Source organism: Mycolicibacterium septicum DSM 44393 (assembly GCF_000455325.1).
Classification (GTDB): Bacteria; Actinomycetota; Actinomycetes; order Mycobacteriales; family Mycobacteriaceae; genus Mycobacterium; species Mycobacterium septicum.
This window is the reverse complement of record NZ_HG322951.1, coordinates 3,826,493-3,913,423: the sequence shown is the minus strand read 5'-3', so window position 1 is coordinate 3,913,423 and position 86,931 is coordinate 3,826,493. Positions and strand designations below refer to the sequence as shown.

The window sequence follows — 86,931 nt, the reverse complement described above, 5'->3', positions numbered from 1 at the left end:
CATCGAGCCCGAGGAAGCCCGGGTGCTGCTGTTCGACGGTGGAGAGCGGGTTTTGAAGGCCTTCTGCCCGGAACTGGGGGAGAAGGCGACGCGGTCCCTGCAGCGGCTGGGCGTCGAGCTGCACATGGGTGTCCACGTGACCGATGTCGGGCGGGACGGGGTGACCGTCAGCCCGAAGGCCGGCGGTCCCGACGAGCAGTATGTGGCACGAACCGTGCTGTGGACAGCCGGAGTGGAGGCCGTTCCCTTTGCCCGTCACGTCGCCACGGTGCTGGGCGCGGAATCCGACCGCAGCGGGAGAATCGCTGTCGGGCCTGATCTTTCGGTCGCCGGGCATCCGGAGATTTTCGTGATCGGAGACCTGGCCGGCCGCGAGAACCTGCCCGGGGTGGCCGAGAACGCGATGCAGGGCGGGCTCCACGTCGCCTCGTGTATCCGTCGGGAACTCGCAGGCAAGCCCAGACGGCCGTTCCGCTACCGGGACCTCGGTTCAGCGGCGTACATCGCTCGGGGACAGGCACTTCTGCAAGTCGGCCCGGTCAAGGTCGCCGGTGTTCTCGGATGGCTGGCGTGGGGTTTCCTGCACATCGCGTTTCTGACCGGCATCCGTAACCGGGTCAGCACCGTGAGTACCTGGCTGGCCACCATCGCGCGGGCCCGCCGCGCACACCGGGCATTCATGCTCGGAGCGACCGGTCTTCCCGAGCAGCGCTACACGTGGACCACCTGGGACGCGCTCACTCCTCCGCCGCCCGAGGTGCCACCGGACGGTGACGACCGCCCGCACAGCCCGTAGCGTGCGGCGCCACAGCGCGTTTCGAGTAGTCGGCTACGCGTGTCCACGGCCGCCGTGCGCGGTTACGTTCCGATCATCCGAAGTTGGCGCAAAGCCACCGAGATGAGAGGAGCGCTGTCATGCCTCCATATCCGACAGTCACATTGAAGAACGGCAGCCAGGGCCAGAACGTTGCCACGCTGCAGGCGCTGCTGAACCTGGACTACCCGGCCTATTCACACCTGCAGGTCGACGGCGAGTTCGGCGCGCAGACCGAAGCTGTCATCCGGGAATTCCAGAAGCGGGCCGGGCTGTTCGTCAACGGCGTCGCGGGCGCTGAGACGTTGGCCAAGCTCGACGAGCTCACCACCCAGGGCGCCGGCCCGGTGGGCGAGGAGATGAAGGAATGCAACGGCGGCATCTGGGCCAGCCAGAGCACCTCGTGTCCGTTCGCCCAGAATGTCCGCCAGGAGTACTTCAGGGTTCCCGGGGATTCAGTGCAGATCAACGTGTTCAGTCCGGTGACGCATCAGACGTACACCATGGCGTGTGTCCGAGAGGGTGACTGGGTGACCTGCCGCGGCGGCAACAACGCGGTCGTCCAGTTCTCGTTCCACTGACGGCGCTACCCGCCGCGGGCCGGCCTGTCCTGGAGGTCGGGGGCGGCCGCCGCCAGCAGGGCCTGCCGGTCGCCGGTGAGCGGCGGGTAGATCCGTTCGGTATTGATGGTCTTCTTGGTGGCCTTGGCGACTGCGCCGGTCGCCACGACGTCGCGATCCCAGCCCTCGGTGTAGACCGCACCGGCGGGGCCCAGATCGAGAACGGTGACATACCAGGGGATTCGCAACGCGCGCATGGGCCGGCCGAGGAGGTCGCCGATCACGTTGTACCCGGCGTAGCGGCCCATCGGTCTGCCGTGCTGACACGACATCACCGACAGGTGGCCATCGTCCACCCGCGCGGCGGCCACGTCGCCGGCGGCGAACACCGCGGGCACATGCTCGACGCGCAGGTAGTCGTCGACCGGCAGCCGGCCGAACCGGTCCGGCGTGACCGGCAGCTGCGCTGTCAGTGGGTTGGCTCGCATTCCCGCGCACCACACCACGGTTGCGGTGGGCACCGTTGCACCGGAAGACAACGTCATCGCGCCGATGTCGACGGCCGTCACGCTGACACCGGTCATCACCTCAACCCCGTTGTCGGACAGCGCTTTTTCGATGACCGGGCGCGCCGAGGCGCCCATGTCCGAGCCGACATGGGAGTTGTGGTCGACGAGCCGGACCTTGGGCACCCGGGAGTTCTCGAAGATCGCCGCGAGCCTCGTGGGCAGTTCGCAGGCCGTCTCGATTCCGGTGAGCCCCGCACCGACCACAACGACCGTATCCGCGCCCGATGTCCGGGGATTGACGGCCAGCGTCTCGAGGTGGGCGGCGAGGCGTCCGGCGCCGTCGAACGTGTCGACGTCGAAACCGAACTCGGCCAGTCCGGGGACATGCGGTCGCGCGACTCGGCTGCCTGCGGCCAGTACCAGCCGGTCATAGTCGATGATCAACGTTTGCCCGTTGCGCTGTGCCGTCACATTCCGGGCGTCGACATCGACCGCGGTGACTTCGCCGGCGATGTGTTCGACACCGACGGGATCCAGTAGCTTCCCCAACGGGATTCGGCAGTCGGTGAGATCGGTCTCGTAGTTACGGACGCGGATGTCGTGAAAGGGACGCTCGCTGACCACCGTGATCTTCACGCCGTCGGCCACCGTTCCGAGTTCGTCGACGCGTCTGGCGGCACCGAGGGCGGCCCACAACCCGGCGAAACCCGATCCGACGATCAGCACGTGGCTCACGGTGTCAGCGTGCCACGCCACAAAAAATCACGGCCGGCAAAACGCTCGTTCGCCGGCGGGTATGACCGGCGGCGCACCAACACGATGGTTGCGACGGCGGCGACGATGAAAAGCGTCGGGTTGGTGGAGACCACCAGCAGCTTGTCCGGCTTGGACATCGTCGCGATGGCGGCGTCGAGCGCCTCGACATAGCTGGTGTAGCCGGCGCTGAGCTGGTGCGAGGTCCGGTAGAGCCAGGCGGCGAACCACATGAACACCGCCAGGTAGACAGCCAGCGCACCGGCCGCCCAGACGGCGCGGGTCGGGCCGGTGGAGCGCACCGCCCGATCGACGATGATGGCCAGCAGCGGAACGGTCCACACCCAGTGATGCCCCCAGGCAAGCGGCGGCACCGTGCACGACAGCAATCCGACGAGCGTGATCGCCAGCAGGGCGTGCCCGGACTGCTGTGCCCGTTGTGCCGCAACGTACCCCAGTACCGCCGCGGCGCCGATGGCGACCATCCACCACAGCGTCGGCATCGGTGCGGGCGCCGCCAGGATGGCCAGGATTCCGCCGATCGAGAAGTTCCCGGGATGGGTGAGCGGGCCGATGCGATCGGTCTGGAACACCGCGTGCAGCCAGTAGGCCGTGGAATCGGTCGGCAGGACACACCAGGTGATCGCGACCGTCGCCAGCGCAGCTCCCAGCGCGGTGAATGCCGCACGCCACTGCCGGGTGAGGAACAGGTAGGGCACGAACACGACGGCGGTCAGTTTGACGCCGGCGGCGATGCCGACCGACCATCCGCGCAGACGGGCCGATGGCGGCCGGGTGAGATCCCAGACGATCAACGCCATCAGGACGAGATTGACCTGGCCTTGCCAGAGCGTGCCCCGCACTGCCTCGATGTCGACCGCGACGAGACTGAGCGCGAGGGTGAGCAACAAGAGCCGGGGGTCGGCCCGGTAGCCCAGGACTGTGGCGCATCGCCAGATCGTGAGGGCCAGCGCCGTGAATGAGACCGCCATCCAGATCACTTGGGCTGCAGTGAAACCCATGAGAGACAGGGGGATGAAGGTGACAGCGGCGAACGGCGGGTAGGTGAACCAGCCCCCTCCGGGCAACTCCGCGGCGTAGAGCGGTTGACCGTCGAGCAGTTGTTGCCCGCCGTGGCGATAGACGTCGAGGTCGCCGCCGTTGGTGAGCAGCCCCATGTGTGAGCCTGCGGTGAACGGTTCCAGCAGTTGGTGAATGACCAGCAGCGCTACGGCCGCCAGCCAGGAGATCGCCACCGCGTTCGTCGAAACTGCGTGGACCCGGTTCGGTGCTGTCATGACGCAAGCCCCTCCCGTGCGCACCAGCCGACCCCTGGCTGTGAACGAAGCTCGTTCGGGCGCAACAACCAACGAATATATGAAGCACTTGTTACAGTCAAGCGTGCCTCGCGAGATCGACCGGGTGAAGCGTGACCAGCTGCTGGCGGGCGCAGCGTCGGTGTTCGCCCGCGCGGGTGTGGTCGACACATCGCTGCGTACGTTGGCCACCGAACTGGGGACCAGTGCCCGGATGCTGGTCTACTACTTCGGCACCAAAGATCAGCTGATGCTGGAAGTGCTGAACCGGCAACAACGCCAGGCGATTCCGGAGACCGACGACGTGGAGTTACCGGTGTCGGTGGCCGCACATCGGCAATGGTGTTTCGACGATTGGCATGCCTGCACCCGCGGTGAGCGGAGCGAGAGCCTACGGGTGGTCTTGCAGGTGTTCGGTGCCGCGTGCAGCCGTGACAGTCCGTACCGCGAGTACACCTGGGACACGCTGTCGCTGCTGACCCGCAACTCGAAGGCCCGATTGACCGCACTCGGGATGTCGGACCACGTCGCCGAGACGCGCTCACGCATCGCCCTCGCGGCATTCCAGGGCTTCATCATCGAGTTCTTCACGGCCGAGGACGCCGCCTATGTGGATGACACATTCAGCCGTTTCATCGACGAATTCCTGCTTGCGCCGTTCTGATCGAGAGGCGCTCCGGGGCCTGATTCACCGCGCGAGCCCAGCGCGCCCCCGGTGGGATGTGCGACGATGCTCGGACCGCCCGGTACTCACACTGTCTCCCGAGCAGGCGTTTCAGCGGGCGTAACAGAGAGGACCGCCGGACAGATGACCGATGCGCGCCGCGCCACGCTCCCCGTCAAAGGGGCGAAGCTCGCGATTGCAGGCTTGACCGTCGTCGGTGCCGTGTTCGCCGCCGCTGGTCAGGCGGCTGCGGACCCCGTCGTGCCGGACCCGGCACCAGCACCATCGGATCCAGCGCTGGCCGCCCCGCCGCCGCCCGCCCCGGTCGGTCCGCCGCAGGTACCCGAGATCGCCAACCCCGTGTACGGCTCCGGCCAGTACGGCTCCGGCCCGGTCGGCACGCTCAGGGATCTCTGGCATCAGGCCCGCGACCCGGGCGGCTTCCAGACCGGCGGGGGAGCGCCCGAGGGTGTCGCACCGCCTCCCGGCGCAGGTCCGGCTCCGCCGCTGCCGCCCGGCTACAAGTCGATCAATGCCCCCGGTTCGGAGACTCCGGTCACGGCACCGGCACCCGGTAGCGGTCCTGTCGGCCCGGCGCTGCCACCTGGCTACTATTCGCTGAACGGCCCGCCGCCACCCGGATACGAGTACAACTCACCTGGTCAGCGCCCTCCGGCGCCGCCGGAGGCTCCTACTCCGTAACCGCGCGTCCCAACACGTGGCGCAGCGCCTGATCCAGGTCCGGATGGCGGAAGTGGTGATCAGCCGCGGCGAGAACCGCGGGAACGGCCCGCTGGCTGGCGCAGGCCAGTTCGCGGGCACCTTGATCGCCGAGCAGTACCCGAGGCCCCAGTGCGGGCACCGGTAGAACGGTCGGGCGGTGCAGGACGCGGCCCAGCGTGTCGGTGTATTCAGCATTGCGCACCGGCTCCGGGGCCACCGCGTTGACCGGGCCGGACAGTCGCTCGTCCCACAACGCGCGGTGGTAGATGTCGACCAGGTCGTCGATGCCGATCCAGGGCAACCACTGTTGTCCGTCGCCGATCCGGCCGCCGAGCCCAGCGGCGAACAGCGGGCGCAACAGTCGAAGCGTGCCGCCGCTCGGGGATTGCACGATCCCGGTACGGATCCGGACCACGCGCGCCCCGGATTGTTCCGCCGGGGCCAGCGCGTCCTCCCAGTCGGCCACGACATCGGCGAGGAACCCATCGCCGCGCTCACTGGCCTCGGTCAGGACCTCGTCGGCGCGGTCGTACCCGTAGAAGCCGACCGCTGACGCGCTGACGAGCACCTGCGGCCCGCGATCGGTGGCGGCGATCAGTTCGGCGAGCCGGCGGGTCGGCTCGATGCGGCTGTCGCGAATCGCCCGGCGGTGCCCATCGGTGAACCGGCCGGCGATCGTTGCCCCCGCCAGATGGACGACGACGTCGACCCCGGTGAACAGTTCCGGGTGGGGATCGTCCGGGTTCCATTGCCGCTCATCAGGTTTGGTTGCCGCATGGCGGACCAGCCGGATGACCCGGTGGCCACCGGTGCTCAGAAACGCGGTCAATGCCGACCCGACCAGACCGGACGCGCCGCTGACTGCGACGGTCAGCGGCGCCAGTCCGTGTGAGCGCGCCTCTTGGTGGGACGCGAGGTCGTCGGCGAGTTGGCGATGCCGGTAGGCGAACATCGGACGTAGGAAATGGCCGGGCACCGGCGTCTCGACGCGGTCGGTCATCCGGGTGTGGGTGGCGTCGACGGCTTCGAAATCGTGAATGTGCTTCCAGCGCACCGCTAATGCCGCGGGTAGCGAGGCCGGCCCACCGCGGGCGATCTGGTCGACGAAGCGTCGTGGTGGGTCGTATGCGTCGGCCTGGTGTTGCGCCACCCACCGCAGGCCGCCGGGCAGTGCGAGTTCGGCGCGGCCGTCGCGCAGCGAGGCGGCCTCGGATTTGAGCTGCATCGCCTGCCACGGTGGTGACAGCCTGGCGAACGCACCCGGTCGGCCGTGCCAGGCGAAGACCTCTTCCTGCGGGGCGTCGATGATGCTGGAGTACACCAATCCCATCGGCCGACGTTACCCGCAGGATCCGCGTCGGGGGGCGGCTCGGCGGCCGCAGCTACGCCGAGGCCCGCCTCGCCCGCAGGCCCGCGTAGGCGAACAACAGTCCGGTACCGATCTCGGAAAGGGCCGTCACCCAGGAGAACCAGGTGACGTTGATGCGCGGACCGCTGAGATAACTGTCCTGGAATCCCGGCCAGAAATTCGGCAGCAGATGTGCATAGCTGAACAGCACCGCGCTGCCGATACCGGTGAAGATCGCGACGTCGGGCGCCCTGGGATGGCCGCGCACGGCCATCGTGACCGCGATGATGACGACCACACCCTGGATCATGCCGCCCGCCATGACGAACATCGGTGACGCCGACATTCCCCGGAGTAGGTGGTCGAGCACGTGCAATCCCCAGCCGGCCAGGAATGTCCATGCCGTCAGACGCAGAAAGCGTTGTGTCTGAACGATTGTCGGTGTCGCCATGGGACCCCCATTCGAACTACTACAAGCGATAGTAGAACGATGGGGCATCGGTGGCAATAGTCGCGACCGTGGTCGGTCTTCGACTTCTGATCGGGCCCCCAGGATATCGTCGCTCCAACTGTAGCCAGCTCTGTAATAGAGTCCGTATTTGCCCGAAGTGCCGGACGAGAGGTGTATCTGTGGAGCGCACTGCGATGACGCCATACTTTGTGGCCAGTGACGGCGGGTTCGTGCCGAACGAGATCGCGCACGGGGGCTGGGGCCCCACCCTGGGCGGTCAGGTGGTCGGTGGCCTGCTGGCGCGTGCCGTCGAAGTACACGTCACCGACGAGGGTCTGCAACCGGCGCGGTTCACCGTGGAAATACTGCGCCGGGTCGCCAGCGCACCGGTTCGCGTCTCCGCCTCGGTGGTCCGGTCGGGAGCGCGGATGCAGGCCGTCGATGCGGTCATGACCCAGGACGGCGAGCTGGTGGCCCGCGCCTCGGCGCTGTATCTGCGACGCGGTGCCCAACCCGACGGTGAGTTCTGGACCACCTCGATCGACCTGCCACCGCTACCTGAGGAGCCCGCGGATTTCGACGACACCGTGCCCATGTTCATCCGGCCCTATGGGCCGGATGCGGAATGGACCGGTCCGGGTTTTCCGTGGCAGCAATGCGGTCCGCGTTACGCATGGCTGCGCGAAGTGCGCGATCTGGTTGCCGGTGAAGAACTCTCGCCGTTCGTACGGGCGGCACTGGCCGTCGACGTCACGAGTTCGATGACCAATTTCAGTTCGGCCGGTTTGGCTTTCATCAATGCGGACTACACGCTGGCGCTCAGCCGGCTCCCGGTCGGTCCCTACATCGGCATGGCGGCGGTGACCCACACCAGCGCCGACGGTGTGGCGACCGGCAGTGCGAGCCTGTTTGACACGTCGGGCCCCATCGGCACCGGATTGTCCACCGCCGTGGCCAATTTCAACTTCAGCCCGAAAGGCTCGAGCTAGGCGGGGCGCAGGATGGCGACGAGAAAATCCGAGTCTTCGGTGAAGGGCCGCACATCCCACGTGGACAACAACAGATCCGGGGTGAACCCGGCCGTCGCCGCGTCGTCGAGGAACTGACCGAACTCGTATTCGCGGCCGGCTCCGAATCCGATCACTGCACGACCGTCCTCGGCGAGGTGGGCGCGCAGCCGGGTCAGGACCTGAACTCGGGTGCTCGGGGCGAGGAACGTCATCACGTTGCCTGCCGACACGATGATGTCGAACGCGTCGGCGATGCCCCGGGCCGGCAGGTCGAGCTCGGCGAGGTCGCCGACCAGCCACCGAGGACCGGGATGGTCCTTCTTGGCTGCCTCGATCAATGCCGGGTCGACGTCGACGCCGACCACCTGGTGTCCGGCCCCGGCCAGATATCCGCCCACCCGGCCGGGACCGCAGCCGGCATCCAGGATGCGGGCATTGCGCGATGCCATCGCGTCCACCAGACGAGCCTCACCGGCGAGGTCCTCGCCGGCGCGCGCCATGGCACGAAAGCGTTCGATGTACCAGTTCGAGTGCCCGGGATCGGCCGCGACCTTTTGCATCCAGATGCTCCGCTCGACCATGTGAGCATTGTTGCAAGCGGATGCCGGGCCCGGGCCGGGCGGTGGGGCTCAGCCCTGGGCGTCGAGGATCTTGATCGCGAAGACCAACGAGTCACCCGGCTGGATTCCGGCCGCGGGCTGCCCCTGGGGGTAACCGTCGGCAGAGGTCATCGCCACGGCCACCGTGGACCCGACCTTCTGTCCTGAAATGGCTTTCTGGAAGCCCGGCACCACGCCGTTGAGCGGGAAGTCGACCGGTTCGCCGCGTTCGTAGCTGCTGTCGAACACCGATCCGTCGCGTCCGTTGACACCCATGTAGCAGACCGTGACGTTCGCCGACGGTGAGACGACGGGCCCATCGCCGGCCTTGAGGGTCTGCACCTGGGTCTGGGCCACGCTGAACGGTCCGTCGACCTTCACCACCGGCGCCGCGGTGTCGGTGGAGCCGGTGACCGCAACGCTGCCGGTCGTCCCGGACGCCGTCCATTCGGGGGCGCCCGCGTTCTGGGGCGCCGCGGTCGGGCACGTGCTGGCCTCGGTTGCGGTCTCGGCGATCGAGGGCGTGAGCACCTCGGCGACCGACGGCGTGCTCGGCGAGGACGTGGCAGAGGAGGTGTCCGTGTCGGAGCCGCACGCGGCGAGCGCCATGGTCAACGACGCGGCGCAGGCCACGAGCGCAACAGAGGAAGGCACGCGAAAGGAGTTCATGCCTGGTCACGCTACAGCGGCGCAAGGTGGTGCCCGCCGATAGCCGGGCAATCGCGACCGCTCGTCGGCCGGATCGGTGAATTCCGCCGGAATTGTGAAAATTCAAATATTCATTGAAGGGCTGGGCGGACAGATTCATCGATAGGCGCCGGGCGATGTTTGCCCGTGATAGCGTCGCCGCAGGCAGACCGTTTATCCACACTCGAGGACACGGATTATGGCCAACAATTCCATGGGTGACTTTGTCAGCCAGTTGCGCCCAGCCCTACATCGGCTCCAGGACTGGCCCTATCCCGATCAGATTGACCACACGCTGTTCTCCGCCTTCATGAAGAATCCGCACGACGTCGGCGGCGATCCCGACGCCCCGGCGATCTTCGAGGAAAAGGAAGAAGAGGCGTGGGAACTCAATACCTTCGTCACGTGTGAGGTTCTCGGCTGGCGTGGTATTTGGACGTCCGAAGAACGGCGGCGGCTGGGGAACGTCGATGTGGGGCGCACGATTTACCACGGCTTCCCCTATTACGGCCGGTGGGTGTGGGCCATCGCCCGGGTCCTTGTCGAGAAAGACCACATCACGCTTCGCGAGTTGTTGGAGCGAGTCGACGAGGTGCGCGCCCGCGTGGCCGCCGGTGGCGTGGACGCGCTGTCGGCAACGCCACGCAGCGTCGGTGATCCGACGACGGTCTCCAGGAACCGCCATCACATCGAGGCGCTCGGTAAAGGCGACCCGCAGCGGTTCGACGGCCAGGCCGGGGCCCCTCGGTTCGCCGTTGGTGATCGGGTGCGCGTGCGGGATCTTCCGACGATCTTCTACACCCGCACCCAGGAGTATCTGCGCGGCAAGCCCGCGACGATCGTCGAGGTGTCCTACGAAAGCCTGGTGCCCGAGGACGAGGCGTTCGACCGCGAAGAGCAGAAACCTCAATGGTTCTACATCGTGCGCTTCAACATGACCGACGTGTGGGACCCCTATGCGGGCGCCGAAGGCGACACCCTCCAGGCCGAGATCTCCGAATTGTGGTTGCAGCCGCTGGGTTAGACCGCTCATTCGACAGACGAACAGGAATGCGACATGACGCACGACGACGCCGCACATACGCATGACGACGCATCCGAGCGGCATGCGGCACCGATGGTCGAGGAAGTGACCGATTTCGAGGTCTTGGAGATCGCGCTGCGCGAATTGGCGATTGAGAAAGGTCTGTTCACCGCCGAGGACCATCGGCATTACACCGAATTCGTCGAACAGATCGGACCGGCGCCGGGTTCGCGATTCGTCGCGAAGGCCTGGGTCGATCCGGATTTCAAGCAGCTGGCGCTCCGGGATCCCATCGCCGCCAGCCGGGAAGTGGGAATCGATTGGCTGCACCCGACCGGCTTCGGGACGCCCAGTGACTTCACGGCGCTGGAGGTGCTCGAGAACACCCCGACTCTGCATCACGTGATCGTCTGCACCTTGTGTTCGTGTTATCCGCGGCCGCTTCTCGGCAATTCACCCGAGTGGTATCGGACGCCCAACTATCGGCGCCGCATCGTGCGCTGGCCGCGTCAGGTACTCGGGGAATTCGGTCTTTTCCTGTCCGATGATGTCGAGATCCGTATCGAGGACTCCAATTCCAAACGCCGTTTCATGGTGCTGCCGGTCCGTCCCGCCGGAACCGAGGGCTGGACCGAGGAGCAACTCGCCGAGATCGTCACCCGCGACTGCATGATCGGTGTCGCCTTGCCGAAACCCGGCGTGACGACGAATGCGCAGCGTCCGGTGCATGCGGCGGTCCGGCCGGCCGAAGGATACTGAGGGGCGCCCGATGACAGACGAAGAGGACGTGACGACAGTCAGGGTGCGGACGCTGGAGGAGCTTGTCGGGCGCGGACAGGTATGGCCCCGCATGGCGCAGAAGTATGGCGTTTCCAACCTGGTGCCGCCGTGGAAGTCGAGTCTCGACGGGATGTGCGACGCACTCGATCACGAAGGAGTGACGCTGCCGTTGCTCACTCGCCGAGACGATGAGGACCGTCTGGTCAACGAGGTGTATGTGACACTGCCGTACCCGGAGAACCAGCTTGCCGCACTGACACATTCGCTGGTCGCCAGGAACATCATCGACGAGCAGTCACTGGCCGAACGCATGCGAAAAGTCAGGGCCCGACTCGAGGGGACCTGATCGGCAGCTCAGTGGTCGCTGCCTTCCACCGACCGGGAATTCAGTGCCGCCGGTGTCCATTTCGGCCAGGACGGCGACCCGACGGCGAATCCGCCGGCGATCTGGGCGACGATCCGCGGGCCTCTCGTGGTGCTGTTGTCGTAGAACGTGGCCGAGTCCACCCGCATCGCGGCGATCGCGACGAGGTCCCAAAGTCGTTGGTACCGTTCACGAATCTTGGTCTCGGGAACATGGTGGCCGCCGGCTTGCACCCGGTGGCGCACTCGTAGGACGGCCAGGTCTTCGGGGATCAGGATGCAGTGCAGGATCACGGTGTAGCCGGCGGCGTGCGCTTCGTCGATGAGCTCGAGTTTGGAGGGGTGGGAGAACACGGTCTCGGCGATGAAGGATTCGCCGAGCTCGATGAGCTTGGCCCGGGTTTCGGCGGCGACCAAAGCGGCCTCGTAGGAGTGCGGGGCCGGGTCTTCGGGCCAGCGACGCTTGGCGATTTCGTCGGCGTTGACGAAGGGGCTACCGGGAAGCAGCGGGGACAGGGTGAGCTCGACGAAGGTGGACTTGCCGGCGCCGTTGCATCCGACGACGAGATCGAGACGCTTCACCGCGCGACGGCACGGTCCGTGTCAGTGCAAGCCGCGATCACTGCTGGTGTGCCAGCGCCGCGGTGCTGCCGTCCGGCCGGTACTGCACGATCTCGCCGTTCTCGTCGAGCGCGACGGTGGTGATGCCGCGGGCGGCCAGCGTCTTGCCGTAGTCGGCGCGGGCCAGGCTCTCTTCGATGGAGGCGGCGATCTCGGCGTCGAACACCGCGCCTTCCTCGGCGGTCAACTCCCGAAGCGGAATATCACCTGCCAGGGCGGCTTCCACCTTGCGGCGGGCTGCACTGTGCCGGCTCGACACGGCACGGCCGACGCGGGCCCAGTGGTCGAGCTGCTGCTTGGCTGACCGGCTCTGACGTGCGCCTTCCGCGGCTGCACTGTCGATGAGGTCTGCGGCGAACCGGGTCACCCGATCTGCGGTGTCAGTCATGACGAGCCTCCGTTGTAGCAGTCTGAAACAAGCGTAGCAGAATGCTACATATAAGGGTTGTGACCAGCGTCATGCCGTCGACAGCCGCCTCGCGATCTCGCCGTACCGCTGGAAACGTTCCGGCCCGCCGAGCGCGTTGTAGAGCACGATGCGGGTGGCGACTCCGGCATATTTGGCGGTCAACGCCTCCGCCAGTCCGTCCCAGGTCGATTCGGTGGCGAAGGCGGCGATGTGGTCGTCGGTGATCTGCGCCGTCATCCCCGCGATGTCACCGGCCTTCTGTTTCTCCCGCAGGCGTGCGGTGGTGCCGTCGAAGCCGGCCTCGTCCCAGATGAACGCATAGTTCGGCGTGCTCCCGTAGAAGCTCATGCTGGCCCGAACGAACTCGCGCTCGTTGGCGCGTTCTTCCTCGCTGTCGCCGACGATCGTCATCACGGGGACGATCTTGGCGATGTCGTCGGGGGAGCGGCCCGCCTTGGCCGCACCCGCGGCGATGTTGGGCAGTACGTGGCGGGCGATATAACCCGGCTCGCCGATCGGGTGGATGTGGACACCGTCGGCGACTTCGCCCGCCATGCGCAGCATCCACGGATTCACGGCGGCGACGTCGACCTTGGGATCGGGTGCATCGATCGGCCCCGGGCTCCACTGGGGAGTGATGAAGTCGAGGTCGTAGAAGTCGCCGTGATGATCGAGCTTGCCGGTCCGGAAGGCGGCGAAGCACGCCTTCACGGCCAGCACGTAGTCGCGCAGGCGCGGCCCCGGATGCTCGAAGGGCATGCCATAGCGCCGAACCACATGGGTGCGGACCTGGGTGCCGATGCCGAGCCGGAACCTGCCGCCCGTCGCTTCCTGGAGTTCCCAGGCCGACGCCGCAGTGATGAACGGGCTGCGCGGAAAGGCAACGGCGACACCGGTCGACAGTTCCAGCCCGGGAGCTGCCTGAGACGCGACCGCCGCGTTGAGATATGCCGTGCGGCCCGTTTCGGTGAGCAGGAGCCCGGAGAATCCGGCGGACTGGGTGCGGCGGGCAAGGTCACCGATTTTTGCCAGCGGCTGCGGGACGGTCATCACGTCGACGTACACGTGGGGAGCGTACGTGTCGAACATCCGTAATGCCTTAGAAGTCAACCGTTTCACGCCACCGGGAGCCTAGACTTGGGGGAGATCAGGGCAACCGGACTCGTCGTAAACCAGAGCGTGTTGCAACTGAAGGAGGGGACCCATGGTCAGGATTCACACGGTCGTGGCGGGGGAGACGCTGTCAGCGTTGGCGTTGCGGTTCTACGGGGACGCGGAACTGTACCGGCTGATCGCCGCGGCCAGCGCAATTCCCAATCCGGACGCCGTCAACGTCGGACAGAAGCTGGTCTTTCCCGATTACGCGCGGTACACCGTCGCCCCCGGAGAAACGTTGTCGGCGGTGGCGTCGCGTTTCTACGGGCATGCGGAGTTGTCCAGGTTGATCGCCGCCGCCAACGGGATCGCCGAGGGCGCCGGCCTCAGCCCGGGGCAACGGCTCATCGTCCCGGAACTCAAGAGATACACGGTCGCTCCGGGGGATACGTTGTCGGCGTTGGCATCACGGTTCTACGGTGACGCCTCGTTCTACCCACCGATCGCCGGTGTCAACGGCATACCCGACCCCGGACACATCACCCCGGGACAGGCGCTGGTTATCTTCAGCGGTCGCAGCGACGGGTTCGGCCTGCGGATCGTCGACCGCAACGAGAACGATCCTCGCCTGTGGTACTACCGATTCCAGACCGCTGCCATCGGCTGGAACCCCGGCGTCAACGTTCTGCTTCCCGATGACTATCACACCAGCGGCCGCACCTATCCCGTTCTGTACATGTTCCACGGGGGTGCCGACGATTTCCGTCAGTTCGACTTCCTGGGGATCCGCGACTGGACGGCAGGCAAGCCGATCATCGTGGTGATGCCCGACGGCGGGCACGCCGGTTGGTATTCCAACCCGGTCACCTCATTCGTCGGACCGCGCAACTGGGAGACATTCCACATCGCCCAGTTGCTGCCGTGGATCGAGGCGAATTTCCGGACGTACGCCGAGTACGACGGCCGCGCGGTCGGGGGATTCTCGATGGGCGGTTTCGGCGCGCTGAAGTACACGGCCAAGTACTACGGCCACTTCGCGTCGGTCAGTGCTCACTCCGGTCCGGCGAGCCTGCGCCGCGATTTCGGCCTGGTGGTGCACTGGGCGAACATCACGTCGGCGGTTCTGGATCTGGGCGGCGGAACGGTCTACGGCGCTCCGTTCTGGGACCAGGCCAGGGTCAGTGCGGACAACCCGGTCGAGCGGATCGAGAGCTATCGCAACAAGCGGATCTTCCTTGTCGCCGGCACCAGCCCCGATCCGCTCAACTGGTTCGACAGCGTGAACGAGACGCAGGTGCTGGCCGGCCAGCGCGAGTTCCGCGACCTCCTCGGCCGCGCAGGCATCCCGTTCGAAGCACACGAGGTGCCCGGAGGCCACGTCTTCCGTCCCGACATGTTCCTCCGCGATCTCGACGGGATCATCGCCCGGCTGCGCCCCGCCAACATCGTGAACACCGACCTGTAACAGGAACCTCATCTTTCACAATTGTCACATCTGCACCAGAATTCAATTCTTTCACTGCTATCGCATTGGAAACTGACTTCACAGTAGGCCGCAATTGTCACAGTGGTCGCGAGAAAATTTTAGGAAACCGGGCTCGCGCGTCCAATGGACTGCCTCGCGCCCTGAGTCGATACCTGACCTGCAGTTACAGGGCGTGCAGGAGTGGTCTCATGTTCCTCACCGGCCACAAGAAGCCCATAACTATTAAATAAACTCAAAGAAGATAATTAGACTCTCTAGCACGGCTATTTTACTTTCGCCCCATCGGTAAACTCTGTATCACGATGGGCTGCAAATAGTCTTTCGTCCCGCCATTACCGGCGTGCACAGGCAGTGCCCGCCGCCAGGAAGGGATCGACATGCGCGTGCGCAAGGTCGTCACCGTCTTCGGGTTCATCGGTGCGATCACCCTGGCTCAGAACCTCCTGATGGTTCCGACTGCCGGCGCCGAACCGAACTGGGACGCGATGGCGCAATGCGAGTCAGGCGGCAACTGGGCGGCCGACACCGGCAACGGCTTCTACGGGGGGCTGCAGTTCACTCCCGCCACGTGGGCTTCCCACGGGCACTCGATCGCCGCCATGCGAGCGCGAGGAGCAGATTCGCGTCGCACGCAACGTGATGCAGACCCAAGGCCTCGGCGCCTGGCCCGTCTGCGGAGGCCCGGTCGGCCAGGCCACAGGAACCTGCCGCCAGGTGATGGTGTGGATCCCCCTGAGGAACCTGCCACGGCTGTGCACCTTGGTGCTCAATCCGCTGGGATGATCACACCTTCGCCCCGGAGCTGATCGAGCACGAATGGACGACCAGCCCATATTCACCGCCACCCGCATCGAGGCCGAGAGGTTGCTGCTCAGAAAGGGCCGCGACGACGACGGCGAGGGGCTCATCGAGACGCAGACCGACGAGCGGGTGCGTCGTTTCCTCGGCGGTCCGCGCTCCCAGGCAGAGGTCCGCGCCAGGGTGACCTCCGTGGGCGCGGCAACCTTGTTGGCGGCCGACAGCTGTTACATCGCGGCCGACCGCGAATCCGACGACATGCTCGGCATGGTGACGCTCAGCCGCCGTGATCCGGAATTGCCCGGTCACGTGAATGAAGGCGGCGGCGAGCTCGAGCTCAGCTATGTCTTTCGGGCACATGCATGGGGCAAGGGCTATGCGACCGAGGCCTGTCGCGCGTTACTGCGCTGCGCCGCAGAGCAACTCGCCGACCAACCGGTCGTGATCGTCACCCAGACGGCAAACCTGGCGGCGCTTCGACTGGCCGACCTGCTCGGTTTTGCCCAGCTGGGAACCTTCGAGCAATTCGACGCAGAACAGGTGCTGGCCACGGCACGGCTGGGGACGTTCCTGCCGCAGTAGGGCTTTCACTCTGCTCGTCTCGGCAGGATGTGACGGTACGCACGCGTGACGTAGACCGCACCTTTCCTCCCTCGGCGCGAAAAAGTCTTGGGCGGCGCTGAACTCACTCTCAGCAAACCCTCAGTGCGGGGCTGCACCATCTACGTAGGCGCCGGCGCGGCGCATATGGGTCGGTGTCGCAAGGAAGAAGCAAACGGAATGAATCAGTGGTCGGGGATGCCATCACACAACAGCAACCGTGAGTGGGAGGCGAAACGGGAGGCGGATCAACGGAATCCAAGTCCCTGGAGCCGCAAGGGCTATCAGCAGCCGTACCCGCACTACGGGCTGCACCCCGAGATGACCCAGAAATTCGACGCCCCGCTCGTCGATGCACCGCTGGGACCGGAGGCCGCACAGCCGAAGAAGAAGTCCCGCGTCGGTGTTCTGGTTGCCGGCACGGCCGCGGTGGCCATGGCGACGGGCGCAGTCGCGGCGGTCGCGGTGGTGGATCATCCCGGACAGCCCACGCCCGTCGCCCAGGCGCCCGTCGCTGACCGTGTCGGCAAGCCTTCGCCGATCACCGGATCCGCTCCTGCGCAGCCGAAGGGGTCAGCACCGGCCGGTTCGGTCGAACAGGTCTCGGCCAAGGTGTTGCCCAGCGTGGTGAAGCTGCAGATCGAGACCGGGCAGGGCAGCGAGGAAGGCTCCGGCATCGTCCTCAGCGAAGACGGCCTGATCCTGACCAACAACCATGTCGTCGCCTCCGCCGCCAGAGGCGCCGGAGGTCAGGGGCCGATGGCCGCCGAGGCGTCGCCCGACGGCCAGTACCCCGGTTTCCCGCGGGGCCTGTTTCCCGGTGGCCAGTTCCCGGGTGGCGACCAGTATTCGCCCGACGGACCTTCGACCAACAGCTCCGGCCGGACCAGCGGCACCATGCAGGCGACCGTGACGATGTCCGACGGGCGCACGGTGCCGTTCACCGTCGTCGGCACCGACCCTGACGATGACATCGCGGTGGTCAAGGCGCAGAACGTCTCCGGGCTCACGCCGATCTCGATCGGCTCGTCGAAGGACCTCAAGGTGGGGCAGAACGTCGTTGCGGTCGGCTCACCGCTGGGTCTGCAGGGGACGGTGACCACCGGCATCATCAGCGCGCTGGACCGGCCGGTGGCGACCGGTGACGGGCAGAGCGGTCAGCAGTCGGTGATGAGCGCGATTCAGACCGACGCGGCGATCAACCCGGGCAACTCCGGCGGTGCGCTGGTCGACATGAATGGTGACCTCATCGGGGTGAACTCGGCGATCGCATCGTTGGGCGGCGGCCAGGGTTCGCAGGGTGGCGGGCAGGCCGGGTCGATCGGCCTGGGCTTCGCCATCCCGGTCGACCAGGCCAAACGTATTGCCGACGAACTGGTTTCGACCGGAACGGTCCAGCACGCCTCGCTGGGTGTCCAGCTCTCCGGCAAAGGCAGCCGGGGCGCAGCCGTCGCCGGTGTCGTCGAAGGCGGCCCTGCCGCAGCCGCCGGTCTGCCTGACGGCGCGGTGATCACCAAACTCGACGACCAGGTGATCGACGGTCCAGATGCCCTGGTCGCCGCGGTGCGCTCCAAGGCGCCGGGCGACACCGTGACGCTGACCTACGAGGACCAGTCCGGCGCATCGAGCACCGTGGACGTCACCTTGGGGCAGTTGCAGGCCTGATTACCCGAACATGAGCCCCAGCCCGGCACTTCAGGGCTGGGGCTCATTCGTCGAAAATGGCATGACGGGTGGCCGCCGGATGTGTGACGATTCCCGGATGCCAAGCACGCTCATCGAGGTCAGGCGACGGTACACCGAATCAGAAGAGGTCGCGATCATCGACGCGGTGCACGATGCGCTGGTGGCCGCATTCCAGATACCTCCCGGCGACAAGCATGTCCGGTTGTTATCCCATGAACCACATCGGTTCTCGTATTCGCCGGGCCTGACAAACCCCGAGCTGTACACGCTTGTGACCATCGACTGCTTTGCCGGTCGATCGGTACCGGCCAAACGAAATCTCTACCGGGAGATCGTCACTCGTCTGGAGGATCTCGGCATCCCCTCCGGCCACATCACGATCCTGCTGCGGGAGAGCGCGCTGGAGAACTGGGGCGTTCGTGGCGGGCAGGCCGCCTGCGACATCAACCTGGGTTTCGACGTCAACGTGTAATCGGCTGCGCGCTATCGATCCGAGTTCTCGTCCCGTCCGATACCGGGCAGGAAACGTCCGACGCCGGCACAGTAGTCGCGATACGGCTGACCGTGGGCGCGGAGAAGATAGGGCTCCTCGACGACCCGGACTTGCAGTTCGATCGTGGCCAACAGCACGACGAAGGCCGACAGCGCGACCGGATTGGGCGTCATCAGGGTGATCCCGGCGGCGAACACGAGCATGGCGGTGAAGATCGGGTTGCGCACAGTTCCGAATACACCGGTGCGCACCAGGGTTGTTGTCTCGTCGGGGTCGACGCCGATTCTCCAGGATTCGCCCATATCGAGTTGGGCATAGACGGTGGCGGCGATTCCGGCGACGGCCAGCACTGTCCCGAGCACCTGAATCCACGGAGCCTGCAGGACGGGGAGCGGGGTGAGAACTCCGAGGAGTTGCGCGACCGGAGCGCCCGCGCCCACGATGATCGCCGCGATGAACCCGGCCCCGGCCAACCATTCGAGCGACCCGGGTTGTCCGTGAATGCCCCGGAACCCGGTCGAGCCGGTTTGTCGGTATTGGACCCAACTGCGCCACCCGAACCCCAGCACCGCGAAAATCAGATAGAGAATCAGTGCCGTGACGGCCATGGTCGTCATCTCCTCACTCGGTCAGTCGCCACAGTTCGGGCAGCAGTCATCTCCGGCATCGGTGTCGGGAATGGCTACGTTGCAGCAGGTTTGGCCGCGCCACGCTTCGCGCCCTTCGTGAACGGCGACACCGGCGAGGATGAGTGCGGCGATCGGGTCGGCCCAACTCCAGCCGAACAGGCTGTTGAGGACCAGGCCGGCGAGCACCACGGCGGACAGGTAGGTGCAGAGCAGGGTCTGCTTGGAGTCGGCGACCGCCGATCGAGAGCCCAGCTCACGGCCCGCCCGGCGTTGAGCCCAGGACAGCACCGGCATGACGATCAGGCTGGCCGCGGTCAGTGCGATGCCGATCGCCGAGTGCCGGGCCTCGGCGGCCCCGGTCAATGAGCGAATCGCTTCGACCGTGACGTAGCCGGCCAATGCGAAGAACGACACGGCGATGATCCGTAGTGCGGTCTTTTCTCGGGCTTCGGGGTCAGGGCCCGAAAACTGCCATGCCACCGCAGCAGCCGAGGACACTTCGATCACCGAATCGAGTCCGAAACCGATCAACGCGGTCGAGGACACCCTGGCGCCTTCGCCGATGGCCACAATCGCCTCGATCACGTTGTAGGTGATGGTCGCGGCGACGAACCATCGGATCCGCCGGTGCAGCAACGCCCGTCGCGCCGGGCCGAGGGGAGCGGGTGGTTGATGAAGGTCAGACGCCATCAGCAACACCCGTCGGACGCGGCGTTCGGGCAGTGCTCCGAATCGGCTGCCAGCACCACATGAAGCAGATCGTTCAATGCATGGGCCAGTTTGGGGTCGGCGAGTTCGTAGCGGGTGCGGCGGCCTTCGGGGACAGCCACCACCAGGCCGCAACCACGAAGGCAGGCAAGGTGATTGGACATGCTCTGCCTGGATACTCCCGCCGCTGCAGCCAGGTCGGCCGGATAGGCGGGTGAATCTTTGAGCGCCAGCAGGACCTTGGACCGGGTCGGATCCGACAGGGCATGCCCGAACCGGGCCAATACCGCCACCTGGGTCAGCGTCTCCACGACCTGACTGTACATCGTCGGGTGTATTCAGAAAAGGATGAACCGTCGCCGGACCGTCAGGGAAAGCAGGCGGTCGTCACGGGCCCAGGCCGTTGACCGTCGATGCGTGCCTCATTGATCTGGTGGACGCGAACGCTGACCTCCAACTGGAAGCGGTCGGCGGGGTCCTTGAGCGACAGGCCCGTGAGTTCCTCGATGAGCTTGATCCGGTAGATCAGGGAGTGCCGGTTGAGGTAGAGCGCTCTGGCCGCGGCGCTGATGTTGGTGGCCTCGTTGAGGAGGATCTCCAACGTGTGGACGAGCTGCCCCCGGCGCGTCTTGTCGTACTCGATGAGCGGCTGCAAGGTCTCGAGGATGGTCGCCATGGACTGGGGGTCCTGGCGCAGCACCTCGGCGAACTGACGCGAGCCGGCCGGCCGGCCGGGCAGGCCCGCCGGTACCGATGTCGGCACCGGGACGGACTGTCCGTGGACCGGAGGGAGCAACGCCCAACTCACGAGATTTTCGGGAAGCGCACTCAGCCGCTGAGCGGACGCGACCAACACGGAAACGGTGGACGCCGACGGGGCCGAGGAGAAGTGGCACATCACGAGGTCATCGGTGACCGAAGTGTGCACGGAGACGCCGGCCGAGAGCGCCAACTCGTCGAGGGCTTCGCCGAAGGCCGGGGCAAGGTCGTTCCAGCCGGTGTCGTCATGTTGACGCCGTCCGATGGCCATCTCGACCTGTGCGCCGGGAATCGCGGGACTCAACAGTGGGAGTAGGCGTTTCTGAACATCGGCGAAGGGGATCTCCCATGGCAGAAGGACCACCGGGAACTCATGACGATCGGCGAGCGGAACCAGCGAGTTGAGGAGTTCGCGGACAGTGATCTCGGGGGGAGGGCTCAAGATGAGCCCCGCCGCATGGGAGGACACGAGATAAGCGAGGAACTCCCGGTTGCCGGGCTGCCGGATATCGGCGCCGGTGCACAGCACCAGGTCGCCGGGGCGGATGAAGGACTCCGCAGGCGCGTGGATGATGTCCACCCAGGCGACTTCACGGGTCAGGCCGCGATGACCGGCGACCACAGAACCCCGGTCCAACGGCGCCACGGTCAAGGCCGCCGCCACGCTCAGCGGCGAGTCCTGGGACATGTCGCGCCTTCTCCTGATCTACCGTTGCGGCCCGCTTGTTCGTCGTTCTTGTCGGCGAGACCGCGGCGGCACACCCACACCCCCGAGCTCGACGGTACCAGCAAATCGGGGGCGTTCTCGCAGCACGTGAGGGGCATGCTCGTGGACCGGAGAGTCCACGAGCATGCCCTCATCGATCACACCGAGGTCAGGTCTGCGGTCGAGCGCCGACTCAGCAGCATGCCCCCTCCGAAGAGCACCAGCGGCATCACGCCGAAGATCGCTGCAAGGGTTGAGCTGCCACCGACGATCAGGGTCAGATTCGACACGACCAGCACCAAGGCCCCGAGCAGGGCGAGCGTGGCCGCCGCGCCCAACACCACGTTGCGGGTCGAGTCGCCGCGGCGGCTGAAGAAGATCACCACGGAGATCGTCGTCAGCAACCACAGGATCGCCAGTGCGTAGATACCGAGGCCGCCGAGGGGCCCGAAGATCTGCAGCACCGGGTCCAGCTGGAGCGCGGCGAAGATGCCCATCATCACGAACGAGGCGACGGTGATGGCGAGCGACGCGTTCGACGGCGCACCGTGGCGGCCGTGGACCTCGCCCAGCCGCTTCGAGAAAACGCCGCTCTGTCCCAGCGCGAAGGCGTATCGCGAGGCGATGTTGTGGAAGGCCAGGGCACACGCGAACACGCTGATGAACCAGAAGCCGGTGGTGAGGTCGCGCCCCAGCATGCCGAGGTACTGCTGGGCGGTGTTCACCATGAAGTTGTCGGGATCGGCCTCGGCGGCCGCGATGGCGTCCGGGCCGCCGTTGCCCTCGATCAGGGCCCAGCTGGAGAAGGCGTAGAAGCTCGCCACGATGCCGACAGCCCAGTAGGTCGCCCGCGGAACCGTCCGGTCGGGGTCCTTGGCCTCGTCGCGGAAGACCGCGGTCGCCTCCACTCCGACGAAGCCCCACAACGCGTACAACAGGGCGATTCCGACGCCACCGGCCAGGCCTTGCGGGGTGAAGGAGTCACCGGTGATTCCGTGCTCACCGCCCCGCAGCACGATGACCAGGTCGAGGACGACCAGGATGGCCACCTCGGAGACCAGGAAGATCCCCAGCACCTTGGCGCTGAGATCGATGTCGCGGTAACCCAGCCACGCGACGGCAGCCAGTACCAGCGCGGTCAGCAGCCACCACGGGATCTCGGGCCCGCCGAAGCGCTCGATGAGCCCGGAAAGGATGACGCCGTCGTAGGCTGCCACGCCCAGCAGCGTCGCCATGTATGCCGGCAGGGCGAGCACGGCGGCCCCGGCCCCGGCTGCGCGGCCGAGTGCCATCTGGATGTAGGCGTAGAAGGCACCGGGCTTGGTGACGTATTTCGACATCGCGACGAAGCTGGCCGCGAAGAGCAGGAAGACCGCTCCGGCCACCAGGAAGGCGACCGGGATACCCGTCGTCTTTCCGAGCACCATCGCGATCGGCACGTTGCCGCCGATGGTCGACAGTGGCGCCGCGGCAGCCACCACCATCAGCACGATGGCGGGCACACCGAGGTTCCCGCGCAGTTTGGCGGGGCGGCCGTCGGGTGACGTGTCGCGACTCCTTGTGTTGTCCGCGTCGACAACCTGGGACATGGGCGATCCTCTCTGACCTCTGGCACGGGAGCGGCTGACTCGCTGCTCGTCGAGTTCCGGGGATGAAGTCTGCGAGAAGGACGTGGCGTCGGCCAGTGGTCGGGCGCCTCTTTCCAACACCTTGTTGTAGGCCAGGTCACACCGAGCGACGGAAGTGGCGTCCGCATCAAACAGGTTGTTGGAAGGTCCGTGCGGGTCGTTGTTCCCCCGACACCGTTCCGTCAATGCTGAGCCTCGTCACGCAATAGAGAGGCACGGCGAGCGGCATGCACCTGAACAGCACCGACATCGAGCAGGATCATCGGCTGGGACGCATTCGGCTGTTGGACGAGCAGCGCGTCAACCTCGACGGGTTCGCCGAGCCCGACCCGGACCTGGGGATGATCTCGCACCTTTCGCCCCACGACCCGGCACCGTCCTGGGTCGTGGCCGACGACGGCAGCGTGCTCGAGATGGACTCGACCCCGGTCGCGAGCTTCGACACGATCGACGAGTTCATCGTGCGGTACGCCATCGACCACACCGAGGCGCCCCGGGCGATGGCGATGGACGAGACCGATCTGGCGCGGATGATCGTGGATTCGAGCGTGCCCCGTGAGCAGGTGCTGCGGGTCTGCGCGGGACTGACCCCGGCCAAGATGGCTCGCGTCGTCTCGATGCTGCAACCGGTCGAGATCCAGATGGCGATGATGAAGATGCGTGCGCGCCGGACCCCGGCGAATCAGGCCCACGTCACCAATCGGCTCGACGATCCGTTGCTGATCGCCGCCGATGCGGCTACCGCCGTGGTCTACGGATTCCGGGAACTGGAGGCGACGGTGCCGGTGCTCGACGATGCCCCGGCCGTTGCGGTGGGGCTGCTGATCGGTTCCCAGGTGCCCGCGCCCGGTGCCCTGACCCAGTGCTCTGTCGAGGAGGCACGCGAGCTGGAGCTGGGTGTGCGCGGGCTGGTGTCCTACGCCGAGACGGTGTCGGTGTACGGCACCGAGCAGGTCTTCACCGACGGCGACGACACTCCGTGGTCCAAGGCGTTCCTGACCTCGTCGTACGCCTCGCGCGGCATCAAGATGCGATTGTCCAGTGGGGCCGGCTCCGAGGTGCTGATGGGCCAGGCCGAGCGAAAGTCCATGAACTACTTGGAGTCTCGGTGCGTGGCGCTGGCCAAGGGCATCGGAGCGCAGGGTGTGCAGAACGGCGGTATCGACGGTGCCGGCATCACGGCCTCGGTGCCCGGAGGAGTTCGCGAACTGATCGCCGAGAACCTGATGGTCATGCTGCGCGGGCTGGAGTCGTGCAGCGGTAACGACAGTTTGATGTCCGAGTCGACGATGCGCCGGACCAGCCGGACCCTGCCGGTGCTGCTGTCCGGGTCGGATTTCATCTTCTCCGGATTTGGGTCCGTGTCCGCCTACGACAACATGTTCGGACCTTCGAACTTCAATGCCGACGATCTCGACGACTACCTGGTGTTGCAGCGGGACTGGGGCGTCGACGGGGGATTGCGGTCGGTCGACCCGACGACGCTGGAGGCGATGCGGCGGCTGGCCGCCGAAGCCACCCGGGCGGTTTTCGAGTATCTCGGCCTCGCCGACTTCGACGACGATCACGTGGAAGCCGTTGTGGGAGCGCAAGGTTCCAAGGATCTGCCGCAGACCGACGGCGTCAAGGTGCTCAGCGCGGCCAGGATGATTGACCAGTCGGGGCTCACTGTGCTCGATGTCGTCACCGCGCTCGCCGAGACCGGTTTCACCGACCTCGCCGACCGCGTGCTGGGCATGGCCAAGGCCAGAGTCACCGGCGACTACCTGCAGACTGCCGCCATCTTCGACGAGGAGATGAATGTGCTGTCGGCACTGCAGGACCCGAACGACTACCGCGGACCCGGGACCGGCTATCGGCCGTCACCGGAGCGGCAAGCCCAGATCGACGCGGTACGGCAGGCGAGGTCGGTGGCCGATCTGGTCAAGGAGCAGGCCACCTTCGCGCAGTCGGAGCGGCTGGTCGCGGTCGGCGCGGCCCGGATCGGCGACGACCCCCGGGAGGTCGTCATCGGCGTCTCACCCGCGTTCGGTACCAAGCTGTTTCAGACGCTGTCGGGCCTGACCATCTATGACGCGCTGGAACAGATTCTGGCCGGGCTCGAGGAGGAGCAGTGCGTGCCGCGCCTGGTCCGGATCACCGACAGCATCGACCTGGGAGCCATCGGCAAGTCCGCGGCTCAGTTGTCCGGATCCGGCATCGCGGTCGGGCTCCAGGCCAAGGGCACGACGATCATCCACCGGCGTGACCTCACACCCCTGGCGAACCTCGAATTGCTCAGCGTCGCACCGCTCATCACACCGGAGATGTACCGGCTCATCGGGATCAACGCCGGTCGGCACGCCAAGGGCGCTACACCGGCCCCGATGCGCAACGCCTACACGGAGGAGGCGATCACCGCGAGATACCACACCAGGGTGGTGTCGATGGTCGCCATCGAGCGGGAGCAGTCCGAGCACCGCGACGAGAACCGAAACCCCCACATCGAACTGGAGTTCACGCAATGACCGTCTCCTCACACTCCGGCCGGAGCGTTGCCGAGGTGACCGTCGAGGCTGCCCGCAACGGGGACCTCGCCCTCGACGACATCCGGATCAGCCGAGAGACCCTCCTGGTTCAGGCAGCGACTGCCGAGCGCACCGGGTCGGCACAGCTCGCCATGAATCTGCGGCGAGCGGCCGAGATGACGGCGCTGAGCTCTGACGACATGCTGTCGGCGTACGAGGCCCTTCGACCGGGTCGCTCCACGTTCGCCGAGTTGCAGGATCTTGCACAGAAGTTGGCCGGACAGGAGGCGCACATCTGCGCCGAATTCGTCCGTGAGGCCGCCGAGGTCTACCAACGGCGCGGCCTGCTGCGATGACCATCTGGGCCGGCGTCGACATCGGTAACTCCACCACCGAGGTGGTCCTCTGCGGTGCGGGCGCCGAACTCGACGTATTGGCCAGCGCGCGCACGCCGACGCGCGGCGGCAAGGGGTCGCTGCGGGCGGTCCAGGGCGCCGCACAGCTGGCACGACGCCTGGCCGATGCGCACGGGCTGGCGATCGAGCGGGCGGCATTCGCCCCAACAGGTCCCGTCCGGTCGTCCGTCGAACGGGTCAAGCTGGAGACCCGGCGCACCGGGCGCCTCACCATCGCCACCCGGTCGGCGGCAACCACCGCGGGCGATGCCGTCGGCGTCGGTGTCCCCGTACCGGTCGAGCATCTCGGCCAGGTCGACGGTCGCCCGGTCGTCGCCTGCGCGACCCGGGATTGGGGATACCGCGAGGTGGCCGGCGCGGTGAACGCGGCAGTCGAGGACGGCCGCAACGTCGTCGCGGTGCTGACGGAGAACGACGAGGCGGTGCTCGTATCGAACCGGCTCGGGACCGCCCTGCCGGTGGTTGACGATGTCGATGTGCGGCAGCTGCTTTCGGCGACGCTGATCGCCGTCGAGGTGCGCCAGGGCGTGGCGCCACTGCAGCACCTCACCGACCCGTTCTGGCTGGCCGACGTGTTCAGCTTGCGGGACGAGGAACGGGTTGACGCCCGCGCCGTCGCGGACCGGCTCTTCGACAGCGCATGCGCCGTCGTCTCGCTCGACAGTTCTGCACCGGCACGCGACACGCCGACCCCGCGGACGTCCGACTCCGCCTGCGAAGGCGGTGGACCGACCGGCCTTGTTCATTCGATATATTTGGCCGATATTGCGGCACAAGCAAATTCACGACGGGGATCGGTCGCGGTCGACAGTGTGGTGATGGCCACCATGGGTGGTGCCGAGGCCGCACCGGCCGGGGCCGATGAGCTAGGGGAAGCGCTGGGGGCCGACGTCACCCAGATCGACTCGGAGGCCGCTGCGGCGCGGGTCGGGGCCGTGACCACGCCCGGCGTGACCGACGACGTCGTGGTGGTGGACATCGGCGGTGGCACCGTGGACGTCGTCACGAATGGATCCCGTGTCGTCCTGCCTGGGGCCGGGCAACTGCTCACCACCGCCACCTCCAGCGCCCTCGACATCTCCAGAAGCGCGGCGGAGTACGCGAAACGCGCGGAGGCGGTCACGGCGATCACCGTTCAACTCGTCGAGGATGAGCACGGCCGTCGCCAGTTTCTGGACAAGCCGATCAGCGGCCGGTGCACGGGGTGGCTGCTGACCTCGGCTCCCAGCGGCCTACTGCCGTTCACGTCGCGGATGTCCGGAACGGAATGGCGCAGTTGGCGACTCGCATCGAAAAGGCTGGTCATCGGAGGCAACGTGATGAGGGGACTGGAACAGGTGGCACCCGGCGCCACCGGAGTGCTCCTGGTCGGTGGGGGAGCCAGTGACGACGAACTCGTCCGAGCGGTCAGTGAACAACTCGGCCATCAGGTCAGTGTGGGCCGGGGCAATGTGGGTGGACAGCTGGGTCACCGCTTTGCGGTGGCATACGGGCTCGTCGCCATGGCGACGCGAGGTCGCGCGGATCTGTGATGGGCTCATCGGTGCCCTGGTTCGACCGTTATCCGCGGGCGGGGTGTAGATCTCCGTTCGATTGCGGAAAGTAGGGGCGCAGGGCAGCGGCCAGGAGGCGATCGAGCATCCGGTCCGGCACGAAGCGCACCAACCGGGTTGCCAGTGCGGCGTCACGACCGATGGTGTAGCGGGCGCGCGGCTTTCGGGCCGTGACGATCCTGCCGATCGTCTTGGCCGCGTCGCCCGCGGACAGGCCGGACTCGGCGGAGGCGGCGGCCTGCGCGGTCACGGCGTGCACGAGCCCGAGGTAACGCTCAGAGTGTTCGGGCGTCAGGTCGTAGGTCGTCGTGCCGGCGCGGCCGAGCATTTCGGTCCGCACCGCGCCCGGCTCGACAACGACCACCCGCACGCCGAACGGCGCCATCTCGCGACGTAGGGCATCGCTGACGGCCTCGAGCGCAAACTTGGTACCCGCGTATGGGCCGTAGGTGGCCATGGCGACTCTGCCGCCGACAGAGCTGATGTTGATCACGCGCCCCTTGCTGCGGATCAGAGTGGGAAGAAGCGCCTGGGTGACGGCAACGTGTCCGAACAGATTGACTTCGAACAGTTTTCGCCACTCTTCGATCGCGAAGGCCTCGACTGGGGCGTTGACCCCGACGCCGGCGTTGTTCACCAGCGCCCGCAGCTGTCGGCGCTGCGGGTCCGCGTTCACCCGCAGGGACAGGGCCGCGATGTGGTCCGGGTTGATGATGTCGAGAATCAGCGGTTCGACACCAGGACCTCGGATTGCGTCGCCGTCCCGCTCGCGCCGGACGCCTGCGAGGACATGGAATCCCAGTTGGGCCAGCTCGCGTGCCGTGGCCGCGCCGATGCCAGTGGACGCGCCGGTCACGACGACGAGCCCACCCGATTCAGATGACAATGTCATCCGAATCAATCTACGCACTCAGATGACGCTGTCAACTAGGCTGGTTCGACCATGAGACGCGCCGAATCCGCAGCCGCCACGCGCCGCACCCTCCTCGACGATGCCGCCAAGCTGCTCGACAGCGGTGGGCCTGCCGCTGTCACGCTGCGTGAGGTCGGTGCGCGCGCGGGTGTCAGTCGCGGTGCGCCGTACCGGCATTTCGCGGACAAGGAGAGCCTCCTGACCGCAATCGCCGCCGAGGGCTGGGAACGCATCCGCGAGCGCATGGGTGCCCTGCGGGAGGATCCTGGGCTGGCGCCGGCCGATGCATTGCGTGCGGCGCTGCTCCTGCTCGTCGAAGCCAACCGCCGGCAGCCGTACCTGTATCAGCTGATGTTCACTCCACCGGCCGGGGACCCGGCCGCAGTGGTGCGGGCCGCGCAGCGTAGCTGCGACGAGTTCGTCGCGATTGTCGCCGCCGTTGTGGACGAGGGGAACGCACAGCGCTACGCGGCCATCCTTCTGACCGGCGCCCACGGTGCCGCCGGCCTCGAGACGAGCGGGCTACTCAGGACCGACAAGTGGGACACGTCTGCCGACGAACTCGTCGACGCCCTCCTCGCCACCGTGGCGCAGGCGGATCGCCAGGGCTGATCGCTCTGTGCGCCCGGACATGCCGTGCAGGTGAAAGTCCTAGGCGTGCTTGACCGACTGCTCGTACAGAATCCCGAGCCGATCGATGCGCCACAGCTGGCCGAGGACGATCAGTGCGGCACCCGATATGGTCGGCCACGCTTGGAGCGCGATCAAGCCGTAGACGAGCATGGCGAATCCGGCCAGCGCGTTCAGTGTCCAAATCCGTTGGACGACCCTGAATCCCTGCGGAACTCGACTTCTGTCCTGCATCCACATCCGTTCGCCGTAAATGCCCTTCGAGGACCAGGCCGTCGGCTTGTCGATCGGTGCGAACGCGTGCGGATTCCACCACAGCCACAGTGCGACCACGGCCAGCGGGACAAGCGCCCACCAGCCGATCCATGTGCGGCTCCAGATCGCCAGGATCGCCGGCGGGATGGCCGCGAATCTGGTCCACACGCTCCACGGATTGGCATGGCGCCGCCACGCTTCGTCGCTCATCCCGGCCATGCGGGCGTACCTGTCCAGAAGGCTCATCGAAGCATTCCTCTCGCGAGCGTGCGGATGGTGGCATCGAGTACGGAGTCGTAGCCGGGTTCGAAGCGCTCGCGGTGCATGACCACCAGGCCGATGGTGCGGACGACTTGGAGCAGGATGGCGGGCTCGATGTCGTCGACGAGGACGCCTTCGTTCTGACCCGCCGTCAGATAGTCGAGCAGTGGGGTCACGAGATATGGTGTGACGCGGGCGATCTGCTCGCTGCCGAGACGGTGGGTCACGGCGTCGAGCTCCTCGGGACGCGTGATCAGCCGCCGGTACATGGGATCGTCGGCGAGGGCGTCGGTGATGGCTCGCAGAACCGCAACGAGTCCGTCCTCGCTCAGCGGGGCCTCGAGCGTGGCGGCCACGCGGGCGGCCACACTCGGCGCCCGCTTCAGCATCACCTCGAGGTACAGCGACTCCTTCGAGTCGAAGAAGGCGTAGAAACTGCCCTTGGCGATGCCCACCGCCGCGACGAGCTCGTCGAGCGATGTCTTCTTCAAACCGTGCGCGATGAACCGCTGCTCTCCCGCATCGAGCAGGGCGTCGCCGATTCGTTGTTTCTCGTTCTGTGTGAACGCCGTCGCCATAGCTATGACTCTTTCTAGAATTTGGTCATAGCCTACCGCACGCTTACGACAGAACCTTGGGGCGCAGGGACGTTCACGTGAGGGATCCGGACGGCCATGTGGTTCTGCTCGCGGCAGGCGCCTCTCGAGGGCCGGCAGAACCGGTCTTCGGGGTTGGCCGAGACGGACGCGTTGCGGCTAGATGGCCCCAGGCATGCCGGGCGGGCTCATCGACCCGTCCACATTCGGCACCATTGCCGGAGCCGGTATGCCACCTTCGGCAGCGTTGTCACCGGGTATTCCGTCGTCTGGCACTTGGTCGTACATGCCTCCGAAGCAGTCCGGATTCCACCCCTCCGTCGCGCACGCCGGATCGTCCGGGCTGATGGGGGATTCGGGGGCGGCGGGTGTGCGGGGTGCTGCTGAAGCGACGGACATCATGTTCGCCGGGACCGCGCCCAGCACGAACACTCCCGCGATCGCCGCCACGGCTGCTCTCGTCAGTGCGTTTCGCGCCTCAGAAGCCATCATCCAACTCATCTGCCGCTCCTTCGCCTGGGACTCAAACGGGCCGGCGTGACGTTTGCCGTTGCCGCACCGTCATCGCCATGCTCGCAGCTCTAGACGTGCTGCGGGTGGAAATCCGAACTTCGCTGGCAAAAACGCCAATGCCGCTTGAAGTTTGACGTAGCTGTCAAAATCAAGGCGCGAGTCGGCCGGCGCTCTCCGAAGAGGCGCCGGCCGACCGCTCCAAGCGATCAGTAGTCCCAGGTGGCCGGCACGCAGCGGAAGACGTCACCGGCGGTCGCCACGTGGCAGACGGACGGGAACGGCAGGTGGGTGGCCACCAGCGATTCTCCGGTCGCCGCCAGCTCGCGCAGAAGCTGAACCCGGACGCGGGCAGCCTCCTCCGGATCGTGCTCGAACCCGTTCTGCCACTCGGGATTATCGAACCCGGGTGCGAAGACGGCGTCACCGGCGAACGTGAGCTTGTCGCCGCGGGATTCCAGGCGGACGACGCTGTGCCCGGGGGTGTGACCGCCGGTGCGCGAGATGAGCACGCCCGGTGCCACCTCGTACTCGGTCTCGAACGTCCGCAGTTGGCCCCGGTATTCGTCCAGGAACTGCGTCGCGACCCGGCGGAGCACGTCGGGGATCGGCTGGGGCATGACGGTGTGGGAGAAGTCGGGTGCCTCCCAGAACTCGGCTTCGGCGGTCGCTGCATGGACCTGCAGGTCGGGACGCAGTCGCTCCTTGAGCCCCTTGGTGATCAGCCCGCCGACGTGGTCCATGTGCATGTGGGTGAGGACGACATCGGTCACGGAACCGAGATCGACCCCCGCGGCCTCGAGCCGCTGGACCGTGTTGCCGGCCCGGGGGAAGTCGGGGAACTCGAGCCCCAGCCCGGCGTCGACGAGGATGGTCCGATCGCCGCTACGCACCACCACCACGTTCAGTGGCCAGTCGACCACCTCGGGCGGCAGGAAGTTGTCGCCCAGCCAGCCCGACAGCTCGGCCGGCTCGACGTTGGTGGCCAACGTCGACGCGGTGATCGGCAGGACCCCGTCGCTGATCACCAGCACCTCGATGTCGCCGACGTGGACCGCATAGCGTGACGGCACCAGCTCGTCGACCGGACTTCCGAGGCGTGAAATGTTGTCCAAGCTCATGCGTTCTCCTCCTGGGGGCTGTACCGGAAGACATGGTGAAATGACCTGTCTTTCCCGGGGAACGCCCTCCGGACACGAGATTCATCCGTCGATCGAACGCAACGTGTCGGGCAGCGCCGATATGGTCGACCGATGGCCTCGGTCAAGCAGTTCCAAGTCACTTTCGACTGCGCAGATCCGGAGCGTGTCGCTCGGTTCTGGTGCTCCGTCCTGGGGTACGTCGTCCCTCCGCCACCACCAGGGTTCGACGCATGGGCGGATTTCGATCGAACGCTGCCCCCGGAGCGTCAGGGTTCGATGTATGCCTGCGTGGATCCCTCAGGCATCGGTCCGAGACTGTTCTTCCAACGCGTTCCCGAAGGCAAGGTCGTGAAGAACCGCGTGCATCTCGACGTGCGGGTGGGCGCCGGACTGGTCGGGCCGGAGCGTCTGGAGACGCTCGAGGCCGAGTGCGGGCGGTTGGTCGAGTTGGGAGCGGTGCGCGTGCGACTGCTGGCCGCCGACGGCATCAACGAGTCGTGCATCGTGATGCAGGACATCGAGGGCAACGAGTTCTGTCTCGACTGAGCCTTCAACTCACAGCGGAGCCGATACCGGCGGGAGAGTTTCGACGACAGGCGTGTTCTGCGCCGCGGCCACCCACCATGTCCCGCCGTGCTGAACCAAGACGTACATCGCCATCTCGCTGAAACCACCGTCCAGCGCGCTGCGCCGAATCTGGGCAACCACTACGCCCGGTGCGGGATGGCTCACCTGCGCCGGCTCGAAGCGCGAAGCAGGCACGACCGGGGGACCGCTCATCATCCGACGATGGATCGGGTTGAGATTCGAATAGTCCTTGAGCACCATGCCTTTTGGTGTGCCCCATAGGATGTCGGCTGCGAACATCCCGTCGTATACGTCGGCATCTCCGGTTTCACCACCGCGCTGGAGATGGTCGATCAGTTCCCGCACCGCCTGATCGCCGTCAGCGGTCGGTGCATTCAGGTATGGACGCTGCGTCGTCATGGCTCAACCGTAGAATCCCAAGCGCAGTTGAGGTCAAGGAGTTTCACGGCTGGGCTACCGCGCGGTGGCCTCATCGATCTGTTCGCGCAGGATGTCGCCGTGACCTGCGTGCCGCGCGAATTCCTCGCTCATGGCAAGCAGAGTCCATCGCATGCTGACCCTGCCCTCGCGGGGATTGTCCTTGGTGTCATCGAGGTCGAAACGGGATGCGATCTCGCGTGATCGGCGGCTGGCACGTTCGAACTCGGCGATCACGTCGGCGAGCGACTCGTCGTCGGCGACGGCGAAGGTGCCCTCGTCGCGGTTCGAGTATCCGTCGCATTCAGTTTCGCTGAGTCCCGCCCAGAACCGTTGGAACCAGATCCGTTCCGCGGCGGCCGCATGCTTGATCAACGAGATCGGTGTCGTCAACGACGTAACGAGTCGTCGGCGGGCGTCCGCGTCGGACAGACCGCGTACGGTTCCGATGAGCGCCTCGCGATTGCCGTCGAGCATGTTCTCGATGATCGCTCGCTCTTCTCCATCGGTAATTCGTTTGGTAATCAAGTGAATTCACTCCAATCTGCTACCTGTTGAGTGGTCTGCATCGGTCAGGCTGAACGACACAGGCCGCGGGTGCCGCGATCTGCGTCGGAGAGGGATGAGGTGCCTGCGCCGGGGGACGGCCCAAGGGCGCTCGCCGCGTGGATTGCGGACCGAGCATGGACGATGCGTAAAACATCGATATGGCAGCTTCAGCCTGTCAGGAAGACCTGCCGCCTAGGTCAGTATGTGGGTCCGACGGCCGTCCTGGCAATGTTCCGAGGTGTCGCGGGAAGAACCGCGTGTCGATCCGGCCATCTGTGGGTACCTGGTGATGCCCACCCGGAAAGGCGTGCAACACCTTGTCCTGCGAGGCGAACGCGTCGAACAGCTCGAGACCGAATTCGGGCGGGATTTCCTTGTCGTCCAACGGGAGCAGGTACTCGATCGGGATGGTCACCCGTTCTGCGGCGTCGAGCAGAGTGTCGTGCGCCGACACCCAACCGAACACCGCAGCGGTGATCCGAGGCTCGACCGCGGCCAGCGTTATCCCGACCGCACCAGAGAGTGACGCCCCGGAGTAGCCGATCGGTGCGTGCGCACCGATGTCGGGCAGCGCCTGCAAGGCGTCGATGGCTACCTGCCATTCCGGGACAGCGCGCTCGGCCACCGAGTGGCAGTAATCGGCGAGGATCCGACCGAACGCGGGACTGCCCATGTCGCGCGCCTGGCGAAAATCGGCGATCCGGCGCTGGTCTTGTGGGCTTCGCGGTCGATCACCGTGTCCGGGCAAGTCGATGGAGACGACGTGGAAACCGTCAGCGGTCACCGCGGAATGGGCCCGGGCCACGTGCCGCGGGGCTTTCTTGTCCAAGCCGCCGGGGTGGCCGGCCAGCAGGAGGGGAGCGCCCTGAGAATCGGAGTCCGGTGACCAGAGCACACCGGTGACGCCGTCCAGGGTGAATGTGCGTTCAATGACGCCGTTCGAGATTGTCTGCGAGGTGAAATGCATGGTGTTGCCTCTCGGGATTGCCGTATTTCAGGCACTCCCGGCGACACCTTCGTCGAACCCTCAACCGTGAACACGAGCGGGGAGCACCCACATGGTTACTGCGTACATGGGTCTCACCTCCTCGCGTCATCTCACGGTTCCGCCGAACGGTATCAACGTGAAGGTGGACCCGTCCAACGGTTTTTCTCGTCGCTCGGCGGACCGCCCGCGGTCAGGCCCGCGATTGCGTCAGCGATCGCCTCGGCCATGGCGGGGCTGCCGGTGTGACCCGCGTCCTCGATGACCCTCAGCTTCGCCGCGGGCCAAGCCTGCGCGAGTTCCCACGCCGTGAGCAACGGTCCTGACAGGTCGAGCCGTCCGTGAATCAGCACTCCGGGAATCTCGGCCAGCCGGTGGGCGTCCCGCAACAGTTGTCCGTCGTCGAGCCACGCGTTGTGAGCGAAGTAGTGCGTGCAGATACGGACGAACGCCAACTTCGCCGCGTCCGTCTTGTCGCTGTATTGTCCTGGCTTACCGAGGTTTTCGTGTGCGATCACCGCGTCTTCCCATGCACACCAATCGTGCGCGGCCTGTTCGCGGGTAGCGCCATCAGGGCTTTCCATCAGCCGTCGATACGCCTCGACGAGGTTGCTGCCGCGCGCTTCGGCAGGCACGCCGGAGCGAAAACGTTCCCATTCGGCAGGCAACAGCAGACGCAGCCCGTGGTAGAGCCAGCCGATCTCTTGTGGCCGGCTCATCGTGACTCCGACCAGGATGATGCCGGTAACACGTTCGGGGTGACGCTGAGCGTAGGCAAGGATCAGCGTCGACGCCCAGGACCCGCCGTAGAGCAGCCACTGATCACAGCCCAGATGCTCACGGAGGAGTTCGATATCGGCGAGCAGATGTTCGGTGGTGTTGCACCCCATGTCGGTAGTGGGCTCGGCGGCGCTGGGGATGCTGTCGCCGCATCCTCGCTGGTCGAACGAGATGACGCGAAACTGTTCGGGATCGAATGACTTGTGAGCGTTGCGCGATCGTCCCGACCCCGGCCCACCATGAACGATCAACACCGGGCGACCGTCCGGATTGCCTCTGCTCTGCCAATACATCCGGTTGCCGTCACCGACATCGAGCAGGCCCTCGTCATGGACCGGGGCCTCACGGAACGATTCAGCAGCCACAAGTTGTGACGGTACCGGTGGCGGTGGGTATGAGTCGGGAAGCTGGATGCCCCGGGGTGGGGGTGCCCTCAAATCTGTTGACGCCAAGACGCTTTCAGCTTCGTTGCGCACCTTCGGTGAATCGTGCCAGTTGATCGGCGACGGTGCCCCAACCGTCGGCGAAGCCCAACTCGGCGTGGCGGTTCCTGGCGGCCGGGTCGCCGTGCCGCGCGACGATGCGGTAGTCGGTGCCGTCCGCGTGGTCGGACATGGTGACCTCGGCCGTCATCGTGACGGGAGCGGGGTTCGCGGGGCGCCACCCGCTGTCGACGGCGTTGGTGAACACCAACCGCTCGAACTCGTCCACCAACAGGAAGCACGCATCCAGATGCGGCACGAACGCGAGGCCGTCATCGCTCATCCGCGTCACGAACGCACCTCCTGGGCGGACTTCCAGGCGCTCGACGCGACACCACGTCGGCTCCGGTATCCACCACTGCGCCAGGCTGGTCGGATCGGTCCATGCCTCCCACACGGCCTTGCGGGGCGCGCGAATGATCCGTTCGATGCCGAGGTCGAGATCAGGGTTCATGTCGGGTCCTTCTCCTTGGGGTGGGTGACGAATTGCTCCAGCCGGTCGGTGCGTTCCTCCCAGACGCGTCGCTGCTGGGTCAGCCAGTCTTCGACGACCGTGAGCCGTTCCCGGTTGAGCTTGCAGGTGCGCACGCGGCCGACCTTCGCCGTGTGGATCAGCCCGGTCGACTCGAGCATCCGGACGTGCTTCATGAACGAGGGGAGTGTCATCGTGGCCCCGCGGGCCAGATCGCCGACGCTCGCCGGTCCGCGCCCGAGGTGGCGGATCACCGCCCGTCTGGTCGGATCTGCAAGAGCCAGGAAGACCTCGTCGAGCTCGGCGGAATACTGTGCCACACGGCTAAGTATCCATCGTCACAATACTTAGCGCAAGGGCTAAGTATTGTGAGAGCGCGGCGAAATCTTGGCCGAAACGCGTCCGGATGGACGAGGCGTGGCTGATCCTGATCACAGATGCCCACTGCAGGCCGATCGCACACGTGGGAGAGGCCGATGAACGACGACACCTGCGGCCGCCGGCGGCCGATCGGCGCGACTCGCGTCCTGGCTGTCCTCACCGCGTGCGCTGGGGCGGTCGCGATGGCTCTTGCGCTGACCTCGTGTGGCGCAGGAGATCACGATGGCGAACAGAGTCACGGCACCGCGACAACCTCCGCGGGGATCGCGCCGACACGGATCATCGACGAAATTGCAGTGGACTCCAGTGGTCGGCCCGCCAACGGCTACCGCGAATCACCCGATGCCGTCCCGGACCGTGCGGCCGAGTGCGATGAACCGTCACCTGCGGCCGCCGGCGACAACATTTACGGGTGCGCGCCATCGGCCTATGCCGCTGATGTGTGCTGGCCCGCCGCGGACCTGGATCTGCTCTGCATGAACGATCCCTGGGCGAAGGGTGTGCACCGTATTCACGTTGCCGCTCCGCTGGACCCCGTGACCGCACCCGTTGCGCCCCAACCTGTCGCATTGCTTCTCGATGACGGCACTCACTGCCGGCTCCGAAATGGCGGCTCGTGGGGTGGCCGTGACGACGGCTACGTCGGCGCCTACCGCTGCGACGCCAATCAGGTTGTGCTTGCCCGGCCGGACGCCGAGCCGATCGACCGGTCCACACCGTCGTGGACCGTCGAACTTGGTGATCTGCCGGGATTTGGGCAACCGGCGCAACCGCCCGCCGCCCACCGCGTGGTCACGGCTTGGTTCGCCGGTAACTGACACGTTTCGCCGTGTATCAGCGCCGCGGCCGGCCGATCAGTTCCTCGGCCAGTGTCCGCGCGGCGACGATCGGCTCGGTCGACCGGTCCAGCTTGGAGCCGAGCAGAGCGCCGTCGTAGAGCAACTGGATGCGCCGGGCCAGCACCGCGGGGGAGCTGACACCGGCCCGATCCAGCAGTGCGGCCAACGTATCCCGCAACCACTGGCGGTGTGCCCGTACGGGTTCGAGCTCCACACCGGGATATTCGGTAGCGGCATTGGCGTAGAGGCATCCGCGGTAGTCGCGCCGTGTCGCGGCACCTGAGGCAAGGTCGAAGAAGGTCAGGATGCGATCCACCGGATCATCGATCTCGGCGACCGCGCGCTCCCAGCGGTTGCGATCAGCGTGATCCAAATCGGTGAGGTAGGCGATCACCAAGGCGTCTTTGGAGCCGTAGGTGCTGTAGAGGCTCGCCTTGGCGACCCCGGCCTCGCGCAGGATCTGGTCGATACCGACGGCGCGAATACCCTGGTTGGCGAACAGTTCAGCCGCGGTGGCGAGCAATCGCTGTGCCGGCGGGACGGTGCCCGTCGCGGGCACAGCCGTCGCTGTGGTGCCTGCCTGGAGCGTGCTCATGACGCCAGCCTAACCCGGAAGGCCACATAGACAGACCTGTCTGTCTATGTGAATCTCGTGTCGTTCCACCCCTGCGACACCGAGGACTTTCACCGTGACTCTGTATCTCTACGAACTCACCCCTGATGCCACCGATGACGCCGCGGTGGGGCAGCTGCTCAAGACGCTCGATGCCGAGATCGCCCGCGCTGGCGGGGAATTGATCGAGTCCCAGGTGACCGCGCAGCGCCGGCGGGTGTTCGCCATTGCCGAGTTCGCCACCGACGCGGCCACGCTGGACGCCGCACAGCTGGCCGTCGCCGCGGTCGCGGGTCCGCATCAGGTCCGGCTGGTCGGTGCCGATCTGTCGGCGCTGAAGGCGGCCCGGCCGCAGGCCGGCTATCTGGTCGAGTGGGATCTGCCTGCCGACCTGGACATGGAGTCCTACCTGGCCCGCAAGAAGGCCAATGCTCCCAAGTACGCCGATGTGCCCGAAGTCCAGTTCCTGCGCACCTACGTCCGCGAGGACATGGACAAATGCCTGTGTTTCTACGACGCGCCGGATGAGGCCGCGGTGCGCCGGGCCCGCGATGCGGTGAGCACCCCGATCGACCGTCTGCACGGATTAGACGGACCGCTCCTGTGACGGCCACGCTCGCAGCGTCCGCACTCGACCGGGTGGCGCACTCCGTGGCGGCCCGGGCGTCTGATCTCGACGAACAACGCACCGACGTCCGCATCGATCTGGCCGACCTCGGCCGGGCCGGTCTGCTCGACCTCGAGCTGCGCGACATCGTCCGCGTCGTCGACGAGGTGTCGGTGCACAGCTTGGCCGTCGGCTTCTCCACCTGGGCGCACCACATGACCATTCGGTATCTGCACGCCTCGCCGGAAGGCGAATTCGGCAAGCAGATCGGCGCCCTCGCCGCAGCGGAACGAATCGGCGTCACCGCGATGGCGGCTGGTCTCAAACAGGTGGCCGGCCTCGACCAGGTCCCGGTCACCGGCGCAGCCGATGGTGCCGATCTGGTGATCAGTGGCCCGATTCGTTGGGCCTCCAACGTGTTTCCCGAGGCGCTGATCGTCCTGCCGGTCCGTGTCGGTGAGCGGACCCTGGTCGTCACGGTGGACGCCGGTGCCGACGGTGTGACCGCCAACCCTGCACCATCGCTGACGGCGCTCGGGGCCACGGCCTCCACCTCACTGCAGCTCGATCGTGTTCGGGTTTCGCCGCACCAGGTGGTGGCCCCGAATCTGGACGCGTTCGTCGCCGGAATCCGCCCCGCATTCCTGTTGTTGCAGACCGCATTCTGCGCCGGCGTGACTCGCGCGGCGCTCGCCGCGGCCACCCAGGCACATACGGGCCCGCTGGCCCGATTCGGCGCCGAACTCGACGATGCGGTCACCCGTGCCACCGACGTCCGATCACGGCTGTACCGCTGGGCCGCCGACCCGGATGGCGCGACGGTCGCCCAGCTGATCCGGCTGCGACTGGACGCGGCGGGCCTGGCCGTCGACGTCACCCGCTTGGAGCTCGCACTGACCGGCGGCGCCGGTTACACCCTGGGCAGCGCCACCAACCGGCGGTTCCGCGAGACCGCCTTCCTGCCCGTGCAATCACCCTCGGAAGGACAACTGCGGTGGGAACTCACGCGCTACGAATAACCAACGGCGCCAGATACTTCGGCGAGACACCGGCACTGGCCGATATCGACCTGCAGATCCGCACGAGTGAATTCCTCGCCGTACTGGGCCCGAGCGGCAGCGGGAAATCCACCCTGCTGCGGATCTGCGCCGGACTGGACGCCCTGAGCGCCGGCACCCTCACCTGGTCAGGGGACGGTACCCGGCCGCGCACCGGGGTGGTCTTCCAGCAGCCCCTGCTCATGCCGTGGTTGACCGTCGCCGGGAATGTGGCCTTCGCTCGTCGGTTCGCGGCGCAACGGAGCGGGTTCGACGCCGGCGACGCCGCGAAGCTCATCACCAGGTTCGGGCTGGATCACCTCGCCGCGCGTTATCCCGATGAGTTGTCCGGCGGGCAGGCTCAGCGGGTCGCGATCTTGCGGGCGGTCGCCACCCGGCCACAGCTGCTGCTTCTCGACGAGCCGTTCAGCGCGCTGGACCCGGCCACCCGGACGGATCTGGTCGGGTGGCTGGGCGAGCTGGCCCGCGAACTCGACATCACCGTTGTGCTCGTCACCCACGATGTGGACGAGGCCCTTTCGCTGGCACAGCGCATCGTGCTGCTCGACGGGGGACGCGTTCGCGCAGACTGGACGGTCGGCAGCGACGGAACCCCCACCCGCAGCGAGATTCTCGACCAGTACCGCACCGATACCACGGTGGAGGTTCGGTGACGCGCTTGACCCGGCGCTCCCTGCTGACCGGAGCGGCCGGATTGACCGCGGCCGGAGGTCTCTTCGGCATCGGCGGGCTGGCGCACAGCGCGGTCAGCGGTCCGCCGGGTGCCGAGGGCGCTCTGCGGGTCGGCTATCTGCCCATCACCGATGCCGCACCGCTCCTGATCGCCCACAGCGCCGGGTTGTACCCGGCCGGGGTGGTGAGCTCGGCTCGGCCTGTGCTGTTCCGCAGTTGGGCGGCGCTGGCCGAAGCCTTCATCACGCGCCAGGTCGACATCGTGCACCTGCTGATGCCGATGGCCGTCCAGCTGCGCTACACGCTGGGCGCCGGGGTTCGCGTGTTGGGCTGGAACCACACCAACGGTTCGGCGCTGACGGTGGCACCGCACATCCGCGATCTGAGCGACCTGGCCGGAACTCAGGTGGCCATCCCGTTCTGGTGGTCGATCCACAACATCGTGCTTCAGGAACTGCTCCGGGCGCATGGCCTGCGACCGGTGGTGCGGCGCAGCGCTTCCCGCGCAGATCGGACCGTCGAACTTGTCGTGATGAGCCCGTCGGACATGGTGCCCGCCCTGGCGAACGGCACGCTGGGCGGGTACGTGGTGGCCGACCCGTTCAATGCGGTGGCGCAGATCAAGAAGATCGGCCACATCCACACCTTCCTCGGCGATGTCTGGCGCGACCACGCCTGCTGCGCGCTGGTCACGCGCGACGACGTCATCGCCTCGCGGCCCTGGGCCGTGCAGGCCGTGGCCGATGCGGTGGTGGGTGCGCAGCTGCGGATCGATGCCGACCGGGCCGGCGCGGCAGCCGCGCTGACGGGTGGCAAGTATCTGCCGCAGCCCACGCCGGCGATCACGCTGGCGCTGACCTACCCGAAACCGCCCTATCCGCCCGCGCATCCGGACTGGCAGCCGCAACGTCTGGGTTTCCAGCCCTTTCCGTACGCGAGCTTCACCCGTCGCCTCGCCGAGGCGATGCACGACACCGTTGTCGACGGCGACCGCCGGTTCCTGGACCGGCTCGACCCGGCCTCGGTGCACACCGAACTGGTCGAGGATCGGTTCGTCCGCCGTTCTCTGACCTCTCATGGCGGGCCCAGTGCGTTCGGGCTGACCGCCGACCTCACCCGAACCGAACAGGTGCAACCGTTATGACCATCGTCAGTGCTGACAAAGTCTCTGCATCCGAGGGCATTTCGCGCTGGGGGAGACGCTTCACACCACCGGCCGTCGCCATTCTGGTCACCATCGCGCTGTGGTGGCTGGCGACATCGGTGCTCAGCGGGCCGGAGTCGTTGCTGCGCCAGACCGCGCCGCAGCGGGTGGTGCCGGCCCTGGCGGGTCTCATCGACCGCGGCGTGCTGCTGAGCGATCTCGGTGTCAGCCTGTGGCGGTTGGTGATCGGGTTGGCCGTCGCGGCCGTCATCGGGATACCGCTGGGCCTGTTGGTCGGATTGTCCGGCGTCGCCGAGCGCGCCGGCGGGCCGATCATCGCCTTTCTGCGCATGATCTCGCCGCTGTCCTGGACACCGATTGCGCTGGCACTGTTCGGTATCGGCAATCAGCCGGTGATCTTCCTCATCGCCGTCGCCGCGGTCTGGCCGGTGCTGCTGAACACAGCGGCCGGTGTTCGCTCCGTCGATCCGGGACTGCTCAACGTGGCGCGCTCATTCCACGCCACGCGGCGGGAGTTGTTGATCGCGGTGATCCTGCCCGCGATCCGCACCCACGTGCAGACCGGCATCCGGTTGGCGCTCGGTGTCGCGTGGATCGTGCTCGTGCCCGCCGAGATGCTCGGGGTGCGCTCGGGCCTCGGCTATCAGATTCTCAATGCCCGCGATCAGTTGGCCTACGACCAGGTCGTGGCGGTCATCGTCGTCATCGGCTTGTTGGGGTTCGTGCTCGACACCGCGGCACGCTGGTTGCTGAGCCCGGCGCGTCGCACCTGAGCCGCTTGCGTGCTAGTTCGGCGAACTCGCTCCCGGCCCGTCAGCGTCGACGGTAATCTCCCAGCGTGACGGTTAATCGTCGCAAAATCTTGGGCGGAGCGGGCCTGGCAGGCGCCGCGGCCGCAACCGGTGTGGGCGTTGACCGCCTGATCATCTCGGCCGGCGCCGGCGATGGCCCTGACAAGGAAACCCCAATGTCCGATGACGCTGCGCGCTTTGGTGATCCCCGCCTACCCGCCGAGACGATCACCTCGCAATCACACCTGTTCCATCTCGGCGCTTCGCCCAAGAGCACACATGACGGGGGCTGGTTCCAACAGGCCAACGAGGACAACTTTCCGATCCTCAAAGGTCAGGAGGCCAGCCTCCTGCTGCTCACGTTGCAGCCCGGTGGTATCCGCGAGCCGCACTGGCATCCCAGCGCGTGGGAGCTCAACATCGTCACCAGTTGAGTGGCGACCTGGATCGTCATCGACGGGAACGGCAACTACGAGGCCTTCGACCAACACGTCAATGACATCGTTTTCGCGCCCCAGGGTTCATTTCACTACTTCGAGAACCGCGGCCCCGACGACATGAGCATCATCATCATCCAGAACACCAGCGCGCCCGAAGACAAGGACAACATCGGGATAGGGGAGTCCCTCAGCAGGCTTCCACCGCGGGTGTTGTCCGCGGTATTCGGCGTTCCGGCAGAGACATTCAGTTCGTTCAAGAAGATTGACAACGCCGTCGTCATCCTGCGGTCGCCGTAACGGCCCTCACGGCTGAACACCGCCCACTCGGGTCGATATGGTGGGGCGATGGTCGATGATCGTCCGTGGGAGCCGCCGCTGGCGGGCACTGAGGCAGAGCACCTCATCGGTGCGCTGGAGCGGCTGCGTGTCACCTTCCGATGGAAGGTGGGCGGCCTGGATTCGGCGGGATTGCAGGCGCGAATTGGCGCGTCCTCGCTGACCCTCGGTGGGTTGACCAAGCATCTTGCGCGGGCCGAGGCGGAGCGCTTCGGCCCGGTGCTCGACGGCTCGCCCATCGGTTCACCATGGGATACCGCGGACTGGGATGCCGATCCAGATTGGGACTTCAGTTCGGCCGCCGACGACACCCCGGAGCAGATCTACGCGTTGTGGGATGACACCGTGGCGCGATCCAGAGCCCGGCTCCAAACAGCGCTTGCCGCAGATGGTTTGGGTCAACTCGTGGAATTGGAATGGCCCGATGGTCGGCGAGCCAGCCTGAGGCGCAGCGTCTGCGACATGATCGAGGAATACGGGCGGCACACCGGCCATGCGGATTTGATCCGCGAGAGTGTGGACGGTCTGGTGGGCGAAGATCCGCCCGATGGTTGGCAGCCGGGTTAGTCGCCGGGGGTCGCGCAGCCGTCCAGATCTGTGTCCCGGGGCGGCCAGGTTTCTCCCAGCCGGCGCTCGCATACTGACGGCGTGCCGCCAAACGGTCCGGGGACCATCGAGCCGCCAGTTCCCACACCGATGCCTCCGATACCGGATCCCGATTTCAACCGATTCGGGCATGGGATCTCGCTGCTCGGTGGCTGGCTGCCGCTGAGCGTCGAGATCGCGACGATTGTCGTGCTGGTCGCCGCGATCGGGTGGCGGACGCGGCGTTGGCGGATGCTCTGGATACCCATCTGCGTGGCCGCTGGTGTCGTCGTCGCGCTCGCGGCGCGTGCCTACATGAACTCACAAGGGCTGGCCTCCGATCCGGCACCCATCACGCTGTGGGTGTGGACGGCATTGTTCGCCGGCTCAGTGGCGGTGGCGTTCGGGGGGTTTCGCAGCGCCCGATGGTGGCGGCGGGCTCTTTCCGTATCGGCGATCCCGTTGACGTTGATCTGCACGCTGCTCGTACTCAACGGCTGGGTCGGTTACTACCCGACAGTGCAGCGTGCGTGGGGAGATGTCACGTCAGGGCCGTTGCCGGATGAGACTGATGCGGCCGCACTTGTCGGCATGCGCGGCACCCGGCCCGACACCGGCAAGGTGGTGCCGGTTGACATTCCCTCCGACGCAAGCGGATTCAGACACCGCCGTGAGTATGTCTACCTGCCACCGGCTTGGTTCAGCGGTCCAACCCCGCCGTCGCTGCCGGTTGTCATGATGATCGCCGGAGAGTTCAGCAATCCGACGAACTGGATGCGTACGGGAAATGCGATCGGGGTGATCGACAGCTTCGCCAGAGCACACAGGGGAGCCGCGCCGGTTTTCGTCTTCGTCGACTCCAGCGGCAGCTTCAACAACGACACCGAGTGCGTCAACGGCCCGCGCGGCAAGGCTGCCGACCACCTGACGATGGACGTTCGTCCCTACGTCATCTCGCGCTTCGCCACCTCATCGGACGCTGCGGACTGGGGCGTGGTCGGATGGTCGATGGGCGGCACCTGTGCGATCGACCTGACGGTGATGCACCCCGATATGTTCCGGACGTTCGATGACATAGGAGGTGACCGGGGGCCGAATTCGGGAACCAAAGAGCAGACGATCAGCCGCCTCTATGGCGGCGATGCCAATGCGTGGGCGACATTCGACCCGCGAACCGTCATGGCCAGGCATGGGCCGTACGTCGGAGTGGCAGGGTTTTTCGACGACTCGCAGGAGCCAGCCGACGACAAGACGAAGAATCTGCCGAACCGTCCCGATCAACATCGTGCGCCCGTCGGTTTCGGCGGGCACGACGATGCCGATGAGTTCCGCGAGAAGGGCGCGTTACCCGATCTCTGTGCGGCGGCGGTGGCCGTCGACATCTCCTGCTCGTTGCGGGTGTATCCCGGTTACCACACATGGCAATTCGCGGCTACGGCGTTCGCCAATGCGCTGCCATGGCTGGCCCAACGCGTGCACGTACCTGGTGCTTAGGTGAAGACCGGTCAGTCTGTCCAGACCACCTTGTCGGTACCTCCGGCGTCCCGATACACAACGCTGTCGGGCGCCGTGCCGCCCCGTACGTCGAAGTAGACGCGCCCCGTTGTTTGCATCCCCGGCGCGATCGGCTGGTTGGGCAGGCCGTCAGTCTGGTTTCCCTTCATATTTGCGTAGGTCGAACTGTTGACAGCCCGGGCGTTGAAATCGGCAATGTTGGGCGTGGGGGAGCCGCTCACAGCTCGCGCCGTGACGTCGGAGTACCACACGCCGTCGTTGTGTCCGCTGGGCTGCAAGTTACTCACGGTGTAGTCGATGGCCCCACCGCCGCTGGGGACCTCTGCCGTCTGGCCGAACTGCACAGATTCCGGGTCGGCGAAGGCCGGTGGAGCAGCCAAGGTTCCGGCCGCCGCGATTCCGGCTGCAGCTGCCGCTGTTTTCAATGTGATCTGCGAGAACACGTCAAGCTCCCTTCGTCATGGTCCTGTTGCCCAGGAATGACTACCTTCTGTCTCACTGACGGGTTAGCCATCCTCTCCGATCCCAAACCTCATCGCGCTCCACAAGCGCGGCCCACCATGGCAAAGCCTCCCAGCAACTTTCACTTCGGAAGGAGGTCGACGTCGTCGCAGCGAAGGCGAAGCACCGCAACCTGTGGGGTTACGGTCGCAGGATGTCGTCCGGTGACACGGTTTCGACGAATATGCGGGCTGCCGCAGCGAGTTTCGTGTCCGCGGTGGCCAAGGCGTCCGCTTGAAGTTGGGTAAGTGCGATGTACTCGGCCTGGTAGGTGTCCTGCCAGTTCAGTTTTGCTGCTATCCGCCATGCGTGGTCCTGCAGTGATCGGTCGCCGAGAAGGCGGATCCGCAGCCCGCGGACATCGTCGAGAATCTTCCGGCCGGCCCGTTCGTCGATCTCGCCGCGGTGCACCGATTCGTACACGAGGGCAAGCGCTTGCGAGCGCAACAGCGTGGGAGCCGCCAGGCTGTGCTCCGGTGGAATACTCGCCTCGGCGGTGGCGAGGTCGATGGCCACCCGCGCATCGATGACGAAGATTGTCATGTCGGAACTGTCCCATGACCTCCGTTGTTCCGCCACGAGATTGTCGTCGATTCGCCGACAGCGCAGCCACTTTCGGGCCGGATCGCCACGCGCGTCGGTTGCGCCCCTGCGGACCGTAAGATCGGCTCGTGGGTGAAGTGCTCGACGAGGGACCGTTCTTTCACGGTACGAAGGCGGAGCTGCGGCCCGGGGAGTACCTGACCGCCGGGTTCAACTCGAACTACCGGCCCGAGGTTGTCATGAACCACATCTACTTCACTGCATTGCGCGACGGGGCCGGCTTGGCGGCCGAGGTCGCGGCGCTGGACGGTGCGACGCCGCACGTCTACGAGGTCGTTCCCACCGGGCCGTTCGAGAATGATCCGAACGTCACAGACAAGAAGTTTCCGGGCAACCCCACGCGGTCGTTCCGGAGCGAAGCACCGCTTCGTGTGGTGCGTGAAGTGACCGATTGGACGCGGTTGACGCCGGATTCGCTACAGATGTGGCGAGACCGGCTCACCTCGATCCGCGCCGACGAACGAGGCGAGATCATCAACTGACGACACCACCGGCCGTTATCGGCAAACGGGGCGACGGTCGTCGATCATGCGTGCACACGACGCTTGTCGTCGGTGTCGTACTGGGGTTTTGCAATATCCCGAGTGTTCCAATACAGTCCGTGGCTAACTATCGCACTGCAGTAGTACCAGGCAGAGTGACGTGCACCACATCGCCGCAAATGGGGGAATCTTTGCGGCGGGTGTGATGTGTTGGCCGCGGCCGACTCTTGCGTCGCCGCAGCAATAATCGCAATCGGCAAACTTTTTCTGGTGCGTACCCGGTCGGATCGTCGCTTATCGGCGCGTAGTGACCAGTACGCAGTCCGACCCTGTTTTCGGTGCACAGAGACGGGTTGGAGGGGGGGTGTCCGTGTCCGACATACGGACCCACAAGTTCAAATCCCCCACAGAAGAGAGCAAAAGCATGCCGAAATTCGACAGACCAACAGGTCCGTTCAGAGAACAGAAGCACGTCAAGAAGATCGTCAGTGCTTTTCTCGTAGCGACTGGCCTCGGCGGTGCCACGCTCGTTTCTCCACCGATGCACCGGCATGCGGCTGTTGCAGCTGAGGAGCGCCCGGTGGGCGCCGTCGCCCCCACGCCGGCCGTCGCCGTCGTTCCTCCTCCTGCCCCGGTGGTCGTCACCAAGGACTCCAACGCGCAGGATATCGTCAAGGCCATCCTGAGTCAGGGCCGGGCGGCCAGGCTGAGCGACGACCAGATCAAGACCATCATCGCCACTGCGAAAATCGAGTCCAGCTTCCGCCCGACCGCATCCGGCGGTGTGCAGGCTTATGGCGGCCGGGGGACCGCGGCTGACGAGGTCATCGGCTTGTTCCAGGAGAAAGCCAGTTTCGGTACCGTCGCCGACCGCCAAGACCCCAACAAATCGATTGCCCGGTTCATCGCCCGGTTCAACGAGGCGTACAAGAAGTTCGGCATCACCGGCGATACCGTGCTGGCGGCCACGCTCGCGCAGAACCCGCAACTGCTCAAGTACCACGGCGGGGTCGGAACGCAGTACTACAACACCATCAAGGCCGCGATGACCGCGGCTGCAGACCTGTACAGCCAGGCCGCCGGCGCCACCCTGCAGCCGGTCACCTGACGACCGGACGCTGCCGGCGTCATCACTCGCGTCAATTGCCCTTTCGCCCAGCAGGAATGAGCAGTCCGCACGCATACTCCTGCGGACTCGGCAGAGGAATTCTCCGAGTCACGTGTCACGCAGAGCTCCCCGCGTTAGTCTTTGCCGATGATTGCGGGCGAGAGGGCGCCTGATTTCACTCTGTGTGACCACACCGGTCGGCCTCGGTCACTGTCCGCGCTCCTTTCCGGCGGGCCCGTTGTGCTGTTCTTCTACCCACTGGCGTCCTCACCGATCTGTACAGCCCAGGCCTGTCATTTTCGGGACCTGAGCAACGAGTTCGCCCAGGTCGGCGCCCAACGGGTGGGCATCAGCCTGGACACCGTCGACAAACAGGCCCACTTCGCCCAACAGCGCTCGTTCGACTATCCGCTGCTCTCGGATCCGGACGGCGTTGTGACCGAGCTGTTCGGGATGCGCCGAGGCAGGTTCGCCAAGTTGCGTGGATCCGTCGCGGTGGGTGGGGAGGCCCGGCGTGGCCGGCACGCTCGGCGCCGTGGCCTGCTGGCCCGGCTGCTGCCGGTCAGACGAGCCACCTTCGTCATCGACACCGACCGCACCATTCTCAAGGTCGTCTCCAGCGAGCTGCGCGCATCGGTACACGCCGAACACGCCCTGCGGTTCTTGGAGAAACGAAAGGTGCGGCCTCGTTCACCAGATGTCCGGGAGAAGCGCGCCGGCGCGCCTCAACCGTCGGAGGGGGAGGGCGAACCGACCGACGACTGGTTCAGGGGATCGCCCAGCGTGGACGAGCCGGCCCTGATGCCGCCGAACACACCGATGGCAGGCCGGATCGACTCTGGTGTCGAACTGGCACTCGAGGCTCCGGTGGAAGCGCTCAACGGCACAGGGAAGTCGCCGCGGTGGCCGAAAGATGATGTGCGGGGCCAGATCCTGACGTGGTGCGCGCGCGGTAGCACGGTCGCAGAGATCGCCGCGCGTCTGTCCTTGCCGCTCGGTGCGACGCGATTCCTGGTCGACGACTTGGTGACACAGGGTCACTTGAGGGTGCACGCCTCCCTTGGTGAATCGACCCCAATCGACGAACGACGTGAACTGATCGAGAGGACCCTGCGTGGCCTGCGGGCCCTCTGACCTGGACTTGAGGCCGTCATACCTGGCCCATGAACGCGCGGACTGCCTGCACGGGGATATCGGCTCCGGTCATGGTGATTTCGCCTGTCGCCGAACGCCCTGACAGCCACCGCACCAAGTCCGGGGGAGCGCCGGCGAGAGCAACCTCTGGCCCCGAGTTCGGCCCGACCGACCATTGGTAGCGGTTGTCGCGGGTGCCGACCGTCACCCGGACACCGCCGGGCAGCTTCTTGAGCTGATAGCGCAGTACGAGGGGAATCACTTCGACCAGGGCCGCAGGCACCGTGTGCACTCCGTTGTTGGACCGGATCAGATCGTCGTGATGCGTCCAGTACTCGAACAGGGTCAGTGGCGCCACCAGGGGCCGCAGCAGCAGCCGCGGCACGGGCCGCCGCAGCCGGTTGACCAGTGCGGTAAACCCGTGGCGGCGCTCCAACCGCAGGGCGGTGTCGACCAACACCGGTGGGGCCGGCACCGAAACACCGTTGTGCCACCAGGGTTCGAGCGATGAAGGTCGTCACGCCACCATTGCGCTCCTCACCCACCAGGTGGGCCGCGAGCTCCAGTGCGGTCCACTCACCACACCCGGTGGGAGCCGACGGGCCCACGTTGAGAAGGGATTCCGCGAATGCCGCTCGTTCGGCCTTGACGTCCTCGGCGATCGTCACGTCCATCAGTGTTACCGCCGAGGCGAAGGGGAAAGGAGCTTTCCGTCGATTCGGCCCTCGGCAAACCCCGAGTGCGTCGTTCGTGGCAAAAATTTCGCGATGGTCTCAGTTGAGCAAAGGTCCCGTAGCGCACCTGCGATGCGCGGGCCGATAGCGATTGCTTGGCCTTAGTGTTGGCGGCTGTGGCCGGACTGGGCAAATATGTGAAGCGCTGGAGCACAGCGCTTCACATCACGATGGCGGCATCGATAGTTACCGCCTCCGGACTCGCGGTCACTCCGGTAGCTCAAGCGGCCGCGGCCGCGGCGAGGTTGTCGGTGTCATCGACGTGGCAGACCGGCTTCATCGCCCACTTCACCATCGTCAATGCGAGTTCGGTGCCGATGACGGATTGGCGGCTCGAATTCGACTTGCCGGCGGGCGAATCCATCTCGCACACGTGGAGCAGCACGTTCGCGCAATCCGGCACCCACTATGTAATCGGTCCCGCGAATTGGAATCGCATCATTGCGCCGGGCGGTTCCGCTACCGGCGGTATGCGAGGCGTGCTGAGCGGCTTCTACTCGCCACCGTCGAATTGTGTGCTGAACAGGCAATATCCCTGCACCTAGCGGCGATTGGGGCGACCAAGCTCGAACCGTTCAGGCGCCGGCCGACTGCATCACGCATGGGGCGACCGGGCCATGGATCGCCTGCGCCACTCAATAGGTTCGGTTATAGTCCCGGCCGGGCGAGGGTTCAGCCGTAACTTGACCCACACCACATGAAAGACGTGAGGGGAACCGCATGAGGACGATCGCACGCAACACCGCACTCGCCGGCCTGTCGGCCGTCGCATTTATCGCCGTGGGCTGCAGCAATGGCCAAAGCGTCGAGACGTCGGCGCCGCCTCAGGTCGGGTTGATCGCCACTTCCACGCCTGTAGCCCCGGCTCCGCCTGCCGAAGTGAAGCTCATCGGGGACAGAGACGTCGAGGTGACGCTGACCGGCCCGATCGCTGCCAAATACTCGTCGGCAACCGAGGAGCAGAAGCAGGCTCTCGGAAAGCCCCTGACGGGTGACCGCAACGCGGGAGCACGGGAGAGCGGCGTGGTGTTCCAGCAGTTTCAGGGCGGTGTGATCACCGCCAAGAGCAAGGAGACGGGCACACCTGCATACATCACCCGGGGCAAGATCCGGGAGGCCTGGAATGTGCCGCGCAACCCGGACGGCGTGCCTGCGGTCACCGGCGACAACGGCTCGGTGGGTCCGCTGGGCGCGCCCACCAGTGACGAGACCGCTGACGGGGATCTGCTCGTGGAGACGTTCGAGCACGGCCAGGTCTCGTACAACACGAAGACCGCGCAGGTCGAGGTGACCGTCAACGGCAAGGTCGTGCCGTCCGGGCTGTAATGAGCGGTCTGCTATGGACCTTGCCGTGACTGAGTTCTCTTGCACCGGTGAGAAGTTCGAGGCCGTAGTTGGGTGGGCCCGCCTCGGCGTGACCGGGGAACTGTCGTTCAGCGTGCCAAAATGGTTGGCATGACTCCGGTTCCGGAAGGGGCGAGTGCCTACGACGACTTCGCCGAGGGCTACACGGCCGAAAACGAGACCAGCCTACTCAACGCGTACTACGAGCGACCAGCGATGCTGGATCTCGCTGGGGATGTGACGGGCCGGCGGATCCTCGACGCCGGATGCGGCTCGGGTCCGCTGTTCGCCGCGCTGCGTGATCGCGGCGCCATCATGACCGGCATCGACATCAGTGCCAAGATGCTTGAGCAGGCCCGCAGGCGCCTCGGCGCCGACGCGGATCTACGGGTCGCCGATTTGGCTGACTCCCTGCCGTTTCCGGATCGCTCGTTCGACGACATCGTTGCGTCGCTATCGCTGCACTACCTGAAAGATTGGGGGCCGACGCTGACTGAGATGCGACGAGTACTGGCCCCCGGAGGCCGACTCATCGCGTCGGTCGAGCATCCTTTCGCCAACTTCCTCACGCAGCGGATGGCAGGGGAGGAGACGAACTATTTCAAGACCCGCAACCGAACCGAAGAGTGGACCATGGGCGGGCAGACCGCACAGCTGAGTTTCTGGGACCGGCCGCTGCACGCGATGACCGACGCCTTCACCACGGCAGGCTTTCGAATTGGTGTCATCAGCGAACCGCCGGCTCTTCCTGCCGCCCGCGAGTTGTTTCCCGAGGGATTTGACGAGAGCACCGGCATGCGGTTCTTGTGCTTCTTGTTCTTCGTCCTGCACGCCGACTAACGCCGTGGCCAAGCGGATGGACACTCGTGGGTTGCCACAGTGATCACGATCTGTGCCAAAGGCTTTGGTCAGTGTGCGAACTCAGCAGCCAAGTAGGGGGCGGTGGCACTGTCCGAGCACTCGGCAATCTCCGCAGGGGTGCCCGTGGCGACGATGCGGCCACCTGCCGCCCCGGCGCCGGGTCCCATGTCGATGACGTAATCGGCCTGTGCGACCACTCGCATGTCCAGTTCGGCGGCCACCACGGTGTTGCCGGCGTCCACGAGCCGGTGCAAGTGCGCGAGCAGCCGGTCGGTGTCGGCGGGGTGTAGTCCCGCAGTCGGTTCGTCGAGCAGATAGAGGGTGTCGCCACGGTGAGCACGTTGCAGTTCACCGGCGAGTTTGACGCGCTGTGCCTCGCCGCCGGACAGTTCCGTGGCGGGTTGCCCGAGTTGGAGATAGCCGAGCCCGACATCGCAGAGGGCCTCCAGGGCGCGAAGAATGTCGGCCTCACCGTCGAAGAACTCTCGGGCCGCTGAGGTGCTGAGTTCCAGTACTTCAGCGATGTTGCGCCCACGCCATCGGATGGCGAGAGTCTCGGCGTTGTAGCGGGTTCCGTGGCAGTCCGGGCACGGGCTGTAGACGCTGGGCAGGAACAGCAGCTCGACCATCACCCACCCTTCGCCTTCGCAGGTGGGGCAGCGCCCGCCGGCGACGTTGAAGGAGAACCGCCCGGGTTTGTACCCGCGCTTTTGTGCCTGCGGGGTCTCGGCAAAGCGCCTACGGATATGGTCGAACACCCCGGTGTAGGTGGCGACATTGGATCGTGGGGTGCGGCCGATCGGTTTCTGGTCGATGCACACGACCCTGCGCACGCCGTGGGCGTCGCCGACGACCTCACCCGAGGCGGGAGGCGCGGCCTCGGCGAGTAGGTCGTCGTCACCTGAGTCGTCGAAGCGGACGGGGCGACCCAGGTGGTCACCGACGATTTCGGCGAGCGCATGCGCGACGAGGCTCGACTTCCCCGATCCGGACACTCCGGTCACGGCGGTGAGGCAGCGCAAGGGGACCGACACGGAGATCTCGTGCAGGTTGTTGCGCCGCACACCGGCGAGTTCCAGCCAGTGGTTTCGGTCCCGTGGTGTGCGCGGATCGATCCGCGCACCCGCACTGAAGAGATAACGGCGCGTGACGGATTCAGTGACGTCCGCCAGGCCCGCTGGCGGCCCGCTGTAGAGGATCTGACCGCCATCAACGCCGGCACCCGGTCCGATATCGACCAGCCAGTCCGCGGCGGCGATGACATCGAGCGAGTGCTCGACCACGAAGACGCTGTTCCCGCTGCGCTTCAGCCCCTGCAAAATGTCGCGCAACGCGTCCCGGTCGCGAGGATGCAGACCGGCCGACGGCTCATCCAGGACGTACACGACGCCGAACAACTGTGAGGACAGCTGAGTCGCGAGCCGGACGCGCTGCAACTCGCCGCCTGAGAGCGTCGGCGTGCTGCGGGCGAGGGACAGGTATCCCAGACCCAGGTTGATCAGCGGCAGTAGTCGCTCCTGCAGATCGTCCACCAATCGTTGTGCTGCGGCACGCTTTTCGGCTGACATGTTGGGCGTCTGCCGAACATCCGGTGCGGCGGTATGCGCGGCCCCTCCCGCAGCCATCCGGGCCTCGACGGCCGACTTGCGCGCCTTTTTGTCGAGTACCGCACCGGAAGTGGCCGGCGCCCATTGCGGGCTGAGCACTGTGCCGCACAGCGCTGCGAGTTGGTCCAACGTGAGCCGGGACAGTGCGGCGATGTCCAAACCTTCGAACGTCACCGAAAGCGCCTCGGGTTTCAGGCGCTTTCCGTGGCACGCCGGGCACGGGCCGCTTCCGACGAACTGCGAGACGCGTTTCTTGACGCCGGCGCTCTTGGTGGTGGCGAACGTATCCAGAACGTATCGGCGCGCGCCGATGAAAGTGCCCTGGTAGCTGGGTTCCCAGTCGTCCTTGATGGCGCGGCGGGTTTCCTTCGGGGTCAGGCCCGCGTAGACCGGCACCGTTGGGCGATCTTCGGTGAACAGGATCCACTCGCGGTCTTTGTGCGGCAGCTTTTCCCATGGGGTGTCGACGTCGTATCCGAGCGAAACCAGGATGTCCCGCAGGTTCTGGCCGTACCAGGCGGGAGGCCACGAGGCGATGGCACGCTCACGGATCGTCAATGTCGGGTCCGGCACCATCAGTGCTTCGGTCACTTCGTATACGCGGCCCATGCCATGGCACTTGGGACAGGCGCCCTGAGGCGTGTTGGGGGAGAAGTCTTCTGCGAAGAGCATCGGCTGGTTCGCCGGATAATTGCCCGCCCGTGAGTACAGCATGCGGATGAGGCTGGACAGGGTTGTGACGCTGCCGACCGATGACCGCGTGCTGGTCGCACCGCGCTGCTGTCGAAGTGCGACGGCGGGAGGCATGCCTTCGATCGAGTCGACATCCGGAACGCCCACCTGGTCGATCAGGCGACGGGCATATGGCGCAACGGATTCCAAATACCGACGCTGGGATTCGGCGAACAGTGTCCCGAAGGCCAGGGAGGACTTGCCCGATCCCGACACACCGGTAAATGCGACGAGGGCGTCCCGCGGCACATCCACATCGACGTTCCGCAGATTGTGTTCCCGCGCGCCACGAACCCGAACCCTGTCGTGCGAGCCCATTACTCACGTCCTTCCTGTTCTGACCACCTCCACGTCGACTGCCCATCAGGTTGAGTGACCAGGCGACTGCGGCGGCCAGGGGAGTCGTTGCGCCTTGCTAGGCCGAACTCACGGCCGATTGTGCTCGCCCTATGAGTGCCGCGACTCCTAATCCGGCGAAGAACGCAGCTCCGCCTCCGGTGAGGATGGCGCCAGTGGCCGACAAGGTGCGGGCTCGTACCCCGCGCACGGCGGCGATGACGTCCAGGAGATCGGTGAGCAGTCCTAGCTGTAGCGCGCGCGTCTGTAATCGCGGTGAAGCGGTATCGGTGATCGCGACTGCCAACGTCAGCTCACGTGAGCCGAAAAGTTGAGTGGTGAGGGGCTGATCGCGGCCGGAATTGAGTCCGATGAGCCGACCTGTGGTGTTCGGAGCCAACCAGGCGGCGACACCAGTAGTGAACCGTAGGGCGGCAAATACGCGGATGAGCACGTTGCGATTCATGCTTTCCAACACTTCAGGAAAGCCGGAGACCCTTCAAGGGAAAACGCATACCCATGGCGAAGGCCCAGTTGGAGGAGTTCTCAGAATTCGCCGACTCATCCCAGGATCGCCCGCGCTGCGCGCTCTGCAATCAGCATGACCGGCGCGTTGGTGTTACCGGAAGTGATGGTGGGCATCGCCGAAGCATCGACCACTCGAAGGCCGGCGACACGGTACACGCGACAGTCGGTGTCGAGCACCGTGGCGGCTGACTTCGGGATACCCTGTGCGTCAAAGGATCCCATCGTGCAGGTGCCCACCGGGTGGAAAATGGTCGTACCCAGTTCGCCGGCCGCCTGTTGCAGGTCTTCGTCGCTCACCAGTTGCGGGCCGGGAAGCAATTCTTGCGGTTGGTAGCGGGCCAGCGCCGGCGCCGCCATGATCTGCCGGGTCATCCGGAGTCCGGTCACGGCGGTCTGACGATCGTCGTCAGTCGACAGATAGTTGCAGAGAATCTTCGGGTGGGTCAGCGGGTCTGCATCGGCTATCCGCACGTGGCCACGCGAGCTCGGGCGCAGATTGCAGACCGAGGGAGTGATCGCTGCGAAAGGGTGCAGTGGATCGCCGAACTTGGGCAACGACAAGGGCTGCACATGCCACTCCAGATCGGGACTGGAGAGCGCGGCATCGCTCTTGGCGAAGGCCCCCAGGGTAGAGGGTGGCATGGTCATGGGTCCCGATCGCAGCATCAGGTACTGAAGCCCCATGCCTCCACGGGTGATCCAATTCCGGTACAGGGTGTTCACGGTCGGAGCACCCTTGATCCGGTAGACCGTTCGCAGCTGCAGGTGGTCCTGGAGGTTTTCACCCACCCCAGGCAGGTCGACGGCCACCGGCACCTGATGCTCGGTGAGCAGTTCGGCCGGGCCCAGACCCGAGACCTGCATGAGTTGCGGCGAGCCAATCGATCCAGCGCTCAGGATCACCTCGCGGCGGGCACGGACGTCGACGTTTTGGCCGTCTTTGAGCAGCCGCAGGCCGGTGACGCGGTGCCGAGCCGTGGTCCAGGCACCGCGACGCTGGTCTTCGTGGACCTGATCGTCCATCAGCAGCCGCAAGGCCTGGGTCTGGGTGTAGACGGTGAGATTGGGTCGGTGGGCGATCGGATGCAGGAAAGCATCGGCCATCGACCAGCGCCGGCCGCGCCGTTGGTTGACATGAAAGTACGCACTGCCGGCGTTGTCGCCGCGATTGAATTCCTCGATCGCGGCGATGCCCACCTGGGCAGCGGCGGCCTGCCAGGCATCCAAGATCTTCCAGCGCACCCTCGGCCGTTCGACGCGGATCTCCCCACCGGCGCCGTGCCAATCGTCGGCTCCGCCGAAGTAGTCCTCTAACTCCTTGTAGATCGTCAGTGTTTCGCCTGGAGAGTCCGGGCCACCCCAACGCCATCGGTCGTCACCGGTGGCCTGCGCCCACAGGTCATAGTCGCTTGCCTGTCCGCGCATGTGGATCATGGCGTTGATCGACGAGCAGCCGCCGATCACGCGGCCCCGCGCGTAGTGAATGCTGCGGCCGGCCAGACCCGGATCGGCCTCGGTCGTGAAGCACCAGTCGGTGCGCGGGTTGGCGATTGTGTACAGATAACCCACCGGCACCTTGATCCAGAACCAGTTGTCGTTGCCGCCCGCTTCTATCAAGAGCACACGGTGGGCTGGGTTGGCACTGAGCCGATTGGCGAGCAGGCAGCCCGCACTGCCCGCTCCCACAATGATGAAGTCGAATTCGGCGACGGGGGTCATTTCCGGGATCGTTCCTCCATGGCGTCGGATGCGTGTCCTAGTTTGTCCGATGACCGCCCGGTAAGTGCGCATTCCCGTGCTGGCCCCTGCCGCAACCGCCGAAAACGATGCCCGTGCCGCGATGAGCATCTGCCACAATCTGCAGATGGCCGATCAGTCCACTGTGCGGCTTCGCGCAGCCACCGCCGACGACCACGCCTTCGTCGTCGAGATGGCCCGCCACGCCTGCATTATCGAGGACCGGCCTCTTCCCGACCCAGACGACGATGAAGTGCTCGAGATGCTCCCGCCGCCGGGGGCCATACCGATCATCGCCGAGGATCGGAGCGAGTTGCCCATTGGTGCGGTGTGGACGTACTACAGCAGTCCGCCACTGCGCTCCGGCGCCGATGGCGCGCCGCTGCCGGAACTCTGCATTGGAGTCGCACCCGCACGGCGTGGCGGTGGGGTTGGCGGCTTGCTGCTGGACGCGCTGTTCGCGGACCTTTCACCACACGTCGACATGATGTGCACCAACGTTCACGTCCGCAATCCCGCCAAGCGCCTCTACGAACGCAAGGGATTTCGTGAAGTCGGCCCGGGAAACGGCCCGCTCGGGCTGGCGATGATCAAAGATCTCCGGTGACCACGGCAGTCCTGCGCAAGCCGTTCCGCGCCAACAGAATCCGCTAACGCCGAACGCTCAAGTCTTCGGTTGCGGTCAGCCGTTGTCCCGCCATGTCAGCACCTGCTTGAGAGACGAGAGGTCGTAACCGTTGTCGGAGGTGAGTTCGGTTTGGAACAGCGTGACGCCGGCCTCCCGGAAGGCATCGGCGCTATCGGCGTTCTCCCAGAGCGTGGAGCGCTCGATATCGGCACCGTTGCGGCCGAAGGTTGCGGCCAGCTCGTCGACGAGGTCACTCGACCTGCGGAAAGCGTCGAGGTCTTGGAACGCATGCCAGATGTCGGCATGCCGGGCAACGGCGGGCAGCGAGCGCTTGGGCCCTGTGCCGCCGATGAGGATCGGCAGTTTGCGCACGGGCGGCGGAATCAGCGCGGCGAGCCGGTTCTCGATGCGGATCAGGCTCTCGTCGAACAGATCGAAGCGGGAGCCGAAGGTGCCGAAGTCGTAACCGTAGGTGGTGTAGTCCTTTTCGTACCACCCCGCGCCGAGGCCCAGGATGAGGCGGCCGTCGCTGATGTGGTCGACGGTGCGTGCCATGTCAGCGAGTAGGTCCGCGTTGCGGTAGCCGACGCCGGTGACGAGGAGCCCGATCTCGGCATGTGAGGTGATCTCACCCCACGACGCGAGCGCGGTCCAGCCCTCGAAGTTGGAGACGTCGGGCTGCTCGTCGTTCAGGACGGGCTTGCCGTCGACGATGGCCTCCATCGCCGGGCGGTGGAAGTGGTCGTAGCCGAAGATTACGTCGACGCCGAGGTCGTCGGCGGCCAGGACGGCCTCGCGCCACGTGCGGTAGTCGGGCGTGCCACCGGGCTGGATCTGCACGGCGACGCGGATGGGACGAGTCATGGGTGCTCCTGAGACGGGGAAGGGCGACTCTTGAGCCAAGTTCACTTGGTGCCGGGTTTATTCCGGATCGGCACGCGATGTCGGTAGAGCGCCCTCAATACCAGCGAACCGCGGCCAATGCGCTTACCGTCGACGCTATGCCTGCGGACGCGCCGACCATTCTGGCAACCAGCGGCGGGATAGGTCCGGGACAGCGCACGCGGTTCGAGTTCACGGCCATGACCGACTATGCGGTCGAGCTTTCCGGCGTCACCGGACGGCCTCCGCGGGTGTGCCTGTTGGCGACGGCGATGGGTGACGACAAAGCGGTGCTGCATTACCTCACCGAGGCGGCCCAGGTCCGTGGCTTCGTCCCGTCGCATGTGGCGTTGTTCCCGATGCCCACGGTTGACGATGTCACCGCGCATCTACTGGAGCAGGATGTGGTGTGGGTGTTCGGCGGCAGCGTCGCGGGACTGCTGGCGATGTGGCGGTTGCATGGCGTGGATGAATCGCTGCGGGCGGCGTGGCAGGCCGGTGTGGTGTTGACGGGCGTCTCCGCCGGCTCTATCTGCTGGCATGTCGGCGGCACCACCGATTCGTTCGGCCCGCAACTACGGCCTGTCACCAACGGGCTGCGGTTCCTGCCTTACGCCAACGGCGTGCACTACGACTCCGAGGATCAGCGTCGGCCGCTGCTGCACGAGCTGGTTGGAACCGGGGTCCTCCCATCAGCGTTTGCCTCCGATGACGGCGCCGGCCTTGTTTACCGCGGTACTCAGTACGTGGAAGCCGTCGCCGAAAACGACACAGCAGGAGCATATTTCGTCGAACGACGTGGCACTGCCGAGGTGACAGAGACCGCCCTCGATGTTCGGCGGTTGTAGCGCTGACATCCGACCAGCCCGATCAACTGGCACGCATTGCCGGTGTTGACGGCGGGGGAGCAGTGGCTTCGCGGTGTCACAGCGCGTCGTACACCGCGGCGATGAGCCGATAGGCACGGCGATCGCCGGCCAGCCAGTCGCGGCGCAGATTGGGCACGAAGGCGAAGGCGACCTTGTGTTCGAGATCGGCCAGTCCCACCGAACCACCGGCTCCCGGGTGCCCGAAGACGGTCCGTTGCGCAGGTTCGGGCACCACGAAGTTCTGCGACGGCAGCATGTAGCCGAGCCCAAATGCACTTTCCAGGCGCAGTACCCGGTCACGGCCGCGTACACGTTCAGTGATCGCTTCCCGCAGAGGACCAGGGGCAACCAGGGTTCCGCTGATCAGGTCGCCATAGAATTTGGCCAGATCACGAGCGGTGGTCACGAGGCCGGCCGCGGGCCAGCCGGCCGCCAGTACTTCTGGATCGTTATAGGAAGCAACGGGATTCGACGATGCTCGGATGAACAGCGATTCTGGATCGGACATCGCGGTCACCATCTCGGCGACTGTGTCGTCCGGTATCGGCGGCGCGTTCTCGGCGCTCCACACCCGCTGCTCGGGCGGTGGCGAACTGACCCGGGCGGCCTCGCGCACCGCCTCACCGGAAGCGCCGATGAGCAGCCCATCGCCCAGGTTGCGCCGGGTGAACTCGCCGACCGACATGGCGGTGTGGCGGCGCACGAATTCGCCGGCCAGCCATCCGAAAGTCAAAGCGTGATAACCATGTTCGGTGCCGGGCCGCCAGAGCGGGCTTTGGCTCGCCAACAGGTCGGCCATCGCCGCGGGATCCGCGGCTTGGGCCACCGAAACCTGGCGCTCCAAGACGGGCAACCCGGCTCGGTGGGCCATCAGGTCACTCAGCGTGGTCTCGTGCTTGTCGTGCTGTGCGAATTCCGGCCACCAAGCGCTCACCGGTTCGTCGGCGTCGTGGCCGCATTGCTGGGCGACCATGAGGGCTGCGGTCGCCGTCACACCCTTGGTGCAGGAAAAGGTCGGACAGGCGGTGTCGCGCGTCCATGGACGTCCGGTCCGTCTGTCGGCGATGCCTCCCCACAGATCCACCACCGCACGACCGTCGACGAATACCGCCACCGCGGCACCGAGGTCGTCGCCGTTGGCCAAACCTGCTTCGAAGACGGCTTTCACTTCCGCAAACGCGGGGTCAGCGTGCCCCGCCGCCGGACTGGACATACACCGAATTAGAACACGTTCTAGTATTGGTTGAGTGCGGATCCCGGATCCGCAAAGCATGGATCTGCACAGGGTGAAGGTTTAGCGTTCCTTCGCCCCGATCAGGGCTTCCGAGATCACGCCGGTCGCGTTCTTCAATGCGGGGACGGCCCGAGCGATCAATTCCTCAGTGACATGAGCTGAGGGCCCGGAGATGCCGATTGCCATCGGCGTCGGAGCGCCGGGCACGGCCATCGCGACGGAGCGAACACCGATCTCGAACTCCTCGTTGTCGATCGCATAGCCGTCGACGCGCACGCGTTCGACGTTCGCGAACACCGCGGAAAGGGTCGAGGCACTGTTCTCGGTCGGTGCGGGAAATCCAGACTGCGTCACCAGTTTCAGGATGCGTGCATCATCCAACTCGCCCAAGACCGCCTTGCCCACGCCGGTTGTGTGCAGCCCGACGCGCTTGCCGACCTCACTGTCCGTCCGCATCAGCTTCGGGGGCAGAACCTGTCCGGTGTAGATCACCATGTCACCGTCGAGCACTGCAAGACTTGCCGTCTCCGACAGTTCGTCGACCAACGACTGCAGCACCGGGGCGGCGACGGCGCCCAGCTGGCGGTTCGCAACTTCACCGAGCCGTATCAATCTCGGCCCCAGCGCGTAGCGACGATTGGGCAGTTGCCGCACATAGCCGATTCCGACCAACGTGCGCAGGAGACGGTGGATTGTCGGTGGCGGCAACGGAGACTCTGCCGACAACTCCGTCAGCGAGCACTCTCCTCCGGCGCGTCCGATCAATTCCATCAACTCGAACGCGCGCTCCACCGACTGCACGCCGCCCGACTTCTCCGCCATACAGTTCGCTCCCGGTCGACGATTGTCGTTCCATTCAACATGTGCAAGATATTTTCCGCAATATGGAAAAAGTGTTCGCGCATGATCCGGGCATGATGCGCTGATAACCCTCGCGCTAAAATCCACAATGTGGAATTCTGTTTACACGGAAACTTCCAGACCGGGGAGGGGACACCTGTGACACGACGCCTCGACGATGCGGTGCTGGCCGACGTCGATCGCCGCCTGGAGGCCGCCGACGCACAACTGGTGGACCGATACCCCGGTGACGACGGCCGTCGGCAGCCGATCCACACCGTTTACGTCCCGGGTAACCGGTACTCGGCGGCGATGCCCGCCGACTGGGGCGCCACCGCTCTCGCAGCCGCGAAGGACGCGGGCGGGCTAGACGCGGTGGCTGCACTCGTCGGTGCGAGCAGCGGAACCGACTGTGCGCCCGAGACGCTGGCAGCCCTCGTCGAGAACAAGCTGACCACCGAGCCGATCGAAGACCTCCGCATCGACTTCGAGGACGGCTACGGCACCTTCGACGATGCGACGGAGGATGCCGATGTCGCACGGGCGATCGCCGCGCTGCGGATCGCGCTCGACGCGGGCACCTCGACGCCGTTCGTCGGCACCCGCTTCAAGTGCTTCGAACCCGGCACCCGGGCACGCGGACTGCGCACACTCGACATGTTCGTCAGCGGGCTCGTCGAATCCGGCGGACTCCCGGACGGCCTGACTCTCACCCTCCCCAAGGTGACGTCCGTCGACCAGGTTGAGGCGATGGTCGTCGTCGCGGGCGCCCTCGAGCGTGCGAACGGGCTGCCGGCCGGCCGCATCCGCTTCGAAGTGCAGGTCGAAACGCCCCAAGCGATCCTCGGCGCCGATGGGCGCGCACCCGTTGCCCAGTTCATCCACGCCGGCCAGGGCCGCGTCAGCTCGCTGCACTACGGGACCTACGACTACTCGGCGTCCCTCGGTATCGCCGCCGCCTACCAGTCGATGGAGCATCCGGCGGCAGACCACGCCAAGAACGTCATGCAGCTGGCCGTGGCGGGCACGGGTGTGCACATGTCCGACGGCTCGACCAACATCCTGCCGGTCGGCGACCCCGACAACGTCGCCATGGCCTGGAAGCTGCACGCACGCCTCGTCCGGCGCCACCTGGAACGCGGCATCTACCAGGGCTGGGACATGCATCCCGCCCAACTCGTCACCCGATACCTGGCGACCTACGCGTTCTACCGCGGCGCCTTCGCGCCCGCCGCGAAGCGCCTGCGCAACTACGTCCACCGGCTCGACTCGACCGTCATGGACGAGCCGGCCACCGCCCGCGCACTGGCCAACGTGATCCATCGTGGCAGCGTGTGCGGCGCGCTCACCGTCGACGAGATCGAGACTGCCACCGATCTCTCCATGTCCACCGTGCGCGACATCGCGCTCGGCCGCACAACCAGGAGCACCCAGTGACCACTGCGTCGTACTACACGCCCCGCGGCGGCCTGCCCCCGCAGACCGATCTGCTGACCGACCGTGCCATCGTCACCGAGGCCTACACGGTGATCCCGCGCGGCGTCCTCTCGGACATCGTCACCTCGGTGTTCCCGGAGTGGACCGATACGCGCGCATGGATCATCAACCGGCCGGTCGCCGGTGGTGCGACGACGTATTACCAGGCGATCGTCGAGGTCAAGCCGGGCGGTGGGGCGCAGCGACCCGAGCCGCAGCCCGAGGTGCAGAGCTTCCTGTTCGTCACCTCCGGTGCGCTCACGGTCGACGCGGCAGGTCAGTCGCAGACACTCACCGAGGGCGGCTTCGCCTACCTTCCGGCAGGCACCGACTGGTCGGCCCACAACAACGGCGACGCCGACGCGACGTTCGTCTGGATCCGCAAACGCTATGAGGCCATCGAAGGCCACCCGGTGTCGGTCAAGTTCGGCAACGAGCAGGACATCGCACCCTCAGCCATGCCGGGGACCGACGGCAAATGGCGCACGACACGCATGCTCGACCCGCAGGACCTCGGGTACGACATGCACGTCAACATCGTCACCTTCGAACCCGGCGCGACCATTCCGTTCGCCGAGACCCACGTCATGGAACACGGCCTGCTGATGCTGGAGGGCAAGGCCGTCTATCACCTCAACGGAGACTGGGTGGAGGTTCAGGAAGGCGACTTCCTGTCGCTACGCGCCTTCTGCCCGCAGGCCTGCTACGCCGGCGGGCCGTCCAACTTCCGATACCTGCTGTACAAGGACGTCAACCGCCAGGTCATGCTCTGACATACGACGAGACCGGGCGCCTCGGAAGAGGCGCCCGGTCTCGTCTATTTCGTTGGCCTACAACTGAAAAGGCCAGCCGATGACCTTCTTCTCGCGCGGAGTCGCGTAGGTACGCACCTTCGACGTGGACAGACCCATCCGAACCAGACCTTCGGCGATGGTCACCGCCGAGCGGACTCCGTCGACGATCGGGACGCCCGTCGCGGCCGTCACCTTCTCTTCGAGTTCGGCCATGCCGCCGCAGCCGAGACAGATCACTTCGGCGTGATCGTTCTCGACTGCCTCACGCGCCTGGCGGACGATCGCCTCGACGGCCCGATCCGGATCGGATTCGAGTTCGAGCACACCCAGGCCCGATGCCCGCACCGACGCGCATCGTGCGTCGAGGCCGGCGAGCTTGAGACGGTCTTCGATCAGCGGGACGGTGCGATCGAGCGTGGTGACGACCGAGTACTTGTGTCCGAGGTACATCGCCGTCGACGCGGCCGCCTCGGTGATGTCCACAACGGGGACGTCGAGCAACTCCTGCAAGCCTTCCCGGCCGTGCTCGCCGTAGCCGGCCTGGATCACCGCGTCGAACGGCTCGGGGTAGGACGTGACCGCATCCATGACAGCGATGGCCGCGAGATAGCTCTCGAAGTTTCCTTCACACGAGTCCGCACCGAAACGCGGGGTGATTCCGACGATCTCGGTACCCGGCGACGCGACACCGCGCGCCGACTCGGCGATCGCGTCGGTCATCGACACGGTCGTGTTGACGTTGGCTACCAGGATTCTCATGACGGTCCCTACTAGTGCGTGCTGGCCACGGCGATCGGCTCGCCGGAGACATCGTTGAACGGTCCGCGGCGGTCCGCGACCGCCAGGTACACGATCGCACCGAGTCCGGCGCCGATGAACCAGGAGAACTCCGAGACGACCTGGAACGCCGGAACGAACGCCAGCGCCAGCGCTACGACCGCGGTGATGACGAGGGCGACCACGGCGCGCACGTTGATGCCCTTGGCGTAGTGGTATTCACCCTGGGCGTCGGTCGTGAACAGGGCTAGGACGTTGATGTTGGCACGACGCACCAGCCAGTAGTCGGCCATGATGATGCCGAACAGCGGCCCGAGAATGGCACCCAGGCCACCGAGGAAGTAGTTGATGACGGCGGGGGAGTTGTACAGGTTCCACGGCAGGATCACCAGGCCGATGACGGCCGAGATGAATGCTGCGCGACGGAAGTTCAGGTGCTTTGGGAACAGGTTGTTGAGCGCATAGATCGGTGCGACGAAGTTGGCCATCATGTTCACGGCGACAGTCAGGATCAGCAGGGCGAGTCCCGCGAGCACCAGCAAGAGGGTGTTCGGGATTTCCTTGACGATGTCGGCGGGCGCCTCGATGATGCGTCCGTCGATGCGGAACTGAGCGCCGGCCAGAGTGATGACGATGCTGCCGAACACGAGCATGTTGAGCGGGATGCCCCAGAAGTTGCCTTTCACGATCGCCCGCTTCGACTTCGCGTTCCGGGTGAAGTCGCAGAAGTTGAGGACGAACGTGCCGTAGATCGCGACCCACAAGCTGGCGCCGCCGACGATCTTCAGCCACATGTCGGCGCCGGTCAGCGAGTCGGGCGTCGTCCACGCGATGGCCCAGTCGGCGTTGTTGAGCATCCAGATCGCGAGCGTCACCATCGTGATCAGAATGACCGGACCGGCGAACGCCTCGTACTTGCGGATCATTTCCATGCCGTAGCTGACGATGACCACCTGGATCACCCACAGCGCGACGAATGAGATCCAGCCGAGCGTCGACAACCCCAGGAAGCTGTTCGTGTCGAGAGTTTGGGCCGACGGTGCGAGCGCGATGATCAAGATGCGCAGCACGACGGACGCGAGGTAGGTCTGGATGCCGAACCATGCGATCGCGACCGCGCCGCGAACGATGGCGGGGATCTGCGCGCCGCGGATGCCGAATGCGATGCGGCTCATCACCGGGAACGGGACGCCGGTCTTTTCTCCCATGAACCCGGAAAGGCTGAGCAGTAAGAAGAGGAAGGCGCCGCCGAGTCCGAGCGCCACCAGGATCTGCCACCCACCGAGGCCGAGGGCGAACAGTCCGATGGCGAACGAATAGTTGCCCAGGCTGTGCACGTCGTTGGCCCACAACGTGAAGATGTTGTACGCGCCCCACCGTCGACCTTCGCGCTTGGTGGGCGCGAGATCGGCGTTGTACAGATGCGGACTCACGTCGGCGAGTGGGGTTGCATCGGTACGGTCGGAGTCGCCGATCAGCCCGGTGGACTCTGTGGTCATGGATTCGCCTGTCACGGTCGGAGCGACGACGCTCAACGCCGCCGCAAACATTCCACTCTGTGGAAGTAATATTCCACGGATTCAGTAAGTAAGTCGTATCCGTACACCGGCTGTCAAGCTTTTGGCGCGATTGACTGTGTCGACGCTCACATTTATGGTTGCCCGGACGGTGGAGTGTCATTTCCACGATGAGGAATTATGCTGCTAGCCATGGAGAGCTACCGATGACAGCCGACGCAGGGGAGCGGTCCAACCAACCCGAATTCGACCTGGTGGTCCGTGGCGAGCGCACGCTGACGACCGCGGGGATCGTCGCCCGCGAGATCGGTATCCGCGACGGTCGCGTCGTTGCGATCGAGCCGCTGGGGAGCGGCCTCACCGGCGCGGAGATCGTCGAACTCACCGACGCGCAGGTCATGATTCCCGGCCTGGTCGACACGCACGTGCACGTCAACGAGCCGGGCCGCACCGAGTGGGAGGGGTTCGACTCGGCTACCCGCGCAGCGGCGGCGGGCGGGGTGACCACGCTGATCGACATGCCGCTGAACTCGATTCCGCCGACGGTCAACGTCGAAGCGCTTAACGCCAAGCGCGCGGCCGCATCGGGCAAGACGCACATCGATGTCGGTTTCTGGGGCGGCGCGATCCCCGGCAACACCGACGATCTGCGCGGTCTGCACGACGATGGCGTGTTCGGATTCAAGTGCTTCCTACTGCACTCCGGCGTCGACGAATTCCCGCATCTCGACGCCGACGAGATGGAGAAGGACATGGCCGTGCTGGCCGGCTTCGACTCCATGATGATCGTGCACGCCGAGGACTCCCGCGCTATCGACCACGCCCCGTCGGCAGAGGGGGACCGGTACGAACGCTTCCTCGCGTCGCGGCCGCGCGGCGCCGAGAACGTGGCGATCGCCGAGGTGATCGAGCGCGCTCGGTGGACCGGCGCCCGCGCGCACATTCTGCATCTGTCGTCGTCGGACGCCCTGCCGATGCTCGCGACTGCCAAGCGCGACGGCGTCAGGATCTCGGTCGAGACGTGCCCGCACTACTTGACGCTCCTCGCCGAGGAGATCCCCAATGGCGCAACCGCGTTCAAATGCTGTCCGCCGATCCGTGAGGCGTCGAATCGGGAACTGCTCTGGCAGGGCCTGCTCGACGGCACGATCGACTGCATCGTCTCTGACCACTCACCGTCGACGGTCGACCTGAAGGACCTCGAGAACGGTGACTTCGGCGTTGCATGGGGCGGCGTCGCGTCGCTACAGCTCGGTCTGTCGTTGATCTGGACCGAGGCCAAGCGTCGAGGAATCAAACTGGAGCAGGTGCTCGAGTGGATGGCGGCCAAACCCGCCGCACTCGCCGGCCTGAACAACAAGGGCAAGATCGCACTCGGCTACGACGCTGACTTCGCGATCTTCGAGCCCGAGTCTGCGCAGGTCGTCGACGTGCACAAGCTGCACCACAAGAACCCGATCACCCCGTACGACGGACGTGCACTCGCCGGCGTCGTGACGAGTACCTGGTTGCGCGGCAAGAAGATTGACTTCCAGACCGCACAGGGCCGAATGCTGCGCCGCGGCGGCGTTTAGTGCGAGGCTAGAGAGCGAGGCGGTGGCAGCGCACAGATCGAGCCATCGACCAGCACCTCGGGATCAGACGCTCACTTCAATGGCTCAGGCGTGAAGGTGACATCGACTCCGCCTACGGTCATCGTCACCTGACCCTCGATCATCATCACCTGGGCCGAGACCCGTCGATCGACGGTCTGGGCCAGCTGCTGCACCGGTGCGTGCGGTATCTGCACCACCGATAGGTTCGCCAGCCCCGCCACTTTGGGGCCGACGGTGCGCCACCAGGTGGCCACGCCGGCGGCAAACGGAAACAGCAGCACCTGGTCGGCCTGGCTGGCCGCCTTGCCCAAGACGCGGTCGTCGGGCTGGCCGACGTTGATCCACTCCAAGATCCGGCCGGTGTAGTCGGCGAGCCGCAAGTCCGGTACGCCGGGGGTGGACAGGCCCGCCCCGAACACCAACTCACCGTCGACGTTGCTGAGCCGGTGTGCGCGCAGCCCAAACGCCAACAACCGCACGACCATCCGCTCATCGGTCTCACTGGGATGACGGGCCACGGTCAGCGTGTGATCGGCGTAGTAACCGTGATCGACATCGGAGACGCCAAGTTCGACTTTGAATACTGTTGCAGAAAGGGCCACGTCATAGTGTCCACCCGGGTGGTTTCCCCCGACTAGTCGGGCCGCTTTGAGGCCGCGCTGGCCGTCGGCGCGTAGCACAGCGGGTGCGAGGCGGAGGCGCCGTCGTCGATGTCGTCATCGGCGATGGCTAAGGTCAGTTGATCACGGTGTCGGCGGGCGCAGTGGCAGGACACGAGGCCCCTGCGGCGTGTCTGGCAACAGCGCGAACACGATGGAGGAATTCAGCGAGGTGAGTCAGGCATTGCATAGAGACTCGCAATGGTAGCTGTGTCGGCGCTGGTGCTTTCGGGTAAGGGCGGAACAGCGAAAACGCTATGGCAGATGATGCTGGCGGGGGAGGCCTCGCGGGCCGGGATCTCCGCGTTGTTGGTCGACGCAGACCCAGAGCGAAATCTGTCCAACCACTTCGGAGTGTCGCAGCATTCGACCGGCTTGGGTTCAGTGCTGGAGGATGCCGATATCAGTTTCTGGGGGAATCCCGACAAGGGCGCGAAGCGAATCGATGAGGAGATCATTGAAACCAGATGGCCCGGCATCGATTTGCTGCCCGCAGGTGCTTCGTTAGGCCGTGTTGCCGGCTTCGGCGTACCGGACACCGGATTGTTGCGGGCCATCTTCGACGCTGCCGGCATCTTTGGCCGTTATGACATTGTCTTGATCGACACCGGCGGCCGGACTGGCTCTCTGGAAGCCCTGGCAATGCATCTAGGTGATGTTGCGTACGCGCCGATCGCGCCGACCCTCGATGCGGTACGCAAAGCCCGCGAGGCCCGTGACAGGGTTGAGCGCATCCAACGGACACATCCACTCAGGTGGTGTGGTGTCGTTTTATCCGGTTTCGACAGCAGAAACGGCATCGACCAGTCGATCAAGGAACAGGTACAGACGGAATTCGGCGACGAGGTCCGTGCTGAGCTGCCACGGCGGGCCATCATCAATGAGGCGTTTCAACTCGGAAACCGACTCGGTGATTACTCCGACGCAACCGCGCAGAATCTCGCGCGAATCTTCCGAGATTTCCTGGAACACGACCTGCTGGGGCGAAAACCGAGAAACCGGTAACGGCCGCGAAACATGGTGGGGAACAACGTGATGGGGTTCGTTCTATGCCGTGTGACTCACGCCAAAACGATTGCAACGCCGATGATCGCGATCCACGCTACGCCCAGTACCTGCAACACGCGGTCTTGCAGAACGATGTCTTCGGGCTCGCCGGCAACGCCACCGTCGACGTCAACTGCGTAGCGCAGGACTGCGATGGTGATCGGGACCATCGAGACGGCAAACCATGACCCGGAATGGCCGTCGCGCTCGAATGCCCACAGCCCGTAGCACACGACGACGGCGGTGGCGGACATCGTCCACACAAACCGCAGGTACGTATCGGTATAGCCCTCCAGCGATTTGCGGATCTTCGCACCCGTCCGCTCAGCGAGTTGAAGTTCGGCATAGCGTTTGCCTGCAACCATGAACAGCGATGCGAACGCCATCACCAACAAGAACCACTGCGACAGCGGGATACCCGTCGCCGCACCACCAGCGATCGCTCTCATCAGGTAGGCCGAGGAGACAATGCAGATATCAAGCACGGCTTGATGTTTGAGACCGAAGCAGTAGCCGAGCTGGATCGCCAGATAGACCCCGATCACGAGCGCGAGGGATGGCGCAATCGCCGCCGAGATCGCCAGCGTGGTCACGGCGAGCACGATTGCCAGTGCGTACGCGAGAGCAGGGGAGACCACCCCAGCGGCGATAGGCCGGAAGCGCTTGGTCGGATGCTGGCGGTCGGCCTCCACATCACGGGCGTCATTGACGAGATAGATCGAGGATGCAGCCAAACTGAACGCCACAAACGCGACACCTACTTTGAAGAAGAGATCACCGTAGTCGTAGTGGACATCGCCGCCGAGAGTCGCCAGAGGTGCAGCCACCACCAGGACGTTCTTGATCCACTGCCGAGGTCGCAAGGCTTTGATGATGCCGACGGCCAGGTTGGGGGGCGGCCCGACTTGGGTCGGTGCTTGTTCGGTCACAAGTGGTGATTATTGCTGGGGGCTTCCAGAGCACGTCCTATGACGCGCCCGACGATCGGGCCGCTGCCCGACGGGGAGTCGCCAGTGACGTTGTTTTGCATGTACGACAGTGGCGGGAGTTGGGCGGAGAGGCGATCCTGTCTGTCGATGGAGTCGCGGTCGACCACAGGCGCATGCCAAGACCGACGCCGGGCGATTCGGCATCCCACCTTCAGGGTGCGCCATCTGTGACCGCGCTACGCGGCCTCAGGGGACAGGTGCGCCCCGAAGGTAGTTGATTGCCGCGGCCAGGCGCACGGGATCGTCGCCGAATGCACCTAATCCAGCATTACACGACGGGCACAACAATCCGCGAACTGCGCCGCTGACGTGATCGTGATCGACCGCCAAGGGCACTTTCGCGAGCGGTTTGCCGTCCGTGCGCGGACGACCGCCGACACGTTTCAGATCAATCGCAGTTTCATCTCGTCCGCAGATGGCGCAACGGTATTCCTGCGCCGCCCGAAGAGAATCGTATTCCTCGGGCGTGATCCGATACTTAGCCCACAGATTTGCACGCCGAACCTCTCGGGGGTCTTGCAGAAGCCGCCGGGACCGTTGGTAGCACGCCCCACATAACGGATCGGGCCGTAGCCGCACTATCTGTTTTCGGGGTTTCAATTTGCCGCACCCGTCGAGTGGAGAACAGCGGAGGAACCCTGCATCTGATCTCGCCGTCAACACTGGGTCGGCCATGTATCGACTCTGGCAGGAGGGTCCGACTACTGGTAACCCTCCGTATTCGATTCCGCCGTATTCCTCGCTGAACGACGGTGCGGTGAGATCCCGAGAACAGTCCGGCGGAGGTGATTGAGCGGTCCCGTCGCCACTGCGATGCAACGAAGATGGCATGAATGCCCGACCGGTGTCTCGTTTGCTGGATGCGCAGTTTCCGACCCGGCTATCGAATTCGGCTTGAAAAGTTCTTAGGCACTATTTTTTGGCTTGCTGCATCATGTCGAGCATGTGGTTGCGTCGTTCGTTGGTGAGATAGGCGGCGGCGGAGAACCATCCGCCGTCCACGACGATGTCGGTGCCCGTGATGTAGGAAGATTCGTCGCTGGCAAGAAACAGCGCTGTGTTGGCGATTTCTTCTGGTTCGCCCATGCGGCGCAGCAGCACGGTGTCGTTCATCTGCTGGTCGACCACGGCCTTGAGCGCGGGGTTGGATTGCATGGGGGCTGTCATCTTGGTTTTGATGAATCCGGGTTGTATGACGTTGCAGCGGATGCCCCAGTCTGCGTAGATGTAGGCCGCTGAGCGGGACAGACCTTCCAATGCCCACTTGGATGAGGAGTAGGCAGTGGAGAAGGTTCCTGAAAGTCCGCCGACGGAACCGATATTGACGATCGAGCCGCCACCGGAGTCGCGGATCAGCGGTGCGCAGGTCTTCATGCCGACCATGGTGGCGGTGACGTTGATTTCGAAAACCTTGTTCCAGGCATCGAGGTCGACGTCGGGGAGCATGACGAGATCGTTGCTTCCGACGACATTCATCAGGATGTGCAATCCACCGAACTGATCCTTGGCCTGCTGGACTGCTGCCTCCCACTGTTCGTGCGCGGTAATGTCCAGGGACACAAACGCTGCCTTGCCGCCGGCGTCGGTGATCTCCTGCACGATCGGGTCGGCTAGTTCTTGGTGACGCGCGGCCACCAGAACAGCTGCGCCTTCCTTGGCGAACAGGCGGGCCGACGCGCCGCCCATACCGCCGGTAGCGCCGGTGACCAATGCAACCTTGCCTTCAAGCCTCACTTCTGACCTCCTGATCGTTGGGATTCGAGAGTTATTGCTGCACAGTGGTATCGAACTGGAGGAAGCCGCGCACCCCCATCCCGCGCATCATTGCGGCTACGGGCTTGGGTAACTGCTCTAAACCTTCGTCACCGAGGTGTCGTGGGTTGGCGATCGTATATCGCTTGCCCGCACGAGCCATCTGTCCGTGGCCGACCGTCAAGAGATTCTGCGCCCATTGAGGGCTGTCGCTGTAGGCGTAGGCGGCGATGTACCCGCCGGGGACGGGGTAGGCCTGGACCGGGCTGGCGTAGGGGTTTCCGCTTTTCCGCCCTGTGTGATGCAGTACTGCCAGGGGTGGCAGGTATCCGGCGACCGGCCGCAGGACGGGGTTGAGGTAGCGCGGCAGGACGCGCAGTGGTCGTGGCAGTGGCATGGTGCCCTCCGTTCGGGTTACGTTCGGTGCCAGTCTGTTCAGGCGATGTCGCGTCTACGAAATCCGGCGAAGGCAACGACGGTCAGTAGGCCGAACACCACGGCGACTATCGCCAGGCTGGTCCAGTGCGGGGATGCGGTGATGTTGGGGACGTGGTGTAGCGGGCTGATCGACAGCGCCCATTCGGGCAGTTTGAAGGTGGGACCGAGGATGGTCAGGCCGAAGGCGGCAATGATGGCTCCCCAGCCGGCCAGCCGTATCGCGGGCCGGGCACCGACGGCAGCCGCGCCTACGGCGATCAGCGTCCACACCGCCGGAATGGTGACGGCTGCTTGGGCGAGCACGTCGCCGAAGGCGATACCGGTGCTGGCGGCGACCAGGCCTATGACGCTGGCGGCGATGAGCAGGCAGACCGCGGGTGTCAGGTAGGCGATGACGAGGTTGGAGGCCAGGTAGGTCGGCCGACGCAGCGCCCCGGCGAGCAGAGGTTCGACGCGGAAGTTGTTCTCCTCGATAATGATCCGGTTGACGATCTGGACGCCGGCAATCGCGGCGATCAGCCCGATCATCTGCAGCAGGGTCACCAGGAACGCGAACGTTAGGTTCGAGGCGTCACCTCCTCCGGCGGCCAGCACACCGGTCAGGGAGGTGTTGGTGGCGAGCAGGTCGGTGATGGAGGTGGCCAGGTAGCCGAAGATGACCCCCAGCCCGGCGAACGCGATCAGCCAGGTGATCAGCGAGCCGCGATTGAGGCGTATCGCCAGACCCCAGACGTTGGCGACGGTGCCTCCGCGGGCGGGTCCGGGCCGTCCCGCGATGATGCCGGCCCCGTAGTCTCGGCGGGCGTCCAGCGCGAACCCGACACCGATTAGTACGAGTGCCAACGCCAGCGCGAGCAACAAGGGCCAGGGATTGTTGTCGGTGGCGGGCCGGACGTGTTCGAGCCAGCCGAACGGGGTGGCCCAGGACGCCCAGTCGGGGGCGTCGATAGTGTCGATGAATCCACGCAGCACGAAGCAGATCCCCAGGACGGCGATGGCGATGCTGCTGGCCGAGCGGGCCTCGGAGCCCAGCTGCACCGCGACGGCGGCGACACCGGTGAACATCAACCCCGACGCGGTGAACGTGGCCGCCAACAACAGGGAGGGCACCACCGCGCCGCCGACGGCGATGGTCACCACAAAGCACACGACTCCGACCGCGAATGAGGCGAGGCTGGGCAGGGCAACCGAGACAGCCAGCCGGGCTTGGCGGCCCATCACCCCGGAGGCCAGCAGTTCAGCTTGCCCGGAGTCCTCATCGGCGCGGCTGGTCGCCACCACGGTGAGGATCGCCATCAGTGCGGTGAAAAACGTGCCCAACGCGCCGGAGCGCCACGCGTTGAACCCGTCGTTGGTGAGCAGGTCACGGGCGGGTCCGAAGATCAGCGACAGCGCCGGGTTGGCCCCGAGCGCACCGGCGAGTTGTTGGCGGTCGGCCAGGTCGGGAAACACCAACCGGTAGGCCAGGATTGACGAAGCCGACAGGGCGGTGACACCGAGGATCCAGGGGGCAATACTGCGGGCGTTGGTCCTGGCGGTGACCGGCAGCAGCGTCCGAGCCCCGGTGACTGCACTCATAGTCATGGCTGTCCGGTGGTGGTGTACTGCTGCAGGAACAGGTCTTCCAGCGAGGGCGGGGTCACGGTCAGGTTGGTCATGTCGTAGCGCACGAGGTCAGCCATCGCAGCGTTGATCTGGCCGTTGTCGACCGTGGCGGTGAAGCGGTTGCCGTCCAGTCGGGGGTAGCGGATACCGCGCAGTTCCCGCAGATCCCGCGGCGGCCTACCCAGGGTGGCGGTGATGGTGGCGCGGGTCTGCCCGCGCAACTCGTCGAGGGATCCGGTCTGCACCACCCGGCCGGAACGGATGATGCTGACTCGGTCGGCCAGCGCTTCGACCTCACTCATGATGTGACTCGACAGCAACACGGTGCGCCCACGGGCTTTATCGTTGGCGATCTCCTGCTGAAAGACGGCCTCCATCAACGGATCCAATCCCGAGGTGGGTTCATCGAGGATGAGCAGCTCCACATCAGAGGACAGCGCGGCGATGATGGCGACTTTCTGGCGGTTGCCTTTGGAGTACTGCCGGCCGCGTTTGGTGGGGTCGAGTTCGAACCGCTCGATCAACTCCGCGCGGCGAGCCTCGTTCAGCCCGCCACGCAGGTTGCCGAGCAGGTCGATGGCCTCTCCGCCAGACAAACTGGGCCACAACACCACATCGCCGGGCACATACGCCAGCCGGCGGTGAAGTTCGACGACGTCACGCCACGGATCCCCACCGAGCAGCGATAGCGTGCCGGCGTTGCGGCGCAATAGGCCCAACAGCACGCGGATGGTCGTGGACTTCCCGGCCCCGTTCGGGCCAAGAAAGCCATGGACCTCCCCTTGGGAGACGGTGAGACTCAATCCGTCCAGGGCGGTGAACGCCCCGAATTTCTTGACCAGGCCCTCGATGTGGATCGCGGACAGGCGGTGTCCGGTCATGTGGTCCCCTGTCGTGGTGTGGTCATGCCGCAGCGGGTGCGGTCGCGGGTCGCGGAGGCCATTTGCGGCCGGCCAACCACGGCAACAGCAACAGCAGCACCGGGTCGATGGCTTGGATGACGATCGCTGCCGGCAGCGAGACGGTGCCGTGTGACAGTCCGAGCAGTAGCGCCAGCAGAATCGCCTGGGCCAGGATTGAGGCGATCAGGATAGCGGCCAGGACCGGGTAGGCCAGCAGCTTGTTCTTACCGAAGAAGATGACGAACACCCACACCGACAACGGAATGAAAATCACTGTGGCGGTCAATGTTCCCGGTGAGTAACCCATCGGGGTGAACATGCCGCCGATGTGGCTCAGTGCGTTGGTGAACAACAGACCGACCCCGGTCAGCCCGACCGCCGGGTTGCGGCGGCACCACAGCGCGGCGATCGGCAGCACAACCCAGATGAACGGAATATTGACCGCGACAAAGAACGACGGCACCAGTGGGCAACCATCCACGGAGTCGAAACCGTATTGGGCACATGCGGTGACCGGGAAGTGGAAAGCGCGGCCTTTGGCGTCGATGCCGTATTCCTCGAAGTTGTGCAGCAGGTAAGCCACCACCATCAGCCACGCCAGCCACACCGGATCCCGCCACCGCGAAACACCTACACGGTCACGGAACGTGTCGGTGAAGAACAACAGCAGGAGCAGGACGGTCGCTGCACCCAGGCCGACTGAGCTCCAATAGCGTTCAAACCACTCCCACATGGGAACGTCCCCTCCGGTCTGGGCTGTTCAGATCGGCAGCTGGTGCTGCTCGGCGGTGGGCGGCCGGGTGGCCCACCAGGTCGCGGCGGCCACCAACGCTTGCGCGGGGATGCGGGCGATGACCAGCTTGGGGTCCACGCCGAGTGCGCGCATCTGGTCGGGGTGGCGGGTCTGGGCGACCGCGGCCGGCAGGGTCGGCACCAACATCGCCAGGTTGGTCCACCGGGCCAGCCCGCGCAGTCGGGGGATGAACATGCTGATCCCGCCGACGAACTGAATCACCGCGGTGACTGCGCTGATCGGTTTGCGCCACTTCGACATTGATTCCGGCACCAGGCTTTCGAAGAACTCGTGTTTGACGACGTGGGCGATGCCGGCGCCGGTGAACGCCGTTCCCAGCACGATGCGGGCCGTGCGGGTCGGATCTGGTGTGGTCATGGTGTGGCCTTCTTTCGAGTCGTGGTTTTGGTCTTGATTTTGGGCGGCGGTGAGGGGAGGGCGACTGCCCGCAGGAACGCACCGGCGAAGATGTCGCAGACGCCATCAAGGTCGGGCAACTCGATACCAGGAATGCGGCCCATGGTCGGCCGCGTCAGCATGTGGACTGACACCGGGGCGATGAGCAACTGCAGCAACACAACCAACGGCATCTCCCGGATATGGCCTGCCTCAATTTCTGCGGTGAGCCACGCGCCAATGCTGGCTAGCAGCCGAGGTGCATTGTGGCTCAGCAGGTTCTGAATGGCTGGGCTCTCCGGGCGAGCCAGCGCCTCGGCCAACAACGCCGGCGCCACCCGGGGTTCAGCGGCCAGAGTGTGGACGATCATCCCGTACAACCGGCGCACCGTGGCGGCCAGGTCGCCGTGGTCACCGTCGAAAAAGTCCTCGATCTGCAGCAGCGGGCTGTGCCGCTCGAACAGCGCCCGCAACAGCTCATCGCGGCCGCCGAACACCGCGTACAGGCTGTGCACCGAGCACTGCGCCCGCGCTGCGATGGCTTCCAGGGTGGCCGCCGCCAGGCCCTGGGCATCGATCAATTCCGCGGCGGCATTCAGCGCGCGGGTGCGTACCGGTGCTTGCCCGCCGGGATCGACCCCGGCGGCCCGGACTGCCGCATCCAATGCCGCGCGGGTACCACCCAGTCGGCGGATCAGGGTGGAGCGCGAGATTCCGGCCTCGCGGGCGATAGCGATCACCGGCACGTCGGCGACGTCTTTACCCAGGGAACGGGCAGCCCGCAAAGCCGCCTGCACCAAATCGTCTCCGACGGCCACCGCGCCATCGGATGCCGACGTCTGTGAGTCAGTTGCTTTGGTGGGCATAGTCAGGGCACGCGTTGGGTGAAACATGTGGTATCTCAGTCATGGTCGCCGAGCATCATCAGTTGGATAGCGCCCGACGGCACACCCACCCAGTCGGTGGCCTCGATCTGCCGGTAGAGCTCACGCAGTTCGGCGCGCATCGCCGGGATCTGTTCGCGAGGCGCATCGGTGGCATGAAAGGAATAGCCCGGCAACGTCGCGTTCGGATCCACCTGTTCGCCGGCGCCGACGCGTGCTTGCATCGCTTCCAGCAGTTTGTTGTGGATCGCGACATGCTCGGGAGCGCCCAGCGCCCACTCCTTGAACAGCTCGAAGGTGGGGAAGGTATAGAACCACAACGTCAGACCCTGCTCGTCGCTCAGACCCAAGAATTTGGGGCCGATGATCGGAAATCCGCCGGTGATGTTGTGCCAGGACAACATCTTTCCGGTCTTTATCCAGTTCTCTTCGATCGCGGCGACTTCCTCGCTGAAATCACACTCCTCCAGCCACTGCGGACACGGCCCGATCTGACCACGCAGAAACATCTTCCACTCCAATTTCATTGTCATGCTGAGGATTACAGGTACGGGAAGTGCGCGTCGACATCCTCACGCAGCACCTTGGCCACATCCGGGAACAGCTCCCACCGCTCCTTGTAGAGGTCGATGAGCTTCTCTGCGGTATCGGCAGGTTCATCTGGGGTGATGATGTCGAACGACCGCACCCGCGCCACCGTCTCCTTGAGATGGGTCGCCTCGTCCTCGCCGTGCGGGGAGCGCATGTGCACCGCATAGTCGTCGACGCTGTTGAATTTCACCCACGCCGCATCGTGGAATCCGTCCTCAGCAGGCCCCGCATAACGACCGGCAGCGCCGTCCTCGATGTACGGAGCGGCGGCGAAATAAGCGCTGAGCATCCCCGCGAACTCCTCGAACTGCTCCTGCGACGGCTTCTGCCGGTAGCCGTGATACGCGATGTGAAAGATCGCCATGAAAAGAGCCTTCCTCGGTCGCGTCCACCTGGCGGCAGACAAGACCGTTCAGCGAAACGCGTCTGCGTATTGAAACAGTACTAACTGTAGGGCGTATCTGTGTATCAGCACAAGGGTGCGCTGCGAGATGAGTGTCGACCGCGCCGATCGGGACTGGGTTGCGACATTCCGCTAACCGGGGCCTCGCGCACGCCGGACTCGCTGGGCCCTGCCTCTTGAGGGCTCTCGGGGGGTGGACCGTGCGGGAGCGAGGGACTCCTGCCCCGTCAAAAACGTCCTGTCCCGCAACAACTAATCAGCAGGCAAGTGGGACTGAATGTCCGTCGCACTGTCGGATGTTTCCAAAGCGTCGATTCCACGAAGCCGCACCGACCACCGCTGGTAGGCGGCCTGCCGTGAGATGCCCAGTGTCGCTGATATTTTCATCCACGATAGGCCAGCGTTCCGTCCTTGCAAAACTACCTGAGTGAGCTGTCCTTCAGCGGCATGAACTGCACGCTGCGCTTCATTTAGGTCATTTGCCGCCGCGCGAAGGGAGTCAATGTGGCGGTCGTAGGGCCGAACCGGTGGATCGAGGTCGAACAGGGTGGGCTCAGCCGTATCGCTATTCGGTTCGTCCGCATCGTCGGTAGGGCGATCTTCGGGTGATTCGGTCGTCATGGTTCGGCCGGATGCTTTCGTTGAGGGATTGGTTCGGTCAGTGGTGGATGCGTACATCGCCCAGGTGTTGCCGGCTTCTGCGGCGTGTTTCTGGGTGACTTGGTCGCTGTAGCCGAGCATTTCGGCGACCAGGGGAGGAGGTATCTCAGATACGAGTTCACGCAGGGCCGTGTTGCGTGAGCCGAGCAGCTTGATGCCGAGCCGGCGCAACCGCAGCATGATCGACTGGGGGTCGATGTGTCGGCCGGGCCGGGTGCTCGGGAAGAGCCACGGTGTGCCGATGGCTCCGCCGGTGGTGCGCTGATTGGGCCGGTTGTGGAGGTGGTAGTGCAGTTGTGAGGCGAAGGGTTCGGGGACCGGGATGGGTTCTTTGCCGAGCGCGATGCGTGTCTCGCCGTCGATCCGTGCAATGGCGGTGGTCTGCAGGCCAGCGATCTTGGTGAGGGGTTGGGCGTAGAGCAATAACAGGATGCCGGCGACTCGGTAGGGGAGGCTTTCGGAGTCGCCGGTGAGTAGTTCTTTAAGCCACGCAAGGCGCTGGTCTTGGGTGATCAAGGGGGTTGTCCTGGCTTGTCGGAACCCGATCTGGACCGAATTATTGATCTTGCTGCGTTTGGCCCACACGAAGAATGTTCGGATCAAGTGTCGGGTGGTCGGCCCCGACGCAAGGTAGGCGTCGACGTCCTGTTGTATGCAGGTCGATGCGGTTCGACCGTGTGTCTGCTCGAGCCAGGTCAGGAATTTGATGGTTTCGGTGATTTCCTGTTGCGCTGCGCGTTTGGGCCCATCGGTTCCTTGGCCGGGCTTGGATTCACCGCGCAGCCGGCGTAGATGGTGCCAGGTCGCGAATTGCTCAACCGGGCCCCGTACCGTCGGTGAGGCGACGGCGTCGAGTTTGGCGGCCAGCCATGCTTCGAAACGTGCAAGGTGTTCGTCGCGTGGCGGGAGCATCCCGTGGTGCTGCAGCAGGCTGCGGAGGTGCTCAACGTGGCGGCCAGGACCCGCTGCGGTGAGGCCGTCGTGGGTGAGAGGTATTGCACCAGAGGTGATTCCGCCGAGCAACTGAAGTACCTGGATATTGCGTTTCCAGGTGAGGATGCTTTCGGGTCGGTCGACGCCGCAGAGAACTTCGAGGAAGGTTTCCATCGCCGCCGGATCGGCGGGATGGTGCAGCAGGACTTTGCACAGGTCATCGCGTAGGGCGCATCGGGCGCATTCGCCGCGGCGGTAGATTTCGCCTTCGTGTCCGCAGGTTCGGCAGGTGAAATCGCCGGGGATGCCGGCACAGTTCAAGCAGACTGGCCTCGGATCGGTGCGGTTGCAGCGGCCGGGGAGCACCCCATCGTGTCCACAGATCGGGCAGATGCCGTGAGTGCGCATAGCGGTGTAGAAGCAGCTGTGACAGAGCTGGTCGCCCGGCCAGTAGACCCGCAACTTGTTGGCTTTGCGGTGACACCGGCCGCATTCTTGGTGGCCTGTGGTGACCGGCGGCCGTCCGCGGCGACGGGAACGAGGTGTGGGGTTAATCGGTGCCATCTGTGATGACCCGGGCCCGCCGTGGCCGGACGGCTTTGTTGAGTTCGACGACATTTGGCGGTGGAACGGGAGCAGCACCGGATGCGGTCTTCCGGCGGCGCGCGTCAGTTGCGGTGACGGTGACTAGGTCTTCCACGCCGCAGCCGAGAATGTCGCAGAGTGCGGCCATCAATTGCAGCGAAATGCGTTCTGGCCGTTGGTGAACGACGCGGTAAACCTGAGGCCGGGAGAGCTGGATTCCCCGTTCTGCAAGCCGCGGGATCAAGTCGGTACTGTTGTGCATGCCGTGGGCGGCCATGAGTTCGGCGAGGCGCCAGGTGTAGTCGACTTCGCGTTTCACGAGCTTTCCTCCCCGAAGGAGAGTGCATCTTTGATGGTCTGGTCGAGCATGCGGCGGACCGTGCGGGTCCGGTAGTCGCTGGACACGCCGGTGTATAGCGCTGTCGTGCTGGCGAAGTCGTGGCCAGCCTGGTCCTGGACGAATTTGGCGTCCCAGCCGTCTTCGATGAGGTGGGTGATGTGGGAGCGGCGAAACGAGTGCAGGTCCAGACCGCTCGGCAGATCCAGTTCGTCGCAATAGCGACGGAATCGACTCAGTAGGGTGTTCTCGGCAACCAGGGAACCGCGCTCGCTCGGGAACAGATCAATGCCGTCGGCGATATACGGCTGGCCGTGGGTGAGCCAGTCTGCGATGACCTCGGGTGTCCAGTCGAAAACAGTCAACACGGTGCGTCGTTTCGGCGGGGAACCTTTCTTCGCCTTGCCGTATCGGATTAAGACCGCTCCATAGCTGCCGAATTCGCGAGCATGGGGATTGCGCGAGAAATCGATTGTCTGCAGGTGACGCAGTTCGTTGAAGCGCAGACCGTAGGAGTAGGCGATCTTGAACATCACCGAGTCGCGGTAGGCCGGCAGCCAGCCTTTCTTCCGCGAGTTGGCGATCAGTGTCACTTGATCGTCGGCGTGATCGAAGAAGTGCTGCAACTCCTGTTTGCTGAAGGGGCGCTTCTCTGGATCTTGCTCGTTGTCTTGGACGTGGGTCGCGCTGTTCCAGGCGAAAAATACCTGTGCTGGGTGTGTGCCGAAACGCTGCTCGCAGACCCGATCCCAGCCGTAGTCTGGGTCGGCGATGTACGAGCAGAACAACCGCAGGCCGTTCTGATAGCCGCGGGACGTCGACTGTGCGCGGCCTTTGATGCCGCGCAGATCGGCGAAGAACTCCTCAACGACCGCTGGCGTCCAGGACCAGGGGAACTCATTGGAGTGGGCAATGAAGCGCCGAACCAGGGCGATGCGCTTATCGATGGTGTCGTGGGCGAGGTTGCGGCACAGTTGCTGGTTGCGCCACCCATCGAGCATTTCCTCGACGGTTTGGGCCTCGGGATGCAACAGAGGAACTGAGCCAACGAGGAACACGCGGCCGCTCTTGTCGACGGGCAAATCAGCCTCCCAGCCTGTCTCATCTGATGCATCATTGAATCATCTAATGAATCATTACCACATCGACGCAGGTAGGTCCATCGCAAAACGAAGTTCATTCGCCGCGTGTCGCGTGGAGCGACCGGGAAGGCGGCAACGCATACTCGCTACAGTCGACGGTAACCTGTTGTGTTCCTCGCCATTTGGCCGAGTTGCACAGATCCGGTGGGCGAGAGTCACATGGCGTGTTCGTGATTCATCTGATGAAAACCGAGTACTTAAGTTGACATAGTGTAGCTTATCGGCACATTGATATACAGGGCTGACACCGTGGCCAGCGGCGTAGAGTCGCTTGTCCGATCCGGAACTAGTTGAGAGCATTCCGGGAAAACGTGAGAGCTGTCCGATTCCGCCCTGTTTTCCGGAACTATCTGAGAGTTGAGCTGGCCCTGGTGGCTGAGTGCTTTTCCGGCGAGGCGTCCACGTTGGGTCGCCGGCGCGGCGCTGATTCCGCGACTACCTGACAGTGCCGGATTACCGTTCCAGAACCATGTGAGAGCGCCGGATTCGATGGCCTTTCGCCTACCGCACCGTCCGCAGGCGCCCCCGCCGCTCCCGGTCCCCGCTGCAACTTATCTGTCACGTGACGTTAATGCCTGGTGTGGCTGGGATGTCGAAAGAAAGTGAATTGCCTTTTCGACCAGAGGATTTCGGGGTGAATGGGAATGGGCTGGCGGGGTCTCGGCAATTGTCAAACGTTGCGGACTGGGGGCGAGAGTCGCCCGGCTGCGTGATCGCCGGGGGCGTCGACCGCTCGGTGCGTTGACCGCAAGAAGTGACGCCCAATCACAGTTGAGTGCGAATGCGAATGGGGTCAGGATGGTGGAATGGCGATCCGGAACTGGCGATACCTGGGACTTACCGTGGCGATCTGGATCCATGTCGCTGAAGAGTTGCCGCGCTTTCCCGATTGGGCGTCACGGCACTTCGGTGGCACCTTCAGTACCCGGTTCTTCATCGTTTCGCATGCAACTACGTTGTTGCCGGCGATCACGGCCGCCGGGCTAATGCCTGCGCGGAATCCGCGGAGCGAGCTGGGCAACTGGTTGGCGACCTCAACGGCGGCAGGAATGCTCGCCAACGCTATCTTCCACGCCGCAACGACCTTACGCTGGCGTGAATACTCTCCAGGCGTAATCTCAGCCGTCACCCTAATTGGACCGACCGCAACCCAGACGCTGATGCTAACCAAGGAGGCTGGGATCAAAGGAAAACGCCGTGGCGCAGCCGTACTGGCCGGCACGCTGCTCAACCTCGGCGCTATTGCTTTGCTCTATCGCGAGAACCCGACGCTGGAGCGCGCTTCGCAGTCGGCATGAGAGGAATCTCTACTTTTTGGCCTTGTTGGCTGGATGTCGAAGGGAACCTTCTCAGCCATTGGATTCCGGACCTAATGGGGCTAGATGGGGATCAGCGGAGTCCGTAGTGCTTGCGCAGATCCTCACCGGCGATGGTGTTGCCGGCCGCATAGTCGGCGTCGGCCTGCGTGAGCTCGTGGTTGAGGTTCGAGATGCGCGTCTGGAGTACTTGCGTTTTGCATTGGTCGAACGTGATACGTCCGGCGGCGAACTCGATGAGTCGGAGCATCGACTTGCGATCAGGTGTTGCACCTTCGAGCACGCTGCTGACGATGGCGTCGTGCACCGCGCGCTTCTGGGCGGCTGACAGATCGCTGCCGTGCAGGAGCTCGGCCAGGACGGTCAAGCTGTCGGGTTCATCGTCGGCGCTCTCGCGACTCACTCCGACAGTCTATGTCGGAGACAGACATCCACTTTTGGTTGGTTAAGGATTCAGTAAGATGACCGGTGTGGGAAAGGCCCAGGTGTGGATCACGTTGGATCGGGACGTGCTAGCTGCGGCAGATGTAGACGCTCAAGCGGCTGGGCTCAACCGGTCCGAATTGGTCGAGCAGGCCTTGCGTCACGAACATCTCCGGATCACGCTGGAGGGCTACGCGGCCACGACTGTACGGGAACTCCATATCGACGACTACGCGCACAGAATCTACCGGATCAACCGGGCTTCGGATCTGTGATCGCGCTTTTGGGAGCCTGCAGCCACTTCCGTCACTGTGACACTTCCCCACTTCCGATATCTCGGGAAAGTTACTGCCGCACTGCATTATTGGCACATTTGATGGATAAGATTGATTATCCATCTTTCTTGCGTCAGCGTTGACACATGGTCGTCAGCCACGGACCCCCGCCTGCCTCGCCTGTCCCTGTAGCGACGACTGAGGCATCTGCCGATGCGCTGCCGGTCTGGTTTGTCGAGTTCCTCAATGATCGGCAGACCCGCAAACCGTCCGCACACACGATGAAGGCGTACCGCCAGGACTTTGTAGCCATAGCATCGCTGGCCACCGGCGGCGATCCCGCTCGACTCGCCATATCTGACATAACGAAGGACTCGATGCGGGCCGCGTTCGCCGCCTATGCGCGCGACCATGAAGCCGCTTCGATCCGGCGATGCTGGTCCACGTGGAATGTGCTGTGCACATTCCTGTTCACTTCTGAACTGCTGACCGCGAACCCAATGGCGTTGGTCGGTAGACCGAAACTCGCACGGTCGCTGCCCAAGGCGCTCCCCCGCGCTGCGGTCGGCGCATTACTACACGCTGTCGCAGAGGATGTGGGCTCGCCACGTCAAACTGATTGGGCTGAAAGGGATCTGGCGATCATTCTCACGGCTCTGTTGGCGGGCTTGCGCGCGGAGGAAATGCGCCAGGCTGACATCGGCGATGTGCGCACTGCCAAGGACGGTGCGGGGATCATCCAGGTGAGAGGCAAGGGCGGCAAGGATCGGGCGGTACCGGTTGAGGCCGACTTGCTGAGAGTCATTGAAGCCTATCTCGACAGTAGAGCGACCCGATTCCCCGATGCCGTCAAACGTCGCGCATCCCCCACGCTGGGTCTGTCTCGGTGGCCGGCTCGTTCACCTCTGTTTGTTGGGCGTGACGGCGAGCGGATCACGCGTGGCACGGTGCAGTCTCGTATTAAGCGTGCGTTCAAGCTTGCAGGCCCCGATGCCCAGCCGGTCCCTGGGGCCATGGTGCATGGATTGCGGCACACCTACGCTACTGAACTGGCTAGCGCGAACATCAGCGTCTACACGTTGATGAAGCTACTCGGCCACGAATCAATGACCACGTCTCAGCGTTACGTCACCGCAGCGGGAAATGAAACACGAACCGCCGCAGCGCAAAACTACCTCTATACGTTGGTGGCAGATATTGCGGGACCGGGGAACCGATGACTAGCTGGTACAGGCTTACAGGCTTACAGGCTTACAGGCTTACAGGCTTACCGCTGCGGGCGGTCCAGCGGGAGGGTCAGCTTCTGTGTCGTCACAGCAGTCGCAGCTACCCGCATCGCCGGGTTGATCCCCCACGGTGTCCAGGGTCAGGAGCTGGGCTGCTGGCCTGGGACCAATAGGGCTTCCGCAGCATGCATCGGTAGCCGGTGGCGGGGCGCCGATGTCGAGGTGGTGTGCGGTCGTGTTTGTCACCGGTGAGGCGGTCAGGCCGGGTAGGGGTTGGGTGCGTGCGGCGCGGATGGCGTTGAGGATGACCAGGACTTCGGCGAATTCGTGGATGAACACGACGGTGGCCAGGCCGAGTACCCCGAAGGCAGCCAGCGGAATCAGGGCTCCGATGATGGCCAGCGAGAATCCGATGTTCTGCACCATGATTTTTCGGGCGTGCCGGGAGTGGGCAAGGACTTGGGGGAGGTGGCGCAGGTCTTCCCCCATGAGTGCGACGTCGGCGGTTTCGATGGCGACGTCGGTTCCCATGGCGCCCATGGCGATTCCAATGTCGGCGGTGGCCAGCGCGGGGGCGTCGTTGACGCCGTCGCCGACCATGGCGATCGGTTTGCCGGCCGCTAACTCGGGCAGTAGCCGGGCCTTGTCTTCGGGCAGTAGCTCGGCGTGCACGGTGGTGATGCCGGCTTGGGCTGCCAGGGCGTCGGCGGTGCGCTGGTTGTCGCCGGTGAGCATCGCCACCCGGATCCCGATCCGGTCCAAAAGCTGCACGGCCTCAGAGGCTTCGGGACGAAGTTCATCGCGGACGGCGATGGCGGCGACGACATGGCCGTCGTGTTCGAGAACGACGACGGTGGCGCCCTGACCTTGCAGGCGTGCGACCTCGTCGGTAAGTGGGCCGGGTGGGATCCAGCTGGGCTTGCCGAGGCGGATGGTGGCACCGTCGAGGTGGCCCTGGATTCCGTGACCAGGGATCGCGGTCACCTCGCTGGCGGGGGTCGCGTCGTCGGCGGCGGCCAAGATCGCTTGCGCGAGTGGATGTTCGCTTCGGGCCTCCAGGGCGGCAGCCGTGCGCAGCGCCTCCGTCTCGGTGATGCCGTCAACCGTGATTGTTGCGACGACTTGTGGTTTGTTGCGGGTGAGGGTGCCGGTCTTGTCCAGGGCGATGACCTTGATGCGGCCGAGTTCTTCGACCGCGGCCCCGCCTTTGACCAGGGCACCTTGGCGGCTGGCGGCGCCGATGGCCGCGACCACCGTCAGCGGCACCGCGATCGCCAACGCGCACGGGGAGGCTGCGACCAGCACCACCAGGGCGCGTTGCAGCCAGAGCATCGGATCCCCAAGTAGCGCACCGAGACCGGCGATCGCCGCGGCAAGCACCACGATCGCCGGTACGAGGGGTCGCGCGATCCGATCGGCCAGGCGTTGCCCGGCGCCTTTGCGTTCCTGGGCTTCCTCGACGATATGCACGATGCGGGCCAGGGAACTGTCGGCGGCCAGTGCACTGACCGCGACTTCGATGGCACCGCCGCCGTTGATCGCTCCGGCGTGCACATCGCTGCCGGGACCGGCCTCGACCGGGACCGACTCACCGGTGATCGCCGACAGGTCGAGGCTGGTGCGGCCCGAGGTGACGGTGCCGTCGGTGGCGGCGCGTTCCCCGGGCCGCACCACCATCACTTCGCCGATCACCAGATCCTGTGGTGACAAGGTGATTTCACGGCCACCCCGGATGACGGTGACTTTGGGTGGCACCAGCGACAACAGGGCACGCAGGCCGCGGCGGGTGCGGGTGACCGCGTAGTGTTCGAGCCCCTCGGCGATGGAGAACAGGATGCCCAGCAACGCGGCTTCGGCGATCTGGCCGAGCGCGACCGCCCCGACCGCGGCGATCGTCATCAGCGTGCCCACACCGATGCGGCCGTGCCGCAGGTTGCGCAGCGCGTCGGGAACGAACGTCGACGCGGCCGCCAGGACGG

Annotated in this window: 93 protein-coding genes and 4 pseudogenes; 43 read left to right on the top strand and 54 right to left on the bottom strand. The window is 65.3% G+C overall.

Annotated elements, in window-relative coordinates; genetic code table 11:
* Positions 1-796 (top strand): NAD(P)/FAD-dependent oxidoreductase (locus TX88_RS35205; protein WP_044518646.1); only part of this gene is annotated, 796 nt, incomplete at its 5' end.
* Positions 797-915: 119 nt separating this feature from the next.
* Complete coding sequence (locus TX88_RS34705) at positions 916-1,395, top strand: peptidoglycan-binding domain-containing protein (RefSeq protein WP_209447000.1); 480 nt, start codon at positions 916-918, stop codon at positions 1,393-1,395.
* 5 nt (positions 1,396-1,400) lie between these two features.
* On the opposite strand, the gene TX88_RS18440 is transcribed toward TX88_RS34705, so the two are convergent.
* A complete protein-coding gene (locus TX88_RS18440; RefSeq protein WP_044518644.1) occupies positions 1,401-2,618 on the bottom strand; it encodes an NAD(P)/FAD-dependent oxidoreductase in 1,218 nt (405 codons plus the stop codon).
* The gene (locus tag TX88_RS18435; protein WP_084621933.1) at positions 2,615-3,934 is read right to left on the bottom strand and encodes a glycosyltransferase 87 family protein; all 1,320 of its coding nucleotides are present in this window, start codon (positions 3,932-3,934) and stop codon (positions 2,615-2,617) included. The genes TX88_RS18440 and TX88_RS18435 overlap by 4 nt, the downstream gene beginning before the upstream one ends.
* A gap of 103 nt (positions 3,935-4,037) precedes the next feature.
* On the opposite strand from TX88_RS18435, the gene TX88_RS18430 reads away from it, so the two are divergent.
* On the top strand, positions 4,038-4,616 hold the full coding sequence (locus tag TX88_RS18430) for a TetR/AcrR family transcriptional regulator (RefSeq protein ID WP_044518643.1): 579 nt from the start codon (positions 4,038-4,040) through the stop codon (positions 4,614-4,616).
* A gap of 144 nt (positions 4,617-4,760) precedes the next feature.
* Positions 4,761-5,318: a hypothetical protein gene (locus TX88_RS18425; protein ID WP_044518642.1), complete on the top strand. Its 558-nt coding sequence runs from the start codon at positions 4,761-4,763 to the stop codon at positions 5,316-5,318.
* Here TX88_RS18425 and TX88_RS18420 read toward each other — a convergent pair.
* Both TX88_RS18420 and TX88_RS18415 read right to left on the bottom strand, forming a co-directional pair.
* Positions 5,308-6,669 carry a TIGR01777 family oxidoreductase gene (locus tag TX88_RS18420; RefSeq protein WP_044518641.1) on the bottom strand — a complete coding sequence of 454 codons (1,362 nt, stop codon included), beginning with the start codon at positions 6,667-6,669 and terminating at the stop codon, positions 5,308-5,310. The two genes, TX88_RS18425 and TX88_RS18420, sit on opposite strands and share 11 nt — an antisense overlap.
* Before the next feature lie 52 nt (positions 6,670-6,721).
* Positions 6,722-7,138, bottom strand: a complete 417-nt coding sequence (locus TX88_RS18415; protein ID WP_044518640.1) for a hypothetical protein — start codon at positions 7,136-7,138, stop codon at positions 6,722-6,724.
* 194 nt (positions 7,139-7,332) lie between these two features.
* Between TX88_RS18415 and TX88_RS18410 the strand changes: the two genes are divergently transcribed.
* Entirely contained in the window at positions 7,333-8,127 is a 795-nt protein-coding gene (locus TX88_RS18410; RefSeq protein WP_209447071.1) for a thioesterase family protein, read from the top strand.
* On the opposite strand, the gene TX88_RS18405 is transcribed toward TX88_RS18410, so the two are convergent.
* On the bottom strand, positions 8,124-8,729 hold the full coding sequence (locus TX88_RS18405; RefSeq protein ID WP_044518638.1) for a class I SAM-dependent methyltransferase: 606 nt from the start codon (positions 8,727-8,729) through the stop codon (positions 8,124-8,126). The genes TX88_RS18410 and TX88_RS18405 overlap by 4 nt on opposite strands.
* A 48-nt stretch (positions 8,730-8,777) precedes the next feature.
* Positions 8,778-9,416 carry an FKBP-type peptidyl-prolyl cis-trans isomerase gene (locus tag TX88_RS18400; protein ID WP_084621932.1) on the bottom strand — a complete coding sequence of 213 codons (639 nt, stop codon included), beginning with the start codon at positions 9,414-9,416 and terminating at the stop codon, positions 8,778-8,780.
* A gap of 217 nt (positions 9,417-9,633) precedes the next feature.
* Between TX88_RS18400 and TX88_RS18395 the strand changes: the two genes are divergently transcribed.
* From TX88_RS18395 to TX88_RS18385, 3 genes are read left to right on the top strand one after another with little or no spacing between them, the layout of a single operon-like run.
* Complete coding sequence (locus TX88_RS18395; RefSeq protein WP_044518637.1) at positions 9,634-10,458, top strand: SH3-like domain-containing protein; 825 nt, start codon at positions 9,634-9,636, stop codon at positions 10,456-10,458.
* Positions 10,459-10,491: 33 nt separating this feature from the next.
* On the top strand, positions 10,492-11,217 hold the full coding sequence (scnC, locus tag TX88_RS18390) for a thiocyanate hydrolase subunit gamma (RefSeq protein ID WP_044518636.1): 726 nt from the start codon (positions 10,492-10,494) through the stop codon (positions 11,215-11,217).
* Positions 11,218-11,227: 10 nt separating this feature from the next.
* Complete coding sequence (locus TX88_RS18385; protein WP_044518635.1) at positions 11,228-11,584, top strand: hypothetical protein; 357 nt, start codon at positions 11,228-11,230, stop codon at positions 11,582-11,584.
* 8 nt (positions 11,585-11,592) lie between these two features.
* Here TX88_RS18385 and TX88_RS18380 read toward each other — a convergent pair whose 3' ends face one another.
* The 3 genes from TX88_RS18380 to TX88_RS18370 form a co-directional block, all read right to left on the bottom strand.
* Entirely contained in the window at positions 11,593-12,183 is a 591-nt protein-coding gene (locus TX88_RS18380) for an ATPase (RefSeq protein ID WP_044518634.1), read from the bottom strand.
* Positions 12,184-12,220: 37 nt separating this feature from the next.
* Positions 12,221-12,610 (bottom strand): TA system antitoxin ParD family protein, encoded by a 390-nt coding sequence (locus TX88_RS18375; RefSeq protein ID WP_044518633.1) that lies wholly within the window; start codon positions 12,608-12,610, stop codon positions 12,221-12,223.
* Between the two features lie 69 nt (positions 12,611-12,679).
* Entirely contained in the window at positions 12,680-13,696 is a 1,017-nt protein-coding gene (locus TX88_RS18370; protein ID WP_044519552.1) for a TIGR03617 family F420-dependent LLM class oxidoreductase, read from the bottom strand.
* 139 nt (positions 13,697-13,835) lie between these two features.
* Here TX88_RS18370 and TX88_RS18365 point away from each other — a divergent pair, with 139 nt between their 5' ends.
* From TX88_RS18365 to TX88_RS18345, 5 genes and pseudogenes are all read left to right on the top strand, one after another.
* Complete coding sequence (locus TX88_RS18365) at positions 13,836-15,191, top strand: alpha/beta hydrolase-fold protein (protein WP_044518632.1); 1,356 nt, start codon at positions 13,836-13,838, stop codon at positions 15,189-15,191.
* A gap of 398 nt (positions 15,192-15,589) precedes the next feature.
* Positions 15,590-15,995 (top strand): annotated as a pseudogene (locus tag TX88_RS18360) (transglycosylase family protein).
* A gap of 33 nt (positions 15,996-16,028) precedes the next feature.
* Complete coding sequence (locus TX88_RS18355) at positions 16,029-16,592, top strand: GNAT family N-acetyltransferase (protein WP_044518631.1); 564 nt, start codon at positions 16,029-16,031, stop codon at positions 16,590-16,592.
* A gap of 426 nt (positions 16,593-17,018) precedes the next feature.
* Positions 17,019-18,275 (top strand): S1C family serine protease, encoded by a 1,257-nt coding sequence (locus tag TX88_RS18350; protein WP_409365884.1) that lies wholly within the window; start codon positions 17,019-17,021, stop codon positions 18,273-18,275.
* A gap of 97 nt (positions 18,276-18,372) precedes the next feature.
* Positions 18,373-18,768, top strand: a complete 396-nt coding sequence (locus TX88_RS18345; RefSeq protein WP_044519550.1) for a tautomerase family protein — start codon at positions 18,373-18,375, stop codon at positions 18,766-18,768.
* 11 nt (positions 18,769-18,779) lie between these two features.
* Here the strand turns inward: TX88_RS18345 and TX88_RS18340 are convergent, their stop codons facing one another.
* The 5 genes from TX88_RS18340 to TX88_RS18320 all read right to left on the bottom strand — a co-directional run bounded on the left by TX88_RS18340 (position 18,780) and on the right by TX88_RS18320 (position 23,180).
* Positions 18,780-19,397, bottom strand: a complete 618-nt coding sequence (locus TX88_RS18340; protein ID WP_044519549.1) for a methyltransferase family protein — start codon at positions 19,395-19,397, stop codon at positions 18,780-18,782.
* A gap of 21 nt (positions 19,398-19,418) precedes the next feature.
* A complete protein-coding gene (locus TX88_RS18335; RefSeq protein WP_044519548.1) occupies positions 19,419-20,108 on the bottom strand; it encodes a cation efflux transmembrane domain-containing protein in 690 nt (229 codons plus the stop codon).
* A complete protein-coding gene (locus TX88_RS18330; protein ID WP_044518630.1) occupies positions 20,108-20,452 on the bottom strand; it encodes an ArsR/SmtB family transcription factor in 345 nt (114 codons plus the stop codon). The genes TX88_RS18335 and TX88_RS18330 overlap by 1 nt, the downstream gene beginning before the upstream one ends.
* A 41-nt stretch (positions 20,453-20,493) precedes the next feature.
* On the bottom strand, positions 20,494-21,573 hold the full coding sequence (locus tag TX88_RS18325) for a PucR family transcriptional regulator (RefSeq protein WP_044518629.1): 1,080 nt from the start codon (positions 21,571-21,573) through the stop codon (positions 20,494-20,496).
* A 176-nt stretch (positions 21,574-21,749) separates the two neighbouring features.
* The gene (locus tag TX88_RS18320) at positions 21,750-23,180 is read right to left on the bottom strand and encodes an APC family permease (RefSeq protein WP_044518628.1); all 1,431 of its coding nucleotides are present in this window, start codon (positions 23,178-23,180) and stop codon (positions 21,750-21,752) included.
* Between the two features lie 266 nt (positions 23,181-23,446).
* Here TX88_RS18320 and TX88_RS18315 point away from each other — a divergent pair, with 266 nt between their 5' ends.
* From TX88_RS18315 to TX88_RS18305, 3 genes are read left to right on the top strand one after another with little or no spacing between them, the layout of a single operon-like run.
* Positions 23,447-25,726, top strand: coding sequence for a propanediol/glycerol family dehydratase large subunit (locus tag TX88_RS18315; protein WP_044518627.1), 2,280 nt, complete (start codon positions 23,447-23,449; stop codon positions 25,724-25,726).
* Positions 25,723-26,082 (top strand): diol dehydratase small subunit, encoded by a 360-nt coding sequence (locus TX88_RS18310; protein ID WP_044518625.1) that lies wholly within the window; start codon positions 25,723-25,725, stop codon positions 26,080-26,082. Before TX88_RS18315 ends, TX88_RS18310 begins: the two co-directional genes overlap by 4 nt.
* On the top strand, positions 26,079-27,674 hold the full coding sequence (locus TX88_RS18305) for a diol dehydratase reactivase ATPase-like domain-containing protein (RefSeq protein ID WP_044518624.1): 1,596 nt from the start codon (positions 26,079-26,081) through the stop codon (positions 27,672-27,674). The genes TX88_RS18310 and TX88_RS18305 overlap by 4 nt, the downstream gene beginning before the upstream one ends.
* Positions 27,675-27,702: 28 nt before the next feature.
* Here the strand turns inward: TX88_RS18305 and TX88_RS18300 are convergent, their stop codons facing one another.
* On the bottom strand, positions 27,703-28,587 hold the full coding sequence (locus tag TX88_RS18300; protein ID WP_044518623.1) for an SDR family oxidoreductase: 885 nt from the start codon (positions 28,585-28,587) through the stop codon (positions 27,703-27,705).
* 51 nt (positions 28,588-28,638) lie between these two features.
* Between TX88_RS18300 and TX88_RS18295 the strand changes: the two genes are divergently transcribed.
* The gene (locus TX88_RS18295) at positions 28,639-29,220 is read left to right on the top strand and encodes a TetR/AcrR family transcriptional regulator (RefSeq protein ID WP_044518621.1); all 582 of its coding nucleotides are present in this window, start codon (positions 28,639-28,641) and stop codon (positions 29,218-29,220) included.
* Between the two features lie 39 nt (positions 29,221-29,259).
* Here TX88_RS18295 and TX88_RS18290 read toward each other — a convergent pair whose 3' ends face one another.
* The 4 genes from TX88_RS18290 to TX88_RS18275 form a co-directional block, all read right to left on the bottom strand.
* Entirely contained in the window at positions 29,260-29,739 is a 480-nt protein-coding gene (locus TX88_RS18290) for a DUF6653 family protein (RefSeq protein WP_044518620.1), read from the bottom strand.
* Entirely contained in the window at positions 29,736-30,332 is a 597-nt protein-coding gene (locus TX88_RS18285) for a TetR/AcrR family transcriptional regulator (protein WP_044518619.1), read from the bottom strand. Before TX88_RS18285 ends, TX88_RS18290 begins: the two co-directional genes overlap by 4 nt.
* Before the next feature lie 177 nt (positions 30,333-30,509).
* A complete protein-coding gene (locus TX88_RS34305) occupies positions 30,510-30,851 on the bottom strand; it encodes a hypothetical protein (protein WP_162563162.1) in 342 nt (113 codons plus the stop codon).
* 218 nt (positions 30,852-31,069) lie between these two features.
* Positions 31,070-31,981: an MBL fold metallo-hydrolase gene (locus tag TX88_RS18275; RefSeq protein WP_044518617.1), complete on the bottom strand. Its 912-nt coding sequence runs from the start codon at positions 31,979-31,981 to the stop codon at positions 31,070-31,072.
* Between the two features lie 132 nt (positions 31,982-32,113).
* On the opposite strand from TX88_RS18275, the gene TX88_RS18270 reads away from it, so the two are divergent.
* Positions 32,114-32,548 (top strand): VOC family protein, encoded by a 435-nt coding sequence (locus TX88_RS18270; protein WP_044518616.1) that lies wholly within the window; start codon positions 32,114-32,116, stop codon positions 32,546-32,548.
* A gap of 9 nt (positions 32,549-32,557) precedes the next feature.
* Here the strand turns inward: TX88_RS18270 and TX88_RS18265 are convergent, their stop codons facing one another.
* The 6 genes from TX88_RS18265 to TX88_RS18240 all read right to left on the bottom strand — a co-directional run bounded on the left by TX88_RS18265 (position 32,558) and on the right by TX88_RS18240 (position 36,595).
* Positions 32,558-32,989, bottom strand: a complete 432-nt coding sequence (locus TX88_RS18265) for a nuclear transport factor 2 family protein (protein WP_049925064.1) — start codon at positions 32,987-32,989, stop codon at positions 32,558-32,560.
* Between the two features lie 54 nt (positions 32,990-33,043).
* Positions 33,044-33,484 carry a DinB family protein gene (locus tag TX88_RS18260; protein WP_044518614.1) on the bottom strand — a complete coding sequence of 147 codons (441 nt, stop codon included), beginning with the start codon at positions 33,482-33,484 and terminating at the stop codon, positions 33,044-33,046.
* A gap of 247 nt (positions 33,485-33,731) precedes the next feature.
* Positions 33,732-34,523, bottom strand: coding sequence for a dienelactone hydrolase family protein (locus tag TX88_RS18255; protein ID WP_044518613.1), 792 nt, complete (start codon positions 34,521-34,523; stop codon positions 33,732-33,734).
* Positions 34,524-34,675: 152 nt separating this feature from the next.
* On the bottom strand, positions 34,676-35,686 hold the full coding sequence (gene pip, locus TX88_RS18250) for a prolyl aminopeptidase (protein WP_280113227.1): 1,011 nt from the start codon (positions 35,684-35,686) through the stop codon (positions 34,676-34,678).
* Positions 35,687-35,780: 94 nt separating this feature from the next.
* A complete protein-coding gene (locus TX88_RS18245) occupies positions 35,781-36,257 on the bottom strand; it encodes an SRPBCC domain-containing protein (protein WP_044518612.1) in 477 nt (158 codons plus the stop codon).
* Entirely contained in the window at positions 36,254-36,595 is a 342-nt protein-coding gene (locus TX88_RS18240) for an ArsR/SmtB family transcription factor (protein WP_044518611.1), read from the bottom strand. Before TX88_RS18240 ends, TX88_RS18245 begins: the two co-directional genes overlap by 4 nt.
* A 156-nt stretch (positions 36,596-36,751) precedes the next feature.
* Between TX88_RS18240 and TX88_RS18235 the strand changes: the two genes are divergently transcribed.
* Complete coding sequence (locus TX88_RS18235; RefSeq protein WP_049925062.1) at positions 36,752-37,474, top strand: hypothetical protein; 723 nt, start codon at positions 36,752-36,754, stop codon at positions 37,472-37,474.
* A 16-nt stretch (positions 37,475-37,490) separates the two neighbouring features.
* Here TX88_RS18235 and TX88_RS18230 read toward each other — a convergent pair whose 3' ends face one another.
* Positions 37,491-38,090, bottom strand: a complete 600-nt coding sequence (locus tag TX88_RS18230) for a TetR/AcrR family transcriptional regulator (RefSeq protein WP_044518610.1) — start codon at positions 38,088-38,090, stop codon at positions 37,491-37,493.
* Positions 38,091-38,184: 94 nt separating this feature from the next.
* Here TX88_RS18230 and TX88_RS18225 point away from each other — a divergent pair, with 94 nt between their 5' ends.
* From TX88_RS18225 to TX88_RS18190, 8 genes and pseudogenes are all read left to right on the top strand, one after another.
* Positions 38,185-38,715, top strand: coding sequence for a DUF4242 domain-containing protein (locus TX88_RS18225; RefSeq protein ID WP_044518609.1), 531 nt, complete (start codon positions 38,185-38,187; stop codon positions 38,713-38,715).
* Complete coding sequence (locus tag TX88_RS18220) at positions 38,712-39,734, top strand: acyl-CoA dehydrogenase family protein (protein WP_044518608.1); 1,023 nt, start codon at positions 38,712-38,714, stop codon at positions 39,732-39,734. The genes TX88_RS18225 and TX88_RS18220 overlap by 4 nt, the downstream gene beginning before the upstream one ends.
* A complete protein-coding gene (locus TX88_RS18215; protein ID WP_044518607.1) occupies positions 39,710-40,426 on the top strand; it encodes an ABC transporter ATP-binding protein in 717 nt (238 codons plus the stop codon). The genes TX88_RS18220 and TX88_RS18215 overlap by 25 nt, the downstream gene beginning before the upstream one ends.
* Positions 40,423-41,589, top strand: a complete 1,167-nt coding sequence (locus TX88_RS18210; protein WP_044518606.1) for an ABC transporter substrate-binding protein — start codon at positions 40,423-40,425, stop codon at positions 41,587-41,589. The genes TX88_RS18215 and TX88_RS18210 overlap by 4 nt, the downstream gene beginning before the upstream one ends.
* Positions 41,586-42,383, top strand: coding sequence for an ABC transporter permease (locus TX88_RS18205; RefSeq protein WP_044518605.1), 798 nt, complete (start codon positions 41,586-41,588; stop codon positions 42,381-42,383). Before TX88_RS18210 ends, TX88_RS18205 begins: the two co-directional genes overlap by 4 nt.
* 86 nt (positions 42,384-42,469) lie before the next feature.
* Positions 42,470-43,138 (top strand): annotated as a pseudogene (locus TX88_RS35655) (cupin domain-containing protein).
* 48 nt (positions 43,139-43,186) lie between these two features.
* A complete protein-coding gene (locus TX88_RS18195) occupies positions 43,187-43,744 on the top strand; it encodes a mycothiol transferase (RefSeq protein ID WP_044518604.1) in 558 nt (185 codons plus the stop codon).
* A gap of 129 nt (positions 43,745-43,873) precedes the next feature.
* Complete coding sequence (locus tag TX88_RS18190; RefSeq protein WP_084621931.1) at positions 43,874-45,256, top strand: alpha/beta hydrolase; 1,383 nt, start codon at positions 43,874-43,876, stop codon at positions 45,254-45,256.
* Between the two features lie 11 nt (positions 45,257-45,267).
* Here the strand turns inward: TX88_RS18190 and TX88_RS18185 are convergent, their stop codons facing one another.
* Together TX88_RS18185 and TX88_RS18180 are read right to left on the bottom strand one after the other, a co-directional pair.
* The gene (locus TX88_RS18185; RefSeq protein ID WP_044518602.1) at positions 45,268-45,720 is read right to left on the bottom strand and encodes a DUF1942 domain-containing protein; all 453 of its coding nucleotides are present in this window, start codon (positions 45,718-45,720) and stop codon (positions 45,268-45,270) included.
* Between the two features lie 199 nt (positions 45,721-45,919).
* Positions 45,920-46,321: a type II toxin-antitoxin system VapC family toxin gene (locus TX88_RS18180; protein WP_044518601.1), complete on the bottom strand. Its 402-nt coding sequence runs from the start codon at positions 46,319-46,321 to the stop codon at positions 45,920-45,922.
* A 128-nt stretch (positions 46,322-46,449) separates the two neighbouring features.
* On the opposite strand from TX88_RS18180, the gene arr reads away from it, so the two are divergent.
* The 4 genes and pseudogenes from arr to TX88_RS35645 all read left to right on the top strand — a co-directional run bounded on the left by arr (position 46,450) and on the right by TX88_RS35645 (position 49,105).
* Positions 46,450-46,863, top strand: coding sequence for an NAD(+)--rifampin ADP-ribosyltransferase (gene arr / locus TX88_RS18175; RefSeq protein WP_044518600.1), 414 nt, complete (start codon positions 46,450-46,452; stop codon positions 46,861-46,863).
* Positions 46,864-47,227: 364 nt separating this feature from the next.
* Entirely contained in the window at positions 47,228-47,971 is a 744-nt protein-coding gene (locus TX88_RS18170) for a hypothetical protein (protein WP_244438449.1), read from the top strand.
* A 147-nt stretch (positions 47,972-48,118) separates the two neighbouring features.
* A pseudogene (locus TX88_RS35650) lies at positions 48,119-48,649 on the top strand (peroxiredoxin); the annotation flags it as partial.
* Between the two features lie 123 nt (positions 48,650-48,772).
* On the top strand, positions 48,773-49,105 hold the full coding sequence (locus TX88_RS35645) for a DUF742 domain-containing protein (protein ID WP_322786865.1): 333 nt from the start codon (positions 48,773-48,775) through the stop codon (positions 49,103-49,105).
* A gap of 16 nt (positions 49,106-49,121) precedes the next feature.
* Here the strand turns inward: TX88_RS35645 and TX88_RS18160 are convergent, their stop codons facing one another.
* A complete protein-coding gene (locus TX88_RS18160) occupies positions 49,122-49,580 on the bottom strand; it encodes a maleylpyruvate isomerase mycothiol-dependent enzyme family protein (protein WP_162563161.1) in 459 nt (152 codons plus the stop codon).
* Between the two features lie 375 nt (positions 49,581-49,955).
* Between TX88_RS18160 and TX88_RS33400 the strand changes: the two genes are divergently transcribed.
* From TX88_RS33400 to TX88_RS18145, 3 genes are all read left to right on the top strand, one after another.
* Complete coding sequence (locus tag TX88_RS33400) at positions 49,956-50,384, top strand: cellulose-binding domain-containing protein (RefSeq protein ID WP_084622024.1); 429 nt, start codon at positions 49,956-49,958, stop codon at positions 50,382-50,384.
* A gap of 175 nt (positions 50,385-50,559) precedes the next feature.
* On the top strand, positions 50,560-51,165 hold the full coding sequence (locus TX88_RS18150; protein ID WP_044518597.1) for an LGFP repeat-containing protein: 606 nt from the start codon (positions 50,560-50,562) through the stop codon (positions 51,163-51,165).
* 129 nt (positions 51,166-51,294) lie between these two features.
* Positions 51,295-52,023, top strand: a complete 729-nt coding sequence (locus tag TX88_RS18145; RefSeq protein ID WP_110917967.1) for a class I SAM-dependent methyltransferase — start codon at positions 51,295-51,297, stop codon at positions 52,021-52,023.
* A gap of 68 nt (positions 52,024-52,091) precedes the next feature.
* Here TX88_RS18145 and TX88_RS18140 read toward each other — a convergent pair whose 3' ends face one another.
* The 3 genes from TX88_RS18140 to TX88_RS18135 all read right to left on the bottom strand — a co-directional run bounded on the left by TX88_RS18140 (position 52,092) and on the right by TX88_RS18135 (position 56,966).
* Complete coding sequence (locus TX88_RS18140) at positions 52,092-54,701, bottom strand: excinuclease ABC subunit UvrA (protein ID WP_044518595.1); 2,610 nt, start codon at positions 54,699-54,701, stop codon at positions 52,092-52,094.
* 97 nt (positions 54,702-54,798) lie between these two features.
* A complete protein-coding gene (locus TX88_RS33395; protein ID WP_084622023.1) occupies positions 54,799-55,185 on the bottom strand; it encodes a hypothetical protein in 387 nt (128 codons plus the stop codon).
* A 95-nt stretch (positions 55,186-55,280) separates the two neighbouring features.
* A complete protein-coding gene (locus TX88_RS18135) occupies positions 55,281-56,966 on the bottom strand; it encodes a GMC family oxidoreductase (protein ID WP_044518594.1) in 1,686 nt (561 codons plus the stop codon).
* Positions 56,967-57,111: 145 nt separating this feature from the next.
* Here TX88_RS18135 and TX88_RS32845 point away from each other — a divergent pair, with 145 nt between their 5' ends.
* On the top strand, positions 57,112-57,591 hold the full coding sequence (locus tag TX88_RS32845) for a GNAT family N-acetyltransferase (RefSeq protein ID WP_168441588.1): 480 nt from the start codon (positions 57,112-57,114) through the stop codon (positions 57,589-57,591).
* 75 nt (positions 57,592-57,666) lie between these two features.
* Here TX88_RS32845 and TX88_RS18125 read toward each other — a convergent pair whose 3' ends face one another.
* Entirely contained in the window at positions 57,667-58,476 is an 810-nt protein-coding gene (locus tag TX88_RS18125) for an LLM class F420-dependent oxidoreductase (RefSeq protein ID WP_044518593.1), read from the bottom strand.
* Positions 58,477-58,613: 137 nt separating this feature from the next.
* Here TX88_RS18125 and TX88_RS18120 point away from each other — a divergent pair, with 137 nt between their 5' ends.
* Positions 58,614-59,342 (top strand): Type 1 glutamine amidotransferase-like domain-containing protein, encoded by a 729-nt coding sequence (locus TX88_RS18120; protein ID WP_044518592.1) that lies wholly within the window; start codon positions 58,614-58,616, stop codon positions 59,340-59,342.
* Positions 59,343-59,418: 76 nt separating this feature from the next.
* On the opposite strand, the gene TX88_RS18115 is transcribed toward TX88_RS18120, so the two are convergent.
* Both TX88_RS18115 and TX88_RS18110 read right to left on the bottom strand, forming a co-directional pair.
* On the bottom strand, positions 59,419-60,576 hold the full coding sequence (locus tag TX88_RS18115) for a serine hydrolase domain-containing protein (RefSeq protein WP_044518591.1): 1,158 nt from the start codon (positions 60,574-60,576) through the stop codon (positions 59,419-59,421).
* A gap of 81 nt (positions 60,577-60,657) precedes the next feature.
* Positions 60,658-61,419 carry an IclR family transcriptional regulator gene (locus TX88_RS18110; protein WP_044518590.1) on the bottom strand — a complete coding sequence of 254 codons (762 nt, stop codon included), beginning with the start codon at positions 61,417-61,419 and terminating at the stop codon, positions 60,658-60,660.
* A gap of 177 nt (positions 61,420-61,596) precedes the next feature.
* Here TX88_RS18110 and TX88_RS18105 point away from each other — a divergent pair, with 177 nt between their 5' ends.
* Together TX88_RS18105 and TX88_RS18100 are read left to right on the top strand one after the other, a co-directional pair.
* Positions 61,597-62,874: a DUF6986 family protein gene (locus TX88_RS18105; protein ID WP_044518589.1), complete on the top strand. Its 1,278-nt coding sequence runs from the start codon at positions 61,597-61,599 to the stop codon at positions 62,872-62,874.
* The gene (locus TX88_RS18100; RefSeq protein ID WP_044518588.1) at positions 62,871-63,686 is read left to right on the top strand and encodes a bifunctional allantoicase/(S)-ureidoglycine aminohydrolase; all 816 of its coding nucleotides are present in this window, start codon (positions 62,871-62,873) and stop codon (positions 63,684-63,686) included. The genes TX88_RS18105 and TX88_RS18100 overlap by 4 nt, the downstream gene beginning before the upstream one ends.
* A 57-nt stretch (positions 63,687-63,743) precedes the next feature.
* On the opposite strand, the gene TX88_RS18095 is transcribed toward TX88_RS18100, so the two are convergent.
* Together TX88_RS18095 and TX88_RS18090 are read right to left on the bottom strand one after the other, a co-directional pair.
* Positions 63,744-64,466, bottom strand: a complete 723-nt coding sequence (locus tag TX88_RS18095; RefSeq protein ID WP_044518587.1) for an aspartate/glutamate racemase family protein — start codon at positions 64,464-64,466, stop codon at positions 63,744-63,746.
* Between the two features lie 11 nt (positions 64,467-64,477).
* A complete protein-coding gene (locus TX88_RS18090; RefSeq protein WP_044519541.1) occupies positions 64,478-65,983 on the bottom strand; it encodes an NCS1 family nucleobase:cation symporter-1 in 1,506 nt (501 codons plus the stop codon).
* Between the two features lie 224 nt (positions 65,984-66,207).
* Here TX88_RS18090 and allB point away from each other — a divergent pair, with 224 nt between their 5' ends.
* Positions 66,208-67,575, top strand: coding sequence for an allantoinase AllB (allB, locus tag TX88_RS18085; protein ID WP_044518586.1), 1,368 nt, complete (start codon positions 66,208-66,210; stop codon positions 67,573-67,575).
* 71 nt (positions 67,576-67,646) lie between these two features.
* Here allB and TX88_RS18080 read toward each other — a convergent pair whose 3' ends face one another.
* A complete protein-coding gene (locus TX88_RS18080) occupies positions 67,647-68,198 on the bottom strand; it encodes a YaeQ family protein (protein WP_044518585.1) in 552 nt (183 codons plus the stop codon).
* 258 nt (positions 68,199-68,456) lie between these two features.
* Between TX88_RS18080 and TX88_RS18075 the strand changes: the two genes are divergently transcribed.
* Positions 68,457-69,260 carry a ParA family protein gene (locus tag TX88_RS18075; protein ID WP_044518584.1) on the top strand — a complete coding sequence of 268 codons (804 nt, stop codon included), beginning with the start codon at positions 68,457-68,459 and terminating at the stop codon, positions 69,258-69,260.
* Between the two features lie 56 nt (positions 69,261-69,316).
* Here the strand turns inward: TX88_RS18075 and TX88_RS18070 are convergent, their stop codons facing one another.
* The 14 genes and pseudogenes from TX88_RS18070 to TX88_RS18005 all read right to left on the bottom strand — a co-directional run bounded on the left by TX88_RS18070 (position 69,317) and on the right by TX88_RS18005 (position 81,652).
* Positions 69,317-70,231, bottom strand: a complete 915-nt coding sequence (locus tag TX88_RS18070) for a decaprenyl-phosphate phosphoribosyltransferase (RefSeq protein WP_044518583.1) — start codon at positions 70,229-70,231, stop codon at positions 69,317-69,319.
* Between the two features lie 246 nt (positions 70,232-70,477).
* Positions 70,478-70,966 carry an endonuclease VII domain-containing protein gene (locus tag TX88_RS35745; RefSeq protein ID WP_084621930.1) on the bottom strand — a complete coding sequence of 163 codons (489 nt, stop codon included), beginning with the start codon at positions 70,964-70,966 and terminating at the stop codon, positions 70,478-70,480.
* A 237-nt stretch (positions 70,967-71,203) separates the two neighbouring features.
* Entirely contained in the window at positions 71,204-72,025 is an 822-nt protein-coding gene (locus TX88_RS18060; protein ID WP_044518582.1) for an SDR family NAD(P)-dependent oxidoreductase, read from the bottom strand.
* 31 nt (positions 72,026-72,056) lie between these two features.
* On the bottom strand, positions 72,057-72,440 hold the full coding sequence (locus TX88_RS18055) for a nitroreductase family deazaflavin-dependent oxidoreductase (protein ID WP_044518581.1): 384 nt from the start codon (positions 72,438-72,440) through the stop codon (positions 72,057-72,059).
* A gap of 38 nt (positions 72,441-72,478) precedes the next feature.
* Positions 72,479-74,065: an ABC transporter permease gene (locus TX88_RS18050; RefSeq protein WP_044518579.1), complete on the bottom strand. Its 1,587-nt coding sequence runs from the start codon at positions 74,063-74,065 to the stop codon at positions 72,479-72,481.
* Complete coding sequence (locus TX88_RS18045) at positions 74,062-74,967, bottom strand: ABC transporter ATP-binding protein (protein WP_044518578.1); 906 nt, start codon at positions 74,965-74,967, stop codon at positions 74,062-74,064. Before TX88_RS18045 ends, TX88_RS18050 begins: the two co-directional genes overlap by 4 nt.
* Positions 74,968-74,989: 22 nt before the next feature.
* Positions 74,990-75,721, bottom strand: coding sequence for an HXXEE domain-containing protein (locus tag TX88_RS18040; RefSeq protein WP_044518577.1), 732 nt, complete (start codon positions 75,719-75,721; stop codon positions 74,990-74,992).
* A 27-nt stretch (positions 75,722-75,748) separates the two neighbouring features.
* Positions 75,749-76,159, bottom strand: a complete 411-nt coding sequence (locus TX88_RS18035) for a DoxX family protein (RefSeq protein WP_044518576.1) — start codon at positions 76,157-76,159, stop codon at positions 75,749-75,751.
* Complete coding sequence (locus TX88_RS18030; RefSeq protein WP_044518575.1) at positions 76,156-77,043, bottom strand: TetR/AcrR family transcriptional regulator; 888 nt, start codon at positions 77,041-77,043, stop codon at positions 76,156-76,158. The genes TX88_RS18035 and TX88_RS18030 overlap by 4 nt, the downstream gene beginning before the upstream one ends.
* Before the next feature lie 35 nt (positions 77,044-77,078).
* A complete protein-coding gene (locus tag TX88_RS18025; RefSeq protein ID WP_044518574.1) occupies positions 77,079-77,594 on the bottom strand; it encodes a hypothetical protein in 516 nt (171 codons plus the stop codon).
* Between the two features lie 8 nt (positions 77,595-77,602).
* A complete protein-coding gene (locus TX88_RS18020; RefSeq protein ID WP_044518573.1) occupies positions 77,603-78,016 on the bottom strand; it encodes a hypothetical protein in 414 nt (137 codons plus the stop codon).
* A gap of 705 nt (positions 78,017-78,721) precedes the next feature.
* Positions 78,722-80,056 (bottom strand): annotated as a pseudogene (locus tag TX88_RS18015) (hypothetical protein); the annotation flags it as partial.
* Positions 80,057-80,198: 142 nt separating this feature from the next.
* Complete coding sequence (locus tag TX88_RS18010; protein ID WP_044518572.1) at positions 80,199-80,552, bottom strand: helix-turn-helix domain-containing protein; 354 nt, start codon at positions 80,550-80,552, stop codon at positions 80,199-80,201.
* On the bottom strand, positions 80,549-81,652 hold the full coding sequence (locus tag TX88_RS18005; RefSeq protein ID WP_210741278.1) for a tyrosine-type recombinase/integrase: 1,104 nt from the start codon (positions 81,650-81,652) through the stop codon (positions 80,549-80,551). Before TX88_RS18005 ends, TX88_RS18010 begins: the two co-directional genes overlap by 4 nt.
* Before the next feature lie 866 nt (positions 81,653-82,518).
* Between TX88_RS18005 and TX88_RS18000 the strand changes: the two genes are divergently transcribed.
* Complete coding sequence (locus TX88_RS18000) at positions 82,519-83,010, top strand: HXXEE domain-containing protein (RefSeq protein WP_019344576.1); 492 nt, start codon at positions 82,519-82,521, stop codon at positions 83,008-83,010.
* Positions 83,011-83,101: 91 nt separating this feature from the next.
* Here TX88_RS18000 and TX88_RS17995 read toward each other — a convergent pair whose 3' ends face one another.
* Positions 83,102-83,431 carry an antitoxin VbhA family protein gene (locus TX88_RS17995; RefSeq protein ID WP_019344577.1) on the bottom strand — a complete coding sequence of 110 codons (330 nt, stop codon included), beginning with the start codon at positions 83,429-83,431 and terminating at the stop codon, positions 83,102-83,104.
* 58 nt (positions 83,432-83,489) lie between these two features.
* Here TX88_RS17995 and TX88_RS17990 point away from each other — a divergent pair, with 58 nt between their 5' ends.
* Positions 83,490-83,726 (top strand): ribbon-helix-helix protein, CopG family, encoded by a 237-nt coding sequence (locus TX88_RS17990; protein ID WP_019344578.1) that lies wholly within the window; start codon positions 83,490-83,492, stop codon positions 83,724-83,726.
* Positions 83,727-83,872: 146 nt separating this feature from the next.
* Positions 83,873-84,946, top strand: a complete 1,074-nt coding sequence (locus tag TX88_RS17985; RefSeq protein ID WP_019344579.1) for a tyrosine-type recombinase/integrase — start codon at positions 83,873-83,875, stop codon at positions 84,944-84,946.
* Between the two features lie 39 nt (positions 84,947-84,985).
* Here TX88_RS17985 and TX88_RS17980 read toward each other — a convergent pair.
* On the bottom strand, positions 84,986-86,931 hold a 1,946-nt coding region (locus TX88_RS17980), incomplete at its 5' end, for a heavy metal translocating P-type ATPase (protein WP_044518571.1).

What these genes read in the sequence shown, in the direction of transcription:
- TX88_RS34705 (WP_209447000.1), top strand. Translation starts at nt 916, where the DNA reads ATGCCTCCATATCCGACAGTCACATTGAAGAACGGCAGCCAGGGCCAG.
- TX88_RS18435 (WP_084621933.1), bottom strand. Translation starts at nt 3,934, where the DNA reads ATGACAGCACCGAACCGGGTCCACGCAGTTTCGACGAACGCGGTGGCG.
- TX88_RS18425 (WP_044518642.1), top strand. Translation starts at nt 4,761, where the DNA reads ATGACCGATGCGCGCCGCGCCACGCTCCCCGTCAAAGGGGCGAAGCTC.
- TX88_RS18420 (WP_044518641.1), bottom strand. Translation starts at nt 6,669, where the DNA reads ATGGGATTGGTGTACTCCAGCATCATCGACGCCCCGCAGGAAGAGGTC.
- TX88_RS18415 (WP_044518640.1), bottom strand. Translation starts at nt 7,138, where the DNA reads ATGGCGACACCGACAATCGTTCAGACACAACGCTTTCTGCGTCTGACG.
- TX88_RS18410 (WP_209447071.1), top strand. Translation starts at nt 7,333, where the DNA reads ATGACGCCATACTTTGTGGCCAGTGACGGCGGGTTCGTGCCGAACGAG.
- TX88_RS18405 (WP_044518638.1), bottom strand. Translation starts at nt 8,729, where the DNA reads ATGGTCGAGCGGAGCATCTGGATGCAAAAGGTCGCGGCCGATCCCGGG.
- TX88_RS18400 (WP_084621932.1), bottom strand. Translation starts at nt 9,416, where the DNA reads ATGAACTCCTTTCGCGTGCCTTCCTCTGTTGCGCTCGTGGCCTGCGCC.
- TX88_RS18395 (WP_044518637.1), top strand. Translation starts at nt 9,634, where the DNA reads ATGGCCAACAATTCCATGGGTGACTTTGTCAGCCAGTTGCGCCCAGCC.
- scnC (WP_044518636.1), top strand. Translation starts at nt 10,492, where the DNA reads ATGACGCACGACGACGCCGCACATACGCATGACGACGCATCCGAGCGG.
- TX88_RS18385 (WP_044518635.1), top strand. Translation starts at nt 11,228, where the DNA reads ATGACAGACGAAGAGGACGTGACGACAGTCAGGGTGCGGACGCTGGAG.
- TX88_RS18375 (WP_044518633.1), bottom strand. Translation starts at nt 12,610, where the DNA reads ATGACTGACACCGCAGATCGGGTGACCCGGTTCGCCGCAGACCTCATC.
- TX88_RS18365 (WP_044518632.1), top strand. Translation starts at nt 13,836, where the DNA reads ATGGTCAGGATTCACACGGTCGTGGCGGGGGAGACGCTGTCAGCGTTG.
- TX88_RS18355 (WP_044518631.1), top strand. Translation starts at nt 16,029, where the DNA reads ATGGACGACCAGCCCATATTCACCGCCACCCGCATCGAGGCCGAGAGG.
- TX88_RS18345 (WP_044519550.1), top strand. Translation starts at nt 18,373, where the DNA reads ATGCCAAGCACGCTCATCGAGGTCAGGCGACGGTACACCGAATCAGAA.
- TX88_RS18340 (WP_044519549.1), bottom strand. Translation starts at nt 19,397, where the DNA reads ATGGCCGTCACGGCACTGATTCTCTATCTGATTTTCGCGGTGCTGGGG.
- TX88_RS18335 (WP_044519548.1), bottom strand. Translation starts at nt 20,108, where the DNA reads ATGGCGTCTGACCTTCATCAACCACCCGCTCCCCTCGGCCCGGCGCGA.
- TX88_RS18330 (WP_044518630.1), bottom strand. Translation starts at nt 20,452, where the DNA reads ATGTACAGTCAGGTCGTGGAGACGCTGACCCAGGTGGCGGTATTGGCC.
- TX88_RS18325 (WP_044518629.1), bottom strand. Translation starts at nt 21,573, where the DNA reads ATGTCCCAGGACTCGCCGCTGAGCGTGGCGGCGGCCTTGACCGTGGCG.
- TX88_RS18320 (WP_044518628.1), bottom strand. Translation starts at nt 23,180, where the DNA reads ATGTCCCAGGTTGTCGACGCGGACAACACAAGGAGTCGCGACACGTCA.
- TX88_RS18315 (WP_044518627.1), top strand. Translation starts at nt 23,447, where the DNA reads ATGCACCTGAACAGCACCGACATCGAGCAGGATCATCGGCTGGGACGC.
- TX88_RS18310 (WP_044518625.1), top strand. Translation starts at nt 25,723, where the DNA reads ATGACCGTCTCCTCACACTCCGGCCGGAGCGTTGCCGAGGTGACCGTC.
- TX88_RS18305 (WP_044518624.1), top strand. Translation starts at nt 26,079, where the DNA reads ATGACCATCTGGGCCGGCGTCGACATCGGTAACTCCACCACCGAGGTG.
- TX88_RS18300 (WP_044518623.1), bottom strand. Translation starts at nt 28,587, where the DNA reads ATGACATTGTCATCTGAATCGGGTGGGCTCGTCGTCGTGACCGGCGCG.
- TX88_RS18295 (WP_044518621.1), top strand. Translation starts at nt 28,639, where the DNA reads ATGAGACGCGCCGAATCCGCAGCCGCCACGCGCCGCACCCTCCTCGAC.
- TX88_RS18290 (WP_044518620.1), bottom strand. Translation starts at nt 29,739, where the DNA reads ATGAGCCTTCTGGACAGGTACGCCCGCATGGCCGGGATGAGCGACGAA.
- TX88_RS18285 (WP_044518619.1), bottom strand. Translation starts at nt 30,332, where the DNA reads ATGGCGACGGCGTTCACACAGAACGAGAAACAACGAATCGGCGACGCC.
- TX88_RS34305 (WP_162563162.1), bottom strand. Translation starts at nt 30,851, where the DNA reads ATGAGTTGGATGATGGCTTCTGAGGCGCGAAACGCACTGACGAGAGCA.
- TX88_RS18275 (WP_044518617.1), bottom strand. Translation starts at nt 31,981, where the DNA reads ATGAGCTTGGACAACATTTCACGCCTCGGAAGTCCGGTCGACGAGCTG.
- TX88_RS18270 (WP_044518616.1), top strand. Translation starts at nt 32,114, where the DNA reads ATGGCCTCGGTCAAGCAGTTCCAAGTCACTTTCGACTGCGCAGATCCG.
- TX88_RS18265 (WP_049925064.1), bottom strand. Translation starts at nt 32,989, where the DNA reads ATGACGACGCAGCGTCCATACCTGAATGCACCGACCGCTGACGGCGAT.
- TX88_RS18260 (WP_044518614.1), bottom strand. Translation starts at nt 33,484, where the DNA reads ATGCTCGACGGCAATCGCGAGGCGCTCATCGGAACCGTACGCGGTCTG.
- TX88_RS18255 (WP_044518613.1), bottom strand. Translation starts at nt 34,523, where the DNA reads ATGCATTTCACCTCGCAGACAATCTCGAACGGCGTCATTGAACGCACA.
- TX88_RS18245 (WP_044518612.1), bottom strand. Translation starts at nt 36,257, where the DNA reads ATGAACCCTGATCTCGACCTCGGCATCGAACGGATCATTCGCGCGCCC.
- TX88_RS18235 (WP_049925062.1), top strand. Translation starts at nt 36,752, where the DNA reads ATGAACGACGACACCTGCGGCCGCCGGCGGCCGATCGGCGCGACTCGC.
- TX88_RS18230 (WP_044518610.1), bottom strand. Translation starts at nt 38,090, where the DNA reads ATGAGCACGCTCCAGGCAGGCACCACAGCGACGGCTGTGCCCGCGACG.
- TX88_RS18205 (WP_044518605.1), top strand. Translation starts at nt 41,586, where the DNA reads ATGACCATCGTCAGTGCTGACAAAGTCTCTGCATCCGAGGGCATTTCG.
- TX88_RS18195 (WP_044518604.1), top strand. Translation starts at nt 43,187, where the DNA reads ATGGTCGATGATCGTCCGTGGGAGCCGCCGCTGGCGGGCACTGAGGCA.
- TX88_RS18190 (WP_084621931.1), top strand. Translation starts at nt 43,874, where the DNA reads ATGCCTCCGATACCGGATCCCGATTTCAACCGATTCGGGCATGGGATC.
- TX88_RS18180 (WP_044518601.1), bottom strand. Translation starts at nt 46,321, where the DNA reads ATGACAATCTTCGTCATCGATGCGCGGGTGGCCATCGACCTCGCCACC.
- TX88_RS35645 (WP_322786865.1), top strand. Translation starts at nt 48,773, where the DNA reads ATGCCGCCGAACACACCGATGGCAGGCCGGATCGACTCTGGTGTCGAA.
- TX88_RS18150 (WP_044518597.1), top strand. Translation starts at nt 50,560, where the DNA reads ATGAGGACGATCGCACGCAACACCGCACTCGCCGGCCTGTCGGCCGTC.
- TX88_RS18145 (WP_110917967.1), top strand. Translation starts at nt 51,295, where the DNA reads ATGACTCCGGTTCCGGAAGGGGCGAGTGCCTACGACGACTTCGCCGAG.
- TX88_RS18140 (WP_044518595.1), bottom strand. Translation starts at nt 54,701, where the DNA reads ATGGGCTCGCACGACAGGGTTCGGGTTCGTGGCGCGCGGGAACACAAT.
- TX88_RS33395 (WP_084622023.1), bottom strand. Translation starts at nt 55,185, where the DNA reads ATGAATCGCAACGTGCTCATCCGCGTATTTGCCGCCCTACGGTTCACT.
- TX88_RS18135 (WP_044518594.1), bottom strand. Translation starts at nt 56,966, where the DNA reads ATGACCCCCGTCGCCGAATTCGACTTCATCATTGTGGGAGCGGGCAGT.
- TX88_RS32845 (WP_168441588.1), top strand. Translation starts at nt 57,112, where the DNA reads ATGGCCGATCAGTCCACTGTGCGGCTTCGCGCAGCCACCGCCGACGAC.
- TX88_RS18125 (WP_044518593.1), bottom strand. Translation starts at nt 58,476, where the DNA reads ATGACTCGTCCCATCCGCGTCGCCGTGCAGATCCAGCCCGGTGGCACG.
- TX88_RS18120 (WP_044518592.1), top strand. Translation starts at nt 58,614, where the DNA reads ATGCCTGCGGACGCGCCGACCATTCTGGCAACCAGCGGCGGGATAGGT.
- TX88_RS18115 (WP_044518591.1), bottom strand. Translation starts at nt 60,576, where the DNA reads ATGTCCAGTCCGGCGGCGGGGCACGCTGACCCCGCGTTTGCGGAAGTG.
- TX88_RS18110 (WP_044518590.1), bottom strand. Translation starts at nt 61,419, where the DNA reads ATGGCGGAGAAGTCGGGCGGCGTGCAGTCGGTGGAGCGCGCGTTCGAG.
- TX88_RS18095 (WP_044518587.1), bottom strand. Translation starts at nt 64,466, where the DNA reads ATGAGAATCCTGGTAGCCAACGTCAACACGACCGTGTCGATGACCGAC.
- TX88_RS18090 (WP_044519541.1), bottom strand. Translation starts at nt 65,983, where the DNA reads ATGACCACAGAGTCCACCGGGCTGATCGGCGACTCCGACCGTACCGAT.
- allB (WP_044518586.1), top strand. Translation starts at nt 66,208, where the DNA reads ATGACAGCCGACGCAGGGGAGCGGTCCAACCAACCCGAATTCGACCTG.
- TX88_RS18075 (WP_044518584.1), top strand. Translation starts at nt 68,457, where the DNA reads ATGGTAGCTGTGTCGGCGCTGGTGCTTTCGGGTAAGGGCGGAACAGCG.
- TX88_RS35745 (WP_084621930.1), bottom strand. Translation starts at nt 70,966, where the DNA reads ATGGCCGACCCAGTGTTGACGGCGAGATCAGATGCAGGGTTCCTCCGC.
- TX88_RS18055 (WP_044518581.1), bottom strand. Translation starts at nt 72,440, where the DNA reads ATGCCACTGCCACGACCACTGCGCGTCCTGCCGCGCTACCTCAACCCC.
- TX88_RS18050 (WP_044518579.1), bottom strand. Translation starts at nt 74,065, where the DNA reads ATGACTATGAGTGCAGTCACCGGGGCTCGGACGCTGCTGCCGGTCACC.
- TX88_RS18045 (WP_044518578.1), bottom strand. Translation starts at nt 74,967, where the DNA reads ATGACCGGACACCGCCTGTCCGCGATCCACATCGAGGGCCTGGTCAAG.
- TX88_RS18040 (WP_044518577.1), bottom strand. Translation starts at nt 75,721, where the DNA reads ATGTGGGAGTGGTTTGAACGCTATTGGAGCTCAGTCGGCCTGGGTGCA.
- TX88_RS18035 (WP_044518576.1), bottom strand. Translation starts at nt 76,159, where the DNA reads ATGACCACACCAGATCCGACCCGCACGGCCCGCATCGTGCTGGGAACG.
- TX88_RS18030 (WP_044518575.1), bottom strand. Translation starts at nt 77,043, where the DNA reads ATGCCCACCAAAGCAACTGACTCACAGACGTCGGCATCCGATGGCGCG.
- TX88_RS18025 (WP_044518574.1), bottom strand. Translation starts at nt 77,594, where the DNA reads ATGACAATGAAATTGGAGTGGAAGATGTTTCTGCGTGGTCAGATCGGG.
- TX88_RS18020 (WP_044518573.1), bottom strand. Translation starts at nt 78,016, where the DNA reads ATGGCGATCTTTCACATCGCGTATCACGGCTACCGGCAGAAGCCGTCG.
- TX88_RS18000 (WP_019344576.1), top strand. Translation starts at nt 82,519, where the DNA reads ATGGCGATCCGGAACTGGCGATACCTGGGACTTACCGTGGCGATCTGG.
- TX88_RS17990 (WP_019344578.1), top strand. Translation starts at nt 83,490, where the DNA reads ATGACCGGTGTGGGAAAGGCCCAGGTGTGGATCACGTTGGATCGGGAC.
- TX88_RS17985 (WP_019344579.1), top strand. Translation starts at nt 83,873, where the DNA reads ATGGTCGTCAGCCACGGACCCCCGCCTGCCTCGCCTGTCCCTGTAGCG.